This window comes from Arthrobacter sp. AG367 (assembly GCF_007828995.1).
Taxonomy (GTDB): domain Bacteria; phylum Actinomycetota; class Actinomycetes; order Actinomycetales; family Micrococcaceae; genus Arthrobacter.
The window spans coordinates 1-115,343 of sequence record NZ_VIVE01000001.1; the positions used below are offsets into that span (position 1 = coordinate 1).

A 115,343-nucleotide genomic window follows, 5' to 3' on the forward strand; every position below is an offset into this window, starting at 1 on the left:
AGCTGACCGGTACTAATAGGCCAACAACTTACACCACACAGATACATACAAAACTCTGCTTGCGTCCACTATGTGGTTCCCAACCAACAACCCCCTACACACGGGTTGTCACGGCACGGAACCACCACAACTGAATAACAACACCACAATGTTGTAACCACGAGTCTTCCCACCCCCGAAAAAACACCGGGCGGGCGGGTACAAGGGTTACGGCGGTCATAGCGTGGGGGAAACGCCCGGTCCCATTCCGAACCCGGAAGCTAAGACCCACAGCGCCGATGGTACTGCACCCGGGAGGGTGTGGGAGAGTAGGTCACCGCCGGACACACATTGGTCGAGGCCCCAACCACCAGGTTGGGGCCTCCCACATTTAACCCACCAACACCACAACACGATCCCGCACCTGGGCCCGGTGACGCGCCATCAGGTCCTGTGCGGTTTGTGGGTGACGCGCCATCAGCTTTCGTCCCCTCACCGGAGACGCGCCATCAGCTTTCGTCCCCTCACCGGTGACGCGTCACCAGGTCCCGCGCCACGACAGAAGACTCTCACGAAGTGATGAGGCGTGGCCGGCGAACGGGCAGGATGTGATGGCGCATCCCGCGGAAACGGGCAGGATGTGATGGGGCGTCGCCTGTGAAGATGGCCACGATACCGCTCCCAAGGGGCCCGCTGTCCCTTGGGATTTCGCGGCTCCACTAGAATTGATGAAGATGTACGGACTTCGAAGCGCTTGATTTCGGGTTGCGTAGGAAACGAAACGAGCGGCTGCAGTTGCGCCAGTGGTCGGCTCACAACAGGAGGAATCCATATGGCCGAGCACAACGGGGGCAACCGCGGCAACGACCGCGGCGCGTTCCGCGGCAACAACAACTCCGGCGGGGATCCCCGCGGATTCCGGTCCCGCTCCGACCGCGACGGCAACAGCCCCTCCCGCGGCGGTTCCGGGGCCGGCGGTGAGCGGAAGCCTTTCGGTGATCGTGATCGTAAGCCGTTTGGTGACCGTCCCCGCCGCGACGGCGAGGGTGACCGTCGTGGTTTCACCGGTGGTACTGGTGGCGGTGAGCGGAAGCCTTTCGGTGATCGTGATCGTAAGCCGTTTGGTGACCGTCCGCGCCGTGACGGTGAGGGTGACCGCGACCGGAAGCCTTTCGGTGATCGTGATCGTAAGCCGTTTGGTGATCGTGATCGTAAGCCGTTTGGCGACCGTCCGCGCCGTGACGGTGAGGGTGACCGCGACCGGAAGCCTTTCGGCGACCGTGATCGTAAGCCGTTTGGTGACCGTCCCCGCCGCGACGGCGAGGGTGACCGTCGTGGTTTCACCGGTGGTACTGGTGGCGGTGAGCGTAAGCCTTTCGGTGATCGTGAGCGTAAGCCCTTCGGCGACCGTGATCGTAAGCCCTTTGGTGACCGTCCGCGCCGTGACGGTGAGGGCGACCGCCGCAGCTTTGGCGGTGGTGACCGTGACCGGAAGCCTTTCGGTGACCGTCCGCGCCGCGAAGGCGAAGGCGACCGCCGCGGCTTCGGTGGCGAGAACCGCAAGCCGTTTGGTGACAGGCAGGATCCCGCACCGCGCAGCTTCGACCGCGGCGACTCCCGGGCCGAATCAGGTCGTGGCGGCTCCGGCCCCCGCGGCTTTGGCCGCGACCGCCAGGAGGAGCGCCCTGTCCGCGTGCCCAACGCCGCAGACCTTCGCAGCGCCAACCGCCCTGACCGGGAACGCTCACCCGAGATCGATGAGGACGTCACGGGCAAGGAACTGGACCGAGCCACGCACCACCAGATCAAGACCCTTGAGCCCAAGAGCGCAGAGTGGGTTGCCCGTCACCTGGTGATGGCCGGCCGCCTTATCGACGACGAGCCCGAGCTTGCCTTCCAGCACGCCCTCGCCGCCAGTCGTCGTGGCGGACGGCTCGCAGCCGTCCGCGAGGCCGTTGGCCTGACGGCCTATGCTGCCGGCCATTACGGTGAGGCACTCCGCGAGTTCCGCACCTTCCGCCGGATCAGTGGTTCCAACGTGCACCTCCCCGTGATGGCCGACTGCGAGCGTGGCCTGGGGCGCCCCGACCGTGCCCTCGATGTTGCCCGCTCGGAGGAAGCCCGGGACCTTGACGCGCCCGGCAAGGTGGAACTGGCAATCGTGGCAGCCGGTGCACGGACCGATCTGGGCCAGCTGGACGCGGCAGTAGCGGAACTGGAGATTCCGCAGCTGGACATCAACCGTGCCTTCTCCTACAGTCCGCGACTCTTCCGTGCCTACGCCGATGCACTTGCAGCGGTGGGACGCCAGGAAGAGTCGGAAAAGTGGAACCGCCAGGCGGTCGTGGCAGAAAACGCGCTGGGCCAGGGTGCGGACCAGGAACCCGAAATCATCGACCTCGGCTGGGACGAGGAAGAAGAGGCACGGGAAGAGGCTGAGCGACGCCGGCTGCTGGAGCGTGCCTCCGGCGCCGCCGAAACCGAAGCTCCCGCTGAAACCCCCACCGCCGGTGACGCAGACGCCGAAGCTGAAAGCACCCGCGCTACCGAAGCGGAAGCAGCCCAGGACAGCAACCTGGACGACCAGGACGCCGACTACTTCGTCTCCGACGACGCCGAATCGGACCAGGACTCGGTGGAACGGGACGAGCTGGATTCCGAAGCTGCCGGTGATGCCGAAGCGGAGGACAGCGGTGCCACCCAGCATGATGAAGAACGCCGGGAAGACTGACAAGCATGAGTGACGTTTCACTGGTTTCCCGCTTCGACGCACTGCTCGCCGACCTGGACGGCGTGGTCTATGCCGGGCCCCACGCCATTCCCGGAGCTGTGGATTCACTGCAGCAGCTCTCCGGCCTGGGTATCGGCCTGGGCTATGTGACGAACAACGCCTCCCGCTCCCCGGCGGAGGTGGCAGCGCATCTCCGTGAGCTTGGTGCCCCCGCCGAGGACAACCAGGTGGTCAGTTCCTCGCAGGCGGCAGCCGAGCTCCTGGCCTCGCTGCTTCCACCAGGGTCCAGGATCCTCATCACGGGCAGCACGGCGCTTGCCCGCGAAATTGAACTGGTGGGCCTGGTGCCGGTGGGCAGCCAGGCGGAGGAACCGGTCGCGGTCGTCCAGGGTTTCAGCCCAACCATCGGCTGGAAGGACCTGGCAGAGGCCACCTACGTGGTGTCCGCCGGGGCGCTTTGGGTGGCCACCAACACGGACATGTCCATTCCCCAGGCGCGTGGCATCGCCCCGGGAAATGGCACCTTGGTTGCCGCTGTCGCTGCTGCCACGGGGCAGCAGCCCAAGGTTGCTGGAAAGCCCGAAGCTCCGCTGTTCCATTCGGCAGCCAAGCGCCTCGGGGCCGAGCGTCCCCTGGTGGTCGGCGACCGGCTGGACACGGACATCCTGGGCGGCAACAACGCGGGCTTTGCCACCGTTGCTGTCCTGACCGGCGTCGACACGCGCGAAACCATTCTGGCCGCGAGGTCTGCGGAACGGCCCAACTACATCATCGAAAACCTGGCCGGCCTGCACCGCCCGTACCCCGAAGTGACGCACGACGACGGCACGTATACGTGCGGCCAGTCAACGGCGCGCGTGGCCAACGGAGCCGTGGGCATCATTGGCAGCCAGGACCAGCTCGACTCCTGGCGGGCCGCATGTGCGGCCTGGTGGGCGGCGACGCCGGACGCCGCAGCCCCGAAGGCGCCCAAGCTGGTGTGGCTGGATCACTAGACTGGTTGAATGACCGAGCTGACCGAACCGGACGACGCGACAGCCCAGCCGGCCCCGGAGTGGCCGCAGCCAGGCGGGATGGACCTCACCGATCCGCGGGTTGCGCAGGCCGTAGCCAGGCTTTTCGACATGCCCGGGCTCCCTGTCCCGGACCACGGGACCGTCTACGACGACCTCCACGATGAACTGCTGGCCGCCCTCAACGCCGATCCCGCAGACACCGATCCTGCAGACGCCGATCCAGCAGGTGCTGATCCCGCAAAGACCGCCCCCACCGGGACCGGCTCCACACTGCCCGGTCCCGCCGGGGGTGCAGCCTGATGCCGGTTCGCCTCGACCAGGCACTGGTGGCACGCGGGCTGGCGAGGTCGCGCACCCATGCCGCGACGCTCATCGCCGAAGGCAAGGTCAGCTCCGGTGGCCACGTCCTCGCCAAGGCCTCCCTCCAGGTTGATGACAGCCGGGACCTCGCCGTCGAACACGATGACCAGGACAGCTACGCCAGCCGCGCGGGCCATAAGCTGGCCGGGGCCCTCGACGCCTTCCCCCAAGTTTCGGTGGCGGGCAAGAGGTGCCTGGACGCCGGCGCCTCCACCGGGGGCTTTACCGATGTCCTGCTTCGGCGGGGTGCCGCGCACGTGGTGGCTGTCGACGTCGGACACGGCCAGCTGGTGCCGCACCTCCGCGACGACCCCCGCGTGGACGTCCATGAAGGCATGAACGTCAGGTACATGGCGCCGGAAGACATTGGCGGCCCGGCAGCGCTGACCGTCGCCGACCTGTCCTTTATTTCCCTCACCCTCGTGGTCCAGCCACTGGCCGGCTGCACCGAACCCGGCGGCGACCTGGTGCTGATGGTCAAGCCCCAGTTCGAGATCGGCAAGGACCGCCTGGGCCGCACCGGCGTGGTCAACTCGGAGCGTGAGCGGCGGATGGCCGTGGAGAAGGTGGCCAGGGCAGCGTTCGACGCCGGCCTGGACCTTTGCGGGCTGGCGGCCAGTCCGCTGCCGGGGCAGGACGGAAACGTCGAATACTTCCTGTGGATAAAACGCAGGATCAGCAAAGACTTGCCTAAGATCGAAGAGCGAGAGGCAGCAGCCGCTGCGTTGCTCGGACAAATCTGGCCTAACCACTAGAGAGCGGAACCTGATGAGCAGGCGTGTACTGGTCCTTGCCCACACCGGCCGCGAGGAATCACTGAAAGCCGCCTGGGAAGCCTGCGCCCTGCTGCACGCCTCCGGCATGGTCCCAGTGATGCAGGAGTCCGAACTGGGGGACATGGAAAGGTTCTTTGGGCACCTGGCCCAGCCGGTGGAAGTCCTCCACGACCACGTCCAGCTGCCCGATGTGGAACTCGTCATGGTCCTTGGCGGTGACGGCACCATCCTGCGGGCCGCCGAACTGGTCCGTGAGGTGGATGTGCCGCTGCTGGGCGTCAACCTGGGCCACGTGGGCTTCCTGGCCGAAAGCGAGCGGGCGGACCTTGCCCAGACCGTGGAGTGGGTTGCCAGCCGCGAGTACACGGTTGAAGAGCGGATGACCATCGATGTCCAGGTCTGGGTCCGCGGCCAGAAGATTTGGCACACCTGGGCTTTAAACGAGGCCGCCATCGAGAAGGCCAACCGCGAACGCATGCTCGAAGTCGTGACCGAGGTGGACGAGCGCCCGCTGACGTCCTTCGGCTCAGACGGCATCGTGCTGGCCACCCCCACCGGATCCACGGCCTACGCGTTCTCGGCGGGCGGTCCGGTGGTCTGGCCGGAGGTGGAGGCCCTGGTCATTGTGCCCATCAGCGCCCATGCACTCTTCGCCAAGCCCCTGGTGGTGTCGCCCAGGTCGAAGCTTGCGGTGGAGGTGCTGGGCCGGACCGACGCCCAGGGCGTGTTGTGGTGCGACGGACGGCGCTCGGTGGACCTGCCGCCGGGAGCCCGCGTGGAAGTGACCAAGTCCGCCACTCCTGTCCGGCTGGCCCGCACCCACCAGACGCCGTTCTCCGCCCGGCTGGTCCGCAAGTTCGAGCTGCCCATCCACGGCTGGCGCGGGCCGGTACCCAAGTCCGACGCCGTGCACACCGGCCCCATCCCCATTGTGCGGACGCCGCGGCCCATGCCGCCGCTGCCCGTGCCGCATGTGGAGAACTCCGACAGCGATCCCGATCCGTCGACTGCAAAGTGAATCCATGCTTGAAGAACTGAGAATCCGCGATCTGGGCGTCATCACCGACGCAACGCTTCCGCTCGGCCCTGGACTGAGCGTCGTCACCGGCGAAACCGGCGCCGGCAAGACCATGGTGGTCACCGCCGTTGGCCTGCTGCTGGGCGCCCGTTCGGATGCCGGGGCCGTCCGCAGCGGCGCCAAGAGTGCTACCGCTGAAGCAGTCCTGAAGCTCGACGCCGGCCACCCGGCCATTGCGCGTGCCCTGGACGCCGGTGCCGAGGCGGAAGAGTTCGACGGCGGCGCAGAGCTGATCCTGGCCCGGCGCCTTGGTGCGGATGGACGCAGCCGTGCCTTCCTGGGCGGCCGTGCTGCACCCGTGGGCGTACTGGCTGAGATCGGCGAGACCCTGGTGGTGGTGCACGGACAGTCGGACCAGATCCGGCTCAAGAGTGCCACGGCGCAGCGTGAAGCCCTGGACAAGTTCGCCGGCGACACCCTGGCCGGTCCACTGGCCGCGTACCAGGAGCTGTATGGCCGGTGGAAGTCCAGCCAGGCCGAGCTGGACAACCTCCGCAGCGCCGCCCGCGACAGGCTCCGCGAAGCTGAATCCCTGGAGGCTGCCCTTGCCGAGATTGACGAGGTGGATCCGCAGCCGGGGGAGGATGAGCTCCTGAAGGCCGAGGCCGTGAAGCTTGCCAACGTGGAGGAACTGCGGATCGCCGCGAGCACCGCCCACCAGGCACTCATTGCCGAGGACTTTGGTGAAGCCGGTGACGCCACCACATTGGTGGACTCCGCCAAGCGGACCCTGGAGCACGTGTCCGAGCACGATGCGCAGCTGGGCTCCGCAGCCGCCCGGCTGGCCGAGGTGGGCTTCCTGCTTACTGACATCGCCGCCGAGCTGGCCAGCTACCAGGCCAGCCTGGACTCCGAGGGCCCGGAGCGGCTCGCCGAGATCGAGGACCGGCGCGCTGCGCTGGCCAAACTGGTCCGGAAATACGCCCCCACCATCGACGAGGTGCTGGAGTGGGCGGAGCAGGCGCGCGTCCGCTTCGACGAGCTCCAGGACGACTCGTCCCGCATCGAGGCCCTGGACGCTGAGGTGGTCCGCGCCGAGGCGGATCTGAAGAAGCAGGCAGCGGGCATCAGCAGGATCCGCGCCAAGGCCGCAAAGGACCTGTCCGGCCGCGTCAGTGCGGAGCTCAAGGCCCTGGCCATGGCCGATGCCACACTGGTGATCAACCTCGAGCCGACCGGTCAGCTGGGCCCTCACGGCGCGGACGACATCAGCTTCCTGCTGCGGCCGCATTCGGGCGCCCCGGCCCGGCCGCTGGGCAAGGGGGCGTCCGGCGGTGAGCTGTCCCGCGTCATGCTGGCCATCGAAGTGGTGCTTGCCGCCGTCGATCCCGTCCCCACCTTCGTCTTCGACGAGGTGGACGCCGGCGTGGGCGGCCGCGCCGCCGTCGAGATCGGCCGCCGCCTGGCCATGCTGGCACGCCACGTGCAGGTGCTGGTGGTCACGCACCTGCCGCAGGTGGCAGCGTTCGCGGACCAGCACATCACCGTCACCAAGACTTCCGTCAGGGGAGCCGACGGCGGCACCGCCACCGGGTTCACCTCCAGTGACGTCCGCCTCCTCGACGGCCCGGAGCGGGTCCGTGAGCTCGCCCGGATGCTGGCCGGCCAGGAAGACTCCGAAACCGCGCAGGCCCACGCCCAGGAACTCCTGGATGACGCCAAGCTCCTGCCCCAGCGGGCCTGACAGGGACAACCACGGGAGGGACGAATTGATGATAGGCTCGAATTCCGTGGTGCAGCGATCAAATTCCCGTGTAAATTCCCGGTTCCCGGGCTCCTCCAAGACGACGAAGCACATCTTTGTCACCGGCGGTGTGGCGTCCTCGCTTGGTAAGGGACTGACGGCGTCCAGCCTTGGTCACCTGCTCCGGGCACGCGGCCTGTCCGTGACAATGCAGAAGCTCGATCCCTACCTGAACGTGGATCCGGGCACAATGAACCCCTTCCAGCACGGCGAGGTCTTCGTCACAGACGACGGCGCCGAAACGGACCTGGACATCGGGCACTACGAGCGCTTCCTTGATGAAAACCTCGAGGGGTCCGCGAACGTCACCACCGGCCAGGTGTACTCCACGGTGATTGCCAAGGAACGCCGCGGCGAGTACCTGGGGGACACCGTCCAGGTCATCCCGCACATCACGGATGAGATCAAGCGCCGCATGCGTTTGCCCGCCGAGGGCAAGAACGCCCCGGACGTCATCATCACCGAAATCGGCGGCACCGTTGGCGACATCGAATCCCAGCCGTTCCTCGAATCCGCCCGCCAGGTCCGCCAGGACATCGGCCGCGGAAACGTGTTCTTCCTGCACGTCTCCCTGGTGCCGTACATTGGCCCCTCGCAGGAGCTGAAGACCAAGCCCACCCAGCACTCCGTGGCCGCGCTGCGGTCCATCGGCATCCAGCCCGAGGCGATCGTGATCCGTTCGGACCGTGAAGTGCCGGAGGCCATGCGGGAGAAGATCGGCCGCATGTGCGACGTCGATATCGACGCCGTGGTGAACGCCGCGGACGCCCCCAGCATCTACGACATCCCCAAGACCCTGCACGGACAGGGCCTTGACTCCTACATCGTCCGGGCCCTTGACCTGCCCTTCAAGGACGTTGACTGGACCAGCTGGGACAAGCTGCTTGAAGCCGTCCACAACCCCAAGCACCACGTCGAGATTGCCCTGGTGGGCAAGTACATCGACCTGCCTGACGCCTACCTCTCGGTCACCGAAGCGCTGCGTGCCGGCGGCTTCGCCAACGAGGCCAAGGTCAAGATCCGCTGGGTCCCGTCCGACGAATGCGAGACCCGCGAAGGCGCCGTCAAGGCCCTCGACGGCGTGGACGCCATCTGCGTTCCCGGCGGCTTCGGCATCCGTGGACTCGAAGGCAAGCTCGGCGCCCTGAAGTTTGCCCGCGAAACCAAGCTGCCCGTGCTGGGCCTGTGCCTCGGCCTGCAGTGCATGGTGATCGAGTACGCCCGCAACGTGGTGGGCCTGGAGGGTGCCTCCTCCAGCGAATTCGAGCCGGACTCCAAGTACCCGGTGATCGCCACCATGGAGGAGCAGCTGGAGTACGTGGAAGGCCGCGGCGACCTTGGCGGCACCATGCGCCTTGGACTGTACGAAGCCAAACTGGATGAAGGCTCGGTCATCGCCGGAACCTACGGCAAGACCACCGTGAGCGAACGCCACAGGCACCGCTACGAGGTGAACAACAAGTACCGCCAGCAGATCGCGGACAAGGGCCTGGTCTTCTCCGGCACTTCCCCGGACGGCAAGCTGGTGGAATTCGTTGAGCTGCCCGCCGACGTGCACCCGTACTACGTGGCCACGCAGGCCCATCCCGAGCTGAGCTCGCGGCCCACCCGCCCGCACCCGCTGTTCGCCGGCCTGGTCAAGGCTGCACTTGACCACCAGAACGCAGGCCACCAGAACGCGGGCGGCCAGGATGCAGGCCAGGAGGGCGTTGCCGACACGGCTGTGCCCCCGGCCGGCGAACATGCGGCATCGGGTACCGTTACCGCTAAGTAGTCGATAGAACACACAAAGGACGGCGCGATGCCTGGTACACCTGAAGCCACCCCTGCCAAACAGGTTTCGGATGCACCAAGCCCGCGCCGTCTTTTGTCAACGGAGAAGGTCTACCAGGGCAGGATCTGGGATGTCGTCAGCGACACCTTCCAGCTCTCGGACTCCGGGGACGCCCTCACCCGCGATTACATCGACCATCCCGGCGCCGTAGCCGTCCTGCCCATGAACGCCGAGGGCCAGGTCCTGCTGTTGAAGCAGTACCGGCACCCCGTGGGCATGGACCTCTGGGAGGTTCCGGCGGGCCTGCTGGATGTTGAAGGCGAAGACTTCGTAGTGGGGGCGGCGCGCGAACTGGCCGAGGAAGCGGACCTTGCTGCCGGGACCTGGAACGTCCTGGCGGATGTCTTCAATTCCCCGGGATCCTCCAGCGAGGCCATCCGTATCTACCTGGCCCGTGACCTCACCGAAGTGCCGCACCACGAACGCCACGAACGGACGGACGAGGAGGCGGAGATCGAGTTCCACTGGATCGGCCTGGATGATGCCGTGGCGTCCGTCCTGGCCGGACGCCTGCACAACCCGTCCGCCGTCGTCGGTATCCTGGCTGCCGCTGCCGCCCGCGCCAACGACTATGAAGGCCTCCGCCCCGCCGACGCCCCCTGGCCCGCCCACCCCAGCCAGCGCTGATGGCCCCTCCTTCGGCTGAAGCAGCGCCGGCGTTCGAACCGGGCCCGGCGGAGGCTGCCGCTGCCCCGGCACCTGTACCTTCCGCCATCGACCGTGCAATTACCGACTACCTCCAGCACATGGGTGTGGAACGGGGACTGGCAGCGAATACCTTGGCAGCCTACCGCCGGGACCTGGCCCGCTACGCCCGGTATGTTGCCGCAGCCGGCTGCGGCCGGCCGGAGGACATCACCCGGCACCACGTCACGGGTTACGTCCGCGCCCTGTCGGACGGTTCCGACGGCGGTTCCACCCTGGGCGTCCGGTCCGCGGCCCGGACGGTGGTGGCGGTCCGTGGCCTGCACAAGTTCTGGGCTCTCGAAGGTTACACGCCGGCCGATCCAGCCCGCGACGTCCACCCACCCATGGCAGGTAAACGGCTGCCCAAGGCCATCAGCGTTGACGAAGTGACCCGCATCCTGGAGGCGGCAGGAACGGACACCGCCGCCGGACTGCGGGACCGCGCCCTGCTTGAATTCCTCTACTCCACGGGAGCCAGGATCAGCGAAGCGGTGGGACTGGACGTTGATGACATCTCCCTTGCCGGGCCGGAATCCGGGCCTGCCATTGTCCGGCTGTTCGGCAAGGGGTCGAAGGAGCGGCTGGTGCCGCTGGGCTCCTACGGGGCCCGGGCGCTGGACGCCTACCTGGTCCGCGGCCGGCCGCTGCTTGCTGCCAAGGGCAAGGGCACGCCTGCGCTGTTCCTGAATGCCCGCGGCGGCCGGATCAGCCGGCAGAGCGCCTGGACCATCCTCAAGGCGGCGGCGGAGAAGGCCAACATCACCCGCGACGTCTCACCGCACACGCTGCGGCACTCCTTCGCCACCCACCTGCTCGAAGGCGGCGCGGACGTCAGGGTGGTGCAGGAACTTTTGGGCCACGCATCGGTAACCACAACCCAGGTGTACACGCTGGTCACGGCTGATACGCTCCGGGAAATCTACGCGGCCGCTCATCCCCGCGCGCTGGGCTGACGTTCCGCCAGGCAGGGCACGTCCGGCCGCCAGGGTCGCGCGGACAGCTAGAACATGGCCTCGATGGTCAGTTCCACGGGCCCCAGCAGGAAAGCCAGCACAGAAGTTCCCATGCAGGCGACCAACATCAGCCCGGGATGTGCCAGGCCGATCACCACCCGGCGCAGCCGTGGCCGGCCGCGGAGGAAGGATTTCGGTACGCGGGAGAGCATGGGCACCTGCCGCCAGCCGCGAAGCCGCCGAAGGAACCAGGCGCACCGGGCGACAAACGCCAACCACAGGACGGCTACCACCAGCGGCACCAGGGCCGCCATCAGGGTGAAGCCCAGAGCCGTCACCTCGCGCTCTGAGTCTCCCGCCACCGCTTGGACAGTGGTTGAGATGGACGCACTCAACACCACCGAGATGGCCCAGACCATGAAGGCCGCAACAAGTGCCAGGAACCGCACGAAGAACAGGCCCAAAACCGACTCCCGGGCGGCTTTCACCTGCTGCCGGGGAGTCACGTGGAGAACGGCCAGGGTGCTGAGCAGCGTGGGCAGGGCCGCTGCTGCCACCAGCAGGTACCACGTCCAACCAGCCAGGTTCACGAACTCATCTGCAAGAATGAGCGCTGTCCAGACACAGGCCCAGGCCCAGCCCCAATACAAAGGGTTGCGCACCAGCCACCCCGGCAGGCGGGTGTCAATGGCCGAAATCCTGGCGGCCCGTATTCCGTGTCCTGTTTCGGGAGTCACACCTAGAGCTTGGCATATCCGGCGTCCCTTGGCGCTTCCCCGATGACAACTCCCGGACCCCATAGGCTTGAAGGCATGACCACAGCCGCTGTGACCCTTTGCTTCCTGCTCCGTGACGGGCCGGGCGGCCCCGAGGTACTCCTCGGGCTGAAACAGACCGGGTTCGGCAGGGGCAAGATCGTGGGCATCGGCGGCCACGTGGAACCGGGGGAGTCGGACGCGCAGGCCGTCATCCGGGAGGTCCTGGAAGAGACCGGTGTGGTGCTGAGGGTTGAGGACCTGGCGGACGCCGGATCGGTCCACTTCGTCTTTCCGGCCCGCCCGGAATGGAATATGCGGACCACCCTCTTTACCGCCCGGACCTGGCAGGGCGAGCCGGCACCCAGCGACGAGATCCTGCCCGAGTGGTTCCGGGTGGATACGCTGCCCGTGGACCGCATGTGGCAGGACGCCGACCACTGGCTCCCGGTGGTTCTGGAAGGCCGAAGGATCAACGTGGTGGTCACTATGCACACAGACAACGAATCAGTCGCCTCATCCGAGAGCCTGCTGGACTGAGCAGGCAATTAACGGCCGACGGCGGCCCGGGCACCTGGGTGCCGGGCCGCCGTCGGACGTTCCTGCCAGGAGTCAGGGGAGGTGCCGCTCCTCCGGACCGATGTACTCGCTCAGCGGCCTGATCAGGGAGTTCGCGTCCAGTTGCTCCATGATGTGGGCGGTCCAGCCTGTGATCCGGCTGGCCACGAACAGGGGAGTGAATGTGGGCGTATCAAAGCCCATCAGGTGGTACGTGGGCCCGGCCGGGTAGTCGAGGTTCGGCTTGATGGCCTTGGCTTCGTCCATGGCCTGCTCGAGCCCGTTGTACAGCCCCAGCAGTTCCGGCCGGCCGTAGTGGGCGATCATCTTGTCCAGTGCGGCTTTCATGGTGGGGACCCGGGAGTCGCCGTGCTTGTAGACACGGTGGCCGAAGCCCATCACCTTCTTCTTCTGCGCCAGGGCGTCTTCCATCCATGCCTTGGCCCGGGCCGCTGCTTCCTCCAGGGACTCCTCCTGCCGGATGCCGATCTCGTCGAAGGTGTGCATGACGGCTTCGTTGGCGCCGCCGTGCAGCGGACCCTTGAGGGCGCCGATGGCACCGGTCACGGCTGAATGCAGGTCCGAGAGCGTCGAGGTGATCACACGGGCGGTGAATGTGGAGGCGTTGAAGGAGTGCTCGGCGTAAAGAATCATCGAGACGTTGAAGGCATCCACCACCTCCGGCACCTGCTCCTCGCCGAAGGCCATCCACAGGAAGTTGGCCGAGTAGCCAAGGTCTTCGCGGGGCTCCACCACATCCTGCCCGTGGCGGCGGCGCTGGTCGTAGGCCACCACCGCGGGCATGGCGGCGAACAGGTCCACGGCCTTGGCCATGTTGGCTTCCCGGGAGGAATCCCCGGTCAGGGGATGCCGTGCCCCCATAACGGAAGCAGCAGTCCTGCAGACGTCCATCGGGTGCGAAGTGACCGGAAGGGTATCGATCACCTGCTTCACCACCGGATCGAGGGCGCGGCCGGCGCGTTCCTTCGCGCTGAACTCGGCAAGCTGGTCCTTGGTGGGCAGTTCACCGTTCCACAGCAGGTACGCCACTTCCTCGAAGCTGCACCGCGCTGCCAGTTCCTGGACAGGGTAGCCGCGGTAGAGCAGGGAGTTGGTGTCCGGATTGACCTTGGAAACGGCGGTGTAGTCCACCACCACGCCGGCAAGGCCTTTTTTGATCTCATTTTCAGCCATGCTGAAACTCCTTTGTTCCTAAAGCCTGTTCGTCCGGCGGAGGCCGGCCTTCCGATTGGGTGTCAGGTGCCGGGTGTCACGTTCCGGGAATCTGGAAATTGAACACGCCGGTGTCGAAGCGGTTGTAGGCCTCGTAGTCAACGAGGTCGTAGAGCCGGGCACGGGTCAGCATGTTTGGAACCTGCGCCTCCTGGGTGCCGTCGGATTTGATCGATTCCAGAGTACGCTCAGCAGCCCCCATGGCACTACGGAGCAGCGTCACCGGATAGATCACCATGTTGACGCCGACGCCGGCCAGTTCATCCACGGTGAAGAGGTCGCTCTTGCCGAACTCGGTCATGTTGGCCAGGATCGGCACGTCCACCGCGTCGCGGATGGCCTTGAACTCGCCCAGGTCCTTCATGGCTTCGGGGAAAATTGCGTCGGCGCCGGCTTCGACGAGGGCTCTGGCGCGCTGCTGTGCGGCTTCCAGCCCCTCGGTGGCGCGGATGTCGGTGCGGGCCATGATCAGGAAGTTCGGGTCCCGCCGGGCGTCGGCCGCGGCCCTGATGCGTTTGGTGGCGGTGTCCTGGTCCACCACGTTCTTGCCGTCCAGGTGGCCGCAGCGCTTCGGGTTGAACTGGTCCTCGATATGGCAGCCGGCCAGGCCTGCGTTCTCGAGTTCCTGGACGGTGCGTGCCACGTTCATGGGCTCCCCGAAGCCGGTGTCCGCGTCAACGATCGAGGGCAGGTCCGTCATCCGCGCGATCTGCCCGGCACGGGCGGCTACCTCGGTCAGGGTGGTCAGGCCGATGTCCGGCAGGCCGAGGTCGTTGGCGAGGACGGCGCCGGAGATGTACACCCCGGCGAAGCCCTTTTCCTCGATCAGCCGGGCGGAGAGCGGGTTGAACGCGCCGGGGAACTGCTGGATGGTCCCGGAGGCCAGCAGTTCCCGGAAGCGGACCCGCTTCTGTTCCGGGGTGGTCTTTGAGTACAGCATCTAGAACAGTCCCTTCGGTGCCGCCGCGAGGTCGATGACGCCGGGAGCGGCGGTGATGTTCAGCTGGTCCAGCTCACCGGCGGCGAGCTGTGGGAGGCGTTCGACGGCGGTGAGGAACCTTTCGATCTCAGCCTCCTCCACGAGCCCGGCGGCGAGGGTGCGGAACTTGTTGATGTACTGTTCCCGGGCGAAGGGGCGGGCGCCGAGCGGGTGGGCGTCGGCAACGGCGATCTGGTCGGTGATGACGGTGCCGTCCTTGAGCGTGATCTCCACCGAGCCGCCGAAAGCCTTCTCTGCGATGTCCAGGGAGTGGTAGCGGCGGGTCCATTCGGGATCTTCCACCGTGCTGACTTTGTGCCACAGTTCCACGGTGTCCGGACGGGCCGCGCGCTGCGGTGCGTAGGAGTCCACGTGGTGCCAGGCCCCGTCCTGCAGGGCCACGGTGAAGATGTACGGGATGGAGTGGTCCAGGGTTTCCCTGGACGCGGTGGGGCTGTATTTCTGGGGGTCGTTGGCGCCGGAGCCGATCACGTAGTGCGTGTGGTGGCTGGTCTTGATCAGCACTGACTCGACGTTGGCCGGATCGGTGACCTCGGGGTGTTCCCCGTGCAGCTTGCGGGCAAGGTCGATCCACGCCTGGGCCTGGTACTCCGCGGAATGTTCCTTGGTGTAGGTGTCCAGGATGGCACGCTTGACTTCACCCGGGGTGGGAAGCGGGACCATGTAGGAGGCGTCCGGGCCATCGAGCATCCAGGCGATGACGCCGTCTTCGCCTTCGTAGATGGGCACGGGGGAGGTCTGGCCGCGCATGGCCCGGTCCGCTGATTCGATGGCCATCTTGCCGGCAAAGGCCGGGGCGTGGGCCTTCCAGGTGGAGATCTCGCCCTTGCGGGACTGCCGGGTGGCGGTGGTGGTGTGCAGCGCCTGGCCCACTGACTGGAAGATGGTCTCCACATCGAGGCCAAGCAGGGTGCCGATCCCGGCCGCGGCCGAGGGGCCGAGGTGGGCCACGTGGTCGATCTTGTGCTTGTGCAGGCAGATGGCCTTGACCAGGTTGACCTGAATCTCGTACCCGGTGGCGATGCCCCGGATCAGGTCGTGGCCGCTGGCGCCAACGTGCTGGGCGACGGCGAGGATCGGCGGGATGTTGTCCCCGGGGTGGGAGTAGTCGGCCGCGAGGAAGGTGTCGTGGTAGTCCAGTTCCCGGACAGCCACCCCATTGGCCCAGGCTGCCCACTCCGGGGACACGCGGTCCTCGATGCCGAAGACTTTGGACCCCTTGCCGCCGGTGCTGGGGCCGTGGGTGAGCGCCTGGGCACGGGCGGCGACGATCGGCGCGCGGTTCAGGGAAGCGATCGCCACCGAGGCGTTGTCGATGACGCGGTTGATCACCATAGCGGTCACGTCGTCAGACACAGCCACCGGGTCCGCGGCGACCTGGGCGATTTTGTAGGCCAGCTGGTCCTCGCGGGGCAGGTTTTCTTCGCTTTTATAGACGCGGACGTGGTGTTCCTTAACCATGGTGCTCCTTCGGGTGGGATGCGTGGGTTGCTTTGACGTGGGAGAGGCTTCGGTGCAGGTGGACGATGGTGGCCGCCTCGGCGAGCCTGGGGTTGCCGGCCGCGATCGCCTCCGCGATGGCGGCATGCTCGGCGGCTGCGGCAGTGAGCCGGCAGGCATCGTCGGCGGCAAGCCGGCGGATCCGGACCAGGTGAACGCGCAGGCTGCGCATGGCCTGGGCCAGGTAGGAGTTGGAGATGGCGGCGTCGATTGCTGTGTCCAGCCGGCCCACCAGTTCGTAGTAGTCATGCAGGGCCGGCTCGTCACCGCCAATCAATGCGGGAGCCTCGAGCAGTTCGCGCTGCAGGCGCTCGAACGTCGCAGCCTCGCCGCGCCGCGCAGCCAGTGCCGCCGCCCTGCCCTCAAGGGTTTCGCGGAGTTCGAACAGTTCGTCAATGTCCTCAAGCGAGATGTCGGTGACGACGACGCCGCGGCCGCCTGCCGTCGTGAGGCCTTCCGCCGTAAGGCGCCCCAAGGCTTCCCGCAGCGGTGTGCGCGAGACGCCCAGACGCTCGGACTGTTCCACCTCGGCAAGGACCGTACCCGGCGCCAGGCGCCATTCGATGATGTCATCGCGCAGGGCGGCATAGGCCTTGTCGCTGGCGCGCATGCTCGTCTCCTTCCTCGGCTGACTGCATCAGTGTATACACAACTGGGCTCAAAAGAATGGACCTTTGAGAAAATATGCCAGAAATTGACTTCCTTGTATACAGCGACCCTTGTGGTGGTTAACTCCGCCAGCTAGCATGAGCTGCATCACAACGTCGTGGACGGGATTACGTTATGGTCACCACCGGCTATCGGGACAGTTACCGGCGCAGCATCGAAGAGCCCGACGACTTTTGGTTGGAGGCCGCGGGAAACATCGCCTGGAGCTCTCCTCCGGCGCAGGCGCTGGACTCCACGCGGGCACCGCTCTACAGCTGGTTTCCCGACGGCACACTGAATACCTGCTACAACGCCCTTGACCGGCATATCGCCGAAGGCCGCGGGGAGCAGGTGGCCCTGATCCATGACTCGGCCATGCTGGGAACCCGGCACCGCTACACGTATGCCCAGCTCACGGACGCCGTGGCGCGCTTTGCCGGTGTGCTGCGCGGCCATGGCGTGGGAAAGGGGCACCGCGTGGTGATTTACATGCCAATGATCCCGGAAGCCGCTATCGCCATGCTGGCGTCGGCCCGGCTGGGCGCGGTCCATTCCGTGGTGTTCGGCGGTTTTGCGCCCAAGGAGCTCGCGGCCCGGATCCGGGACGCCGCACCCACTGCGGTGGTGACCGCTTCGGGCGGGATCGAACCCGCCCGCCGCATCGAGTATCTGCCGGCCGTCGCGGAGGCGCTGGAACTGGCGGGCACGCCGGACCTTCCCGTATTGGTCAAGGAGCGCGACGGATTCGCGTCCAAGGCTGCGGACCATGCGGGCTGGCTGGACTGGGACACGGAAATGGCTTCCGCAGAGCCTGCCGCTCCCGTTGAGGTGAAGGCCACCGATCCGCTCTACATCCTCTACACATCCGGAACCACCGGCACGCCAAAGGGAGTGGTGCGGGACAACGGCGGCCACGCCGTCGCCCTGCGCTGGACCCTGGAGAACATTTACGACGTCGGTCCGGGCGACGTGATGTGGACCGCGTCAGACGTCGGCTGGGTAGTGGGGCACTCCTACATTGTCTATGGCCCGCTGCTGGCCGGCGCCACCACGGTGATGTACGAGGGCAAGCCCGTAGGCACCCCGGATGCCGGCGCATTCTGGCGCGTGGTCCGGGACCACAGGGTCAATGTGCTCTTCACTGCGCCCACGGCACTCCGGGCCATCCGCAAGGCGGATCCGGCGGCGTCGCTGCTGCGGAAGTACGACATCTCCAGCCTGCGGACCCTGTTCACTGCCGGCGAGAGGCTGGACACGGACACTTTCCATTGGGCATCACGGGCCCTCGGCGTGCCGGTGGTGGACCACTGGTGGCAGACCGAGACCGGGTGGGCCATTTGTGCCAACCCGCGTGGCCTGGAGCAGTTGCCCATCAAGGCCGGCTCCCCGAGCGTGCCCATGCCCGGGTTCCGGCTGCAGATCCTCGACGGCGCAGGCGGAGAGGTGGAACCCGGCACCGAGGGCAACATCGTGCTTGGACTGCCGCTGCCGCCGGGCACCCTCACAACGCTGTGGCGGAATGATGAGCGCTACATCTCTTCCTACCTTCAGGCTTTCGAGGGCTGCTACGCCACCGGCGATTCGGGTTACCAGGACCGGGACGGGTACATCTTTGTCATGGGCCGTACGGACGACATCATCAATGTTGCCGGCCACAGGCTCTCAACCGGCGCCATGGAACAGGTGATCGGCCAGCATCCGGCCGTTGCGGAGTGCGCCGTGATCGGCCTCGCCGACCCCGTGAAGGGCCAGCGTCCCAGCGGCTACGTGGTGCTCAAAACCGGGGTGGACATCGCCGAAGACGTCCTGGCCAAGGATCTAGTGGCACTGGTCCGGCGGGACATTGGTGCGGTTGCGGACTTCAAACAGGTGACAGTGGTGGATGCACTGCCCAAGACCCGTTCGGGGAAGATCCTCCGCAAGACCATGCGCCAGATAGCGGACGGCGAGGAGTACACCGTTCCGTCCACCATCGAGGATCCAGGCGTCATCGATCAATTGATCGGAGCACTCCGGGCGGGGGAGGCGGAGGCTGGCTGAGGCGCATGGCCGGGGCGCGCACGTCCAACCCCGAGCGGCTCAGCGGGTGTTCCAGCGGTATTCGTTCTCCGGCCTGCCGGGGGTGCCGTAGCGGGCGGTCCGGGAAACTGTTCCCGCATCGGCCAGGTACTCAAGGTAGCGCCGAGCCGTCACGCGCGACATCCCCAGGGCGTCCATGACCTCCGTGGCGGACACTGCTTCGGGCTGCCCCCGGAGGAACTCCTGGACGGATCCGAGCGTCGAGGTTGAGAGTCCCTTGGGCAGCGGGAGTTCGGATGGCGCCCGGAGGCTGGCAAAGGCCTGGTCCACTTCGCTTTGCGAGGCGCCCCCCTTGCCGGGGCCACCGCCGGAACCGGCCAACTGCTGCCGGAACTGGCGGTAATTTTCCAGCTTGTCGGAGAACGTGGCGAACGTGAAGGGCTTGATCAGGTACTGGACCACGCCGATTGCCACGGCGCTGCGGACGATCGCCAGTTCGCGCACGGCGGTGATCGCGATGATGTCCGCCAGGATCCCCGCCGAACGCATCCGGCGGGCGATGTCCAGGCCGTGCAGGTCGGGCAGGTTCATGTCCAGCAGGACCAGTTCAACGGGCTCTCCCGCGGCCACGAATTCGTTCAGCAGCCGCAGGGCCGACTGGCCGTCGGGGGCTGTCCCGGCGAGCTCGAATCCTTCCAGCCTCCCCACGTAGGCCGCGTGCGCTGCCGAAGCGATGGCCTCATCTTCGACGACGAGGACCCGGATGTTGCTCACTGTCTGTGCTCCTTCTCCGCGGACACCGCTGCAGGCAGGAATACTTCGAACTTGGCGCCGCGCCGGCCGTTGATGGCCAGCGTACCGCCCAAACGCTGCACCGCCTGCCGCACCAGGGCCAGGCCGATGCCCCGGCCCCCGGCCCCCGCAGGCTTGGTGCTGAATCCGTGCCGGAAGATCTTTTCCGCATCGGTGGGGTCGATGGGCGTTCCGGAATCGTTGACGGCGATGTCCAGGCCTTCTTCATCGGCCTCCAGCGTCAGCACCACCCTCCGCGGAGGGGGTGCATCGGCGGCGGCATCGATGGCATTGTCCAGCAGGTTGCCCAGGATCGTCACCAGGTCCTGGACGGCCACCCCGGGTGCCGTGCCGGAGCCCAGGGTGGAGAGATCCAGCTGGACGCCGCGTTCGTGGGCCTCGGCCACCTTTCCCATGAGCAGGGCGCCCACCACCGGTTCATCGATCGAACTCACCATGTCATCTGTCAGCTGCTGGCTCAGGGCCAGGTCCTGGGTTGCAAAGTCCAGGGCTTCCCTGGTCCGGCCGAGTTCCAGGAGCGAAACCATGGTGTGCAGCCGGTTGGCGTGCTCGTGGGTCTGGGCGCGCAGCGCGTCGGAAAGGGTGCGCATGGTCTGCAGTTCGTTGCCCAGTGCTTCGATTTCTGTCCGGTCCCTGAGGGTGGCCACGGTCCCGTAGACGGGGACCTTCCCGCGGGTGCCCCGGGCCTCGGGACCCCGGGCCGGCCCCTGGTTGACCACCAGCACGCGGGAGCCGGTCAGGATCATCTCGTCCTTGGTGGTCCGCCCGGACTCGAACAGGCTGCGCAGTTCGTCGTCCAGGGGAAGGTCTGCCAGCGACGGGGGCCGGGTGGGGTCATTGTTGCCGGTGTCGGCCAGGCCCAGCAGCTCGGCAGCCTGGTCGTTGTACATCACCACGCGCTTCCGGGCATCGATCAGGATCAGCCCTTCCCGGACCGAGTGCAGCACCGACTCGTAGTAGGCGAACAGCTGTGCCAGCTGTTCGGGACCCCAGCCCCGGGTAACCCGCCGCAGGTACCTGCCCAGCAGCCACGACGCCAGTGAACCGCCCACCAGGAGGGCCATGCCGACGGCCAGCAGGACGGGAAGGCGCCCGGCAAAGGCGATATCGACGCTGCGGACGGTAACACCCACCGCTACGAGGGCCTTGACTGTCCCCGCAGAATCCTTGACCGGAACAATGGTCCGCACCGACGGGCCCAGCGTACCTGCCGTCACTTCGGTGTAGGTGTGGCCGCGGAGTGCTTCATCGATGGAGCCGATGTAGGGCCGGCCCAGCTCCTCGTCCCGCGGGTGGGTCCAGCGGGTACGGTCCGGCGCCATGATCGTGATGAAGTCCACGTGGGCCGCGGTGGTGACGTCTTTGGCATACGGCTGCAGGACGGCGGACGGGTCCGGCGTGGCAGCAGCCTGGAGCACCAGGGGATTGGCGGCGATGGAGGCAGCCACGCCTTCCATCCGGCGGCCCGCTTCGTCATACGTCCGGTCCCGCGCGTCCACGTAGGCGGCCGTTCCCACGATGGCGATAAACGACACGACGATCAGCAGGTTCGCCAGGAAGAGCCGGCGGGCGATACTCCAGCGGTGGATCATGCCTGCCTCCCTTGGACCCTGCCGATACCGCGACCAATATGAACGCAACGGTGAGCTGGATCACGGGGTGCCCAATGATGGATATCACATTGGACGGACGTGTTGAGCCCAGAGACTGCGCCGCAACGTCTATCAGAATATCCACAAGGAGACACATCATGGCTTCTCAACGAGGAGAGTCGCTCGAGACCGCGACCCCGCGGCGCAAGGGACTGGACAAGTCCCACTACCTCTACATCGCAGTTATCGCCGCCGTCGTCCTCGGCGCGGTGGTGGGCCTGCTGTTCCCGGAGGTGGGCAAGTCCCTCAAGCCCCTGGGCGACGGCTTCGTCAAGCTCATCAAGATGATGATCGCACCGGTCATTTTCTGCACCATCGTCCTGGGCATCGGCTCCATCGCCAAGGCAGCCACCGTCGGCAAGGTCGGCGGCCTGGCACTGGGCTACTTCATCATCATGTCAACCTTCGCCCTGGCCATCGGCCTGGTGGTAGGCAACATCATCCACCCCGGCGAGGGCCTGAAGCTGACGCCGTACGACCCCAACAAGAAGGCGGCGACCGACAGCACCGTGGACTTCCTGCTGGGCATCATCCCCAGTGACGTCCCCGTGCTGCCCACCCTGCTGGCAGCCATCCTGGTTGGCTTCGCGCTGCAGAAGATGGGCGCCCAGGGTGCCCCGATCCTCAAGGCTGTCGGCTACGGCCAGGCACTGGTGTTCCGCATCCTCATCATGATCATGTGGCTCGCTCCGGTAGGTGCCTTCGGTGCCATCGCCGCCGTCGTGGGCGCAACCGGCGTGCAGGCCATCGTCAGCATGTTCACCCTGATGATCGCCTTCTACATCACCTGCGCACTGTTCATCGTGGTGATCCTGGGCGGCCTGCTCCAGGTGGTTGCCGGCGTCAACATCTTCAAGCTGATGAAGTACCTGGCCCGTGAGTACCTCATCATCTTCTCCACGTCGTCCTCGGAAGCGGCACTGCCGCGGCTGATCGCCAAGATGGAACACCTCGGCGTCTCCAAGCCGGTCGTCGGCGTCACCGTTCCCACCGGCTACTCCTTCAACCTGGACGGAACCGCCATCTACCTGACCATGGCGTCCCTGTTCGTGGCCAACGCCATGGGCACCCCGCTGGACCTCGGCGCCCAGATCTCCCTGCTGGTGTTCATGATCATCGCCTCCAAGGGTGCCGCCGGTGTGACCGGCGCCGGCCTTGCAACCCTCGCGGCCGGCCTGCAGGCACACAAGCCCGAACTGCTCGGCGGCGTGGGCATGATCGTCGGCATCGACCGGTTCATGTCCGAGGCCCGCGCCCTGACCAACTTCACGGGCAACGCGGTGGCCACCGTCCTGATCGGCACCTGGGTCAAGGAGATCGACGGCGGCCAGGTTGGCCGGGTGCTGTCCGGCGAAGAACCTTTCGACGAGGCAACCATGATGGTCCACCATCACGGCGAAATGGCACCCAAGGAAGAGGGCGCCCGCGAGGCTGCCAAGGCCTAGCCACCGCCAGGACACCCCACGGGACCGCCCCCGCAGCCATGTTGCGGGGGCGGTCCTGCGTTCCCCGGCAGCGTTCCCCGGCAGTGCAACCTTCGACCTCAGCTAGAGGGTCAAGGCTCAACATTCGCGGAAAGTCAAGTTCCGTCGAATGCCGTGTCGGGCGCTGTAACCTAGGGAGCAGAACGAACGGCGCTGGTGAGCCAGCGGCAGGAAATCACCGTCATCGAAAGTGTGGACAGATACGTGAGCAGCGAACAGGGTTCAGCAACTCTGGAGGGCACGGAATTCGACCTGGAAAACGCGGTGATGGGGCCCACCGGGCGCCCATACCGGGAGTTCCCGGAACCCGCGCCGCTGTCCTCCCACGGTCCGGCCCGCGTCATCGCCATGGTCAACCAAAAGGGCGGCGTGGGGAAGACCACCTCCACCATCAACCTCGCCGCGGCGCTCGCCGAGTACGGCCGCCGCGTCCTCCTGGTGGACTTCGACCCCCAGGGCGCGCTCTCCGCCGGCCTTGGTGTCAACCCGCATGAGCTGGACCTCACGGTGTACAACGTCCTGATGGACCGCAAGGTGGATATCCGTGACGCCATCCACCACACGGGCGTCGAGAACGTCGACCTGCTGCCCGCCAACATCGACCTCTCCGCCGCGGAAGTCCAGCTGGTCAACGAGGTGGCGCGCGAACAGGTCCTGGACCGTGCGCTCAAGAAAGTCGAAGACGATTACGACGTCGTCCTCATCGACTGCCAGCCCTCCCTGGGCCTCCTGACCGTCAACGCCCTCACGGCAGCCCACGGCGTCATCATCCCGCTCATTTGCGAGTTCTTCGCCCTTCGCGCCGTGGCGCTGCTGGTCGAAACCATCGACAAGGTCCAGGACCGGCTGAACCCTCGCCTTCAGGTGGACGGCGTACTGGCCACCATGTACGACGCAAGGACACTGCACAGCCGCGAAGTGATCACCCGTCTGGTGGAGGCGTTCGGCGACAAGGTCTTCGAAACTGTCATCAAGCGCTCCATCAAGTTCGCAGACGCTACCGTGGCCGCGGAGCCCATCACCAGCTACGCCGGAAACCACGTGGGCGCCGACGCCTACCGCCGGCTGGCAAAGGAGCTGATCTCCCGCGGCGGCGCACCCTAACCACGCCGTGGCCGAATCCAAACCCGGCTTCGAGGTGCGGCTGGCCAACTTCACGGGTCCCTTCGACCTCCTTCTGGGGCTGATCGCCAAACACCAGCTGGACATTACAGAAGTGGCCATTGCCACCGTCACGGATGAGTTCATCAAGTACATCCGTAAACTGCAGCGGCTCGGTGAAGAGTGGGCCCTGGACGAGGCGAGCGAATTCCTGGTGATCGCCGCCACGCTGCTTGACCTCAAGGCGGCACGGCTCCTTCCCGCGGGTGAGGTGGAGGACGACGAGGACATCGCCCTTCTGGAGGCGCGGGACCTCCTCTTTGCCCGGCTGCTGCAATACAAGGCTTTCAAGCAGGTGGCAGGAATCCTGGGCGAAACCCTGCACCAGGAAGGCCGGCGCTTTCCACGCCAGGTGGCCCTGGAGGAGCACTTCGCGTCGATGCTCCCTGAACTGGTGTGGAAACACACGCCGCAACAGTTCGCCGCGCTGGCCGAGGCCGCGCTCCGGCCCAAAGCGCCCGCCCAGCCGCCGCAAGTGGCACTCGGCCACCTGCATGGGAGCAACGTCAGCGTCAAGGAACAGGCCCGGATGATGGGGCTTCGCCTGCAACAGGAGTCGCCCCAGACCTTCCGTTCCCTGATTGCCGACGCCGATTCCACCCTGGTGGTGGTGGCCCGCTTCCTGGCGCTCCTGGAACTGTTCCGGGACCGGGCCGTGTCGTTCGATCAGCTGTCCCCGCTGTCCGAGCTTGCCATCCACTGGACAGCCGAAGGCCGCGACTGGTCGGCGGAAAACCTGAGCGAAGAGTATGAGGAGCAGGCGTGAATTCCAAGCCGCAGGACCTGGCCGTGGAAGGCGGGGCAATGCTTGAGGACACATGGAAGCCGGCGGGCGCAGGGAAGCCGGAGGACACGGCGCCACGGGAGGACGCGGACCACGGCCCGGACTTCGACGACCTCCCCGGCGGTGCCAAGGCTGCCCTCGAAGCGGTGCTCATGGTCCTGGACCAACCCGCCACGGAGGAAGAGCTGGCAGCCGGGGTAGGCCTGACGGTCACAGCGGTCCGCTCCCTGCTGGCAGAACTGCAGCGTGAGTATAACGGCTATACTGTTAAAGCCCCGGAGATGGAGGATGCCAGCCACACTGGCATTGGTTCCAGCCCCCGGGGTTTTGAATTGCGGAACATCGCCGGTGGCTGGCGGATCTACTCGCGCACGGAGTTTGCCGACATTGTCGGCAAATATGTGCTTGAGGGGCAGACCGCCAGGCTTACCCAGGCGGCGTTGGAAACGCTGGCAGTCATCGCGTACCGCCAGCCCGTTTCCCGGGCCCGGGTGTCTGCAATTCGCGGTGTCAATGTTGATTCCGTCGTACGGACGCTTGCCCAGCGCGGGCTGATCGAGGACGCGGGAACGGATCCCGAGTCCGGCGCAATCCTCTACCGGACCACCTCCTATTTCCTTGAACGGATGGGAATCAGTTCAGTGGAGGACCTGCCCCAGCTGTCGCCGCACCTTCCGGGACTCGACGGGATCGCAGAGTTCTACGACGCCGGGACCATGTAGGCAGGACCCTTCTGCCGGCAGCGGTCTCATGAGCAGTTTGTTTATCAGGTTTTCTATCAGGGCAGACGAAGTCTGCGCGGCTGGCTAGGGTTGTCCTTGGACATCTCTGCCGGCCAAAACACATTGAAGGACGGGTCATGACACAGGCGGGACGCCAGGGTTCACCACGTAACAGTTCGGGACGCGGCGGCAACGAGCGCAACAACTCCCAGCAGCGCAGCGCACAGGGCGGCGGCTTCAGCGGCGGTTCCCGCGGCGGAACAGCCAAGCGGGCAGCAGGATTCGGCGGGGACCGGCCCCACCGCGCCCCCAAGCCGCGCGAGGAACGCTTCATCGACCCCGATCTGGCGGGGGACCAGCAGGCACGGGCATCGGAGGGCGCCCGTGGCGCCAAGCCGTCGTCGCGCAAGCCCGCGGCACGCAAGCCCGGCGCCAAGAAAGCTCCCGGAACTCCCGGTGCCCTCAAGCCCAAGCCGCGTACCGGTGCACCCGGGACAGCCGCTTCCCGTGCATTCGGCAGCGAACGCTTCGGCCAGAACCTGGGTCCGGTCCGCAAGCCCGGCCGGAAGAAGGGCCCCCGCGGTAACGTTCCGCAGTCCGAACTCCATGATGCAGACGGCGTGCGCCTCCAGAAAGTAATGGCGTCCGCCGGAGTCGCATCCCGGCGCGTCTGCGAAGAAATGATCGCCGAGGGCCGCGTTGAGGTGGACGGCCAGGTGGTTACGGAACTCGGCATGCGCGTCGATCCCAAGACCGCCGTCATTCATGTTGACGGCTTGCGGATCCAGTTGGACGAGAACCTGGTCTACATGGTGTTCAACAAGCCCAAGGGCGTGGTGTCCACCATGGAGGATCCCGAGGGCCGGCCGTGCATCAGCGACTTCCTGAAGAGCAACAAGAACACCGGCGAACGCCTCTTCCATGTGGGAAGGCTCGACGTCGCCACCGAAGGCCTGCTGCTGCTGACCAACGACGGCGAACTCGCCAACAGGCTGACCCACCCGTCCTACGAGGTTCCCAAGACCTACCTGGTGCAGGTGCGCGGGCCGTTCCCGCAGGGCGTAGGCGCCCAGCTGAAAGCCGGCGTGGAACTGGAGGACGGGTTCGCGTCCGTTGACTCCTTCCGCCTGGTGGACTCCACCCCGGGCCACGTGCTGATCGAGGTTGTGCTCCACTCGGGTAAGAACCGGATTGTCCGCCGACTCTTTGATGCTGTCGGCTTCCCGGTCCAGCGGCTGGTCCGCGTCAAGGTGGGCCCCATCGGACTCGGGGACCAGCGCCAGGGCAGCATCCGCAACCTGGGCAAGCAGGAAGTCGGCCACCTGCTGGCATCCGTAGGACTCTGACGCATGTCCGCGTTCAAAAGCCAGGGCCGCGGCCACCTGGATGGCCCGGTGGTGGTGATTGGTACCGGACTGCTGGGCACCAGCATTGGGCTGGGCCTGCGGGGGCGTGGCGTACCTGTGTTCCTTTCCGACCCGTCACCCACCAACCAGGCGGTGGCGGTGGACATCGGTGCCGGGCGTCCCCTGTCCGAGCTGGGCAGCCGCAAACCGCAACTGGTTGTGGTTGCCGCCCCGCCGGACGTGACGGCCGGCGTCGTGTGCCAGGCGCTGGCTGACTACCCCGACGCCGTCGTGGTGGACATAGCCAGCGTCAAGGCTGACATCCTGGCCCGTCTGCGCAGCCTCGGTGCCGACCTCACCCGGTACGTGGGCACCCACCCCATGGCCGGGCGGGAAAAATCGGGACCGGTGGCCGCCCGCGGCGAGCTGTTCACCTCCATGCCTTGGGTGGTGTGCCCCTCCGGGGAGACCTCCGGCGCTGCCCTGCAAGTGGCACGGTCGCTTGCCTCGGATCTTGGAGCGGTTGTCTCGCAGTTCACGGCGGACGAACATGATGAAGCAGTGGCCCTGGTGTCGCACCTGCCCCAGGTCATGTCATCCCTGCTGGCCAGCCGCCTCCAGGGAACGCCACTGCACGCCCTGTCGCTGGCCGGCAACGGCCTCCGCGACGTCACCAGGATTGCCGCGAGCGATCCCACCCTCTGGGTGCAGATCCTCGGCGGGAATGCAGCCAAGGTCGTGGAGATCCTCTACGGCGTCCGCGAGGACCTGAACCGCCTCATCGGAACCCTGGAACAGCCCACGGCACCGGGAGCCCGGCTGGACCTGGCACAGCTGATCAGTGAGGGCAACGCCGGCCAGGCCCGGATTCCCGGCAAGCACGGCGGCCCGCCGCAGGCATACTCCTGGCTCACCGTCCTGGTGGATGACAAGCCCGGCCAGATCGCGCAGCTGCTCACCGAGATCGGTGAAATCGGTGTGAACGTCGAGGATCTTCGGCTGGACCATTCCTCCGGACAGAACGTTGGCATGGTGGAATTGTCTGTGTTGCCGAACAAGCACGACCACCTGATCGAAGCTCTCAACGACCGCGGATGGCGGGTACTTCAGTAATGACACAGGAACTCCTCGAGACCATGCGCGCCCTGCGCATCGGCCGGCCGCTGGTGGTTGCCATCGACGGACCGTCCGGCTCCGGTAAATCCAGCGTGAGCAAGGAGGTTGCCCGCAGGCTGCGGCTGGCCTACCTGGACACCGGAGCGATGTACCGCGCACTGACCTGGTACTGCGTAAACCAGGGGATTGACCTTGATGACACGCCGGCCGTGGAACAGGCCTCCCGGGACTTTGCGCTGGAACTGAGCACCAGCCCCCAGGAGGAATACGTGCGGGTAGGCGGCGTGGACGTCACCGATGCCATCCGCGAACCGGCAATTTCCGCCGCGGTCAGCTCCGTGGCCACCACGCTTGGTGCCCGGACCGAACTGATCCGCAGGCAGCGGGACCTGATTGAAAAGCACCACCGCCGAATGGTGGTGGAAGGCCGGGACATCACCACCGTCGTCGCGCCCGGAGCCGAGGTGCGCATGCTCCTCACCGCAAGCGAGGAAGCCCGCCTCCGCCGGCGCGGCATCCAGCTGGGCGGCACCCAGAACGCCGAACAGCTGGCAGCCCAGGTGACCCACCGGGATGCCAGGGACTCAACCGTGGTGAACTTCACCCAGGCGGCAGACGGCGTGGTCACGCTGGACTCCTCGGACCTGGACTTCGAGCAGACCGTCAATGCCGCCCTCGTGATCGTTACAAAGGTCCTCAACCGTGACTGAGGCCCGGGCGGGTGTGCCAACCCGACTGACCATGGCGTGGAGCAGGCCGGTGGGATGGATCCTGGACCACGTGGTCTACCGGACCACGGTGACGGGCAGGAGCAACGTCCCCACCGGCGGTCCGGTGATCTTCGCAGCCAACCACATCAGCTTCCTCGACGGGCCGGTCATGTTCGGCGCGGCGCCGCGGCCCATGCACATCCTGGTAAAACAGGAGATGTTCCAGGGCTTCCTGGGCCGGGTACTCACCGCCTCCGGGCAGCTTCCGGTGGACCGGCAGGGTGACCGGGCGGCGCTGCAGCGCTGCAAGGACGTGCTCGACGCCGGACGCTGCGTTGGGATTCTTCCGGAAGGGACGCGGGGGAGCGGGGCAGCCGCGGACATCAACGGGGGCGTGGCCTGGCTGGCGCTGAACTCCGGGGCACCGGTTGTTCCGGTGGCCATCCTGGGCACCCGGCAGGGCGACGAGCACCTGGACTTCGTCCCGCGGCCGGGGCGGCGATTCCACGTCAGCTTCGGATCAGCCCTTACCCTGGCCCGCCGGGCCGGTGAAAGCGGGCGTGCTTCAATGGACAGGGCGGCGCAGGACATCCGTGCAGCGCTGGCCGGGCACGTCCAGGACGCTATCCAACTCAGCGGGCAGCCTTTGCCTTCCGCTGACCACAACGACTTGACAGCAGTAGCCGGGGACGCCGGCAGATGACCACTAAGGACAGTGCAATGAGCGACACCACCCAGACTTCCGGGCCTTCCGGCACCGACGACGAATACACTCCCACCGGCACCGACCAGGTTGCCGAACGGCTGGCAGCGATGGGCGACGACGAAGCGGAGCTGCGTGCCGCCTCCCTCCGGGCCGGCCTGGAGGATTACGAGCTTGACGAGGACGATGCCGCCCTGCTGAGCGGGGAGTACGGCGACGAGGACTTTGACGGTCCCGTCAAGCTGGATCCCGTCCTGGCAATCATCGGCCGGCCAAACGTGGGGAAGTCCACGCTGGTGAACCGCATCCTGGGCCGCCGCGAAGCAGTGGTGGAGGACACCCCGGGCGTCACCCGTGACCGGGTCATGTACTCCGCGAACTGGAACGGCCGCAACTTCACGCTGGTGGACACCGGCGGCTGGGAGCACGACGCCCGCGGCATCCACGCCCGCGTCGCCGAGCAGGCCGAGATGGCCGTGGAACTCGCCGACGCCGTGCTTTTCGTGGTGGACTCCGCAGTGGGCGCCACCGCCACGGACGAAGGCGTCATGAAGATGCTGCGCCGCAGCAAGAAGCCGGTCATCATGGTGGCCAACAAGGTGGACGACTTCGCCCAGGAAGCGGACAGCGCCGCGTTGTGGGGCCTCGGTTTCGGCGAGCCCTACCCGGTCTCTGCCCTTCACGGCCGCGGTGTCGCGGACCTCCTGGACCACGTCATGGACGTGCTCCCTGAATACTCAACGATCGAGGGAACGGACCGCTCAGGCGGCCCGCGCCGTATCGCCCTGATCGGCCGCCCCAACGTGGGCAAGTCCTCGCTGCTGAACAAGCTTGCAGGATCCGAGCGCGTAGTGGTGGACAACACCGCAGGAACCACGCGTGACCCCGTTGACGAATTCATTGAACTCGGCGGCCGCACCTGGCGCTTTGTGGACACCGCCGGCATCCGCCGCCGCCAGCACATGGCGCAGGGCGCTGACTACTACGCCTCACTTCGGACGCAGGCCGCGCTCGAGAAGGCGGAGGTCGCCGTCGTGCTCCTCGCCGTGGACGAGGTCCTCAGCGAACAGGACGTGCGCATCCTGCAGCTGGCCATCGAGTCCGGCCGCGCGCTGGTCCTGGCATTCAACAAGTGGGACCTGCTCGACGATGAACGCCGCCGTTACCTGGAGCGCGAGATCGAGCAGGACCTGGCCCATGTGGAATGGGCGCCGCGGGTCAACATTTCGGCAAAGACCGGCTGGCACAAGGACCGCCTGGTCCCGGCCCTGGACCTTGCCCTGGAGAACTGGGACAAGCGGATCGCCACCGGGCGCCTCAACGCCTTCCTGGGTGAGCTCGTGGCCGCCCACCCGCACCCGGTCCGCGGCGGCAAGCAGCCCCGCATCCTCTTTGGCACCCAGGCCTCCAGCCGCCCGCCCAAATTCGTGCTGTTCACCACGGGATTCCTGGACCCCGGGTACCGCCGTTTCATCACGCGCCGCCTGCGGGAGACCTTCGGATTCGAGGGAACTCCGATTGAGGTCAGCATGCGCGTGCGCGAGAAGCGTGGCCGGAAGCGTTAATTGCGACACACCTTGGGCTGATCACCGGAAAGTGTCACAGGCACCCCTCCGGATCGTGTAAGCTCTTCTAGGTGGTTCGGCCGGACTGCTGATGAAAACCCTCGGGTTGAGTTCAGCGGAGAACGGCGGAACCAGCGGGCTGTAGCGCAGCTTGGTAGCGCACTTGACTGGGGGTCAAGGGGTCGCAGGTTCAAATCCTGTCAGCCCGACCAGAAAGCCGCGGAAACCTTAGGGTTTCCGCGGCTTTTGCGTTGGTGGGATATGGACCAGCCCGTCGTTGGCCCAGCTAGCCGAGGGCGGCGTCGAGGGTGACGAAGCCGTAGCCTGCCGCCCGGAGCTGGGAGATCACCTGCGGGAGGGCCGCGGCGTCGAGCGTTGAACCGTCGTCGGGGTTCGAGCCGAGGTGCATCAGGACAATCTCCCCGGGCTGTGCGGAAGCCATGATGCGCTGGACGACAAAGCCCGGGCCGCGCGTTCCGTTCATGGTGCCTTGCCAACCCAAGGTGTCGACGGTCCACCGGATCGCCGCGTACCCGGCGGCGTTGGCGTCTGCAATCGTGCGGGAATCGCGGGCGCCGAACGGGAAGCGGAAGAACGGGAGCGGGTCGCCTCCAGCGGCCTCGATGGTCCTCTGCGCGCTGCTGATCTCAGCCGTGATCTGGGCGTCCGTCAGGGCGGTAAAGTCCGGGTGGGTCATGGAGTGATTGCCGATCCGATGCCCCGCGTTGTAGATCAGCGCCGGGTCGGAGGGGAACTGGTTGACCCAGTCTCCGGTGAGGAAAAACGTGCCCGGGACGCCGTTGGCTGCGAGGGTGGCAAGGATCGATCGGAGGCCGGCGTCGTTGGCGCCGGCGTCGAACGTGAGCGCGACAACCTTCTGCGCAGTCGGAATGCGCTCAAGATCCACGCCCAGGAGCGCCGGCGGGATGCTGGTATAGATGACCTCGATCCTGCCGCTGGCCGAGTGCCACAGGATCGAACCGTGCTGGAAGTCATTGCGGCGGCCGCCCGTGATGCCGTACTCGCCGCTGGTTGGGTAGCCGAGCCGGCTGCGCTCCCAGCCGAGGGCCGCCCACTGGGCCCGGATTGCGCCGTACACCTCGTGGGCTCCGGTGGCGGGCGACCAGTAGATCGACGAGCCGGCATTCGAGCCGCTGAAGTGGTTGTACCGGCCGACCCCGTCGGGGGTGCCTGTCTCGTCCGTCAGCGGGAATCCGAGCACGCCTGCCGGGCCGCCGAGCTCCAGATAGCGTCCGCGGATTGCCCCGTGCACCTCGTGCGCTCCGGTGGCGGGGCTCCAGTAGATGGATCCTGCGGCGAAGTCGTTGTATCGGCCGGGGGCGCCCGGGGCGGCGGTCTCGTCAGTGAGTGGGAAGCCCAGGAGGCCTGCGGGTCCGCCGAAGGCGAGATAGCGTCCGCGGATTGCCCCGTGCACCTCGTGTGCTCCGGTGGCGGGGCTCCAGTAGATGGATCCTGCGGCGAAGTCGTTGTATCGGCCGGCGGCGCCCGGGGCGGCGGTCTCGTCAGTGAGTGGGAAGCCCAGGAGGCCTGCGGGTCCGCCGAAGGCGAGATAGCGTCCGCGGATTGCCCCGTGCACCTCGTGTGCTCCGGTGGCGGGGCTCCAGTAGATGGATCCTGCGGCGAAGTCGTTGTATCGGCCGGCGGCGCCCGGGGCGGCGGTCTCGTCAGTGAGTGGGAAGCCCAGGAGGCCTGCGGGTCCGCCGAAGGCGAGATAGCGTCCGCGGATTGCCCCGTGCACCTCGTGTGCTCCGGTGGCGGGGCTCCAGTAGATGGATCCTGCGGCGAAGTCGTTGTATCGGCCGGCGGCGCCCGGGGCGGCGGTCTCGTCGGTGAGTGGGAAGCCCAGGAGGCCTGCGGGTCCGCCGAAGGCGAGATAGCGTCCGCGGATTGCCCCGTGCACCTCGTGTGCTCCGGTGGCGGGGCTCCAGTAGATGGATCCTGCGGCGAAGTCGTTGTATCGGCCGGCGGCGCCCGGAGTGGCGGTCTCGTCGGTGAGTGGGAAGCCCAGGAGGCCTGCGGGTCCGCCGAAGGCGAGATAGCGTCCGCGGATTGCCCCATGGACCTCGCGTGCTCCGGTGCCGGGGCTCCAGTAGATGGTGCCGGCCGTGTAATCCTGGGCGCGGCCCCCAGCGATGTCGTACGCGCTCCCGACTGGCGTGCCGAGGAACGATGCGCTGCCGCCGAGCTGCTCGTAATGCTGGACAATCGCGTCGTCACCGGCCTGCTGCACCGCCATCGACGCCGGACCGCTCCGCTGCACCGCCACCGCTGGTACGGCGGCCGCGGCGGGCACCAGGGCCGTGCCCCCGAGACCACCGCCGAGGGCGAGGGCCAAGGCCATTCCGATGACTGTGGGGCGGGACCTGCGCATTGTGACCCCTTCGTGGTGACCGAGACATGCGAGCCTTGGTCAAGACGCTACGCCCCAGGGGTGTGCCGGGGCAGGGCCAGAGGTCCCGAACCGCAATCCGGTCACCCGCGACACCGTCCGCAGCCGCGGGATGCCTTGGATGCCGGATCTTCCTACTTCAGGAACTTCGAAGTCCTGCGGTCGGCCAGGATTTTGCCTTTGGTCTGGCAGGTGGGGCAGTACTGAAGGGCAGTGTCCGCGAATGAGACTTCCCGTACCGTGTCGCCGCAGACGGGGCAGGGCTGTCCGGTCCGGGCGTGAACCCGCATGTGGCTGCGTTTGACGTCCTTGAGGTCCTTGGGCGGCTTGCCGGCTGCTTCGGCCAGTGCCTCGCCCAGCACGCTGTGGATGGCGTCGTACAGCACCTGCACCGTCTCCCGGTCCAGGGATTTGGCGATGGCGAACGGAGAGACCCGGGCGGCATGGAGGATCTCGTCGCTGTAAGCGTTGCCGATGCCGGCGATCACGCTTTGGCTGCGCAGCAGTCCCTTGACCTGCTGCGAACTGCCGGCCAGGATCGCAGCCAGCATGTCGGCGTCGAACGCCTCGGTAAACGGATCCGTGCCCAACGTGGCGATGCCCGGCACGTCCTGCGGATCCCGCACGACGTAGACGGCCAGGCTTTTCTTGGTGCCCGCTTCCGTCAGGTCCAGCCCGCGCGGCCCGTCGGGACCGGAGAAAGCAGCCCGCACTGCGATGAGGCCCTTGCCCATCCGGAGCTGGCTGTCGGCGGGGGAGTCCGTGAAGCGCACCCAGCCCGCGCGCGCCAAATGGAACACCAGGGAAATGCCGTCCGTGTCAATGCTGATGAACTTTCCGAACCGGCGGACGCCGGACACGGTGCGGCCCTCGATGGCGTTGAACGGCGGATCGGCCGTCTTGAGCACGGCAAACGAGACAATCTGCAGTTTCGCTACAACGCAGCCCCGCAGCTGTTCATCAAGGAACGCGGCCAGACCGGCGACTTCAGGCAGTTCCGGCATGGCCTACCTTTCCTGTCCCCGGCATGCTGAACCGGTGCTTGCACTCATGGGTCCCATCTTGTCAGAAACGCCCGCGCCGGCCCCGGCAGTTATGCCTATACTTTCAGCGGCGGCCCGTTTTACGGGCCCCTTTTGACATTGGCGCGTACCCCGATGAAAGGCCACCCATGAGCAACATTCCCGAAGACCTGTCCTACACCGCCGAACACGAGTGGGTCACGGCCCCGAATGCCGACGGCGTGGTCCGCGTGGGAATCACCGACTTTGCCCAGGACGCCCTTGGAGATGTCGTCTACGCCCAGATGCCCGAAGTCGGCACGAAGATTACGGCGAACGAAGTGGTGGGCGAGGTCGAGTCCACCAAGAGCGTGAGCGACATCTACGCACCCGTTTCCGGCGAAGTGGTGGCCCGGAACGACTCCCTGGACAGCGATTCGGCCCTCATCAACACCGATCCCTACGGTGACGGCTGGCTCATCGAGGTCAAACTCGCCGAACCGGATGCAGTTGAGTCCCTGCTCAGTGCATCCGAGTACGAACAACAGGTAGGCTAAAGCTAACCGGTAATTCCGGTCCGGCCCCGCGCCGCAGGCAAAGCGTCTTCGCACGTCAGCCCCCGGATCGGGAGCCGGCGCCGGACCTGCTGGCAGGGCCGGAGAGCAAACGTTGGCTGCAGGTTTGCGCCTGCAGCGTCACAGAGGAGGAATCCATGGCTGGCCACAGACACAACCCTGCCGATGGGGATTACGGCACGGGTGCGGCTAAGGCGTCGGAGACCACCTCGATCCATCTCACCCCCATCACCGATGAACCCACCATCGCGCCCAGGCTGTCCTCGGAAGAGCGCAACTCGGTGGAAGCCCTGCCCGCCGGTTCCGCGCTCCTCGTGGCCCACAGCGGGCCGAATGCCGGCGCCCGGTTCCTGCTGGATTCGGACGTGACCACCGCGGGGCGCCACCCGGACGCGGACATCTTCCTGGACGATGTCACGGTTTCGCGCCGCCATGTCGAATTCCGGCGCACGGCACGCAGCTTCGAAGTCGTGGACATGAACAGCCTCAACGGCACCTACGTCAACCACGACCGCGTGGACCGCGTTGAGCTGAGGTCCGGCAGCGAAGTCCAGATCGGCAAATTCCGCCTCACCTTCTACCTGAGCCCTGCCACGGCTGCAGGCCGCAGCTGACCCGGGGACCGCTGCCTGTGGCAATGGCACAACCGGAACGCCGGGGCCCCCAGGTCCTGAACATTGGCGAAGTTCTCGCCCAGCTGAGCGCCGACTTCCCTGGCATGACCGCGTCGAAGATCCGGTTCCTTGAGGAAAAGGGACTGATCAACCCACGCCGCACCCCTGCCGGCTACCGCCAGTATTCCGACGGTGACGTGGAGCGGCTGCGCTTCGTACTGGCCCTGCAGCGGGACCAGTACCTGCCCCTGAAAGTCATCAAGGACTACCTTGACGCCATTGACAGGGGGGAACGGCCGGAGAACCTGCCTCCCGGCGTCGTGGTTTCCCCGCGCATAGTCTCCGACGAGCTGGCCGCCGAACTTCAGAACCGCGGCCGGAAACTGAGCGAGGAACAGCTCCGCACCGAATCCGGCGCCAGCGTGCCCCTGCTGCAGTCGCTCCTGAGCTTCGGCCTCATCAGCCACAGCAACGGCCAGTTCGACGAACATGCCCTCCAGGTGGCCCGCGCGTGCGTCCAGCTGGAAAGCCACGGGCTGGAACCAAGGCACCTGCGGCCTTTCCAGGCCGCGGCCGAACGGGAATTCGGCCTGGTGGAACGCGCTGTGGCGCCGCTTGCCTCGCGCAAGGACTCTGCATCACAGGCGCGCGCGGCAGAGGCGGCCCGCGAGATCAGCGATCTTTGCCTCACCCTGCACCGGGCCCTGGTGCAGGACCACATCTCACGCATGGACATCTGATGATTGAAGTCGAGATTGTAGGCGTTCGCATCGAACTGCCTTCAAACCAGCCGCTGGTCCTGCTCAAGGAGATGCACGGCGAACGCCACGTCCCCATTTGGATCGGCACTCCGGAAGCCAGCGCCATCGCCCTTGCCCAGCAGGGTGTGGTCCCACCCCGGCCCATGACCCATGATCTCCTGGTGGACGTCGTGGAGTCCCTGGGCCACTCAGTGGTCAGTGTCAACATCGTCGCGGTGGAGGACAACATCTTCTACGGGCAGCTGCAGTTCGAAAATGGGACCACGGTGAGCTCGCGGGCGTCTGATGCCCTTGCGGTGGCGCTCCGCGCCAAGTGCCGGATCTGGTGCGCCGACTCCGTGATGGATGAGGCCGGCGTCCGCATCACTGAGCACGACGAAGGCGAGGATACAGAGCCCGGCCCCACCGTGGATGAGGAGCGCGAACTGCGCCGCTTCCGTGAGTTCCTTGACGATGTGGAACCTGAGGATTTCGACGGCTAAGGTCACGTTAAGGTTAAAGTTAAGCCTGAAAGTTTCGACACGCCTCTTCCAACCCCCGAAGGTCTTTGACCTCGGGACCTGCCGGGCCTAACGTCGAAGTATCAAGTTCCCTTGCTTACGGCAGCCGCGCAAGTCACACTGGAAAGTGCGCCCCGCGGAATAATTACACGCATGGTCTTCATGCCAAGGCTTGCCGTTACAAGTTCCCGGGAGCGTACGACAAGGAGGATCCAGGTGAGTCCCAAAGGCGAAGCAGGCGGGCTAAAACAGCCCACGGCTGGTGTTGCTGTGCCCGTGAGCGGTGCCCAGGGCCTCCTGTTCACCGAGGACCTTCCCGTACTGGACGAGGACGCCGGCTACCGCGGTCCTACGGCCTGCAAGGCAGCCGGCATTACTTACCGCCAGCTCGATTACTGGGCCCGGACGGGCCTGGTTGAGCCGGCCGTCCGCGGCGCGGCAGGATCCGGCTCCCAGCGGTTGTACGGGTTCAGGGACATCCTGGTGCTCAAGGTGGTCAAGCGGCTCCTCGACACCGGCGTTTCCCTTCAGCAGATCCGCACCGCCGTTGAACACCTCCGGGAACGCGGCGTCGAGGACCTGGCCCAGATCACGCTCATGAGCGACGGCGCCAGTGTCTACGAGTGCACGTCCGCGGACGAAGTCATTGATTTGGTGCAGGGCGGCCAAGGCGTTTTCGGCATTGCCGTGGGACGCGTCTGGCGCGAGGTGGAAGGCAGCCTCGCGTCCCTGCCCAGCGAGCATGCCGCCGAGCAGCCCTTTCCGGACGATGAACTGAGCAAGCGGCGCGCCGCCCGGAAGATCAGCTGACCGGTTCTTACACATAAACAATCAGGGCGGCCCTCCAGTTGGAGGGCCGCCCTGATTGTTTAAGACGTGAGGTCCTAGCGGGCGCGGCTGCGCAGGCCCTTGCCGGACGCCATCAGGGTGGACAGCAGTTCGTCGAACAATCCGGCCGCGGACTTGGCTGAATCCCCGGGCCAGTGGTGGACGGGGTGCGCCGCGCCCTGGATCTGCTGCCAGTTGGCCTGTTCGGGAATCCGCGGGCTCAGCAGGAGTTCGCCGAACATGGACTCCATCTCCGCCAGGCGGTAGGTGTGCTCGGAAGAGCCGCTGCGGACGCGGTTGGCCACGATGCCCGCCGGTGACAGATTGGGCGCAAACTCCTGCTTGAACAGCTGGATGGCCCGCATGGTGCGTTCCGTACCGGCAACCGAGAACAGGCCAGGTTCGGCAACCAGGGCGACCTTGTCGCTGGCAGCCCACGCCATGCGCGTCAGGCCGTTGAGCGACGGCGGGCAATCGATGAGGACAAGCTGGTACTCTTCCGTGCCGGCGAGCACGGCGGAAAGCCTGCGGAGGTCCCGGCGGCCAAGGTCCGGCCGGTCGTAGATTCCGGTGTAGGCAGAGCCGACGGCGACATCCAGGACAGCGGGCCCGGCGCCGTTGGAGGGGGTGCGGTCAGCCCAGCTGCTGCGCACCACGTTCCCGGCCAGTTTCGCCCTTCGTGGGCTCTTCAGCATCCGGCCGATATCCAACTGGTCGCCCGGCTGTACGCCGAGGGCCGTGGTGGCGTCGGCGTGCGGATCCAGGTCCACCACCAGCGTGCGGACTCCGGCGGCAAGCGCCGCAGACGCCAATCCTGTGGTGACGGAAGTCTTGCCGACTCCACCCTTGAGGCTGCTGATGCTGACTACTTGCACTTGAGAGACCAAAACCTAACGCCGGATGCCGTGTTGGGGGTAATGTTTGCCTCGGCAGAGCCGAAGCCGGACGGTCCTGCCGCCCTACTCATCATATGTTGATGCGTCGGCGAATCCTGCTTTACCGGGCGTCGGCATGGCACCGACTGTGCTGCCGGGGCGGTTTCCGCCAGCCAGGCTGAAAGCGATCGGGACATGACGGGAAAATCTGTGACTGTTGCCACAAAGATTTGTGTTTGTCCTTGTAGGTCCTAGACACTGTGACCACTCATCGATCCACCCCGCAATGATGCAGGAGAAGCATGTTTTCCAAAATTCTGGTGGCCAACCGCGGTGAAATCGCGATCAGGGCCTTCCGCGCCGGCTACGAGCTGGGCGCCAAGACCGTTGCCGTTTTTCCCCAAGAGGACCGAAACTCGATCCACCGCCAGAAAGCGGACGAGGCGTACCTGATTGGCGAGGAAGGCCACCCCGTCCGGGCATACCTCGACGTCGCAGAAGTGGTACGGGTGGCCAAGGAGTCCGGCGCGGACGCCATCTACCCGGGCTACGGCTTCCTGTCGGAAAACCCGGACCTGGCGCGTGCGGCCAAGGAAGCCGGCATCACCTTCGTGGGTCCGCCCGCCGAGGTGCTGGAGCTTGCGGGCAACAAGGTTGCCGCACTGAAGGCGGCCCGCGAGGCGGGTGTGCCGGTCCTGAAGTCCAGCGAGCCGTCGAAGGACCTGGACGAGCTCCTGGCCGCGGCCGATGAGATCGGATTCCCCATCTTCGCCAAGGCTGTGGCAGGCGGCGGCGGCCGCGGCATGCGCCGGGTGGATACCCGCGAGGCCCTGCCCGAGGCCTTGAAATCGGCAATGCGCGAAGCGGACGCGGCGTTCGGTGACCCCACCATGTTCCTGGAGCAGGCTGTCCTGCGCCCGCGGCACATCGAGGTGCAGATCCTCGCGGACGCCGAAGGCAACGTCATGCACCTTTTCGAGCGCGACTGTTCCATCCAGCGGCGGCACCAGAAGGTCATCGAGATCGCTCCGGCCCCCAACCTGGATGAAGGAATCCGCCAGGCCCTCTACCGCGATGCGGTGAAGTTCGCCAAGGCCTTGAACTACGTCAACGCCGGTACCGTCGAGTTCCTGGTGGACACAGAAGGCGAGCGGGCAGGCCAGCACGTCTTCATCGAAATGAACCCGCGCATCCAGGTGGAGCACACGGTCACCGAGGAAGTCACGGACGTGGACCTGGTCCAGGCCCAGATGCGGATCGCCTCCGGCGAGACCCTCGCCGACCTTGGCCTGTCACAGGACTCCGTCAAGCTGCGCGGCGCAGCACTGCAGAGCCGCATCACCACGGAAGATCCCGCAAACGGTTTCCGGCCCGACGTCGGAAAGATCACCGGTTACCGTTCGGCCGGCGGTGCCGGCGTGCGGCTGGACGGCGGCACGGTCTACTCCGGCGCCGAAATCAGCCCCCACTTTGATTCCATGCTGGTCAAGCTCACCTGCCGCGGCCGGGACTACCCGGCAGCAGTGGCCCGGGCCCGCCGTGCCCTGGCCGAATTCCGCATCCGCGGTGTCTCCACGAACATCCCCTTCCTCCAGGCAGTGCTGGACGATCCCGACTTCATCGCCGGGGATGTGGCCACGAACTTCATTGACCAGCGCCCGGAATTGCTCAAGGCCCGCGTTTCGGCAGACCGCGGCACGAAGCTCCTCACCTGGCTGGCCGACGTCACCGTCAACAAGCCCAACGGTGAATTGACCGTGCACTCCAATCCCGCCCAGAAGCTGCCTGACGTCAAAGGCATAACGGCAGCACCGGGTTCGCGCCAGAAACTCCTCGAGCTGGGGCCGGAAGGCTTCGCGAAGGCGCTGCGGGAGCAGAACGCCGTGGCCGTCACGGACACCACCTTCCGCGATGCGCACCAGTCCCTGCTGGCCACCCGCGTCCGCACCCGGGACCTCGTTGCCGCCGGTCCGGCCGTCACGGCGCTCCTTCCACAGCTGCTGTCCGTGGAAGCCTGGGGTGGAGCAACTTATGACGTCGCGCTGCGCTTCCTGGGGGAGGACCCCTGGGACCGGCTCGCTGCCCTGCGCGCCGCCATGCCGAACGTCTGCATCCAAATGCTGCTGCGCGGCCGGAACACCGTTGGCTACACCCCGTACCCGGAGGAGGTCACCGAGGCGTTCGTCAACGAGGCGGCCGCCACCGGCATTGACATTTTCCGCATTTTCGACGCCCTGAACGACGTCAGCCAGATGGCACCGGCCATCCGTGCCGTGCGCGCCACCGGCACCGCCGTCGCCGAGGTGGCCCTCTGCTACACGGGCGACATGCTGGACCCGGAGGAGAAACTCTACACGCTGGACTATTACCTCCAGCTGGCCCAGAAGATCGTCGACGCCGGAGCCCACATCCTGGCGATCAAGGATATGGCCGGCCTGCTCCGTCCCGCAGCTGCCGCCAGGCTCGTGGCTGCCCTCCGCGAACGGTTCGACCTGCCGGTCCACCTGCACACGCACGACACCGCCGGTGGCCAGCTGGCCACGCTGCTGGCCGCCGTCGACGCGGGTGTGGATGCCGTGGACGTTGCTTCCGCATCCCTGGCCGGCACCACCAGCCAGCCCTCGGCGTCGGCCCTTGTCGCCGCCCTTGCCCACACTCCACGGGACACCGGCATCAGCCTGGACGCCGTCAGCTCGCTCGAGCCGTACTGGGAGGCCGTCCGCCGCGTGTACGCACCGTTCGAGTCGGGCCTGCCCGGCCCCACCGGCCGCGTGTACAAGCACGAGATCCCGGGCGGCCAGCTGTCCAACCTGCGCCAGCAGGCCATGGCGCTGGGGCTGGGGGAGCGGTTCGAAGCCATCGAGGACATGTACACCGCCGCGGACCGCATCCTGGGGCACCTGGTCAAGGTGACGCCGTCGTCTAAGGTAGTGGGCGACCTCGCCCTGCACCTGGTGGGCCTGAACGCCGATCCCGCTGACTTTGAGGCGAATCCGCAGAACTACGACATTCCGGACTCCGTGATCGGCTTCCTGTCCGGCGAGCTCGGTGATCCTCCCGGAGGCTGGCCGGAGCCCTTCCGCACCAAGGCCCTCCAGGGCCGCAGCGTGAAGGTCCGCGACGTGGAACTCAGCGCCGAGGACAGCGCCGCACTGAAGTCCGATTCCAAGACCCGCCAGCGCACGCTGAACCGGCTGCTCTTCGACGGTCCCACCAAGGACTACCTGAAGAGCGTGGAGACTTACGGCAACATCTCCGTGCTGGATACCCGCGACTACCTTTACGGGCTGCAGCGCGGCACCGAGCACGAGATCCAGCTGGAGCGCGGTGTCCGGCTGATTGCTTCCCTGGAGGCGGTCTCGGAGCCGGACGAGAAGGGCATGCGCACCGTCATGTGCACCCTCAACGGCCAGTCCCGCCCGGTCATGGTGCGCGACCGGTCGGTGGTCAGCAACGTCAAGGCCGCCGAGAAGGCCGATCCCGCCCAGCCCGGGCAGGTGGCCGCACCGTTCGCCGGTGCCGTTACCGTCACGGTCAAGCCCGGCGATTCCGTCAACGCGGGTGACACGGTGGCAACCATCGAGGCCATGAAGATGGAGGCGTCCATCACGACGCCGGTGGGCGGCAAGGTTTCCCGCCTGGCCATCTCAGCGGTGGAGCAGGTCCAGGGCGGGGACCTGCTGCTGGTCATCGAACAGTAGGGTAAGGCTGCACAACAAAGGAAGGGTCCTTCACAAGGTGAAGGACCCTTCCTTTGTTGTGGGACGTCAGGAACGCGGCGCGGAGTACATCTCCTCGATGACGGTTTCGAAGTCCTTCATCACCTGCGCCCGCTTCACCTTCATGGAGGGGGTCAGGTGCCCGGAGGCTTCGGTGAAGTCTGCCGGGACGATGCGGAAGGACTTGATGGCCTCGGCCTGGGAAACTGAGGTGTTTGCCGCGGTAATCAGGTCCTGCACTGCTGCCTTCACTACCGGGTTGCCCGCCGCCTGCTCAAGGGTAGTGTCCGCCGGAAGGCCGTGGCGCTGGAGCCACCCTGGCAGCGCTTCCTGGTCGAGGGTCACCAGGGCCCCGATGAACGGCCTGTTGTCACCCACCACCAGGACCTGCGACACCAGGGCGTCGGCACGGATCTGGTCTTCGAGCAACGCGGGGATGACGTTCTTGCCGCCCGCGGTGACGATGATCTCCTTCTTGCGGCCGGTGATCCAGACGAAGCCTTCATCGTCCAGCCGGCCGATGTCACCGGTGTGGAACCAGCCATCGGTGAACGCCTCTGCTGTGAGGTCGTCCCGCCGGTAGTAGCCCCGCATCACGCAGACCCCCTTGGCCAGGATCTCGCCGTCGTCGGCAATCTTCACGGCGTTTCCCGGGAGGGGCTTGCCCACCGAACCGATCTTGATCCGGGACGGGGTGTTGACCGTGATGGGGGCGGTGGTCTCGGTGAGGCCATAGCCCTCCAGCACCTGCATCCCGATGCCCTGGAAGAAATGTCCCAGCCGCTCGCCAAGCGGGCCGCCGCCGGACACCGCGTGGGCAACGTGTCCGCCCATCGCCGCCCGCAGCTTGCCGTACACCAGTTTGTCGAACAGTGCGTGCCGCAGCTTCAGGCCCAGCCCCACGTGTCCGTCCTGGCGGGCTTTGGAAAACGCGATGGCAGTTTCGGCGGCGCGGTGGAAGATGGCGCCCTTGCCGCCGTCCTCCGCCTTGGTCAGCGCGGAGTTGTAGACCTTTTCAAAGACCCTGGGCACCGCAAGGATGAATGTCGGCTCGTAGCTTTGCAGGTCGGCCAGGAGATTCTTGATGTCCGGAGTGTGGGCCACGGTGGTACCGGCCGCCATGGCCAGCACCGAAATGAAGCGGGCAAACACATGGGCCAGCGGGAGGAACATGATGGTCTTGGCGTTCTCGTGGACGATTTCACCGATGATGGCCAGTGCGTTGTCGGACAGCTCCACAAAGTTGCCGTGCGTGAGTTCGCAGCCTTTGGGACGCCCTGTGGTGCCCGACGTGTAAATGATCGTGGCAATGTCGTGGAGGCCGGCTGCACTGCGTCGTGACTCCAGCTTTTCATCGCTGACGTCGCGGCCTGCCTCGCGAAGGCTGTCGAGGCCTTGGCCCTCGAGTTGCCACACATGCTGCACTGCCGTGAGTCCTTCGGCGGTGACGGCCTGCCGGATGACGTTTTCGTGATGGGCGGACTCGCCGAATGCCGCCACAGCGCCGGAATCGCCCAGGTTCCAGGCAACCTGGGAAGGGGACGAGGTTTCATAGATGGGCACCGACACAGCCCCGGCGAACCAGATGGAGAAGTCCACGAGTGCCCACTCGTAACGGGTGCGGGACATGATGCCAACGCGGTCGCCCGCCCCCACCCCACTGGCGATGAGCCCCTTGGCCAGCGCCTTCACGTCGGCGAGGAACTCGTGGGCGGACACGTCGCGCCACGAGCCTGCGGAGTCCAGGCGGGAAAACAGTGCCGGGTTGCTGGGCTTGGCTGCCTGCCGCAGCACCAGGTCGGTGATGTTGGTTTCCGGAGGGACAACAACCAGGGGCGGAACACTGAATTCGCGCACTATAGCTCCTTTGATATCTGAAGTCCCGCGCAGGGGTTTGCCTAAAGACTAGTACCCCTGCCGGAACTGTGCAGTACACAAACCTACTGGCGAGTAACTTAGCCGTCAATGGGCGCTGCATGGGGGACTGTATGTCAAGACAATCCTTCCGCCCGCCTAGAATGGTGCACTATGTACGGACCGTCGTCCGGCGATCAGGCCGGCCCCCTCAAAAGACCAGCGCCCTGGCGCCGCCGTCCCGCCACGTACCGCGCCGGACAGTTGCACGGAAGTGTGGGCGGGCACCTTCGCCTTGGCCGCAAGGGGCTGGCCATCGGCATAGACATCGGGGGGACCAAGGTGGCCGCCGGGGTGGTGGACGCGGAAGGCAGGATCCTCAGTGAAGCCCGCCGGTCCACCCCGGGCACCGACCCACGGGCAGTGGAGCAGGTCATCGTGGAACTGGTGGAGGAACTCGGCCGGGGGCACCGCATCTGGTCCGTGGGCATCGGTGCTGCGGGGTGGATGGACCTGGCCGGTGGAACCGTGCTCTTCAGCCCGCACCTGGCCTGGCGCAACGAACCGCTGCGTGAGAACCTCCAGCGGCTCCTCCGCCGTCCGGTGTTGCTGACCAACGACGCCGACGCCGCGGCCTGGGCCGAATGGCGCTTTGGCGCCGGGCAGGGAGAGGACCGGCTGGTCTGCATCACGCTGGGCACCGGCATCGGGGGCGCCATGGTGATGGACGGCAGGGTGGAACGTGGCCGGTTCGGCGTGGCAGGGGAGTTCGGCCACCAGATCATCATGCCCGGAGGCCACCGCTGCGAATGCGGCAACCGCGGATGCTGGGAACAATACGCCTCCGGCAACGCCCTGGGCCGCGAAGCCAGGCTCCTGGCCCGGTCGAACTCGCCGGTGGCCCACGACCTGCTGGCAGCCGTGGGCGGACATCCCGAGGCCATCAGCGGAGCCATCGTGACCGAACTGGCCCTGGCCGGCGATCCCGCCTCACGGGAGCTGATCGAGGAAGTTGGCGAATGGCTCGGCCTGGGGCTGGCCAACCTGGCGGCGGCCCTGGACCCGGGCCTCTTCGTTATCGGCGGCGGGCTCTGCTCGGCGGGCGACCTGCTGGTGGAGCCGGCCCGCAAAGCGTTCGCGCGGAACCTGACGGGCCGCGGATTCCGCCCGGCCGCAGGGATCGAGTTGGCGGCCCTGGGCCCCAACGCGGGCCTCATCGGCGCGGCCGACCTTTCGCGCGTCAGCAGCCGCGTCCGCAATTGACGACGGCGGCTGGTCCGGCGGTGGCCCAGGAGGAGCTGCGCTAGACCCTCGCGCCGTCGTCGTCGCCGTTCTTTTCTTCGGGCAGCTTCATGATCAGGTACACCGTCCCCAGCACGAACACGGCAACAATGCCGACGATGGCCAGCAGGGGCGCCGTGCGCCAGAACATTGCCGACAGCAGCAGCGCCACCGGTCCACCTACGGCGCCGAGCCAGGCCAGCATGGTCAGGGGATCGGTGCCGGCCAGGCTGGGCGGTTCCTCCGGCACGAACTCCTCGCCGTCGTCGTCCACCTCATAGTCCCGCGGTCCCTCCGGGGACCCGCTTGGCGTAGGACCGTCCGGCCCACCTGGCGCCTGGCGCTGCGCCGCAGACGGTTCGGCCGGCGGCCTCCCGGCCAGGCCCAAGGGATCGAAGTCGCGGAAGGAGGACGGGCCAGGCGTTTCGGGCGCGGTAGGTCCACTTCCGGTGGGCGCAGTTTCATTGTGCCCGGTTCCATGGGGCACAGTTCCATTGGGCACAATCCCGGTGGGCGGTTGCTCCCCGGATACAGGAGTGTCGGGCCGAATGGCCACGGTGTCCGATTCGAGCCGCGCCACCAAGTCAAGCCATACGGCGTCGTCCTGGTTGGCACCCTGGTCCGGCTGCTCCGAATCAGGCCTGTTCACTGCGGACCTCCTGTCCCGGTCCGGCCGGGCTGGCGGGCCCGGATGCCAGCACCCGGCGGATAAAGTCCACCGACCCCTCGAAGATGCGGTCGGCGTCGTTGTCCAGCGTGGCGACGTGGTAGCTGTTCTCCAGCCGGACCACTTCCAGGGGCGCATGTGCCAGGCCCCGCCGGAGGACATCCATGCTGGCATCGGACACCACATGGTCCACAGCGGAACGGTACACCTGGACAGGTGCCGTGACCCGTGGGAGGAGCCGGACAGTGTCCTTGAACATTTTGTTGAGCTCATGGGCCGCGGCCACAGGGGTTCGGGCATACGCGCCCTCGTCCACACCTGCCTTGAGGATGTCATTGCCGATGGACGGGGTGCTTTTCAGCACCAGTTTGAGGAGCCCGGCCAGCGACGCCCGGGGATCGTCAATCACCAGGCCGGGGTTCACCAGGAGGACTCCGGCGACCGGCCGGGTGGCCGCGATGCGCAGGGCCAGGGCCCCGCCCATGCTAAGGCCCGCCGCGAAGACCTGGTCACACTCGGCGTCCAGTTCCAGGAAGGCGTCATCCAGGGCGCCGTGCCATTGCTGCCAGCGGGTTCGGGCAAGGTCCTGCCAACTGGTCCCGTGGCCCGGCAGCAGCGGCATCCGGACGGCGAAACCGGCCGCGGCGAAGGCCATGGCCCAGGCGCGCAGGCCATGGGGGCTCCCCGTGAAGCCGTGGGACAGGACGACTCCCGTGCGGGGCCCTTCGCCGCTGAAGGCACTGCTGAAGGGGCTGTGGTCCGGACCGGACGTCATGTCGTCTCCAAGGTGCTGGTGCGGCGGGCGTGGGCGGCGACGAATTCTGCCGACCGGGCGAAAATTACGGGCGCGTCAACGTCAAGAGTAGCCACATGTCCGCTGCTGGCAAGGTCCGTCACTTCCGCGAGGTGTCCGGCCAGCCCTTTGCGCAGCAGCGCCAGCGATGTTGGCGGAACAACGGCGTCAGTGCGCGACTTGAAGACCTGGACCGGGGCGTCCACCCGGGGCAGGCCGCGCACTGCCGCCCCGAACAGTTTCTTCAGCTCATGCACGGCAGCCAGCGGAGTCAGCGAATAGTCGCCGTCGTCCGTCGCGGGTGCCGTGGGTTGGTCCTCCTGAATGGGAACCGTGGTCCGCTGGAAGTATTTGAGGAGTCCTATGATCCGCACCCGCCGGTCGTAGAAGCTCAGCCCGGGGTTGACCACACTGACACCGGCCACGTGGTGGCGGGACGCCGCAGGCAGTGCAATGGCACCGCCCATGGACAGACCCGCGGCGAAGCAGGCATCGGTGCGCCCCGAAAGATCCAGGAGGGCCGTTTCGTAGCTGCGGTACCAGTCTTTCCAGCTTGTCCGTGCAAGCTGGCGCCAGTCCGTGCCGTGCCCCGGCAGCAGGGGGACGGATACGGCGTACCCCAGCTCCGCCAGGTGCTGCGCCCACGGCATGATGCTCAGCGGACTGCCCGTGAAGCCGTGGCATATGGCTACCCCGATGCGGGCATTGGCCCCGTGGCCTGGATAACTGAAAGCGGCCGGCCGGGTCGGGATGCTGCTTTCAGTCATGACTCCATCGTGTCACTGTTCCCGCCAAATCTCACTAGAGTAGGGTTGCATTGACTCGCTGGCCAGGCCCGACGCAGGGCCCGGGGGCTGCCTTCCGGAGAGGTTCACCACGTGTTCTATTGGGTTATGAAAAGGATCTTCCTCGGTCCGGTGATCAAGCTGCTGTTCCGGCCTTGGGTCAAGGGCCTGGACAATATTCCCGCGCAGGGGGCCGCCATCATCGCCTCCAACCACCTTTCATTCTCCGATTCCATCTTCATGCCACTCATGGTGCGGCGGCCCGTGGTCTTCCTGGCCAAGTCCGAGTACTTCACGGGCACCGGAATCAAGGGCAGGCTGACTGCCGCGTTCTTCCGCCTCACCAACCAGTTGCCCATGGACCGGTCCGGAGGCGCTGCCTCTGCCGCATCCCTGAATGCCGGGATGGAAGTACTCAACGCAGGCGGCCTGCTGGGCATTTACCCCGAGGGCACGCGCAGCCCCGACGGGCGGTTGTACCGCGGCAAGGTGGGCGTGGCCAGGCTGGCCCTGCAGGCCGGCGTCCCGGTGATTCCGGTTGCCATGATCGGCACTGACAAGGTCCAGCCCATCGGCAAACGGCTGCCCAACATCCGCCGGATCGGGATGATCTTCGGCGAACCGCTGGACTTCAGCCAGTACCGTGAGCAGGCAGAGGACAGGACGGTCCAGCGCAAGGTCACGGATGAGATCATGTCCCAGCTGATGAGGCTTTCCGGGCAGGAGTACGTGGACGAGTACGCCGCCGTGGTGAAGCTTCGGCTCGCCGGCAAGCCCGGAGAACCCGTGGCTGCAGCCGAACCGCTTGCCGCTCCGGTGGCCGCCGACAATGGTTTTGTCCCGGAGCCAGGCGCCGGAGGACCGTCCGTACCGCAGCCCGGTGCCCGCGACGACGCCGGGGACGACGCCGGAACATCGGCGACGGGGTAGCCGGACCTTCCACGGGGCGCGCCGCAGTTGTGACGGCGGCGGCGGTCAGCGTGACGGCCAGGTGCCCGGTGGTGCCGCCCTGCCGTTAGTCTTAGAGGGTGACTGAGCTATCTGCAAAACCCGTCTTTTCGCTGTCCAGCACCGCCCAGAGCGGAGCGGCAAACTATCCCGGACTGGACCACTGGCGGGACCTTCCCATTTCCCAGCAGCCCAGTTGGCAGGACCGGGATGTATTTGAGGCTTCGGTGAAGGAACTCTCCGTCCTGCCGCCGCTGGTGTTCGCCGGCGAAGTGGACGTGCTGCGCGAGCGCCTGGCTGCTGCCGCCCAAGGCAAGGCGTTCCTGCTGCAGGGCGGTGATTGCGCCGAAACATTCGAGGCCGCCACGGCTGACAAGATCAGCGCCCGGGTCAAAACCATCCTCCAGATGGCCGTGGTGCTTACCTACGGCGCAGCAATGCCGGTTATCAAGATGGGCCGGATGGCCGGCCAGTTCGCCAAGCCCCGCTCCTCCAATGGCGAAACCCGTAACGGAGTGACCCTGCCCGCCTACCGCGGCGACATCGTCAACGGCTATGACTTCACCCCCGAGTCACGCGGCCACGATGCGTCGAGGATGCTGCGTGCCTACCACACTTCCGCATCCACGCTGAACCTCATCCGGGCCTTCACCCAGGGCGGCTTCGCGGACCTGCGCTCCGTGCACCAGTGGAACAAGGGCTTCACCGAGAACCCGGCCCACGCCCGCTATGAGTCGCTGGCCCGCGACATCGACCGGGCCATCAAGTTCATGGCGTCCTGCGGCGCCGATTTCGAAGCACTTAAGCGGGTTGAGTTCTTCGCAAGCCACGAGGCCCTGCTGCTCGACTACGAACGCGCCCTCACCCGCATCGACTCCCGCACCGGCTTCCCGTACGACACTTCGGCCCACTTCCTCTGGATCGGGGAGCGCACCCGCGAGCTGGACCACGCCCACGTCGACTTCCTTTCACGGGTGCGCAACCCGATCGGCGTCAAGCTCGGGCCGTCCACTACCGGTGATGACGCCCTCCGCCTGATCGACAAGCTGGATCCGGACCGCGAACCCGGCCGGCTCACCTTCATTACCCGTATGGGCGCCGGCAACATTCGCGAAAAACTGCCGGCCGTCGTCGAAAAGGTCACCGCCTCCGGCGCGCAGGTCCTGTGGGTGACGGACCCCATGCATGGCAACACCGTCACGTCGCCCAACGGTTACAAGACGCGCAATTTCGACGACGTCATTGACGAGGTGCGCGGTTTCTTCGAGGTGCACCACGGGCTGGGGACGGTACCGGGCGGCCTGCACGTCGAGATGACCGGCGATGACGTCGCGGAGTGCCTGGGTGGCGCGGACCCGATCGACCAGGAGGCCTTCCTGGACCGCTACGAGTCCGTCTGCGATCCCCGCCTGAACCACATGCAGTCCCTTGAGATGGCGTTCCTGGTGGCCGGCGCCCTCGCCAAGCACTAGGACCAGGGCAGTAAAAGGGTGGGCCGGCACTGCCGGCCCACCCTTTTTCATTGAAAGACAGGGGGCTACACCACGGTGATGGTGATGACTGAGCCCTCCGGAACTTCCCGGTTCACCGGCGACTGGTCCCTCACCGTGCCGAAGAAGCCGCCCAAAATGTTGTTCACCCGGACCTGGAAGCCGAGTGCTTCCAGCGCCTTGCGCGCTTCAGTTGCCTGCTTGCCGATGTAGCTCGGCACCGCCACCATCCTGGGGCCCTTGGAAATGGTCAGGGTAACAGTGCCACCCCGGGTCAGTGTCCCGTTGGCGGGGGACTGGCTGACGACGGCGCCCTCCGGGATGTTCCGGTCAAACACCGCCTCCGGGGCTACTTTGGCAGTGAGGCCTGCTGCCTTCAGTGCCGCCACGGCGTCGTCCCCGGATTTCCCGACCACCGAAGGGACGGCGATGGGCTGCGGGCCCTTGGAAACCACGATCGCAACGGGGGTGCCGTGGCGGGCAGGCGTGCCCGCGGCAGGGTCCTGCGACATGACGGTTCCAGCAGCCGCCTGTTCATCGAACTGTTCAGTGACAGTGCCCAGGGCCATGCCATCGGAGTTGAGGGAGGTCTTCGCCTCAGACAAGGTTCCGCCCGTGAGTTTCGGCAAGGGAAAAAGCTGGGGACCTTTTGAAACCAGCAGGGAAACCGGCTGGAACTTCCGGATCTCCGTCCCCGCGGCGGGGTCCGTGCCCACTACCAGCCCGGTGGGCACCTCGTCGTCGAAGACATCGCTCGTAGTGGAGCGGAAGCCCACTCCGCCCAGCAACTGCTGGGCTTGCGCCACAGTCTTGTTGGCGACCGCCGGTACGGCGGCCGCGGCGCCCGGACCCATTCCGAAAAACCAGCCGGCGCCCGTCGCCAGGAGTGCGGCGATGATGAGGACCAGGACCCAAAGGATGCCGCGGCGGCGGGGATTTCCCTCCCGAAGCGTGCGCACCGGCGTGGCAGCGGCAAGGGCGCGGAGTTTCCCGCTTTCCTTGTCCGCCCGGCGCTGGGCCCGCTTGCCCAGCCGCGGCGGCGGGGGAGACCATCCGCTGTCCGCATCGTCGTCGTCGGGCAATGCTAATCCGGGCCGTTGGTGATATGGCACCTGGGCGGCAGGGCCCGCCGATGCCGACGGGGCCGGTGCCTCCTGCCGGCCGGGCGGGTAGGCAGGGGCGGCGGGCCGGGCGGGAGGCATCAGCGTTGTGGGGTTGCTGCGCCGTGCCAGGACCTCGGTCTGGTGCTGGGACGCGGCGGCAGCGGCTGCAGGAGGCAGCAGGTCCAGTTCGGCATCAGTGAGGTTGGTCCGGATGTGGCGCAGTTCCTGCAGCAGGGCATTGCCGTCCACCGGCCGGTTTTCCGGATCATTGGCAGTACACCACTGCACCAGTTCGTCCACTTCCCCGGCCAGCCCCGGCACCAGGTCCGATGGCGGGCCCACGGTTCCGTTGACGTGCTGGTAGGCCACCTGGATGGGGACTTCGCCCTCGAACGGCTGCCTGCCGGTCAACATCTCATAAAGCATGATGCCCACGGAGTAGACGTCGCTGCGGGCGTCTGCCGGCTTGCCCAGGACCAGTTCCGGGGAGATATAGGCCACCGTTCCGAGCAGGGCCCCGGTGCTGGTTGAACTGGTAACGGCACGGGCAAGTCCAAAGTCGCCTATTTTGATCCTGCCGTCATCGGCGATCAGGACGTTCTCGGGCTTGACGTCACGGTGGATAAAGCCGGCAGCGTGTGCCGCGCCCAGGCCCCCCACCACCGGATCGATCAGTGCCAGCGCCAGCCGGGGAGGCAGGGCACCCCTTTCCCTGAGAACGTCCCTCAGCGTGTGGCCCTTGATGTACTCCATTACGAGGTAGGCCGTGTTGCCGTCATTGCCCTGGTCAAGGACACCCACCACGTGCGGATGCGACAGCCGGGCGGCCGCCTTTGCCTCCCGGCCCAGCCGGTCCAGGAAGTTCCCATCAGCAGCGAGGTGGGGGTGCAGCACCTTCAGCGCCACCTCACGGTCCAGCCTTTGGTCTATGGCCAGGTAGACGGTGGACATTCCGCCACGGGCAAGCCTGGAGGTGACTGCATAACGGTTGTCCACCAGGGTCCCTGCAACTGGGTCTGACACGTGTTCCTGCACCATACGATCCTAATCCCGCAGCAAAACGCGTCCGACACGAAAACGGGTCCGAACCGGTAACGGTTCGGACCCGCACTCAGGACTGGCCGGCGGCCCGCTCAGCCGAAGTTCTTCTGGTGCGCCTTGATGGCAGCGAGGTAGGCCTTGGTGTCGTCGTACATGCCGTACTTGCTCACCGAGTACTGGCCCTGGTAGTACCCGGCAATGGCGGTGTCCTGGTCCTTGCTGGTGGCCAGCAACTGCCGGATGATGGCGATGCCGGCTGTGGCATTGTCGTAGGGGTCCAACAGGTTCAGCTTCCGGCCCACCAGGTCTGAGGCCCACTGCCCGGAACTGGGAATGACCTGCATGGTGCCGATGGCGTTGGCCGGTGACACGGCGCGCTGGTTGAAACCGGATTCCTGGAAGGCGAAGGCGAGGGCCAGGGAAGGATCCACTCCCATCCGGCGTGCCGTATCGGCAACGATGTTCTTCATTTCATCCCGCGAGGGAACGGGGGAGGCGTTCAGCAGGGCCTTGTTTTCATTGGCCGAGCTGACCACGGCAGCCGGGTAGCTGAAGCCCAGGAAGGAGCTGGGCACCAGGGGCGCGGCAGCAGGCTGCGGGGCCGCAGCAGCCGGCTGCGGATCCGACTGGCCGGAGCCGCCGGGAATGGCCAGCTTGCTGCCAGGGTAGATGATGCTGGTCATGCCCAGCTTGTTCGCCGAGAGCAGGTCAGACAGCTTTACCCCGTGCCGGGATGCAATCGCCGACAGCGTGTCTCCGGCTTTGATCGTGTAGGAGCCGGTTGCCGGTGCTGAGGTGGCGGCCAGCGCAGGTGCGGCCGGGGCGGGGGCCGGGGCCGCTGCGGGAGCAGGCGTGGAATCGCCGCCACCCACCTTGATCTTCTGCCCCGGGTAGATGATGGAGCGCATGGAGAGATTGTTCCAGGTGAAGACGTCGGAAAGGGCCACGTTGTGCTTTGCTGCGATCGCACCGAGGGTGTCGCCCGGCTTCACCGTGTACGTTGCTCCACCAGCAGGGGCCGGAGCAGCCGGGGCAGCCGCAGGTGCGGGGGCCGCAGGTGCAGCCGAACCGGACAGCTTTAGTTTCTGCCCCGGGTAAATGATGGTGTTGGCCTGCAGGTTGTTCAGCTTGAGGATTTCGCCGGTATCCAAACCGAAGCGGCCGGCAATCGCGCTGACGGTGTCGCCGCGGGCAATCGTGTACTCCGCAGGTGCCGCCGGCTGTGCGGGCTGGAAGGCGGCCGGGATGGTGGTGGATACCACGGCGGCGGGAATCACCGTTCCGGCTGCCTTCGCTGCAGCCTGGGCCTTCATGGCTGCTGCGAGGCTGCTGGGGATGTTCCGTGCGGGCTGCTGTGCCGCGGCAGGTTGAGCGAGGGCCAAGGATGACAATACGACCGCTGGCAGCGCCGCTGTGGTGGCGGCAATCATCGGCAGACTCGGCTTGGGGGGCTGCTTTGGCGAGCGGGACGTCGTCATCGGAAGGAATCCTCTTCTCAACTGCGGGTGCGGACGCGGACGGGGATGCCGCTGTCAATCTTGATACTACTGTGACTCAAGTTATTAGTGTTACAAATGTTATGAGTGTGAATCTCTCATGAATTAGCGGATAGCACAAGAATTTTGGGATTCCCCGTAATGCCCTCTTTTCGGGAGTGTCCGCAGGCCAGGAGCGGAATGGAATGCTCCGACTAGGCGCGGGGGTGCGCAGCGTGGCAACCTTGATCCGTGAATAACGTAGAAAACCTGGTGGGCGAGTGGCTGCCACTGCCCGACGTCGCCCGTTTATTGGATGTCTCCATCACCAAGGTCCACAGCCTGATTGACGAACATGCCCTCGCTGCATTGCGCGTTGGGGAACGGAAGATCCGGTCGGTTCCAGCGGAATTCATCCAGGACGGCCAGGTAGTGGACAGCCTAAAGGGGACCATCGTGGTGCTGGCAGATGCCGGCTATTCGGACGAGGACCTTATTGGCTGGCTGTTCACCGCCGACGAATCCCTGCGCGGCCGCCCCATCGATGCCCTTCGGGAAGGGCGCAAGACCGAAATCAGGCGCAGGGCCCAGACTCTGGCCTGGTAGCTGCCGCTTTCAGGAGGCTCGGCTGACGGTAGCTTCAGCCAGCTTCCGAAGGGCGGTCTTGGGCAGCTCGTCCAACGGAAGCCCGTCAAGGGCATCGAATGCTGCCGCGCCGAATTCATTGATAAGGACTTCCGTGGCCTGCAGCGCGCCGGAATCCTCGATAATCCGTCGAATTTCGACGATGTCGGATTCGGACAGATCGGGCCTGCCCAGGCTGGCATCGATGAACGCGGACTCTTCCGGCGAAGCCTGGTCCAGGGCGAGGGCCACCAGAACGGTCCGCTTCCCTTCACGCAAATCATCGCCGGCCGGCTTGCCTGTGGTCAGCGGATCCCCGAACACGCCCAGGACGTCATCGCGGAGCTGGAAGGCCTCGCCCAGCGGGAGGGCGAACGCTGAATAGCCGCGGAGCAGGTCATTGGACGCTCCGGCCAAAGCTCCGCCCAACGCCAAGGGGTGCTCGGTGGAGTACTTGGCACTCTTGAACCGGATGATCGATTGCGCCCTGCCAACGGCACCGGCGCGGTCCCGGACCGGTCCGGCCACTTCCTCCAGGATGTCCAGGTACTGTCCGGCCATGACCTCGGCGCGCATGAGGTTGAAGATGAGCCTGGCCCTGCTGCCCGACGCGGCCGGCTCGCCGATGTCGGTGAACGCCTCCTCGCTGAAGGACAGGCAAAGGTCGCCGGCAAGGATCGCTGCGGCCTGCCCAAACCGTTCGCTGTCCAGCGCCCAGCCCTGCGATGTGTGCAGCTGGCTGAAGCGGCGGTGCACGCTGGGACCGCCCCGCCGGGTGTCCGAACGGTCGATGATGTCGTCGTGGATCAGGGCGGCAGCCTGGAACAGCTCGAGGGCTGCGCCGGCCGTGACCACCTGGCCTGATCCGGCCTCGCCGCCTGCACCCCGCCATCCCCAGTAGCACATCAGGGCGCGGAGGCGTTTTCCGCCGGTCACCAAATTCGAGATGGAACCCATGATGGGCTCGATGTCCGGGGAAATGCCGGACATCACCGACTGGCGTGCGGTCAGGAAGCTGGTCAGCTCGCCGGCAACTCCCGCCACAAAATCAGCCTGTTCATTCCTCAACTGCTCCGCGGCCGTCACTTGGCTGACTCAGCTGCCACGTTGGCCCCGATGGTGAAAGTGGAAACACCGGCGGCTTCCACCACGGAGAGGTTCACGGTCTCGTTGTCACCGCGGACGAAATCCTTGGAAGCCACCGCGCCCACCTTGTCCCCGGGAACGGCCTTGAAGCCCTGGCCTTCCAAAGCCTTGGAATAAAAGTCCATCACGGAGGCAGTGGGCGCCGTGACAGTACCCACGAGGGCTGCAGTGGCGGGCGCTGAGGCCTTGTCAAAGCTGCTGGACACCACTGTTGCCCCCGGCATCAGGGGCAGGAGTTGCTGGGGGAAGCCCGCCACGACGGCGCCCACGGTTGCGGACGTGTTGGGCGACGCCGAGGGGCTGAGGGAGGCGGTCACAGTGGATTGGGTCGCGGCGACGGATGCGGACCGGGACGGCTCTGCCTGGCCGGACGGGGTCTGGCATGCCGCCAGGGTAAGTGCCCCGATGGCGGCAAGCGCGGCCAGGCCAGCTGGCTTGAAGTTTCCAATAGCCGTCACAGAGACTTTCCTCCTGGTGTTGTTGGCGGAACCAGCCTCCAGTTTAGCCAGCCTCCCCTGCCGCCCTGACAAACCTGCAGTCTCCGGTGAACCGATAGGATGGGATCCGTGGGGCCCGCAGGTACGAACCAGCCAACCGCCGCGCGCCCTCCGGGCCGCCGGCCCTCGTGCATCATGCACGTGGACATGGACGCTTTCTTTGTTTCAGTGGAACTCCGGACGCGCCCCGAGCTCCGGGGCAAGCCCGTCATTGTTGGCTTCCCCGGGGAACGCTCGGTGGTCCTCTCAGGGTCATACGAGGCCCGCGCCTTCGGTGTGAAGTCGGCGATGCCCATGGCCGTGGCCATGCGCATGTGTCCGCAGGCGGTGGTCATTGAACCCCGGCACAAGCTGTACTACGAGGTGTCCGGGCAACTGATGGCCATCTTCGAATCCATCACCGGGCTTGTGGAGCCGCTCAGCGTTGACGAGGCCTTCCTGGACGTCACGGGGGCGCTGCGGCGGCTGGGCCCGCCCAGGGGAATCGGCGAGCTCATCCGGCGGCGCGTGGCAGCGGAACTGGGCATTACTGCATCCGTGGGAATTGCGGAAACCAAGTTCGTGGCGAAGATCGCTTCAACCCGCTGCAAGCCCGACGGCCTGCTGCTCATCGGGCCGGACGAAACCGTGCCCTATCTTCACAGCCTTCCGGTGGGCGCCCTTTGGGGCGTCGGCGCCAAGACCGGAGAGGTGCTTGCCAAGATGGGAATCAGGACGGTGGCGGACGTGGCGGCGACGCCGGTGTCGTCCTTGAAGAAGGTACTGGGGGCAACGGGGGAGCACGTGCACCAGCTTGCCTGGGGCATCGATCGCCGTCCCGTTACCCCGGTGCGGCTGGAAAAGAGCATCGGCGCCGAAGAGACCTTCGCCGTGGACACCGCCGATGACGCCCTCCTTCGCCGGGAACTGCTGCGGCTCTCCCACCGCACCGCCGCGCGCCTGCGGAGCTCCGGAATGGTTGCCCGGACCGTGGCGCTGAAGCTGCGCTTCGCCGACTTTTCCACCATCACGCGCAGCAGGACAGTCCAGACTCCGGTGGACAGTGCCCAGCTGATCTACGCAGTGGTCATCCAGCTCCTGGAGTCGCTCGGGACCCGGGCCATGGCTGTGCGGCTGGTGGGAGTAAGGGCTGAGCAGCTGGAGGAAGCTGCAAGGACCTCGCTCCAGCTGAGCATCGACCGCAGGGATGACAACTGGCGGGCAGCCGAGCAGGCGCTGGACGAGGTGACGCGCAAATTCGGCAGCAAATCCGTCCTGCCGGCCCGCCTGATGGAGCACGAAAGCCGGCCGGGAGACAGTTCCCAGCGCCCCGCCTGAGTGCCCGCCGGAGGGGTCCGGCAAAGTCATTGCCGTCTTTCAGATCAGCCCTCAACAATCTATCCTTATAGATACATAGTTTTCGAGTGAATGGACTTACTGCCGGACCCTCTTGGACATGCTCCCGCTCCCGCGTACGCGTGCTGCGTTCCTGTTCTGGCCACTGTCGGCCAGGCGGGAACTTTCCAGCAACAGCAGGCGTTTCAAGGGAAGTAGAAGTAGTGGCTGGGATCAGCCCGGACGTTGGCCTACAAAAGGAGGTCGTGATGCCGCTGTCGGAGCACGAACAGAAGCTGCTTGAGCAGCTTGAGAAGCAGCTTCACGAGGACGACCCGAAGTTCGCGAACTCAATGGGTTCGGACCCGGGACGTTCCTGGTCCACGAGGCATGTGGTTATTGGGGTCCTTTGCGCACTTGCCGGCGTCTTCCTGCTACTGGTGGGGGTCACCCTCCAGAACATCTTTGTCGGCGTCCTGGGCTTCGTGGTGATGGGCGGTGGGGTGTACTTCGCCACCATGCGCAGTTCCCGCGGGACGGCCGCGTCAAAGGCCGGCGGCGGAAAACCGGGCAAGCAGCGCAGTTCTTTCATGAGCAACCTCGAAGAGCGCTGGGACGAGCGCCGCAGGGGTGAACCCTAAACAGCCGGGACCTCCGGGTACCAGGCTCCTCCATTTCTCTCCCCCTCGAGGAGGGGGACTGCACGAAAAGACCCGCTGCGGCGGGTCTTTTCGTGTTTAACGGCAATTCCGCCGTCCGGGCGGCCCTGGGACTCCAGTTCGCCCCGCCCTGAGCAAAAAGTCCTCCACTTTCCACCACGGCCTGGATTCCGCGCCATTTCAAGGGCCATTTCCCACAAATTACCTGCTCACATGGCAGTTTCGCGTTGACTGTGGTGGAAAGTGGAGTAATGTGGAGGACATAAGAGGGTGGTTGCAACATTAGGGGATGTGCAGTTCCTGACTACGGACAGGCGGTGGGCCAGTGTTTCTGGGCACACACTCGCCGCGTCTGGATGAAAAGGGACGGATCATTCTCCCCGCCAAGTTCCGCGAGGAGCTTGCCAGCGGCCTGGTGCTCACGAGGGGCCAGGAACGTTGCATCTACGTCTTCAGCGAGAAGGAATTTGCACGGGTCCACGAGCAAATGCGGGAGGCGCCAATCTCCTCCAAGCAGGCACGTGACTATATCCGCGTATTTCTCTCTGGAGCCTCTGACGAGGTACCTGACAAGCAGGGGCGCGTGACCATTCCACCGGCGCTCCGGGAGTATGCAGGACTCGGAAGGGAACTTGCCGTCATCGGCGCCGGTACCCGCGCCGAGATCTGGGACGCCCAGGCTTGGAATGAATACCTTGCGGAGAAGGAAACAGCCTTTTCCGAAACTGACGATCCCATTCCGGGCATTCTCTGAATTCCGGAGCGGGGCGGCAGGTGGCTTCTTGGATGAGATCTCCAGCCGGCCCACCGGCTGCCAACCTGGCTCACCTTCCCCGGAGCCAGGCGGGCGAAACGGTAGGCGCGGATGGGGATCTGGTCCCAGAAGCAGCAGGTGACAACGACGGCGGGAAAGGACCAGGCATGACCGATCAACCCAAGCCCACGTCCGAACGCCATGTGCCGGTCCTTCGCGACCGGTGCATCAATTTGCTGGCACCGGGATTCGAAGCAGCAAGGCTCCGCGGCGAAACCCCCATCGCGGTGGACGCCACCCTTGGCATGGGCGGTCATTCCGAGGCGATGCTCCAGCGGTTTCCCGACCTCCACCTCATCGGCATTGACCGTGACGAGGAAGCACTCTCCCTGGCGGGGGAGCGGCTGGCTCCGTTCGCCGCCCGGATCGACCTGGTCCACGCGGTGTACGACGAGATCCAGGACGTCCTGGAGGACCTCGGTGTGGCGGAAGTGCACGGGATCCTGATGGACCTGGGTGTTTCCTCCCTGCAGCTGGATGAGCGTGAACGCGGTTTCGCCTACTCATTTGACGCGCCCCTGGACATGCGCATGGACACCAGCCGGGGCCAGACCGCGGCGGACGTGGTCAATACCTACAGCGAAGAGGACCTGGTCCGGATTATCCGCAAATGGGGCGAGGAAAAGTTCGCCGGACGGATTGCCAACAGGATCGTCGCGGCACGGGCCATCAAACCGTTCACCACCACCGGCGAACTGGTGGAGCAGATCCGTTCCGTGGTTCCCGCTTCTGCAGCGAAGTCCGGTGGACATCCTGCCAAGCGGACCTTCCAGGCCCTCAGGATCGAGGTCAACGAGGAACTCGACGTCCTGGAGCGTGCCGTCCCCGCCGCCGTGGCCTCGCTGGCTCTCGGGGGCCGCATCGTGGTCATGTCCTACCACTCCCTGGAGGACAAAATCGTCAAAGGCGTTCTCCAGGCCCGCTCCAAGTCTTCCGCTCCCCTTGGCTTCCCCGTTGAGCTGGAAGAACACAAGCCCGAACTCAAGACCCTGACCAAAGGCACCGAGGTGCCCACCGCCGTCGAAATCGCCGAAAATCCGCGCGCTGCCTCCGCCAGGCTCCGCGCGGCAGAACGAATCAGAGCCAGGAGAGCTGCATGAGCACCGCCGCCGTCAAGAACTTTCCCGTTGTCTCAGGCAGTTCGGCGGCCGACACCCGGCGCGCGGCCGACCCCGCCGGTGGACGGAAGGGCCGCACCCCGCTTTCCGTGGTCCGCACTGCGCCGCGGAAACGCCGGGCGCCGTTCGTCGTCCTTTGCTTTGCCATGCTCGCAGTGGCGTTGATGGCGGTGCTGGTCCTGAATATCTCGGTGTCCACCGCCCAGTACCAGCTGGTGGAACTGCGTGCCAAGCAGAGCACGCTGACCAAGACGAACCAGGACCTCACCCAGCAGGTGCAGAACTTCGAGGCCCCGCAGAACCTGGCGGCCAAGGCCACCGAACTGGGAATGGTGGCCTCCACCGTCAAGGGCCAGATCGACCTGTCCACGCTGTCAGTGACAGGAAAGGCCACGCCTGCGGTCAAGGGCGCAGCAGCGGGAGCCGTTATCCCATCGCCGGCGGTGGCCGGACAGCTTATTGTGCCGCCTGCCTCCAAGGGTGACACGGCGGACAAGGCCAGGACGGCAGATACCGGCAAGGCTCCTGCCGCCGCTCCCTCTGCCGCCGCTCCCTCCGCCGGCGCTGCCCAGGCCCCTGCTGCCCAGGCCGCTGCCGCGCAGGCTGCCGCAGCCGCTGCGGCTGCCGCGGCAACTCCGGCGCCCGAGCTTCACGGCGGCTCTGTTCCGGCGCCCCAGCAGAAGGTCCCCGGACAGTAGGCCAGCAGGCAGGTCAGGCAGCAGCGTCGAGCAGCAAGGAATATCACGGTGGCGGAGACGACCGGCAAAGCAGGAAAAAGCAAGGAACCCAACGCCACCAAGCGCTTGCGACTGGGACTGGGCGTCATGCTCACGCTCCTGCTGGTGGTGGGCGGGAAGCTCTTCCTGGTCCAGGGGCTTGACGTCGGCGGCATGGCCGAAGCGGCACTGAACAGCCGGATGACCTCGGCGATCCTTCCGGCCGAGCGCGGCAGCATCCTGGACTCACGCGGCACCGTTCTTGCCAACAGCGTGATCCGGTACAACATCGTGGTGGACCAGCGCGTCAACACCAAAACGGACGCCTACAAACGCCTCGAGCCCCAGGCCGACGGCCACGACAAACTGGTGGACGTCAGCCGCGACCAGGCGATCTCAGAACTTGCCGCGGCATTGGGCATGGACTCAAACGCGGTCCGTGACGCAGTGACGGGGGAACAGCCCTATTACATTGTGGCCAAGGACGTAAAGCCCGACGTCGAGGACCGCATTTCCAAGCTCCAGGTGCCCGGCATCGTGGCCGAGGGCGTCAGCAAACGCGTCTACCCCAACGGCGCCGTGGCCGGGGGAGTTGTGGGCTTCCTCCAGGACGGCACCACGGGCCAGGCAGGCATCGAGCAGACCCAGGACGACCAGCTCAAGGGCAAAGACGGCAAGCGCCTGTTCGAGATCGGTGCCGACGGGCTCCGCATCCCGGTGGGTCTTGACGAGCTGACCCCGCCGCAAAACGGCAAGGACGTCAAACTCACGCTCAATTCCGATCTTCAGTACTTTGCCCAGCAGGCCATCCAGAGCCAGGCGGACAAACTCAGTGCCGAATGGGGCGTCATCATTGTGATGGACGCCAAGACCGGGAACCTCCTGGCCCTGGCCGATACCAACTCCCCGGACCCCAACAACCCGGGGCTGGTGGCGGCCAAGGACCGCGGCGTCCGTTCCGTGACGGCCGCCTATGAGCCCGGCTCGGTGGAGAAGATGATGACCGCTGCAGCCGTCATCGACGAGGGACTCGCCAGCCCCCTGGACCATTTCACTATTCCACCCACCTACACCGTGGACGGCCAGACCTTCAGCGACGCGTTTGCCCATGGCACCGAGGAACGGACACTGGCCGGCATCATCGGTTACTCCATGAACACCGGAACGGTTATGGCCGGACAGCGGCTCAGCAAGGAACAACGCTACGACTGGCTGAAGAAGTTCGGCATCGGCGAGGCACCGGACATCGGACTTCCCGCTACGGCATCGGGCATCCTCACGCCGGCGGACCAATGGGACGGACGCCAGCAGTACACCGTCCTGTTCGGGCAGGGCGTTTCGCAGTCCACCCTCCAGACAGTCCGTGCCTACCAGAGCATCGCGAACAACGGCGTCATGCTGCAGCCGCGGCTGATCGATTCCTACATTTCCCCCGACGGCGCCGAGGAGAAAGTGCCGGCCCAGCCGTCGCGGCAGATTGTCTCCGAAAGCACGGCCCAACAGGTCCAGGACATCCTTGAAAGCGCTGTCACCGAAGGCGAAATCAAGGACGCCGGGATCGACGGCTACCGCGTTGGGGCCAAGACCGGCACGTCCGAATCACCGTGCGACGACGGCAAGTCCGGCTACTGCGGGTACACGGCCTCCATCGTGGGAATGGCGCCGATGGATGATCCCCGGTTTATTGTGGAGGTGGTGCTCCAGCGGCCGAAGGGCAGCATCTACGGCATCACCAACGGACCGGTGTTCCGGTCCGTCATGAGCCAGACGCTGCGGACCTACAACGTCCAGCCTTCCACCGGCCAGCCGGCCAGAATGCCGCAGTACGCCAAGTAGCAGCTGCGCCACGCCGGAAGTACCAGCAGCATCCAGCGCATCACAGTGCCCGGCGCGAACCATGCCGGGCACGCACTAGCACCATCGGAGATCCCCTTGTCAGAGTTCACCACGCCCGGCAACGACACGGCCCGGGACGACACGCCGGGCCGCTTCCGGCCTGCAGCCGTAGCGGCCGTGCCGCTGGCCGCCGTCGGACAGGCCGTTGGCGTAGCCGTCCCCGCCCCTGCCGCCGACGTGGAAATCACTGGCATCTCGATCAACTCACGCACCGTGGAGCCCGGCGACCTGTATGTGGCCCTCCCCGGGGCAAGCAGGCACGGGGCTGACTTCGCCACGGATGCCATCGGCGCCGGAGCTGCCGCCGTCCTCACGGACGAGGCCGGGGCGCGCCTGCTTGCCCTGTCCGCGGACACGCCCGTGCCCGTGCTCGTCGTCGACAATCCGCGCAACGAGGTGGGCCCCCTCTCCGCCATGATTTACCGGAGCCAGTCCGGCGACGGCCGCCCGCTGCAGCTTTTCGGCGTCACCGGGACCAACGGGAAGACCACCACCACCTACTTCATCACCTCCCTGCTGCGTGCACTGGGCCGCCAGCCGGGCCTGATCGGCACCATCGAGATCCTGGCCGGCGCAGAGCCGATCCCCAGCCTCCTCACCACGCCGGAATCGCCCGAAGTCCACGGGCTCCTCGCCCTCATGCACGAACGCGGGCTCGACACCGCAGCCATGGAGGTGTCCTCCCACGCCATCTCGTACCAGCGGGTGGATGGCCTGCTCTTCGACGTCGCCGGATTCACCAACCTCACCCAGGACCACCTGGACCTGCACCACACCATGGACGGCTACTTCGCCACCAAAGCCGAACTCTTCACACCGGGGCGCGCCCGGGCTGCCGTGGTGACGGTCGACGACGAGTGGGGACGGCGCCTGGCCGCCACCACCCAGCTGCCCGTCACCACGCTCAGCACCAGCGGCCAGGCCGCCGCGGACTGGACGGTCAGCGCTGCCTCGCCGCGCGGGCTCGGTACCGACTTCACCCTGACGGGGCCGGCCGGCGCCGTCCTGAACATCCACACCGGTTTGCCCGGCAGTTTCAACGTTGCCAACGCGGCCCTGGCGACACTCATGGTGCTCACGTCCGGGGTGGAAGTCCCCGACCTCCAGGCCGCCCTGGACAGCAGCGACCCGTTCACCGTGGCCGTGCCGGGACGGATGCAGCTGGTCGCCGAGCAGCCCGCCGCCGTGGTGGACTTCGCGCACAACACCGACGCCCTGGCGCGGGCCCTGGAGGCAGTCCGCTCGCCGGAACCGGACTCCCGCCTGATCGTCGTCTTCGGCGCCACAGGCCAACGGGACCAGGGCAAGCGGCCGGCCATGGGAGCCATTGCCGCCCGGCTTGCTGACACCGTGATCATCACCGATGACGACCCGCACGACGAAGACGCAGCAGCCATCCGGGCCGACGTGCTCGCCGGTGCCCGGGAAGCCGTGGAAAAGGAATCCCTGCAGGCCGACATCCTCGAGGTCTTTCCGCGGGACGAGGCCATCCGGCACGCCGCAGCGTTGGCGCGGCCGCAGGACACCATCCTGGTGGCAGGCCGCGGCCACGAGGTCTGGCAGGAAGTGAAGGGTGTGAACCTCGCCCTGGACGACAGGGTGGAGCTGCGCAGCGCCTTGACAGCCAGGGGATTCAACGTTCTCCACGACGACCGGATAGAGTCCTAGACCGAGATGATTGCATTTACTGCGGCGGAAATCGCCGAAATCACCAGCGGGCGCCTGGACGCCGATCCCGGAATTACGCCCCTCTCGGTGGTGACGGATTCACGCGAAGCCACCCCCGGTTCGCTGTACGTCGCAAAGCCGGGCGAGAACGCCGATGGCCACGACTTCATCGACGCTGCCTTTGCAGCGGGCGCCGTCCTGGCACTCGTCGAGCGCACCGTCGAGGCGCCGGAAGGCACTGCCTACCCGGCCGTCGTGGTTGAGGATGCAGTCCTGGCAATGGGCGCCCTTGCCGCCGAAGCCGTCCGGCGGATCCGCTCCGCCCGCTCAGAAGGGGGGGAGCAGCTTACCGTCGTGGGGATCACCGGTTCGGCCGGCAAGACCACCACCAAGGACCTGCTGGCCGGCATCCTGGCCGGACAGGGCAACACCGTGGCGCCGCAGGGCTCCTACAACGGTGAGGTGGGCGTTCCGCTGACCGTCTTCCGGGCGGACACCGACACCCGCTACCTTGTCATCGAGATGGGAGCCACGGGCATCGGCCACATCCGCTACCTCGCGGAGATGGTCAAGCCGGACATCGGAGTGGTCCTGGCAGTCGGAACTGCACATGCCGGCGAGTTCGGGGGCGTGGAAAACATAGCGCAGGCGAAGGGCGAGATGGTTGAGGGCCTTTCCGCCGCCGGCACCGCCATCATCAATCTCGACGATGAACGCGTCGCCGCCATGCGCAGCCGTACCCCGGCCAAGGTCCTCGGCTTCTCCGCCGACGGACACCGGGACGCCCAGGTGCAGGCCCTGAATGCCGACACCAACGCCGGCGGCAGCCCAGAATTCGACCTGCAGCTGCCCGACGGCGGTGCTCCCCGCCACGTGGCCAGCCGGCTTATCGGAGCGCACCACACTGGAAACCTGCTGGCAGCCGCGGCTGCCGCATGGGCCGCCGGAGTACCGGCAGACCACATCGCAGCTTCGCTGAGCAGCCAGGCCGCCGCCAGCCGCTGGCGCATGGAACGCACGGAGCGGCCGGACGGCGTCACCGTGATCAACGACGCCTACAACGCCAACCCCGAATCGATGCGCGCAGCCCTCCGCACGCTGGCCGACCTTGGCCGCGGCCGCCGCACCTGGGCGGTCCTCGGAGCCATGCTGGAACTGGGGGATGACTCCATCCGCGAGCACACCGCCGTGGGCACCCAAGTGGTGCGCCTCAACATTTCCAGGCTGCTGGTGGTGGGCCGGGAGGCGCGGGCGCTCTACGTCTCCGCCGTGCAGGAAGGGTCCTGGGGCGACGAATGCCTCTTTGCCGAAACCGTGGAGGAGGCCCACGACATCCTGGACACCGAACTCCAGCCGGGTGACCTGGTGCTGTTCAAGTCCTCCAACAGTGTGGGGCTTCGCCATTTGGGCGATCGGATAGCATTACCCCCAACCCCGACACCTGCCGACGAAAGGAGCACTCTGCTGTGATTGCTCTGCTGATCGGCGCAGGCCTGGCCCTGCTCTTCGCCCTGGTGGGCACCCCCCTTTTCATCCGCCTCCTGGTGCACCGCGGCTACGGCCAGTTCATCCGCGACGACGGCCCGACGTCGCACCACACCAAGCGTGGAACGCCCACCATGGGCGGAACCGTCGTCGTAGCCGCGGTACTGCTGAGCTACGGGCTAACGCACCTCATCATGCTGATGATGAACCCGGATTCGCCCGGGCCGTCCGCTTCGGCACTGATCCTGCTGTTCCTCATGGTCGGAATGGGCCTGGTGGGATTCCTGGACGACTTCATCAAGATCTCGCGGCAGCGGAGCCTGGGCCTCAACGCCAAGGCGAAGCTCATCCTCCAGGGAGCCGTCGGCATCATCTTCGCCATCCTGGCGTTGAACTTCCCCAACAGCGCGGGCCTGACGCCGGCGTCAACGAAGATTTCGCTGGTCCGCGACCTGCCATGGCTCGACCTCGCCTTCGGCGGAACCGTCCTCGGCGCCATCCTGTTCGTCATCTGGTCCAACCTGATCGTCACCGCCGCCACCAATGGCGTGAACCTCACGGACGGCCTGGATGGCCTTGCCGCGGGAGCCTCGATCATGGTGTTCGGTGCATATACCCTCATGGGCATATGGCAGAGCAACCAGGCCTGCGGCTCGCCCCGGGAAGCCGGCAGCGGCTGCTACCTGGTCCGGGATCCCCTTGATTTGGCCCTGCTGGCGGCGATCCTGAGCGCCGCCCTGGTGGGCTTCCTGTGGTGGAACACCTCGCCGGCCAAGATCTTCATGGGCGACACCGGGTCATTGGCTATTGGCGGAGCGGTGGCCGGCTTTGCCATCCTTTCCCGGACCGAGCTCCTGCTCGGCATTGTGGGCGGCCTCTTCGTGCTGATCACCCTGTCCGTCATCATCCAGGTGGGCTACTTCAAAGCCACCGGCGGTAAACGCGTGTTCAAGATGGCGCCGCTGCAGCACCACTTCGAGCTGAAGGGGTGGGCCGAAGTCACCGTCGTGGTCCGGTTCTGGATCCTGGGCGGCCTCTTCGTCGCTGTCGGGCTTGGCATCTTCTACGCTGAATGGGTTGTACTGCTGTGACCGTTTCCCCCCGCCTGGCAAACCTTGTCTCCTGGGACTCCGACTGGGCCGGCCTCCGCGTGGTCGTGACCGGCATCGGAGTATCCGGCTTCGCCGCCGCAGACACGCTGATCGAACTCGGTGCACGCGTGGTGGTGGTCGATGCTGCCACCAGCGACACGGCCCGGGCCCATGCCGACACCCTAAAGATCGTGGGCGCCGCCGACGTGCTGCTGGGACCGGACGCCGTCACCCACATACCCCGCATCGACGGCGAACTACCCGAACTGATCGTGACGTCACCCGGATGGCGCCCGGACCAGGCCCTGCTGGCTGCCGCGGCCCGGGCACACATTCCCGTCTGGGGCGACGTCGAACTAGCCTGGCGGGTGCGCACCCGGGAAGGCCGGAAGACGGCCGACTGGCTTGCCATCACGGGCACCAACGGCAAGACCACCACGGTTGGACTCACCGAATCGATGCTGCGTGCCGCCGGGCTCAAGGCGATCGCGGTGGGAAACGTCGGCACCCCTATCCTCGATGCCCTGCGGGACCCCGTGGAGTACGACGTCTTCGCCGTCGAACTCTCCAGTTTCCAGCTCCACTGGGCGGAATCCGTGTCGCCGGTAGCCAGCGTCTGCCTCAATGTGGCCGAAGACCACGTGGACTGGCACGGTTCCTACGACTCGTATCTCGCCGACAAGGCCAAGGTCTACGAGCGAACCCAAAAGGCCTGCATCTATAACGCGGAGCAGGTGGAAACCGAACGCATGGTGGAAAACGCGGATGTGGTGGAGGGTTGCCGCGCTGTGGGCTTCACGACGGTCACTCCCGCGGTCAGCATGCTCGGAGTGGTGGAAGGACTACTGGTGGACCGGGCGTTCATTGAGGAACGCAGGAACAGCGCTGCCGAGCTGGCCTCAATGACCGACCTTGGTCCGCTGGCTCCGCGCCACATGGTTGCCAATGCCCTGGCCGCCGCCGGCCTCGTGCGCGCGTACGGTGTGGACGCCAAGGCTGTCCGCCAAGGCATCCTGGACTATGTCCCGGGCGACCACCGGATCCAGCCTGTAGCCCGCCTGAACGGCGTCCTTTGGGTCAACGACTCCAAAGCCACCAACCCGCATGCGGCGTCCGCATCCCTGTCGGCCTTCAGCAACGTGGTCTGGATCGCCGGCGGCCTCTCCAAGGGCGTGAGCTACGACGACCTGGTGAGGGACCACGCAGCCCGGCTCAAGGCCGTGGTACTGATCGGAACGGACTCTTCCCAGCTCCGGGAGGCCCTCCGGCGACACGCGCCCGATGTCCCGGTGATCGAGCCGGGGGCAGGCGAGACTGAAGGAGTGCAGACTGCTTCGGCGCCCGGTGGCACTTCCGCCGGTTCCACCGGCAACGGAGAACAGGTGATGTCCCGGGCCGTTGCGTCAGCGGCACGGCTCGCCGAATCCGGCGACACCGTGCTGATGGCGCCGGCAGCTGCTTCCATGGATCAGTTCTCTTCCTACGCTCACCGTGGTGGTACTTTCATCGACGCTGTCCGCGAGCTGGTGGAAGGGAAGGCCCAGACCGGCGAGGAGTAACGATGGTCAGCACGCCCACCCGGCCGAAGGGTGGCAAGCCGCAGGGTGGCAAGCCACGCCCCGGCTCCACGGCCACCCGGCAGCCTGCTGCGGCGGGCGCGAAGCTGCGGACCCTCTACCGCCGGTTCTGGTCGGCGCTGGAGGGAACAGGCACGTCCCGGAACGGCTCCACGTACTACCTCATCCTCGGCGCCACGCTTGCGTTGACGGCTATCGGGATCATGATGGTCCTCTCCGCCTCCAGCGTTGAGTCCATCGCTGCCGGCAAGTCCCCCTACGGGGACGCCCTGAAACAGGGGGTCTTCGCAGCGATCGGCATCTTCACCATGTTCGTGCTCTCGCGGATCAACGTCGTCTGGCTGAAGCGCCTCGCATGGCCCGCCGTGGGTGTTGCCGTGCTGCTCCTGGGCCTGGTGCAGGTGGTGGGAGACGAGGTCAACGGCAACCGGAACTGGATCGACCTGGGCGGGATCACCTTCCAGCCTTCCGAAGCGGCCAAACTCGCCCTTGCGCTGTGGCTGGCAACGGTGCTGGCCCGGAAGGGCAAACTGCTCAGCCGGTGGCAGCACGTGCTGGTCCCCGCAGTGCCCATGGCAGCCATCGTCATCGTGCTGATCCTGGTGGGCAACGACCTCGGCACCGCCATGATCATCATGATGATCATGGCCGCCGCACTGTTCTTCGCAGGTGTTCCGCTTTACCTCTTCGGCATCGCCGGCATCATCGCTGCTGCCGGCACCGCTGTCATGGCCATCACCAGCTCCAACCGCATGTGCCGCATCACCTCGTGGTGGACCGGCCAGTCCTGCGCCGACGGCATCGACGCCAACTACCAGGCCACCAACGGCATGTACGGCCTTGCCTCCGGCGGCTGGCTGGGTGTGGGCCTGGGGCAGAGCCGGCAAAAGTACAGCTGGATCCCCGAAGCCCACAACGACTTCATCTTCGCCATCATCGGCGAGGAACTCGGCCTGGTGGGGACCGTCGTCGTCCTGGTCCTTTTTGCCATCCTGGGTGCCGCCATCTACCGCGTGGTGGTGGCACAGGAGGACATGTTCCACCGGGTCCTGGCCGGCACCATCATGGTCTGGCTGCTGGGCCAGGCAACCGTGAACATGTCCGTGGTCACGGGTTTGATGCCCGTCATCGGCGTGCCGCTGCCGTTCATTTCCTACGGTGGCTCGGCGCTGCTGATGTCACTGTGCGCCGTGGGCGTTGTCCTCTCGCTGGCGCGGGAGCAGATGGCTCCGGCCATGCGGCCCAAACGGATGCTGAAGTTCAAGGCCCGGCCAAGGCGGAAACAGAACCAACCAGAGAATTCCAGAAAGCGTGCCTGACCCCAAATGACTGCGACACACCCTTCCATTGTCCTGGCCGGCGGCGGAACGGCGGGCCATATCAGCCCGCTGCTCGCCATCGCCGCCGCCCTCCGGAGCGAAGCCCCGGATGCCGCCATCCTGGCGGTTGGTACGCCCTCAGGCATGGAAACCCGGCTGGTTCCGGCCGCCGGCGTGCAGCTGGCCACGATCGACCGCGTGCCGCTTCCGCGCAAGCCCTCCGCAGACCTGCTCCGCCTGCCGGCCAGGCTGGCCGGCGCAGTCCGCCAGGCCGGCGCCATCCTGGACCGGGCGCAGGCCGATGTCCTGGTGGGCGTAGGCGGTTACGTATGCACGCCGATGTACCTGGCGGCGCGGAAGCGCCGGATCCCCATGGTGATCCATGAAGCCAACGCCCGTCCGGGACTGGCCAACCGCGTGGGGGCCTTCCTGAAGGGCCGGGTTGCCGTGGCCTTCGAGGGCACCCCGCTGCCCAATGCCGTGCACGTGGGCATGCCCATGCGGAAGGAGATTTCCGGCCTGGACCGGAAGAGCGCCCGCACCGCCGCACGCGAGGCGCTGGGGCTCGATCCCCAGCAGCCGACCCTGATCGTCACCGGCGGTTCCTCCGGCGCCCAGAGCATCAACCGGACAATCGCCGCCGCCGTTGGCCACCTTGCGGACGCCGGTATCCAGACCCTCCACATCACCGGCCGCGGCAAGACAGTCCTGGACCAAACGGGCCAACCCCTCGCTGCGGATGGCTACCGGCAGGTGGAGTACATCGACGGCATGGAGCTTGCCTATGCCGCGGCCGACCTTCTCCTGGCCCGGTCGGGAGCGGCAACGGTGAGCGAAGTGGCCGCAGTCGGCGTCCCGGCAGTCCTGGTGCCGCTGCCCATCGGAAACGGGGAACAGGCGCTGAACGCGGCCGGCCTGGTCGCCGCAGGCGGAGCAGTGCTGGTGGCCGACCGTGACTTCACTCCGGAATGGGTTGCCCGGGAGCTGATCCCGCTGGTCACCGATAAAGCACGGCTGGCCGAAATGGAAGCCAAGTCCTACCGGCTCGGAATCCGAAATGCCGACCAGCGCATGGCTGGTCTTGTCCTGGAAGCGGTATCTGCATGAGCCCCCACAACACCCCCCGGCTGGAATCCCTGGGAAAGGTGCACTTCATCGGCATCGGGGGAGTCGGCATGTCCGCCGTGGCCCGCATCATGGTGGCGCGCGGAGTCCCGGTCAGCGGATCCGATGCGAAGGACCTGCCCGTCATGGCCGACCTCGCCGCGGCCGGGGCGCGCATCGCCGTCGGCTATTCCGCCGGAAACCTGGCCGACGCGCAGACCGTGGTTGCGGGCTCGGCCATCCGCGGGGACAACCCCGAGCTCGCCACGGCGCGGAAGGCGGGACTGCCGGTGCTGCACCGGTCCCAGGCCCTGGCAGCCACCATGGGCGACGACACCGTGGTAACGGTCGCTGGAACACACGGCAAGTCCACCACCACCTCGATGGTGACGGTGCTGCTCCGCGCGGCGGGCCTGGATCCGTCCTTTGCCGTCGGCGCCAACATCCCCGCACTCGGCGTGAACGCTGCGCATGGTACGTCCGGGATCTTCGTCGCCGAGGCTGATGAATCCGACGGCTCCTTCCTGAACTACCGGCCCCGCATCGCCGTCGTCACCAACGTGGAACCTGACCACCTTGATTACTACGGCACCGCTGAAGCCGTCTACGAGTCGTTCGACCGCTTCACGGCCCTGTTGCCCGCTGACGGCCTCCTGGTGGCCTGCGCCGACGACGCCGGAGCCCTGGCCCTGGCGGAGCGGACCCGGGCGCGGGGCAACACACGGGTGGTCCTGTACGGCACCGGTGATGCGGCGGACGTCAGGCTGGACGACGGCGGCCCGGGGCAGGTTGCCATATCCGCCGGCGGTGCGCGGTTCCCTTTGTCATTGCAGGTGCCCGGACGGCACAACGCGCTGAACGCCGCAGCCGCCTTTGCGGTGGCCCTAGAACTCGGGGTGGACGCGGCAGCCGCGGCCGCCGGCCTGGCCCGCTTCTCCGGCGCATCCCGCCGCTTTGAGCTCAAAGGTGGGGCACGGGGCGTGCGGGTATTCGACGACTACGCGCACCACCCCACGGAGGTCCGCGCCGCCCTCACCGCAGCCCGCTCGGTGGCAGGCGGCCACAAGGTCCATGTCCTGTTCCAGCCGCACCTGTTTTCCCGGACCCGTGAATTCGCGGCAGAGTTCGCCGATGCCCTGAACCTGGCCGATACCGCCCTGGTCCTGGACATCTACCCGGCGAGGGAAGACCCGATCCCGGGCGTCACGAGCCAGCTCATCGCGGACCACCTCACGGAGGGCGGTCGGCTGGTCACGGCCGACGACGCCGTAGGCACCCTGGCACGGGCCGCTGCGGACGGGGACGTTGTCCTTACCGTGGGCGCCGGCGACGTCACAGCCTACGGCCCGAAAATTGTGGAGGCACTGAGTGCCTAGCTCCCGACGCCCCACCTACGCCCCGGCCGCCCGGAACAGGCGGCCCGATCCCGGCTCCGGGAAAACCGCCGCGAACAACGCAGGTGACAATGCCCCCAAGGGGGCCGCATCTTCCCCGACCCCCGCAGCCGGTGGCAGCGGCGACGTGATTACCGCATCCCGCAGCGTCCCGGACCAGGCGCCCTCCAATCCGGCCAAGGAACAGCAGGCCTCCGGCGCGACAGTCCTTGCGTTCCCTGAGCCCAAAGGCCGGCGCCGCCGGAAGAAGATCCTCCTCGCCGTGGGAACGGTGCTGGTTCTGGTGGCCGGGCTGCTGGCCGGAGCCGTCTACTCACCGGTCCTTGCCCTGCAGAACGTCTCGGTGACAGGCACGCGGCTGCTCAACCCGGCCCAGGTGCAGGCTGCGCTGGAGCCCCTGCGTGGCAAGCCGCTGCCGCAGATCAGCGACAACGACGTCCGCAGGCTGCTGGACAACCTGATCCAGGTCAAGTCGGTGTCCGTCGAGGCACGGCCGCCGTCCACCCTCGCCGTCGCAGTGCACGAGCGGGTGCCCGTGGCGCTGGTCAAGCAGGGGGAGCAGTACCAGCTGGTGGACGTCGACGGCGTCCAGCTGGCTACCACGGACGATCCGGCGTCGGCGTCGCTGCCGGTGATCGACGGCGGCGCCGGCGCGATCGGCCAGGACCTGTTCCGCGCCACCGCCGCCGTCCTGGGGGCCCTGCCGGCCGACGTGCTGGCGAAGCTCTCGAACGCGTCCGCGCAGTCCGTGGACGCCGTTGAACTCAAGCTGGTGGACGGCCAGACCATCGTGTGGGGCAACGCCTCCGAGAAGGAACTCAAGGCCAAGGTCCTGGCCGCCCTCCTCAAGGCTCCGGCCGATCCCAAGAATCCGGTCAGGGTCTACGATGTCAGTGTGCCCCGGCACCCCGTGACGCGCTGAGCGCTTTCTTTCCCGGTATTAATCCGACACGCGGACCCGGTTATTGAATGTGGGAACCAGAGGAAATACCGTCACAGACAAGAGTTACTTGACATAACTATAACCTTCAACTCGAAGGTTAAGGTTGCAGGCTTCAAGCTCTCCATCAGTTTTCGCAATAAGACACGAACAAGGGACACGTAACGTGGCAGCTCCGCAGAATTACTTGGCCGTCATCAAAGTCGTCGGCATCGGCGGCGGTGGCGTGAACGCAGTCAACCGCATGATCGAGGTCGGCCTCAGGGGTGTTGAATTCATCGCCATCAACACCGACGCCCAGGCCCTGCTCATGAGCGACGCCGACGTGAAGCTCGACGTCGGACGGGAACTGACCCGGGGCCTGGGCGCCGGCGCCAATCCCGAGGTGGGCAAGCAGGCCGCCGAGGACCACGCGGACGAGATCGAGGAAGTCCTGCGCGGCGCCGACATGGTCTTCGTCACCGCCGGCGAAGGCGGCGGCACCGGTACCGGCGGCGCGCCCGTCGTCGCCCGCATTGCCCGCTCGCTCGGCGCCCTGACCATCGGCGTGGTCACCCGCCCGTTCACCTTCGAGGGCCGCCGCCGTGCCGGTTCCGCCGAGGCCGGCATCGACGCCCTGCGCGACGAGGTGGATACCCTGATCGTGATCCCCAACGACCGTTTGCTGTCCATCAGCGACCGCAACGTGTCCGTGCTCGACGCCTTCCGCTCCGCGGACCAGGTCCTGCTGTCCGGTGTCCAGGGCATCACCGACCTCATCACCACGCCCGGCCTGATCAACCTGGACTTCGCCGACGTCAAGTCCGTCATGCAGGGTGCCGGCTCGGCCCTCATGGGCATCGGTTCCGCCCGTGGCGAAGACCGCGCCGTCAAGGCGGCCGAACTGGCCATCGCCTCGCCGCTGCTGGAAGCGTCCATCGACGGCGCCCACGGCGTCCTGCTGTCCATCCAGGGCGGCTCGGACCTTGGCCTGTTCGAAATCAACGAGGCTGCGCGGCTGGTCCAGGAAGTGGCCCACCCCGAGGCCAATATCATCTTCGGTGCCGTCATCGACGATGCCCTGGGCGATGAAGCACGCGTCACGGTCATCGCTGCCGGATTCGACGACGTCAAGGCCACCTCGCCCTCCATGGACCAGTCCCAGCCGCAGACCGCCCCGCAGCGGCCCGCTGCCCCTGCCGCGGCGCCCGCCTCTGCCCACCCCCAAAACGGAAACCACCAGGGCAACGGAAACCACCAGCAGAACGTCCAGCCGATCCATGCCGGTGTTGGTGCCGCGGGACTCAGCAACTGGGGGCAGCAGCGCCCCGCTGCCGTCCCCGCTGACTCGGGCTTCGACGTCGACCTGCCCTCCGTCGTGGAGCCGGACCTGACCGGCACCCACCCGGATGACCTGGATGTCCCCGACTTCCTGAAGTAGGCACCGGTTTGTTCCACTGGCGCGCCGACATCCTCCCCGGGGTGTCGGCCGCATTCACCGACGTGCATGCGGGAAACCTTGCCCTGCATGTAGGAGACGATCCCGCTGCCGTCCTGGAGCGCAGGGCACGCCTGGAGCGGTCCATCGGAGTCGCGCCCCGGGCGCTCCGCTTCATGAACCAGGTCCACGGGACCAGCGTGGCGCTGATGGAAGCGGAGTCTCCCGGCCCTGAAGCCGACGCCATGGTGTCCCGCGGACTTCCGCTGGCCGTCATGGTTGCGGACTGCATTCCGGTGCTGCTTGCCGGGGAGTCCGCGGCCGGGCCCGTGATTGCCGCGGTGCACGCCGGCCGCCCGGGCATCGCAAACGGTGTCCTTCCTGCCGCCGTGGACAGCATGCAGTCCCTTGGCGCGTCACGGATCCGGGCCTGGCTGGGACCCTCAATCTGCGGGTCCTGCTACGAGGTTCCTGCAGCACTGCGGGATGAGGTGGCTGCCGTGGTCCCCGCCGCCCGGAGCACCACGTCCTGGGGGACACCTGCCCTGGACCTTCCTGCCGGTGCGCGCAGCCAGCTCGAGGGTGCGGGCGTGGGCGTGGAATACGCAGGGGGCTGCACCCTTGAGACGGAAACGCTCTATTCGTACCGCCGCGACCGCAATACCGGCCGTTTTGCCGGGTTGGTCTGGTGCCATGACTGAGGTTGCAGGTACCGGGCACGGCAGTGCGGATGACTCGCGCAGTGCCGAACTTGCGGAACGGCTTGCCGCCGTACGGAAGCGCATCGCAGCCGCGGCTGCGGGCGCCGGCCGCGGGGACAGGCTGCCCTCCCTGATCGTGGTCACGAAGTTCCACCCCGCGGACGATATCCGGCGCCTGGCCGCCCTTGGAGTTACGGATGTGGGCGAGAACCGGGACCAGGAGGCTGCCGCCAAAGCCCTCGAGCTGGCAGACCTGGACCTGACGTGGCATTTCGTTGGCCAACTGCAGACCAAGAAGGCCAAGTCCGTGGCCCGCTATGCCTCCGCCGTCCATTCCGTAGACCGGCCCCAGCTCGTGGAGGCGCTGGCCAAGGCGGTTCGCCACGAAATGGACGCCACCGGGCGGGCACCCCTGGACTGCTTCATCCAGGTCAGCCTTGAGCACGACGGCGGCACGCACCGCGGCGGTGCGGACCCCACCGACGTGCCACTCCTGGCAGAACGGGTCGCCGGGTCGGAAGGCCTGAACCTGGCCGGCGTGATGGCAGTTGCCCCGCTGGGCGCGCCACCTGAGCCGGCGTTCGAACAGCTCGCGGGAATTTCCGCCCGGCTGGCTGCGGACTACCCCTCCGCCACTGCCATATCGGCAGGCATGAGCCAGGACCTGGAGGCGGCCATTAAGTTCGGGGCGACACACCTGCGAATCGGTTCGGATGTTCTCGGTTCCCGTCCCGCCGTGGGGTAGCGTCGGAGCTATTGGAAGTGATGGGCGGGGGACTCCAGTGCTGTCAAATCATTGGGCGGCCCGCTTACGGGACACGATTAGGAGTCGACCATGGCCGGCGCTCTGCGCAAGACAATGATCTATCTTGGGCTCGCCGACGGCGATGAGCATTACGAGCCCGAGCAAACGACCACACGTAAGGATGAGGACGAACCGATGGAAGTTGACCGCGAGGAACGCCGCGCTCCGGCGCCGGTCCGCGAAGTCAGCCGCGAGGCGTCCTACGCCCCTGAAGAGGAATACCGCGCCCCTGTGACCCCCATTAAGCGTGCGGCTTCCAGCCGCGAAGAGAACACTGGACTTCGCCAGATCACTACCATCCACCCGCGCTCCTACAACGATGCCAAGCTCATCGGTGAGAGTTTCCGGGACGGGATTCCGGTGATCATGAACGTCACGGACATGGGTGAGGCCGATGCCAAGCGCCTGGTGGACTTCTCGGCCGGACTTGTCTTTGGCCTGAGGGGAAGCATTGAGCGGGTGACCAACAAGGTGTTCCTGCTCTCACCGTCCTACGTTGAAGTGATCGGTGACGACAAGAAGGCCAGCGATACGCAGGCCAGTTTTTTCAACCAAAGCTGAGCGCAGAGGCTGCACACAGATGCCAGGCAGGGACACCTGTCTGGCATCTGTGCTGAAATAGACAAGACACCGGCAGTACGATCCCGGCCGCCACGATGGATGGGCCGCACGAACATGGAGATATGAAATAAGTCATGGGAATTGTTTTCGGACTTCTCTATCTCGCCCTGCTGCTGTTCTTTGTCGCCCTCATCATCCGCCTGGTGTTCGACTGGGTGCAGATGTTTGCCAGGGACTGGCGGCCCCGGGGCGCGGCTCTGGTGGTGGCGCACGCCGTGTATTCCATTACCGACCCGCCGCTGAAGGGCCTGCGGCGCATGATTCCGCCGCTCCGGCTCGGCGGCGTCTCCCTGGACCTGGGCTTCCTGATCCTGTTCATCGGCGTCAGCATTGCGATGAGCGTCACCAGGGGACTGGCCTGATTTACCCACCAGGGCCGGGCAATGCAAGGTGTTCCCCCCGGGAACAGCTAGTGTAAAGCGAAGAAACCTCGCGTTTGACACCGCAGTGTTGAATTAGAGTAAGCAGACCAAATTTAGGTACCGTAGTTTTGACGGCCGGAAGGCCTACTGACTAACCAGACCAGTGAGGTGACCAGATGGCTTTGACGCCAGAAGACGTTGTCAACAAGCGCTTTCAGCCCACCAAGTTCCGCGAGGGCTATGACCAGGACGAGGTTGACGACTTCCTGGACGAAATCGTCGTTGAACTCCGCCGCCTGAACCAGGAAAACGACGAGCTCCGCAAGAAGCTCGCCGAAGCAGGTTCGAGTGTTCCGGCCAGCTCAGCTGCCGCCCCCGTGGTGGAGAAGGTCCCCGCGCCGGTCAAGGCCGACAAGGACGAGGCCCGTGAAAAGGCTGAGGCCGAGGCGAAGGCTGCCGAAGCCAAGAAGAAGGACATCCAGCCGGCTGCCCCGGCTGCCGCCGCACCGGCCGCCCCTGCAGGCGTGGCCACTCCTTCCGCTGAATCCGCTGCCGGCCTGCTGGCCATGGCGCAGCAGATGCACGACCGCCACGTCGCCGACGGACAGGCCCAGAAGGACAAGATCATCGCCGAAGCGCAGATCGAAGCCAGCAGCCTCGTCAACGACGCCCAGGAGAAGTCCCGCAAGATCCTCGGCGCGCTGGAGCAGCAGCGCTCCGTCCTGGAACGCAAGGTGGAGCAGCTCCGCGGCTTCGAACGCGACTACCGTTCACGCCTGAAGGCCTACATCGAGGGCCAGCTCCGCGACCTGGATGCCCGCGGCTCCGTAGCGACCCCGGAAGTCAGCGAAGCCAACTAAGTCTGGCAGCACGTATTCTGAAAGCCGGTGGCTGAGGATTCCTCGGCCACCGGCTTTTGGCATTGAGACCCAGCACCACGAATTGAAAGCACCATGACTGACGAACTCGCTGCGGATGCGGCACGCCCTGTCCCACCCTCACCACGCCCGCGCCGGGCAGTGCTGCTGTCCCTGTTCGCCGGGTTCGCGGTTTTCGCCTACGTCCTGGACCAGCTGACCAAACTCTGGGTCACGTCCACCATGGTGGAAGGGGAGCGGATTCCCGTCCTGCCGCCCCTCCTGCACTGGTACTTCATCCGGAATTCGGGTGCCGCGTTTTCCATTGGTGAGAATGTCACGTGGGTGTTTTCCATCATCATGGCCGCCGTGGCCGTCGCCATCCTTTTCCAGGTGCGCAGGCTGGGTTCTGCCTGGTGGTCCCTTGCCTTGGGTTTGCTGCTCGGCGGGGCCCTGGGCAACCTCACCGACCGGCTCTTCCGCGAACCGTCCTTCGGCATGGGCCACGTGGTGGACTTCATCCAGCTGCCCAATTTCGCCATCTTCAACATCGCCGACTCGGCCGTCGTCTCCGCCGTCGCCATCATCTGCATCCTGACCATCCGCGGAATCGCGCTGGACGGAACCCGGCTGGGGAACGCGCACAAGGAAAAGACCGCCCATGACTGAGCGCGTTGTGGTGGCTGACGAATACGGCGGGACGCGGGCTGACGCCGGGCTGGCCGGCCTTTTGGGGGTATCCCGTTCCGTGGCCGCGTCCCTGCTGGCGGAGGGCCACGTCCTGAACCGGGGCAAGGCACTGGGAAAGTCGGCAAAACTTGTGGCCGGGGACGTCCTGGACGTCACCGTCCCGGAGCGGCGTGACCCGCTGGAAGTCGTGGAGGAGATTGTGGAAGGCCTGAACATCCTGCTCGACGACGACGATTTCGTCGTCGTCGACAAACCCGTGGGCGTGGCCGCCCATCCCTCGCCCGGCTGGGTGGGGCCCACAGTGGTAGGGGGCCTGGCCGCCGCCGGGTACCGCATCTCCACGTCGGGTGCCCCGGAGCGGGCAGGAATCGTCCACCGCCTCGACGTCGGGACCTCCGGCGTGATGGTCGTGGCCAAGTCCGAGCGGGCCTACACAGCCCTGAAACGCGCCTTCAAGGAGCGCACGGTGGACAAGGTCTACCACGCGGTGGTGCAGGGCCTTCCCGATCCCCTGACCGGGACCATCGACGCCCCCATCGGACGCCACCCCGGGCATGACTGGCGTTTTGCCGTAATCGAGGATGGCCGCCCCTCGGTGACCCATTACGAGGTCCTGGAGGCATTCGGCAAGGCCAGCCTGGTGGAGGTCCACCTTGAAACCGGGCGGACCCACCAGATCCGGGTCCACTTCTCCGCACTCCGCCACCCCTGCGCCGGCGACCTCACGTACGGCGCCGACCCCCGCCTTGCCGCCACCCTTGGGCTTACCCGCCAGTGGCTGCACGCCCGGGCACTGTCATTCGACCACCCCGTGACGGGGGAGCGCGTCACGGTCACCAGCGACTACCCCCAGGACCTGGCTTACGCACTGGAAGTACTCGAATCGGGACAGGCCTGACACGGGCCTCCTGGCGGAGCAGCAAAGCGGCAGCGCTTAGAATGGTGCGGTGAGTTCCAGCAAAGATTCGTTTGTCCACCTGCACACCCACACCGAATATTCCATGCTGGATGGAGCTGCCCGGCTGGGGGAGCTGTTCGACGAAACCGAGCGCCTGGGCATGCCTGCCCTCGCCACGACGGACCACGGCTACCTGTTCGGTGCCTTCGATTTCTGGCGAAAGGCCACGGACAAGGGCATCAAGCCGATCATCGGCGTCGAGGCGTACGTAACCCCCGGCACCGCCCGGACGGACAAGGAACGCGTCCGGTGGGGCGACGAATCCCAGCGCAAGGACGACGTCTCCGGCGGTGGGTCCTACACCCACATGACGCTGCTGAGCTACAACAACGTGGGCATGCGGAACCTGTTCCGGGCCTCGTCCATCGCCTCGCTTGACTCGGTGTTCGGCAAGTGGCCCCGGCTGGACCGCGAACTGCTGAACACCTACTCGGAAGGGCTGATCGCCACCACCGGATGCCCCTCCGGTGAGGTCCAGACCCGGCTCCGGCTCGGCCAGTACCGCGAAGCCCTGGAAGCAGCGGCCGAATTCCGGGACATCTTCGGCGCGGACAACTACTTCTGCGAACTGATGGACCACGGGCTGGACATTGAACGGCGCGTCACCGGTGACCTGCTGCGGCTGGCCAAGGACCTGAACCTGCCGCTGGTGGCCACCAATGACCTCCACTACACCCACGAGCACGACGCCAAGGCACACGAGGCGCTGCTGGCCATCCAGTCCGGCTCCACGCTGCTGGAACCTACCTATGACAACGGCGGTTCGCGGTTCGCGTTCTCGGGGAGCGGCTACTACCTCAAATCCCCCCAGGAGATGCGGGAGCTCTTCCGCGACCACCCGGAGGCATGCGACAACACCCTGCTCATCGCCGAGCGCTGCGAGGTGTCCTTCAACACGGATGCCAACTACATGCCGCGGTTCCCCTGCCCGCCCGGCGAGGACGAAACCTCCTGGCTGGTCAAGGAAGTGGACAAGGGCCTGAAGTACCGTTACCCGGGCGGCATACCGGACGAGGTCCGCAAGCAGGCCGACTACGAGCTCGGCGTCATCACCTCCATGGGCTTCCCGGGCTACTTCCTGGTGGTTGCCGACTTCATCAACTGGGCCAAGAACAACGGCATCCGGGTGGGCCCCGGGCGTGGTTCGGGTGCAGGCTCGATGGTGGCCTACGCCATGCGCATCACCGACCTCGACCCCCTGCGCCACGGACTGATCTTCGAACGGTTCCTCAACCCGGACCGCGTCTCCATGCCCGACTTCGACGTCGACTTCGATGACCGGCGCCGTTCCGAGGTCATCGACTATGTGACCCGGAAGTACGGCGACGAGCGCGTGGCCATGATCGTCACGTACGGCACCATCAAGACCAAGCAGGCCCTCAAGGACTCCTCCCGTGTCCTTGGCTACCCCTTCAGCATGGGCGAGCAGCTGACCAAGGCACTGCCGCCGGCCGTGATGGCAAAGGACATCCCGCTGGCGGACATCCAGAACCCGGAAGCCAAGCGTTACAGCGAGGCGGGGGACTTCCGGCAGCTCATTGCCACCGACCCCGAAGCCGCCAAGGTTTTCGAGACGGCACTGGGCATTGAAGGCCTGAAGCGGCAGTGGGGCGTGCACGCGGCCGGCGTGATCATGTCCTCCGACCCGATCATCGACGTCATCCCCATCATGCGCCGTTTCCAGGACGGCCAGGTGATCACCCAGTTCGACTACCCCACGTCCGAGGGCCTTGGCCTGATCAAGATGGACTTCCTGGGCCTGCGGAACCTGACGATCATTTCCGATGCCCTTGAGAACATCAAGATGAACCGGGGCATCGAGCTGGACCTGGAAAACCTCGAGCTGGACGATGCCGAGTCCTATGAACTCCTGGCCCGCGGCGACACCCTGGGTGTCTTCCAGCTCGATGGCGGTCCCATGCGGTCGCTGCTCAAGCTCATGAAGCCTGACAACTTCGAAGACATTTCCGCCGTCCTGGCGCTCTACCGTCCGGGCCCCATGGGCGCCAACGCCCACACCGACTACGCGCTGCGCAAGAACGGGATCCAGGAAGTGATCCCCATCCATCCGGAACTCGAGGAACCCCTCAAGGAAATCCTCGGCGGCACCTATGGCCTGATTGTGTACCAGGAGCAGGTCATGGCCGTGGCCCAGAAGCTGGCCGGCTATTCCCTGGGCCAGGCAGACATCCTCCGCCGCGCCATGGGCAAGAAGAAGAAGTCCGAGCTGGACAAGCAGTTTGCGGGCTTCTCCCAGGGCATGCAGGACAACGGCTACTCCATGGAGGCCGTCAAGACCCTCTGGGACATCCTGCTGCCCTTCTCCGACTACGCCTTCAACAAGGCGCACTCCGCCGCGTACGGCGTGATCTCCTACTGGACCGCGTACCTCAAGGCGCACTATGCGCCGGAATACATGGCGGCCCTGCTGACCTCGGTGGGCGATGACAAGGACAAATCGGCAATCTACCTCAACGAGTGCCGGCGCATGGGCATCACGGTCCTTCCGCCGGACGTCAACGAGTCCGCCCTGAACTTCACTCCGGTGGGGAACGACATCCGCTTTGGCATGGGTGCCATCCGCAATGTGGGCGTCAACGCCGTCGAGGCCATGGTGGCCGCCCGCGAAAGCGAGGGCGCCTTCACCTCGTTCAAGGACTACCTGATGAAGGTGCCGGCCGTGGTCTGCAACAAGCGGACCATCGAATCCCTCATCAAGTCGGGGGCGTTCGACTCACTGGGCCACCACCGCCGTGCCCTGGCAATGATCCATGAAGAGGCGATCGACTCCGTCATCACCCTCAAGCGCAACGAGGCCATTGGCCAGTTCGACCTTTTCGCCGGATTCGAGGAAGCGGGTTCGGAGTCGTCCTCCCTGAGCATCGAGATTCCGGACCTGCCCGAGTGGGAGAAGAAGGACAAGCTCTCCTTCGAGCGGGACATGCTGGGACTCTACGTGTCGGACCATCCGCTGCAGGGCCTCGAGGGACTTCTGGCCCAGCACGCCGAGATGAGCATCACCACTATCCTGGGCGAGGACGGTCCGCAGGACGGCGCCATCATCACCATCGCGGGCATGATCACGTCGCTGAGCCGGCGCATCGCCAAAGCCAGCGGCAACGCTTACGCCCGGGCGGAGGTCGAAGACCTGGGCGGCTCGATCGAGGTCATGTTCTTCGGGCAGGTTTACGGGCCCATCGCCTCCGTCCTCGCCGAGGACCTGATCGTGGTGGTCAAGGGCCGGCTGCAGAAGCGCGACGACGGCGCCATCACCCTGAACTGCATGGAGTTGTCCGTCCCGGACCTCAGCGAAGGGCTGAACGGGCCCCTGGTGATCACCATGCCCACCCACAAGGCCACCGAGGCCGTGGTCACCGAGCTGGGCGATGTGCTGCGCACCCACCGGGGCAATTCGGAGGTGCGGCTGCACCTGCAGGGAGACACCCGCACGGAAATCATGGGCCTGCCGGTCCACCTCCGCGTCAACCCCAGCCCGTCGCTGTTCGGCGACCTGAAGGTCCTGCTGGGCCCCGCCTGCCTGGACGCCTGACAAAGGAACAGCCGACGGCGGCCGGCACCTGCCGCCGTCGTGCCCTGCCCGGGTTCGTGGCTGGGGGCGGGGGTGGGGCTGCGTGCCGCGCCTAGATTTCGTAATCCAGCGGCATGGGCTGCCCGTAGGCGCCGCCGTGGTACAGCAGGGGTGATCCCTCGCCGCCCACCTGGCCGTCCACCACCTGGACCACCACCACCGCGTTGTTCTCGAAGGAGAGCCGCATCTGCACCTCGCCGATCAGCCACCCTGCGACGTCCTTCAGAATGGGCACACCGTGCGGACCGATCTCCCAGTGGTTGCCTTCGAAGCGGTTGCCCGGGCGGGCAAAGCGGGCGGCCAGTTCCTGGTTCTCCAGCCCCAGCATGTGCACACCCAGGTACTGGGTGTTGGCCACGGCCGGCCAGGACCTTGAACTGCGTGCCATGTTGAACGTGAACCGGGGCGGCTTGGCGGACAGCGACGCCACCGAGGTGGCGGTGAAGCCGTAGGGCTCGTCCTGGTAGTTCACGGTGATGATGGCAACGCCCGCGGCGTGGCGGCGGAACATCTCCCTGAACGTCTGCTCGAACGGCTCGCTGCTGTCGGTCACCGGAACTCCTGCACTAAGTGGTGTAACTCTTCCTCCAAGCCTATTGGCCCGCGGCCGGGGCGGAGAACAGCCGCACGCACTGCGTGGCCGGATCACCTGGCAGGAACCTTTGTTAAGGTGTGATGCATGACAAACTCCGCACGGCGGCTGCCCTGGTCCCTGCTGCTGGTTCCGGCGGCGGCCGGAATTCCGGCAGGCATCCTGTGGTGGCTCCTGGCGCCGGGCGGATTGAACCTGGTTACACGGGATCCCGCCCTGGCGTCGGGCACGGTTCCCCTGGTGTGGCTTCCGCGCGACCTCACCCTGGCAGGGATCCTGGTGCTGGCCGGTTGCCTCCTGGCCGTGTTCCTGGCGGATGGCAGGCGTGCGGACCCGCAGGCGGCCCTGCTGACCGGCCTTGCCGGAGCGCTGGCAGGCAGTGTACTCGCCTGGGGGACCGGGGTTTTTGCAGGCCGGCTCTTGGGACCTGCTGTTGATGCGTCGGCGAACGCCAGCATCGCCTTTTCCCTCCGGGCGTGGCCGGTGCTGCTGCTGTGGCCTGCCGCCACGGCAATGTCGGTCTTCGTGCTGGAACTGTTCGGCGGGGCGGGCAGGAAGCCCCGGGAGAAGGGGACGGAACAGGCAGGCGCGAACGGCCCCGTAAAATAGTCCGGTGACCACTTTCCCGGAGTTTCCCGCCCCCGCGGCAGCCGCCGTCGATTTCCGCACCGTCGACCTTCGCGGCCGCAACCTGACGCTCGCAGCCCTGCGCGCCGCCGTTCCCCGGGCCAAGGGCCAGACCGTGGCGGATGCCGAAGAAAAGGTCCTGGAGATCATCTCCGCCGTCCGGCAGCGCGGCTTTGCGGCGCTGGCGGACTTGGCGGAAAGGTTCGACGGCGTGGCCCAGGACCACCCGCTGGTCCCCAGGGAGGCGATTGACGCAGCGCTGGCCCAGTTGGAACCGGAGGTGCGGGCCGCGCTGGAGGAATCGATCAGCCGGGCACGGAAATTCGCTGACGCCCAGCGCCCCCGCAACGTGGACGTCGAACTTGGCGACGGCGCCGTCGTCAGCCAGAACTGGGTCCCCGTGGCGCGGGTGGGGCTGTACGTTCCCGGCGGCCTTGCCGTGTACCCCTCATCGGTGATCATGAACGTCGTGCCCGCACTCGCGGCAGGCGTGGAATCCGTTGCCCTGGCCTCACCGCCGCAGAAGGAGTTCGGCGGCCTGCCGCACCCCACCATCCTGGCCGCAGCGGCGCTGCTGGGCGTCACCGAGGTCTATGCCATCGGCGGTGCGCAGGCCATCGCCGCCTTCGCGTACGGCGTCGAAGCCTCACCGGCCGGTCCCGCGCTGGAGCCCGTCGATGTGGTGACAGGGCCCGGGAACATCTTCGTCGCCACGGCCAAACGGCTGGTCAAGGGCGTTGTTGGAATCGACTCCGAGGCGGGAACCACGGAAATCGCCATCCTGGCCGACGACTCCGCCCAGCCGGCGCTGGTTGCCGCAGACCTGCTCAGCCAGGCCGAGCACGATCCCAAGGCCGCATCGGTCCTGATCACCGATTCGGAAGAGCTGGCCGCGGCCGTGCGCGCTGAACTGGAGCTTCAGGCCGCTGCAACCAAACACTCGGCGAGGGTCCGGGAGGCGCTGTCCGGCCCGCAGTCCGGCGTCGTGCTGGTGGACGGACTGGAGCAGGGGATCGCTGCCTGCGACGCCTACGCGGCCGAGCACCTGGAAATCATGACCCGCGATGCCGCAGCCGTGGCTGCACGGATCCGCAATGCGGGGGCAATCTTCGTCGGCGACTACAGCCCGGTGAGCCTGGGCGACTACTGCGCAGGCTCCAACCACGTGCTGCCTACCAGTGGCACCGCCGCCTTTTCCTCGGGCCTGAACGTCACCACCTTCCTGCGCGCCATCCAGGTGGTCAACTACAGCCGGGAAGCCCTGGCAGAGGTCAGCGGGCACATCGTGAGCCTGTCCCGGGCCGAGGACCTTCCGGCCCACGGCGACGCCGTCACGGTGCGGTTCCCCGGCCAGGGGTGACACCACTACATGTAGTAATTACAGGATTGTTATTACCCCACATGTGCCCGTAAACTGGGAGGCGCCACAGCATTGCCCCCCGGCGGTGCTGATGGCTTCCTAGGAATCTTGCACACCACAAGCGAAAAAGGGGGAACGACATGTACTGCCCGTTCTGCCGCAACCCCGATTCCCGCGTGGTGGACAGCCGGATGGCGGATGACGGTTCAGCCATCCGCCGGCGCCGGCAGTGCCCCGAATGCGGCCGCCGGTTCACCACCGTGGAAACAACCAGCCTCTCCGTGATCAAGCGGTCCGGCGTGGGCGAACCCTTCAGCCGCAGCAAGGTCATCAACGGAGTCCGCAAGGCCTGCCAGGGCCGCCCCGTGAGCGAGGATGACCTCGCCATGCTGGCCCAGGAAGTCGAAGAACAAATCCGGGCGTCCGGTGCAGCCGAAATCGATGCCCACGAGGTGGGCCTGGTGATCCTTGGACCACTGCAGAAACTCGACAAGGTGGCATACCTGCGCTTTGCCAGCGTGTACCAGGCGTTCGAGTCCCTTGAGGATTTCGAAACTGCTATCGCCCTGCTCCGCCACGAGGCCGAAGAGGACGCAAAAGGCCCGGCCGGCAACGCCAAGAGCTCCGAGAAGAGCCCCCTCTAGACTCCGGTGGCGGCAGCGGAGGGGAAGCCGCAGCCGCCACCGGCACCACTCCTACTTGGCCAGCCTGTGCTTCAGGGCGATTTCCAGGGCGGCGCCCACAATGCCTGCCTCGTTGCGCAGGACAGCCGGGACAATCGGGGTGCGGAGCTTGAGGTTGGGAAGGTACTCGTCCGCGCGCTTCGAGATTCCGCCGCCCACGATGAACAGTTCCGGCGAGAACAGGAACTCCACGTGGGAGAAGTAGCGCTGAAGCAGCACGCTGTACTCGTCCCATGACAGCCCGTCCCGTTCCCGGGCCACAGCGGATGCCTTGGATTCGGCGTCGAAGCCGTCAATTTCAAGGTGGCCCAGCTCGGCGTTGGGGACCAGTTTGCCGTCGAAGATGAAGGCCGAACCGATGCCTGTACCGAGGGTGATGACCAGGACCGTGCCGGACACGCCGGCGCCGGCACCGTAGCGTGCTTCGGCCAGGCCGGCGGCGTCGGCGTCGTTGATGACCTCGACGGGACGGCCCAGCCGCGCGGTAAGGAGGGCATCGATGTCGGTGTCCAGCCAGCTTTTGTCCACGTTGGCGGCCGAATGGACCACGCCGTGCTGGATGATCCCCGGGAACGTCACGCCCACGGGAGAGCCGGCTTCAGGAGCCTCGGGGCGCGCAGAAAGCTCGGCCACCACCAGGGCCACGGCCTCGGCCACAGCCTCCGGGGTGGCGGGCTGGGGCGTGGGCACACGGAAGCGCTCACCCAGGAGCTTGCCCTTCTTCAGGTCGACAATGCCGCCCTTGATGCCCGTGCCACCGATGTCGATGCCGATCAGCGGTGCGTTCTTGTGCGGTTTTTCGTCCTTCTTGGCCAATGGGATTCCGTTCGTGTGACAGGGGCGGGCAGGAAAAGGGGCCGCTTGCGCGGCCGGTAACAGGTGTCCGGTCTGCGCCGGCAGCATGCCCGTGCGGGCATGGCCGGGTTACGGGAGGGTGAGGATTTCGGCGCCGGTCTCGGTGACCAGCAGGGTGTGCTCGAACTGTGCGGTGCGCCGACGGTCCCGGGTGACCACGGTCCAGTCGTCGCTCCACATGTCCCACTCCACGGTGCCCAGGGTGAGCATCGGTTCGATGGTGAACACCATGCCGGCCTCGATCACCGTGTTGTACGCAGGCGCGGCATCATAGTGCGGAATGATCAGCCCGGTGTGGAATGCCTCGCCAACCCCGTGGCCGGTGAAGTCGCGCACCACGCCGTAGCCGAACCGCTTGGCGTAGGACTGGATGGCACGGCCAATGACGTTGATCTCGCGTCCGGGCGCCACGGCCTTGATGGCGCGGTTCAGCGACTCCCTGGTGCGCTCCACCAGCAGCCGTGATTCCTCGTCAACGTCCCCCACCAGGAAGGTGAAGTTGGTGTCGCCGTGGACGCCGTTGATGTAGGCAGTGATGTCGATGTTCAGGATGTCGCCGTCCTGGACCACCGTGCTGTCCGGAATGCCATGGCAAATGACCTCGTTCAAGGACGAGCAGAGCGATTTGGGGAATCCGCGGTAACCGAGCGTGGACGGGTAGGCGTTGTGGTCCAGCAGGAACTCGTGGCCCACCTTGTCCAGCTCGTCCGTGGTGACGCCCGGCTGGATGTGCCTGCCCACTTCAACGATGGCCTGGGCCGCGATCCTGCTGGCAATCCGGATCTTCTCGATGGTCTCCGCGGATTTGACCTCGGAACCGGTGAACTTGGCCGGGGCGGGCTTGCCGACATACTCCGGACGGGGGATGGACGCCGGGACGGGACGCTGCGGACTCACGGTACCCGGGGTCAGGGTGCCAATGGGTGCAGTCGAGGCAAGGGAAGGCATAGATTGATCATATAAGGCACCACAGAACGCCTAACAACCGACAAGCGGCGGAGGGCACGCGTAAGTGTTTGTGTTACGTGGATCACCCCGGGCTTTCCCTGTCGCCGGAACGAGGAGCAACGATGACTGAGTACTGGTTCAACATCAAGACCCACGAGGTGGAAGAGGACCGGATGTCGGACTGGAGCCAGCTCATTGGGCCCTACCAGACCCGGGCGGAAGCCGAACACGCCCTGGAAAAGGTCAAAGCGCGCAACGAGGCCTGGGAAAAGGGCGACGACGACTGACCCGTTGGGTGCGTCCGGCCGCGCTGCAGCCGGCTTACCCGGGCGGGTTTAGAACGAGTGCTCCGGGCCGGGGAACTGGCCTGACCGGACGTCCTCGCCATAGGCGGTGGCGGCGTCGAGCAATGTGCTGCGCAGGTCCGCGTACTGCTTGACGAACTTGGCCATCCGGCCGCCCCGCAGGCCGGCCATGTCCTGCCACACGAGCACCTGGCCGGTCGTCGCCTTGCCGGCACCGATGCCAACCGTGGGAACGCTCACTGCCGCGTCGACCGCCGCCGCTGTTTCGGCAGGCACCATCTCCATCAGCACGCAGAATGCCCCGGCGTCCGCCAGCGCGACGGCGTCGTCAATCAGGCGCCGGGCATCGTCGCCGCGGCCCTGGACACGGTACCCGCCCAGGGCGTGTTCGCTTTGGGGGGTGAAGCCGATATGGGCCATGACCGGAATGCCTGCCTGCACCATGGCCCGGACCGTTGGAGCGTAGTACTTCCCGCCCTCGATCTTCACGGCGTGGGCCAGCCCTTCCTTCAGGAAACGGACACCGGCGGCCACGGCCTGTTCGGCGCTGACCTCGTAGCTGCCGAACGGAAGGTCCGCCACCACCAGGGCGCGTTTGGCGGTCCTGGCGACGGCCCGGCACAGGGGGAGCAGCTCGTCCACGGTCACCGGAAGGCTGGTCTCGTTGCCGAACACGTTGTTCGACGCCGAATCGCCAACCAGGAGCACCTCGATGCCGGCTGCGTCAAAGATCTCGGCCGTGTATTGCTCGTACGCGGTAAGCATGGCGAACTTGGTGCCGTCGTTCTTGGCCTGCTGCAGGTGGTGGATGCGGACCTTTGCCGGCTTCCGTTCCGCCGGGGCCGGGGCCGGGGCCGCAGCCGCGGCCGCTGTGCCCGGGCCGCTTCCGTAAGGTGCGGGTACTTCTGCGGACGCGCTGGAGTCGGAGCTGTTGCTGGAGGCCATGGGATGAGCGTAGTGCGGTACCCGGCGTCCTAGCTACCGCGGGCGGCGCCGGTCAAAGGTGATTAGCGTCATAGCGGCGCTTTGGACGGGCGCCAAAGGGCGCTGGAGACCCGGGCGGGGGGCGGCCTGGGCGGCCGAACAGGTTAATGCTGTGTTACGCACGGGGCAGGCTCAAGCATCGGCGCCGAATGATTAGTACAGTGATGATGAACTGCTGCCGGCTTTCCCCTTTGCGCGGGCCCCGGAGCATGAACGTTGACCGGAGAAGAGGCCATCATGGACCGCCAGCAAGAATTTGTCCTGCGCACGATCGAAGAGCGCGACGTACGTTTCGTGCGGCTGTGGTTCACCGACGTCGTGGGTTCGCTGAAGTCCGTGGCGCTGGCGCCGGCGGAAGTCGAGGGAGCGTTCGAGGAAGGCCTCGGCTTCGACGGTTCCTCCATTGAGGGCCTGGCGCGCGTCTTCGAATCGGACATGCTGCTGCAGCCGGACCCGGCAACCTTCCAGATCCTGCCGTGGCGCGGCGAGACGGAGCAGACCTCACGCATGTTCTGCGACATCCTGACTCCCGACGGCGAGCCCTCCACCGCTGATCCGCGCAACGTCCTCAAGCGGACCCTTGCCAAGGCCGCGGACATGGGCTTCACCTGCTACACGCATCCCGAGATCGAGTTCTACCTGCTCAAGTCCCAGGAGCCGGGTCCGGACGGCGCACCCGTGCCGGTGGATGAGGGCGGCTACTTCGACCACGTTCCCGGCGGCGTGGCCCAGGACTTCCGCCGCACCGCCGTCACCATGCTGGAATCGGTGGGAATCTCGGTGGAGTTCAGCCATCACGAAGGCGGTCCCGGCCAGAACGAGATCGACCTTCGCTACGCCGACGCACTGCAGACCGCGGACAACATCATGACGTTCCGCACGGTCATCAAGGAGGTGGCCCTGCAGCAGGGAACCTACGCCACCTTCATGCCCAAGCCGTTCACCGACCACCCCGGTTCCGGAATGCATACGCACTTCTCGCTGTTCGAGGGGGACAGCAATGCGTTCTTCGAGGCAGGTGCCGAGTTCCAGCTGTCCAAGACGGCCCGCCAGTTCATTGCCGGCATCCTCAAGCACGCCCCCGAGTTCACGGCAGTCACCAACCAGTTCGTCAACTCCTACAAGCGCCTGTGGGGCGGCGGCGAGGCTCCCAGCTACCTGAGCTGGGGGCATAACAACCGTTCCGCCCTGGTCCGCGTGCCGCTGTACAAGCCGGGCAAGGGCCAGTCCGCCCGCATCGAGTACCGCGGCATCGATTCCGCGGCCAACCCCTACCTTGCCTATGCCGTCCTGCTCGGTGCAGGGCTGAAGGGCATTGAGGAAGGCTACGAGCTGCCGGCAGCCGCTGAGGACGACGTCTGGTCGCTCAGCTCGGCCGAGCGCCGCGCCATGGGCCACGATCCGCTGCCGGCAAGCCTGCACGACGCCATCCGCTCCATGGAGGACTCGGAGCTGATGCCGCAGATCCTGGGCGAGCAGGTCTACGAGCACTTCCTGCGCAACAAGCGCGCCGAATGGCAGGATTACCGGCTGCAGGTGACGCCCTACGAGCTGCAGCGCAACCTCGGCATCCTCTAGGTGCCAGGCGTGAGCCTGGCACGCCGCCTGATCGCGGCCGGATTCAGCGACCTGGAGAAGGGCGAACGGTTCCTTTCCGCGCGCGAACTCGAGGGCCTGGACCAGGACAGGCTCTTTGCCGGGCTGCACCTTGCGGCCAGTCCGGATACCGCGCTGCAGTCCCTGGTCCGGCTGATCGAAAAGCACCCGCAGCTGCGGGAGCTGGCGGACGCCGAGCCGGAGGCCAGCGAACCGATGTACCGGGTCCTGGGGGCCTCGGAGGCTTTGGGGGAGTTCCTGATCCGGCACCCCGAGCACCTGGAGGCCTTCGAGGTCCGCGCCAGTCCCGAGCCACTGCCGGCCAACCCGGGGCTGTTGCGCGCCACGCTCCTGCAATCCGTGGGGGCCGACCCCCGGGCGGCCCGTCCCGTGGCCGCCGTTACCGGCGTGGACGCCTATGCCGCCCTGCGCACCGCCTACCGGCGGGGACTTGTCGATCTCGCCGTCAAGGACCTGTGCGCCGCGGATCCGCTGGACTTCCTGCCATCGGTGGGCGGTGAACTGGCGGACCTTGCTGCTGCCGCCATCGAGGCTGCCCTCGCCGTCTCCCGGGCCGAGGCCGCGGAGCAGCACAGCGCTGCCGATGTGGCCGACGTCGGCCTTGCGGTGATCGGTATGGGCAAGTGCGGCGCCCGGGAGCTGAACTACATCTCCGACGTCGACGTCATCTACGTGGTGGACGCCGGCAGCCTGGAGGACGCCCACGCCAATACCATCGGCACGGCACTGGCGAGCGGGATCTCGCGGGCCATTTCATCAGTGGCCAGGGAGCCGGGACTTTGGGAGGTGGACGCGAACCTGCGGCCCGAAGGCAAATCGGGGCCGCTGGTCCGCACCCTCGCCTCCCACGAGACGTACTACGCCAGGTGGGCGGAAAGCTGGGAATTCCAGGCGCTCCTCAAAGCCCGTGCCATCGCCGGTGATGCCGCCCTGGGCCGCGCCTACGAGGACGCCGTGGCGCCGCTGATCTGGAGCTCGGCCGGCCGCGAGGGCTTTGTCGAGTCCGTCCAGGCGATGCGCCGCCGGGTCACCGAGCACATCCCGGCCGCCGAGGAGCAGCGCCAGATCAAGCTGGGGCGGGGCGGCCTGCGTGACGTCGAATTCACCGTCCAGCTGCTCCAGCTGGTGCACGGCAAGGCGGATGAGACATTACGACGGCGGGACACCACCTCCGCGATCGCCGCGCTGTCAGCCGGAGGGTACATCGGCCGTTCCGACGCTGCCGCCTTCGACAACGCCTACCGCTACCTCCGGCTGCTGGAACACCGGATCCAGCTGTTCCAGCTGCGCCGCACCCACCTGATGCCCGTGGCGGAGCCTGCGCTGCGCTCACTGGCCAAAGCCGTGCTGGGCCCCTTCTCCAACGAGCGGCCCAGCCCGGACTCCCTGCTGTCCGCATGGCAGCGCACCAAGCGTTCCGTCCGTGAACTGCACGAGCGCATCTTCTACCGGCCGCTGCTGAACACCGCGGCCAAGCTCAGCAGCGAGGACGCCAGGCTCACGCCCGAGGCAGCGCAGGGACGGCTGGCTGCCCTCGGCTACCGGGACCCCCAGGGGGCAATGCGCCACATTGAGGCGTTGACGGCCGGGGTAAGCCGCCGGGCCGCCCTGCAGCGCCAGCTCCTGCCCATCCTGCTGGACTGGCTCGCGGAAGGCGTGGACCCGGATGCCGGCCTTCTTGCCTTCCGCCGCGTCAGCGAGGCCCTGGGCACCACGCACTGGTACCTGGGCATGCTCCGGGACTCCAACGCCGCGGCCGAGCGCCTGTGCCACATGCTCTCCAATTCGCGGCTGATCGCAGACCTCCTGGAAGTTTCGCCGGAATCCGTCGCCTGGCTGGGACAGGACAAGGACCTGGTGCCGCTGGGCTTCGAGGCCCAGTGGCAGGAAATCACCGCGAAGATGGCACGGCACGCGGACCCGGAAAGCGCCATGCGCCTGATCCGCCTGATCCGGCGGCGCGAAATCCTGCGCATCGCCATCGCTGATTCCGCCGGCCTCCTGGACCAGGAACGGGTAGGCGGGGCGTTGGCCGACACGGACCGCGCCGCCGTCCTGGGTGCCCTGCGGGTGGCAGAAGGCATTGTCTCCGCCGGCGGCCCGCTCAAGACCACGGTGCTGGTGGTGGCCATGGGCCGCCAGGGCGGCCGCGAGATCGGCTACGGGTCCGACGCCGACGTCATGTACGTCCACCGCGCACTGCCGGGCTTCTCCGAAGCGGAGGCGCAGGAACAGGCCGCCCGCATCGTTGCCAAGGTATCCAGCCTGCTCACGCAGCCGCTGAAGCCTGCCATCATGGCGGAACGTGTCCTGCAGATGGACGCCGACCTCAGGCCCGAGGGCAAGAACGGGGCCATGGTGCGCTCCCTGGACTCGTTCGCCGAGTACTACCGCCGCTGGTCCCTGATCTGGGAAGCGCAGGCCCTGCTGCGGGCACGCCCCATGGCCGGCGACGACGCCCTGGCCGCTGACTTCATCAGGCTCATCGACCCCATCCGGTACCCGGAGTCCGTCTCGGAGCAGGACGTGCGCGAAATCAGGCGCGTCAAGGCGCGGGTGGAGTCCGAACGGCTGCCGCGCGGCGCCGACCCCGCACGCCACCTCAAACTGGGCCGCGGCGGCCTCAGCGACGTCGAGTGGCTGGTGCAGCTGCTGCAGCTCCAGCACGCCGGGAAGCATCCGGAGCTCCGGACCACCTCCACCCTGGAGGCCCTGGCAGCCGCGGCGGAACTGGGCCTGTTGGACGGCGCCGATGCCCGGCTCCTCGCCGAGGCCTGGCGGCTTGCCAGCCGTATCCGGTCAGCCAATGTCATCTGGAGCGGCAAGGCCTCGGACGTCCTGCCCTCCTCGCGCCGCGATCTCGAAGCTGTGGCCCGCTGGTGCGGCTATGAACCGGGCCGCGCCGCCGCGCTGGAGGAGGACTACCTGAGGGTGAGCCGCCGGGCCAGGGCAGTCTTTGAACGCCTCTTCTATGGGCACTGAACCAGCGCCGTGGGTCTGGCTGGTCCCGCTGCGGGACCTTGATTCGGACGCCCGCGCCATCCAGTTGGGCGCCATCGCGGAAATGTCGCTGGTGTCGGGCCAGGACCGCTTCGTCGGCGACCCGCTGCGGATGGCCCTTGCGGGACTGGCGGAAGAATCACGACGGCCGTACGTGGTCGAGGCCGGAGGCAGCGCCGTCGGCCTGTTGACCCTGCAGTCCGGGGCGGCAACGCTTGCAGGCTGGCCTGACGACCACTCAGCATGGCTGCTGCGCGGGTTCCTCATCGACCGGCCCCACCAAGGCAGGGGCCTGGGCACGCTCGCTGCCGCCGCCGCTGTGGAGGCCGGACGCAAGCTCACCGCGCGGCACCAAACTGGCGAGTCCGGCGTCGTACTGTCCGTCAACCAGGAAAACCCTGCGGGCCTGTCCGCCTACCGCCGCGCCGGCTTCGTCGACTCGGGACCGTATACCGGCGGGCCGGCAGGGCCCCAACGAACCATGTTCCGCAGCTTTTCGGCAACGGTACCGGCGTAACTCTCCATACCGGCATTGCGCTTAGCAAGCGTTTGCCCGATCATGTGGATTGGCGGTGTTCTCCAACCTTGTTGGGGGGAAGGCTGGACAGTCTTCGTTCCGGGGGGCATTCGTCAGGGGGGCCGGCTCCCGGTCTCAGCACGTCTGGAGCCGGGCCCCCACCTAACAGCTGCCGCCCGTGCCACTGAAGGAACGGGCAACGCAAAAGGCGGCCACCGGTTCATCACCGGTGGCCGCCTTTTACTGTTCAGGATTCCTGCTGGGCAGGGCTGGAACTAGACGCCGTAGTAGAGCTCGAACTCGTAGGGGTTCGGGCGCAGGGACAGCGGGCGGATCTCGTTTTCGTACTTGTACTCGATCCAGGTGTCAATCAGGTCCTGGGTGAAGACGCCACCGGCCTGCAGGAACTCGTTGTCCTCGCGCAGGGCCTCCAGTGCTTCCTCCAGGGTGCCCGGAGCCTTGGGGATGTCCTTGGCTTCCTCGGCAGGGAGCTCGTAGAGGTCCTTGTCGATCGGAGCCGGCGGCTCGATGCGGTTGCGGATGCCGTCAATGCCGGCCATCAGCTGCGCAGCGAACGCCAGGTACGGGTTGGAGGAGGGGTCCGGAGCGCGGAACTCGATGCGCTTGGCCTTCGGGTTGGAACCGGTGATGGGGATACGGATACCGGCAGAGCGGTTGCCCTGGGAGTACACCATGTTGACCGGAGCCTCGAAGCCCTTGACGAGGCGGCGGTAGGAGTTCACCGTGGGGTTGGTGAAGGCCAGGACGGCGGAGGCGTGCTTGAGCAGGCCACCGATGTACCAGCGGGCGGTGTCGGACAGGCCGGCGTAGCCCTTCTCGTCGTAGAACAGCGGCTCGCCACCGTTCCAGAGCGACTGGTGGCAGTGCATGCCGGATCCGTTGTCGCCGAAGACCGGCTTGGGCATGAAGGTTACGGACTTGCCCCAGGCGTCTGCGGTGTTCTTGATGACGTACTTGAACTTCTGCAGGTCATCAGCAGCGTGGGTCAGGGTGGTGAACTTGTAGTTGATCTCAGCCTGGCCGGCGGAGCCAACTTCGTGGTGGCTGCGCTCGACCTCGAGGCCGGCTTCGTCCAGTGCAACACACATGGCGTCGCGAAGGTCAGCCTGCTTGTCGGTGGGGGAGACCGGGAAGTAACCGCCCTTGACGGGGGTCTTGTAGCCGAGGTTTCCGCCTTCTTCCTCGCGGCCGGTGTTCCAGTGGGCTTCCTCGGAATCGATCTTGTAGAAGCTGCCCTGCGGGGAGGACTGGTACTGGACATTGTCGAACACGAAGAACTCGGCTTCGGGGGCGAAGAACGCGGTGTCGGCGATGCCGGTGGAAGCCAGGTAGGCCTCAGCCTTCTCGGCTACGCCGCGGGGATCGCGGTGGTACGGGTCTCCGGTGCGCGGGTTGACGATCGAGAAGTTCAGCGCGAGGGTCTTCTCCATGCGGAAGGTGTCCAGGAACGCGGTGGTGACGTCCGGGATCAGCTGCATGTCAGATTCGGCGATGCCCTGGAAGCCACGGATGGAGGAACCGTCGAAGAGCTGGCCGTTGACGAAGAAATCAGCGTCAACACTCTTGGCGGGGACGTTGAAGTGCTGCTGGACGCCCGGAAGATCGGTGAAGCGGATATCGACGAACTTTACATCTTCGTCCTTGATGAACTTGAGGACTTCGTCCGCAGTCTTGAACATCTATGCTCCTAACGCATATGTAAATATCTGGCATGCAAGCCACATGATCCAGCGCAATCCAAAAGCAGGGAGAACGCGGGGTTTTCCCTGCTGCGTACCTGCCGGGGGATTGCTTGAAACTGCTAACAGACTATGGATGCGGCATTTCCCGTCCGTGTCCGCTTTGTTTCGGGCAGGTTACAGAATGCCCTGCTATGACCACGCTATCTTCCGTCCACACTGTGGTCGAGTCCTATCCACACTGTGGGCGCGCCGCCGTGCCGGGGATCGGTAAGCTTGGACGGTGGTAGATCGCAAAGACATTGGGTCCTGGCTCAGCGGACCGGACACCTCCGGTATTTCCAAATATCCGGGGGAGCGGCTGGGCCTTCCGGAGTCCGGTCCGGGCTCCATTGCCCGGGCGGGCCGCAGGATCGCAGCAATCTGCATCGACTGGGGGATCGCCCTGCTGATCAGCAACTTTGCCTTTGCCGGTGACTCCTGGGCCACCCTGGCGGTCTTCGCGATTGAGCAGATCCTGCTGGTGGGAACACTCGGATACAGCATCGGGCACCGGGTCATGGGCATCGCCGTGGTGAAGCCGGGAGGCGGCACCCCCGGACCCCTCGCGGCCCTGGTGAGGGCCGTGCTGCTCTGCCTGGTCATCCCCGCCGTGATCTTCGATCCGGATCAGCGCGGCCTTCACGACAAGGCAATGAACACGCTCCTCATCCGCCGCTGAGCACCGCGTGCCCCTTCTGCGCGTCCGCCGATTTCCTTAGCCGTTCACTTTCCGGTCCTTGCGCTGCCGGCGGAAGGCCGGCGCGTTGGTGATGACCACGCCGCCGATCACGATGGCGCCGCCCACCAGTTGCGCCGCTGTATGGACGTGCCCGGCGAGGATGGTGAGGACTGCTGTGAAGACCGTGATGAGGTTGAGGAACACCCCTGCGCCACCGGCGGGCAGGACCGTCAGGGCGCGGTTCCAGAGCAGGTAGGACAGCACCGACGGGAAGACGGCGATAAACAGCAGGGACGCCAGCGCGCTGCCGGTTGCGGGAAGGGCCAGTCCGCCTGTCAGGAGGCGGACCGGGGCCAGCAGGGCCACCGCTGCCGCTGCCTGGACAGCTGTGGCCGTGATCGGCGGGATTTTGGGGGCCCGGCGGCCGATGACTGTGTACGCCGTCCAGACAACCACGGCGCCCACCATCAGAACTTCGCCGGTCCCGAAACCGGCGGAGAGCAGCCTGCCGGCATCCCCTCCGCTGATCACGATCAGGACGCCGGCCAGGGCCATCAGGACGCCGGCGACCGACAACGGTGTCAGCCGTTCGCGCAGGAAAACGGCGGCAGCCAGCGTGATGAGAGCGGGATTGAAGGCGTTGATCAGCGAGGCGTTGAACGCATCGGTGTGCTGCAGGGCGACATACAGCAGGAGGTTGTAGCCGAGCAGCCCGCACACGCTGAGCGCGAGAAGCCACGGCCAGGCGGCCAGGACCGACCGCCAGTCTGGCCGCTCCACAAGCCGGGCTATCACCAGCAGCGGCACCAGTGCGATGGCCCAGCGCAGGAGAACCAGGCTCAGGGGTTCAATGCTTTGGACGGCGCCCGCACCCACCACATAGTTGCCGGCCCAGAACAGCGTCGCCCCCAGGAGGGAGAGGACCGCGACCATTCGCTTACGGCCCTGGGCGCGTGGGGAGGACGGCCCTCCCTTGGCTGACGGCTGTGCCTGCAGTCCTGCATCAGAGGAGTCCACGGTCAGTGATGCGTCCGCCTACGCCCGGCTGGACGCAAGTTCAGCGGCAGGCGCTTCTGCCCCCGGGGCGCTGAGGAAACCGCGCCGTCCGGCCCAGCGCTCAAAAAGGAGGGTGGCGAACGGGAAGACGGCGGAGACGCCCGCCAGCAGAGCCACCGTGAAGGGCCAGCGCTGCACCCGCCACAGCATCAGCGCGGCAACCCCATAGCCGACAAACAGCGCGCCGTGCACAGGTCCCGCCACCTGGACGCCAAGCTCAGTGGTTCCGGCGATCCATTTGAAGTACATCCCGGCCAGGAGCGCGGCCCAACTGCAGGCCTCGGCCACTGCGAGGATACGGAAGGCGCGGATCACGGTTGTCCTGGGGTTCATGGTCACGTCCTGTCATGGGTGGATGTCTGGGTCCGGCAGTGGGGGAAGGGGTGCGCCGTTAAGGCGCGCAGGCGGTTTAGGCTAGCGGTTCAGGCAAGCGGTTGGGGCGCAAGAAAAAACGCCCCGGCCGGCAGTGCCGGTACCGGGGCGTTCCCACCAGCTAGCGTCCCCGGTTGGGACGGGCCTTGTAGGGATCGATGCCCTTGGGAATGGGAAGCCGGGTACCCATCGAGGCGATGCGCTTGGACACGGTGCTGACTTCCAGCTTGGTCAGTTCATTCTTCATCTTGCCCATGTGCTTGGCCACCTGGCTCAGCGGCACCTGGCCTTCGCCGTGCCCGGTCTGGATGGTGTGCACAGGAACGTTGGGCAGGATGCGCGCCAGGCGCTTGCGCTCAGCATCGAGCAGCGGCTTCACGCGGTGGGCGGGGCCTTCACTGACAAGGACGACGCCGGGCCGGCCCACGGCGCGGAACACTGCATCCTGCGTGCGCGGATTGACCGCCACGGGCTGTTCCTCGGTGATCCAGCCACGGCGGAGCGTGCCCAGGGCAGCGCCGGAGGCGCCGGGCTGGTTTTCGATCTGTGCAAAGGCGGCGCGTTCGGCGCGGCGGGACAGGATGAAGGTGGCCGCCAGCAGGCCCAGCGGAATGCCGATGATCAGGCCGGTAATCCAGTTGTCCAGCCAGAAGCCCACCAGGAAGCTCACCGCCACAACGCCCAGGAACGCCAGCAGCATCAGCCACGGAACCATGGGGTCGTGGCGGCGGGTCATGGTGAAGACCTCGCCGATCTGCTTAAGCCTGCTGGGCTTCTTGGCCTTTGCTTCCTTCGGCTTGCGCGTGAAGAGGCCGCGCTTCACCGCGCTTGAGCCAGACGGGGTGGAGTTGCTGGAGTCAGGGGATTTCGCCATAGTGCCTCAATTCTACGTGACAAAAGCCAAGGGCCGGACGCTGGAATCTTCCGGCGTCCGGCCCTTGGCCAGTTCATGGCAGGAGGTCAGGAATGGGCTGCCAGGAGGGTGGCGGCTTCCTGGCGGGTGGTGCCGGAGTCCTGGATGCCGTCGGCGATGTGGGCGAGTTCAGCGGGGATGTCGCGGCCTTTTTTGCGCATGGCGGTGGCCCAGAGCCGGCCGGCGCGGTAGGAGGAGCGGACCAGGGGGCCGGACATGACGCCGAGGAAGCCGATTTCCTGGGCTTCGTGCTGGAGGTCAACGAATTCCTGGGGTTTGACCCAGCGGTCCACGGGCAGGTGCCGTTCGGAGGGGCGCAGGTACTGGGTGATGGTGATCAGGTCGCAGCCGGCGGCGTGGAGGTCGCGGAGTGCTTCGCTGATTTCTTCGCGGGTTTCGCCCATGCCCAGGATGAGGTTGGACTTGGTGACCATGCCCAGGTTCCGGCCCTGGGTGATGACGTCCAGGGAGCGGTCGTAGCGGAACGCGGGGCGGATCCGCTTGAAGATCCGGGGCACGGTTTCGACGTTGTGCGCGAAGACCTCGGGGGCGGAGTCGCAGATGGCCTTGATGTGCTCGGGTTTGCCGGAGAAGTCCGGGATGAGCAGTTCCACGCCGGTGCCGGGGTTCAGTTCGTGGATTTTGCGGACGGTTTCGGCGTAGAGCCAGACGCCTTCGTCTTCCAGGTCGTCGCGGGCCACGCCGGTGACGGTGGCGTAGCGCAGCTGCATGGATTGGACGGAGCGGGCCACCTTGGTGGGTTCGAACCGGTCCAGGGGTGAGGGTTTGCCGGTGTCGATCTGGCAGAAGTCGCAGCGGCGGGTGCATTCGGAGCCGCCGATCAGGAAGGTGGCTTCCTTGTCTTCCCAGCATTCGAAGATGTTGGGGCAGCCGGCCTCTTCGCAGACGGTGTGCAGGCCTTCCTTTTTCACCAGGTTCTTCAGGCCGACGAATTCCGGGCCCATCTGGACCTTGGCCTTGATCCACTCCGGTTTGCGTTCCACCGGGACCGCAGCGTTGCGCTGCTCAATCCGCAGCATCTTCCGGCCTTCAGGTGCCAATGTCACAGTAGAGCTCCTTCAGGGCTCGAAACCAATGCTTCTTCATGCTTGTGGAATTCCTCCACGAACCGGTCCACGATATCCGCGGGCCGAATGTCCCGGCCTGTTTCCAGGGACATGGTGGTCACGCCGGCGTCGGTGATGCCGCAGGCGATGATCTGGCCGTAGGGTGCCAGGTCGTTGCTGCAGTTGATGGCAATGCCGTGCATGGTGACGCCGTTCAGGACCCGGATGCCGATCGCGGCGATCTTGCGGTCGGGGCCCTTGGCGTCAGCCTTGATCCACACGCCGGCCCGGCCCTTGATGCGTTCGGCCTTGATGGCATAGTCCGCCATGACCGTGATCATGATGTCTTCCAGCCGCTCCACGTAATCCCGGATGCCTGCGCGGTTCCTAAGCTTCAGGATGGGGTAGGCAATCAGCTGGCCCGGCCCGTGCCAGGTGAGTTTGCCGCCACGGTCCACCGCAACCACCGGCGTACCGTCAAACGGCCGCTCATGGTCCTCGGTCAGCTTGCCGGCCGTGTAGACGGCGGCGTGCTCCAGAAGCAGGACTGTGCTGGGTGCAGCTCCGGAGACAACCTTGTCATGGAGTTCGCGCTGGGCATCCCAGCCTTCCATGTAGTCAACGAAGTCAGGGGCAAGACCCAGCTGTGAAAACTCAAGAGTCATGGCATCCAGCTTAGACCCCGCAGCCGCACCGGCCCGGTTTAGTGTCCAAGCTCACCGGCGCCCCGCTTTGTGACCGCGGCGGGCACGCCTGTGGATAACTTCTGCAGCAGGGCCGAAACTCGACTAGACATGCAGTATGGACGATGCACAGGCGCCGGAGGTTCCCGGTTATGACGTCGGCAGGTTGCTGGGCCGGGGCGGCAGTGCCGACGTGTGGCTGGCCAGGGAACAAAGGACCGGCAGGGATTCCGCGCTGAAATGCTTCCGCGGCGCAGGCCGCCGGTCCCTGGGCAGCACGGCCGTCAGCGAAGAGGATGTGCGGCGGGAGATCCGGATCCTGTCGGTCCTGGACCACCAGCACCTCATCACGGCGCACGACGTGGTCCGGGTGGCAGGGCCCGGCGGCGGTACGGCCTTGACCATGGATTATGCCGCCGGCGGCTCGCTGGCCCAGTTGGTGTCTGCCCGTGGCAGGCTCACCGTAGGCGAGACGGTTACCGTCCTGACTCCCATCTTCCAGGCCCTGGGCTACCTGCATGGAAAAGGCTTCACGCACTCGGATGTCTCGCCCGGGAACGTGCTGTTCACCGGGCAGGGCAAGCCCATGCTCTCTGACCTCGGCGTCGCCAGGATGCTCGGCGACCCGGGCAGCGCGGCGACCTTTGGAACTGGCGGATTCCTGGATCCTTCCCCCGTGGACGCCGTCCGCGCCGGCCTCCAGCCAGGACGCGATGTGTTCTCCGCGGCGGCCCTGGGCTGGTTCTGCCTCACGGGTGAGGCGCCCGGCCGCACTGCCGATCGTCCGCCGTTGTCCCTCCTGGTTCCAGGTGTCCCCAAGGATCTGGCGGCTGCCCTGGAAGCAGGACTGAACGAGGACCGGAGGCTGCGCCCTGACGCGGTGTCGCTGGCCGCGGCCGTTTACCGCAGCGCCGAACCCCAGCCGGTGGACCTCTCCGATGCCGTCCATCCCACCGTCCTGCCAGAGCTGCTGACACGGCGGCACGTTCCCGGTCCGTCCAAGGGCGGCAGCCTTCGCATGAAACTCCAGGGCATGCGCCGCCGGATGGAAACCTGGCGCTGGCCAGCGCGGCCGGTGCCGGCGCCGAACACCGCCCTGCCGCAGTCAAGCGCCCTGCCGCCGTCAAACGCGGCGCCTGCGCCGCGCGGAAGGCACGCGGATGGGACTGTTGCCGGCCGGGGCACTCGGGTGGTGGTGAGTGCAGTCATGCCGGTAGTTGCTGCGTTGGCAGCCGGAATATGGTGGTTGTCCGCGGCCGCCGGCCAGGGGGCGGGCCAAGGGGCGGGGCCGGATGGTCCCGCAGCCGGTCGGCCGCCGGTGTCCGCAGCCGCATCCGGGACTGTTGCCGGCGGGACGGAAGCGGTTGGTTCCGTTGACGAGGCCCGGCAGCGGGCAAGGGCTACTGATCCCGTGGTTGCCGTGCAGGGGCTGGCGGCACTGCGGGATTATGCCTTCAGAGCAGGCAGGTTGGAGCTGCTGGGGGACGTGAACGCCGCCGGGTCACCTGCAGCTGCCGCCGACGAGCGCATCGCCGGCCAACTCCACCCTTCCGGGCACCGCCTCGCCGGATTTACCAGCACGCTGTCCGGGGTGGCGGCCGAAGACGGCGGGACCCCGGACCGGGCGGTGCTGGCGGTGACATCGGCCACCTCCGGGTACCAAACACTCGATGCGGCGGGTGCTGTGCTGGCAGCGGGGGCTCCCAGCCCGGAACGGCGGCTTCGGCTGGTCCTGGTGTTCGTGGACGGCCAATGGCGGGTCAGCGACATTCTGGCGGTCCGCGCGTCCGGGGAAGGGCCGGGCTAGGCGGCGGGGTCCTGGCCGGCCACCCAGCGGGCGGCGTCTTCCAGGCGCCCGTGCTGCCATTGGAATCCGGCCGAGGACAGGACTGCCGGTTCCATCCGCTGGCTGTGCAGCAGCAATTCCTCGCCGAGGCCCGGCATCACCGTGCGCAGCACGGGGGCCGGGACCCTGAGTATGGCGGGCCGGTGCAGGGCGTGGGCCAGCGCCGCGACGATCGTGTTGACGTTCGCCTGCTCCGGCGCGTTCACATTCACCGCGCCGGAGACCGGTGTTTCGAGGAGGAAGAGGAAGGCGGCCGTAACGTCCGGAAGCGTTACCCAGGGCCAGAACTGGCGGCCGTTGCCGAACGGACCACCAACTCCCAGGCGCAGCAGTGGAAGCAGCTTTCCCAGCGCGCCACCGGAACGGCTGAACACCACCCCGGTGCGGGGCGTCACCACGCGTACCCCTGCCGGCGCCATCAGCGCAGCCTGCTCCCACTCAACGCAGATCTGCGCCAAAGTCCCGGAACCGGCGGGTGCGTCTTCACGCAGGACAGTATTGCCGGCGTCGCCGTAGAAGCCGGACGCCGACTGGCTGATGAAGGTTGCCGGCGGGGCATCCAGCTGTGCCATGGCCTGCACCAGTGTCCTGGTGGGCCCCAGCCGGGAACTGAACAGCTCCGCCACCCGCTTCCGCGTCCAGGGTCTGTCGCCGATTCCGGCACCTGCGAGGTTGACGACGGCGTCTGCCCCGGCAAGGACGCCGGGGTCCAGGACACCGGCCGCCGGATCCCAGCGGATTTCGGTGGCACCGGCAGGCGGCCGGCGGACCAGGGACACCACCGAATGGCCGGCACTGCGGAAGGCTGCGGACATGGAGCTGCCGATGAGCCCGGAGGCGCCGGCCATGACGATATGCATGGTCCATCTCACCACGGCAGCAAGGGCTGTGTACCTCCCGCGGCGCAGGGGAGGGGTTGACTATGATCGAACGATGACCTCTTCGAGCTACTTCCGTTTCCCGCATTTGCACGGCGATCTGGTCACTTTCGTGGCCGAGGACGACGTGTGGATTGCGCCCCTGGACGGCGGCCGCGCGTGGCGCGTCTCGTCGCTCCAGCTTCCTGCCCGCAACCCGCGTTTCACCCCGGACGGCAAGCGCCTGGTCTGGACGGTTGTGCAGGGAACGGCGCCGGAAGTTGTGTCGGCACGGGTCGACGGCGGCGGGTACCGCCAGCTCACCTACTTTGGCCACAGCACCACGAAGGTCAAGGGATTCACTGCCGGCGGTTCGGTGGTGGTCACCAGCGCCTTCCGCCAGGCCGAAAGCCGGCACACCCACGCATACAGTGTCCCTTTGGAGGGCGGCTGGGCGCAGGAGCTCCCCTACGGGCCGGTGGAATCCGTTGCATTTGGCCCCGAGGTGGGCGACGAACGTCCCGTGGTGCTGGCCAGCGTGCTGTCCCGCGAACCGGCCTGGTGGAAGCGGTACCGTGGCGGGACGGCGGGAAAACTGTGGATCGACCGCGACGGCAACGGGGAGTTCGAGCGGCTGCTGCCGGACGTTGACGGCAACCTCACCGATCCCCTGTGGGTGGACGGCCGGATTGCCTTCCTGTCCGACCACGAAGGCTACGGCAACCTGTACTCGGTCCTTCCCAACGGACAGGACCTGCGGCGCCACACCGACCACCAGGACTTTTACGTCCGGCACGCCGCCTCGGACGGCAAGCGCGTCATTTTCGAATCAGCCGGCGAACTCTGGGTCCTGAATGATCTTGGCTCGGAGGCTGTAAAGCTGGACATCACCCTTGGCTCGGCATCGCAGACCAGGCGTCCCGCCCTCCTCGATGCCGTCAAGCACCTGGGCGCGGTGGCGCCGGATGCGGCGGGGGCCGCCAGCGCGGTGGAGTCGCACGGAACCATCCACTGGCTGCGGCACAAGGACGGGCCGTCCCGCATCATCGAGGCCACCCCGGGAGTGCGGGCCCGGCTTCCCCGGCCCTTGGGGGATGGCCGCATCGCCTACATCGCGGACCACGACGGCGTGGAGGCACTGCATATCAAGGACATTGCCGCTCCAGTACCGCACGGCGCCGGGCACGCGCCGGCAAGCGGCGGCAAGGCCGGCGCAATTTCTGAAACTCCCGATTCTGAAAATCCCGCTCCCGCCGATACGGCACAGGACGGCGCGGCAGGGCCGGAAACGGTCAGCCTGCCGCAGCCTGTTCCCGCGTCCGGCGCGGCAGTGCTGTCCGGAGGGGCCGTCCACGTGCCCGCGGACGACGAACAGCAGGCAGATGTTGCACCGCAGGCCCCGGCCCCCGCGGCCGACGCCCAGGAACCCGCGGCAGAACCAGGCATCACCGTCCCCACGCCGTCACGCGCCAGTTCGCTGGAAGCAAGCCCCGACGGCCGCTGGGTTGCCCTGGGTACCTCGTTTGGCGACGTGCACGTCCTGGACACCCGCAGCGGAGATCTCTCGCGGGTGGCCAGCATTGGCGAAGGCAGCATCTCCGAGCTGGCATGGTCGGCGGACTCCCGCTGGCTGGCCTGGTCTGAACCGGTCACGTCCTTTGGCTCGCGCAGCCGGCTGCGCCTGGCCACCGTTGACCAGCTCGATGCCGAACCGGTGGACGTGACCGACGGACGCTTCCGCGACGCCTCGCCCGCCTTCACCCCGGACGGAAAGTTCCTCGCCTTCCTGTCCAACCGCAGCTTCGATCCCGTGTACGACGGACATTCGTTCGACCTCTCCTTCCCCAGCCCCATCAAGCCGTACCTCGTGGCACTCGCCGCGGAGACGCCGTCGCCCTTTGGCCCTTCCGTTGATCCCGCGGGCGCCGGGCCGGAAACCACAACGGACGCGGATGCCACAGCCGGCGCCGAAGCACGGGATGATGCCGTGCCTGCCGTGCACGTGGACGCGGAGGGCCTGGCGCACCGCGTCATCAGCGTTCCCGTGCCGCAGGGCAACTACAGCTCGCTGAAGGCCGTTGACGGCGCCCTCCTCTGGCTCGACTCAGCCCTGGCCGGCGTGACCGGCGACGGAAAGGCCAGCCAGGAGGACAAGGACGCCAGCCCCAGCCTGGTCCGGTACGACATCGGACGGCGCAGGCAGACCACCCTGGTGGACGCCGTGGACAGCTACCGGCTCTCCGGCGACCGCAGCAAGGTGGTACTGGTTTCCGACAAACAGGTCACCGTGGTGCCTTCTGACGCCAAGGCGGACGAGGACTCCGGCAAGGCAGTCAAAGTGGACCTGGGCCGCATCCGCGTCCTGATGGACCCGCTCAGCGTCTGGGGACAGGCGTTCGATGAAGCCTGGCGCCTGCAGCGGGACTTTTTCTGGACCGAGGACATGGCGGGGCAGGACTGGGAATCCATCCACGCCCGCTACCGGCCCCTGGTCGGGCGGCTGGGCTCCCACGATGACCTGGTGGACCTGCTGTGGGAACTGCACGGCGAGCTGGGGACATCGCACGCATACGTGCGCCCCGCTCCGGTTACCGAACGCGGCAGCCGGGGACAGGGCAGGCTGGGCGCAGACCTGGCGCACACCGCCCACGGCTGGGAAATCAGCCGCATCCTGGCCGGCGAGTCCTCCGACCCGCTTGCCATCTCCCCGCTGACCAGGCCCGGGGTTGGGGCCAAGGCGGGAGACATCCTGCTGGCCATTGACGGCGTCCCGTTGTCCGGAGCCGTCACCCCGGCCATGCAGTTGGTGGGAGCGGCCGGCCGTGCCGTGGAGCTGACCCTCCTCAACGGCCCGGGGCACGGCGGTGCCCAAGGCACCCAGCGCCGGGTCGCCGTCGTGCCCATCAAGGATGAGGAGCGGCTGCGCTACCAGGAATGGGTTGCCGGCAACCGGCGCACCGTCCGGGAAGCGTCCAACGGAACCTTTGGCTACCTGCATATCCCGGACATGATGGCCAACGGCTGGGCACAGCTGCACCGCGACCTCGATACGGAAACAGCACTTGACGGCCTGATCGTCGATGTCCGCCGCAACCGTGGGGGACACACATCGCAGCTCGTCGCGGAACTGATAGGCCGCAAGGTCACCGGATGGAGCATGCCGCGCGGGGAAAAGCCGCGGACCTACCCCCACCACGCACCCAGGGGGCCCGTGATCATCCTCGCGGACGAGTTTGCCGGGTCCGACGGCGACATCATCACCCAGGTCTCGAAGCTGCGTGGCATCGGCCCGGTCATCGGAACACGTACGTGGGGCGGTGTGGTGGGCATCGACAACCGGTTCGCGCTGGCGGACGGCACCGGCGTCACCCAGCCCCGCTATGCCAACTGGTTCAGCGGCGGCGTGGGGTGGAGCGTGGAGAACTACGGCGTTGATCCGGACATCGAAGTGACCTTCCCGCCGCACGCCTACGCCGCGGGGCGCGATCCCCAATTGGAGTACGGCATTGGGGCGCTGAAGGAAATGATCCAGGAACTGCCCACCGACCGGCCGCCGGCGCGTTCCGGCTACCGCCGGTTGAAGCCCGCTCCGCTGCCCGCCCGCCGGCAGGAGAGCTAGCCTTCCCCGGCAACAGCAAAGGCCCTGCCTCTCCGGGATTGCCCGGAAGGCAGGGCGTTTGCGTTGTGCAGACTGTAGCGCTCAGATCATGCGCTCAAGACCGGCGTCGCCTAGGACTGCAGGGTGGCGTCCAGGGTGATCTCGATGCCGGCCAGGGCCTGGGACACGGGGCAACCCTTCTTGGCGGCTTCGGCAATGCGCTGGAAGTCTTCCTGCGAGATGCCGGGGATGCGGGCCTCCAGGGTCAGGTGGCTGCCGGTGATGCCGGTGCCGGGCTGGAAGCCAACCTCGGACCTGGTGTTGACCTCCTCCGGCGTGAATCCCGCCTGGCTGAGTTCGTGGCTGAAGGCCATGGAGAAGCAGGCGGAGTGGGCTGCAGCGATCAGCTCCTCGGGGCTGGTCTTTCCGCCGGCAGCCTCCGTGCGCGCCTTCCAGGTGACATCGAAGGTGCCCAGGCCGGAGCTGTCCAGGGTGGTGTTGCCAGAGCCCTCGGTAAGGCTTCCGGTCCATACCGTGTGGGCGTTGCGTGTTGTAGCCATGTCTCTCCTCAGCGTCGATTCGATCCGGGCCCGGCACCCGCGGCCGGACCCACCGTTTTCCATCCTAGGGAAGAGGCACCTCCGGTGCACGGATTGTCCGCTCTCAGAGGATTATGACCGGGGTCCCCGGGGTGGAGCGGTTACTGCCAGATGGTGGCGATGGCGATGTTGACCAGGGCCAGCCCGCCCACGCCATGGGCGAGCCCGGTGGAGACGGGCTGGCCGTTCTTGGCCTTGCGTGTCCCAATGACAGCCAGGACGGCGACCACGACGGCGATGACGAACTTGATGCCCAGCTTGGCGTAGTTGGGATCCTTGTCCGGCAGGAACGGCAGGATGCCCATCATGGCGATGCCGGTCAGCAGTTGCAGGAAGGCGCCGTCACGCTGGCGGGGGTGCACGGTGGGCGTCCGCATCGTGGCGATCCAGTAGCCCACGATCATGGCGGCTCCCACCACGTGCAGGAAAACCAGGATGTTGAAGAGAATATTCATGGCTCCAGCTTAGCCAGTCAGTTCTACGGCCCGTAGCAAAGCCACGCGCACGGGGGCTCCGGGCTCAGGCGGCTGCGTTGGTTAAACCGCGACGGCGGTGCCGGCTGCGGGAGGTTTCCCACCCCATGCCGGCACCGCCGTCGTTGTATTGCTGCGGAGGCTAGAGCCCCAGGTCCGCTTCGAAAGCGCCTTCTTCGAGGCGTGCCTTCAGGGTCTGAAGGAACCGGCCGGCGTCGGCACCGTCCACCAGGCGGTGGTCGTACGTCAGGGACAGGTACATCATGGAGCGGATGGCGATCGAGTCGTCGCCGTTTTCGTCAGCAACCACGACGGGCCGCTTGACGATGGCGCCGGTGCCCAGGATGCCCACCTGCGGCTGGTTGATGATCGGGGTGTCGAACAGCGCGCCCACCGAGCCGATGTTGGTGATGCTGAACGTGCCGCCGGACAGTTCGTCCGGGCCGATCTTGCCGTCGCGGGTGCGGGAGGCAACGTCGGCGATCTTGCCGGCGAGGCCGGCAAGGTTCAGGTTGCCGGCGTCTGCGATGACCGGAACCAGCAGGCCCTTGTCAGTGTCGACGGCGATCGCCAGGTGTTCGGCGTTGTGGTAGGTGATTTCCTGCTTGTCCTCGTCGTAGGCAGCGTTGAGCTTGGGGTGCTGCTTGAGGGCCTCGGCCACGGCCTTGGCGATGAAGGGCAGGAACGTCAGCTTGGTGCCGTTCTGGGCCTGGAAAGAGTTCTTGGCCCTGGCGCGCAGCTTGGCGACCTTGGTCATGTCCACCTCGTGGACCTGGGTGAGCTGGGTGGAGATCTCCAGGGACTCGCGCATGCGCCGGGCAATGACCTGGCGGATGCGGGGAGCCTTCTGGGTGGTGCCGCGAAGCGAGGAGGCAGCTCCAGCCGATGCAGCCGGTGCGGATGCGGCAGGGGTTGCGGCCGGTGCGGCAGCGGGAGCCGCCTTGGCTTCAGCGGCGGCGATGACATCCTGCTTGCGGATGCGGCCGCCGACGCCGGTGCCGGACAGTGAAGTGATGTCCACCCCGTGCTGGTTGGCCAGCTTGCGGACCAGGGGAGTGACGTAGCCGGATTCGGACCCGTTGGCCGGTGCGGCCTCCTGGGCTGCAGGGGCTGCAGGGGCTGCAGCGGGAGCGGGGGCTGCCTTGGGCGCTTCCTGGGCGGGTGCCGGAGCAGCGGGGGCCGGGGCGGCAGCCGGAGCTTCCTGCCGGGGGGCTTCCTGCCGGGGAGCCTCGGCGGGGGCCGGTGCAGCCTGGGGAGCCGGAGCAGCGGCAGCGCCGGAGCCGATGACGGCCAGCACGGAACCGACTTCAGCGGTCTCGTCCTCATTGACCCGGATTTCCTGCAGCGTGCCGGCAACCGGGGACGGGATCTCGGTGTCCACCTTGTCCGTGGAGACTTCCAGCAGGGGCTCGTCGACCTCCACCTGGTCGCCAACGGCCTTGAGCCAGCGGGTGACAGTGCCTTCGGTGACGCTTTCGCCCAGTGCGGGGAGGGTTACTTCATGGCTTTCGCCGCCGCCTGCGGCCGGTGCCTCCGGTGCGGAAGTTTCCTGGGCCGGGGCTTCAGGAGCGGGTGCCTCGGTGGAAGGTGCCTCCGCAGGAGCGGGAGCTTCCTGGGCCGGTGCCGCAGCGGGAGCTTCCCCGGCTGGGGCGGAACCGCCGCCAGAGCCGTCACCGATGCGTACCAGGGGTGCGCCTACCTCGGCGGTCTCGTCTTCAGCGACCAGGATTTCTTCAATCACGCCAGCTACAGGAGAGGGGATTTCAGTGTCTACTTTGTCGGTGGAGACTTCGAGCAGCGGCTCGTCCACCTCTACCCGGTCACCTACCTGCTTGAGCCAGCGGGTGACGGTTCCTTCGGTGACACTCTCACCGAGGGCGGGCAAGTTAACGGATTCAGACATGTCGTCCCCGTTCTCCTTATTGATCTTTAGTGCGAATGATTGCTGCCTTGTTGGAAGCCTAGTGCACCCGGTCTGGACGACCGGGTGCACCGGGCCTGGTAATGCTGCGGAAAACTAGCCGTGCAGCGGCTTGCCGGCCAGTGCCAGGTGCGCTTCGCCTAGGGCTTCGTTCTGGGTGGGGTGGGCGTGCACCAGCTGGGCCACGTCCTCCGGGTAGGCTTCCCAGTTCACGATCAGCTGGGCCTCGCCAACCTGCTCGCCCATGCGTGCGCCGATCATGTGGACGCCCACAACGGGGCCGTCCTTCTGGCGGACCAGCTTGACCAGGCCGGAGGTACCCAGGATGGAGCTCTTGCCGTTGCCGGCCAGGTTGTATTCCTGGGTCTGCACCTGGTCTTCGCCGAACTTTTCCTTGGCAGCCTTTTCGGTGTAACCAACGGTGGCGATTTCGGGGTCGGAGTAGGTGACCTTGGGGATGTTGATGTCCTCGACCACCACGGGCTTCAGGCCGGCAATTTCCTCGGCCACAAAAATGCCCTGCTGGTAGCCGCGGTGGGCCAGCTGCACGCCGGGGACGATGTCGCCTACGGCGTAGATGTTGCCCACGCCGGTGTGCAGGCGCTCGTTGGTGATGACGAAGCCGCGGTCGATGGTGACGCCGGCTTCCTCGTAGCCCAGGTTGGCGGTGACGGGGCCGCGGCCGACGGCGACCAGCAGCAGGTCGGCTTCGAAGGTCTTGCCGTCCACCAGGGTGACCTTGACGCCGTCGTCATTCTGCTCAACGCCCTGGAAGAAGACGCCGGTGGAGAACTTGATGCCGCGCTTCTTGAAGGCGCGCTCGAAGTTCTTGACGATCGTTGCGTCCTCGTTGGGAACGAGGGAGGGCAGGCCTTCGACGATGGTGACGTCCACGCCGAACGACTTCCAGACCGAGGCGAACTCGACGCCGATGACGCCGCCGCCCAGGATGATGGCGCTCTTGGGGATGAAGTCCATGGTCAAGGCCTGGTCGGAGGTGATGACCTTGCCGCCGATTTCCAGGCCGGGAAGGGTGCGCGAGTAGGAACCGGTGGCCAGGACGATGTTCTTGCCCTTGTACGCGGTGCCGTTCACCACGACGGTGTCGGTGCCCTGCAGTTTGCCTTCACCCTCGATGACGGTGATGCCCTTGGACTTGATGAGTCCCTGCAGTCCCTTGAACTTGCCGGCGATGATGCCGTCCTTGTACGCGTTGACGGCGTTGATGTCGATGCCGTCCAGGGTGACGTTCACGCCGTACTTGGCGGAGTCACGGGCGTGGTCGGCCAGCTCTGCGGAGTGCAGCAGGGCCTTGGTGGGAATGCAGCCGTTGTGGAGGCAGGTGCCGCCCAGCTTGCCCTTCTCCACGAGGCCGACGGTGAGGCCGAGCTGTACCGCACGCAGCGCCGCAGCGTATCCGCCGCTGCCGCCACCGAGTACCAGGATGTCGAATTCTTGCGCAGTTGCCTGATCGGCCACTAAAACGCTCCCTCGCGTGAACGATGACGCGTTCTGCGCGCATCATCTGGTCTTGGAACTTGCACTGCCGTGATTATGTCAGCAGGGCAACTCTCTTGCATTTGTGACTACCGTGGTTCACCTTAGCGAACCACCTATCCATGCTCCACCTTGGCGCTGCGTTTGTGGAGCGCTTGTGTCCAGTGTCACGCGGCCCTGTGGCACAGCAATCACTGCACCGCAGGGCCGCGCGGCATGGGGCCTGGAGCCCGTGACCCAGGCAGATTGCTCAGGCCGCGGCCAGGATGTCCTCCACGTAGGCAACCAGGGTACGGACAGTGCATCCGGTGCCCTGCTTGTGGGTGTAGCCGTAGGGGCTGCCGTTATTAAAGGACGGCCCCGCAATATCGATGTGCGCCCAGGGGATCTGTTCGCCCGCTTTGTCCTTACCCACGAATTCGCGAAGGAACACAGCAGCGGTCATCATGCCGCCGTGGCGTTCGCCAATGTTGGCCAGGTCCGCCACCTGGGAATCCAGGCTGGGGCGCAGCTCCTCCGGCAGGGGCATGGGCCAGACCAATTCGCCGGCACGGTCGGCCGCCGCCTTGAGGGCGCCCGTGACGCTTTCCGAGCCCATGACACCGGCAGTGCGGTTGCCGAGGGCGATGAGCTGCGCGCCGGTCAGCGTGGCCACGTCGATGATGGCGTCCGGGTATTCGCTGCTGGCTGCAACGATGCCGTCCGCCATGACCAGGCGGCCTTCGGCGTCGGTGTTGAGGACTTCAACCGTCTTGCCGCCGAACATGGTCAGCACATCGGCCGGGCGCGACGCGCCGCCGCCCGGCATGTTCTCCGCGATGCACAGCCAGGCGGTCGCCTTCACGGGCAGGCCCAGGCCGGCAAGGGCCAAAACAGTATTAAGTACGACGGCGGCGCCCGCCATGTCGCTCTTCATGTCGCCCATGTTCAGGGCCGGCTTGAGGGAGATGCCGCCGGTGTCGAACGTGATCCCCTTGCCGACCAGCGCAACCTTGGCGGTGGCCTTGGCGGGGGAGTACTCCACCTTAACCAGCCGCGGCTGGCGGGTGGAGCCCTTGCCCACGCCCATGATGCCGCCGAAGCCTTCCTTCTCAAGCCGCTTCTCGTCCCAGACGGTGACCTTGACGGGGAGTCCCTTGGCAAGGTCCTTGGCGGCCTCGGCGAAGGACTCCGGGTAAAGGTGGCTCGGCGGCGTGTTGACCAGTGAGCGGGTCGCGTTGACGGCCTTGGCCACCAGTCCTGCCCGCTTCAGTGCGGCGCCCAGGTCCGTGCTGCCTGCCAGTTCCGTGAAGATGACGGCATTGCGGACGGGATCCTTGAGCCCGTCCGTGGAAGACCGGAACTCGGTGAAGGCGTAGGCGCCCAGCGCGGCACCCTCGGCGACGGCCGAGACATCCTGCACCGTCGCCGTCGGGAACGCCAGGGTTACGGTGGCGAGGCCGGCCAGCTGCCGGACCGCGGATCCCGCTGCCCGGCGGAGTGCCTCACCGGTGAGCGGTGTGCCTTCCGGCACCTTTCCCACTCCGGCGAGGACCAGGATGCCGGCGCCGGTTTCGGGCAGTCCCGGGAGGCGGACCAGCTGGTCCGCCGCGCCGGTAACTCCGAGTGCCTTGAGGGAGTCAGCCAGGGCCTCCGCGGACTTCGCCGTCAGCGGGTTGTCCAGCAGGACGGGCCCGTCGCTTCCCTGCCCCACCCCGATCACCACGGCATCGCTGGGGTTCCTCTTAAGGTCCCGCGAGACGGTACTAAGGTTGACTTCAGTATTCTTGACCACAGGGATGAGTCCTCAATTCTCGAAACGATCGGGCAGGGATGCATGTTGGGCGCTCTGCCATGGTGGCCCGGATCCGGCCGTTCTGGACGGTGCCCGGGTGGTTGCAAGCCCGCCTGGCAGGCCAGTTCCGATCGTAGCCGTTCCCCTGCGGAGCGACAGAATTTCCTGAGATGTGCGCCACACCGCGGCCCGGAATGCCGGGTGCCCCTGCGGCGTTATGAATGATGTCCACCCGTACCCCTGAAAGGAACACGCCGTGCTTGAACGGATTTCCGGCTCCCTGCTGGACCCCGACGCGCTCTATGCCAGCAACATCGAGCTGTTCCACAGCCCGGAGCTGCAGGGGCTGAACCTGGTCATGGGTTTCACCGGGTTCGCCGACGCCGGCCATGTGGTGAAGCAGATCAACGCCGAACTGCTGGACACCCTCGACGCCCAGCCCGTGGCGGTCTTCGATGCGGACCAGTTGATTGACTACAGGTCCCGCCGGCCGCACCTGAGTTTCGTGGAAGACCACATCCAGGACTACCAGGAGCCCCGGCTGGCCCTCTACCGGCTGGTGGACGGGCTGGGGAAGCCATTCCTCCTCCTGGCCGGCTTCGAACCTGACCTGCAATGGGAACGGTTTGCCCGTGCCGTGGTGAACATCGTGGAAAAGCTGGACGTCAACCTGGTCACATGGATCCACTCCATCCCCATGCCCGTGCCGCACACCCGGCCCGTGGGCGTGACGGTACACGGGAACCGGCCTGAGCTGATCGAGGGCATCTCCGTGTGGAAGCCCACCGTTGAAGTTCCCGCCGCTGTTGGCCACATCCTGGAGCTGCGCCTCGTGGAGGCGGGCCGCAATGTTGCCGGCTACGTCATCCACGTCCCGCACTACCTCGCCGAGGCCGAGTACCCCACCGCCGCCGTCGCCGGCCTGGAATACCTTGGCGCCGCAACGTCCCTGATGCTGCCCACCGACCGGCTCCGTGAGTCCGGGCGCGAGGTCAGCCGGCAGATTGCCCAGCAGATCGAGGCGTCCGAGGAGGTCCAGCAGGTGGTCTCCCGCCTCGAGACACGCTACGACGAGAAGGCCGACGGCATCGTCCGCCGGTCGCTCCTGGCCAACGAGAACGACGAGCTTCCCGACGCCGACGACCTGGGTGCCGCCGTGGAGGCCTACCTGGCCAGGGAGAACCCGGGGCAGTAGCGGGACGTCACGGCTTCCGGGCTGCGGGCGCGCGCCGGGCATAATGAACTGGTGACTGCTCCCCGCGCCTGGCTTATCTGGACCATTGGAATTTTCGGGTACCTGGTGGCCGTGGCGCAGCGGACCTCCTTCGGCGTGGTGGGGCTCGAGGCCACGGAGCGGTTCCACGCCACCGCGTCCGCCATCTCCTTCTTCACCGTCCTGCAGCTGCTGGTGTACGCCGGGCTCCAGATCCCGGTGGGCCTGCTGGTGGACAGGTTCGGCTCCCGTGCCATGATCGCAGGCGGCGCTGTCCTGATGGGACTCGGACAGGTGCAGCTGGCCTTCGCCGAGAGCATCCCCGGGGGAGTCCTTGGCCGTGTCCTGGTGGGCGCCGGCGACGCCATGACCTTTATCTCGGTGATCAGGCTCATCCCGCTGTGGTTCGCCCCCGCCCGCGTCCCCCTGGTCACGCAGTTGACCGGCATGTCCGGCCAGTTGGGTCAGCTGTTCAGTGTCCTGCCCTTCGCGCTGGTCCTGCACCTGTCCGGCTGGACCCCCGCTTTCCTGATGCTGGCAGGAATGTCCGCACTCG

At 66.5% G+C, this 115,343-nt stretch carries 98 protein-coding genes, 1 tRNA gene, 1 rRNA gene and 1 pseudogene (1 of these 101 running past the window's edge); 67 read left to right on the top strand and 34 right to left on the bottom strand.

Annotated features, from left to right (window positions below):
• Positions 1-208: 208 nt before the first annotated feature.
• The 10 genes from rrf to xerD all read left to right on the top strand — a co-directional run bounded on the left by rrf (position 209) and on the right by xerD (position 11,158).
• Positions 209-325: ribosomal RNA gene (gene rrf / locus FB478_RS00005) — 5S ribosomal RNA — on the top strand.
• Positions 326-811: 486 nt separating this feature from the next.
• Positions 812-2,710 (top strand): hypothetical protein, encoded by a 1,899-nt coding sequence (locus FB478_RS00010; RefSeq protein WP_144599557.1) that lies wholly within the window; start codon positions 812-814, stop codon positions 2,708-2,710.
• A gap of 5 nt (positions 2,711-2,715) precedes the next feature.
• The gene (locus tag FB478_RS00015; RefSeq protein WP_056389678.1) at positions 2,716-3,705 is read left to right on the top strand and encodes an HAD-IIA family hydrolase; all 990 of its coding nucleotides are present in this window, start codon (positions 2,716-2,718) and stop codon (positions 3,703-3,705) included.
• A gap of 9 nt (positions 3,706-3,714) precedes the next feature.
• A complete protein-coding gene (locus FB478_RS00020; protein WP_186447700.1) occupies positions 3,715-4,026 on the top strand; it encodes a hypothetical protein in 312 nt (103 codons plus the stop codon).
• On the top strand, positions 4,026-4,841 hold the full coding sequence (locus FB478_RS00025; RefSeq protein ID WP_144599559.1) for a TlyA family RNA methyltransferase: 816 nt from the start codon (positions 4,026-4,028) through the stop codon (positions 4,839-4,841). The genes FB478_RS00020 and FB478_RS00025 overlap by 1 nt, the downstream gene beginning before the upstream one ends.
• Before the next feature lie 13 nt (positions 4,842-4,854).
• Complete coding sequence (locus tag FB478_RS00030; protein ID WP_018772005.1) at positions 4,855-5,880, top strand: NAD kinase; 1,026 nt, start codon at positions 4,855-4,857, stop codon at positions 5,878-5,880.
• Between the two features lie 4 nt (positions 5,881-5,884).
• Positions 5,885-7,624 carry a DNA repair protein RecN gene (gene recN / locus FB478_RS00035; protein ID WP_018772006.1) on the top strand — a complete coding sequence of 580 codons (1,740 nt, stop codon included), beginning with the start codon at positions 5,885-5,887 and terminating at the stop codon, positions 7,622-7,624.
• 28 nt (positions 7,625-7,652) lie between these two features.
• The gene (locus FB478_RS00040; protein WP_144599561.1) at positions 7,653-9,458 is read left to right on the top strand and encodes a CTP synthase; all 1,806 of its coding nucleotides are present in this window, start codon (positions 7,653-7,655) and stop codon (positions 9,456-9,458) included.
• A gap of 27 nt (positions 9,459-9,485) precedes the next feature.
• Entirely contained in the window at positions 9,486-10,145 is a 660-nt protein-coding gene (locus tag FB478_RS00045) for an NUDIX hydrolase (protein WP_018772008.1), read from the top strand.
• The gene (gene xerD / locus FB478_RS00050; RefSeq protein ID WP_018772009.1) at positions 10,145-11,158 is read left to right on the top strand and encodes a site-specific tyrosine recombinase XerD; all 1,014 of its coding nucleotides are present in this window, start codon (positions 10,145-10,147) and stop codon (positions 11,156-11,158) included. Before FB478_RS00045 ends, xerD begins: the two co-directional genes overlap by 1 nt.
• 47 nt (positions 11,159-11,205) lie before the next feature.
• Here the strand turns inward: xerD and FB478_RS00055 are convergent, their stop codons facing one another.
• Complete coding sequence (locus FB478_RS00055; protein WP_261377324.1) at positions 11,206-11,895, bottom strand: hypothetical protein; 690 nt, start codon at positions 11,893-11,895, stop codon at positions 11,206-11,208.
• 75 nt (positions 11,896-11,970) lie between these two features.
• Between FB478_RS00055 and FB478_RS00060 the strand changes: the two genes are divergently transcribed.
• On the top strand, positions 11,971-12,453 hold the full coding sequence (locus FB478_RS00060) for an 8-oxo-dGTP diphosphatase (protein ID WP_144599563.1): 483 nt from the start codon (positions 11,971-11,973) through the stop codon (positions 12,451-12,453).
• 72 nt (positions 12,454-12,525) lie between these two features.
• Here the strand turns inward: FB478_RS00060 and FB478_RS00065 are convergent, their stop codons facing one another.
• The 4 genes from FB478_RS00065 to FB478_RS00080 all read right to left on the bottom strand — a co-directional run bounded on the left by FB478_RS00065 (position 12,526) and on the right by FB478_RS00080 (position 16,814).
• Positions 12,526-13,665 (bottom strand): bifunctional 2-methylcitrate synthase/citrate synthase, encoded by a 1,140-nt coding sequence (locus FB478_RS00065; RefSeq protein WP_018772012.1) that lies wholly within the window; start codon positions 13,663-13,665, stop codon positions 12,526-12,528.
• A 76-nt stretch (positions 13,666-13,741) separates the two neighbouring features.
• Complete coding sequence (prpB, locus tag FB478_RS00070) at positions 13,742-14,644, bottom strand: methylisocitrate lyase (protein WP_144599565.1); 903 nt, start codon at positions 14,642-14,644, stop codon at positions 13,742-13,744.
• Positions 14,645-16,165, bottom strand: coding sequence for an MmgE/PrpD family protein (locus FB478_RS00075; RefSeq protein WP_144599567.1), 1,521 nt, complete (start codon positions 16,163-16,165; stop codon positions 14,645-14,647).
• The gene (locus FB478_RS00080; protein ID WP_018772015.1) at positions 16,158-16,814 is read right to left on the bottom strand and encodes a GntR family transcriptional regulator; all 657 of its coding nucleotides are present in this window, start codon (positions 16,812-16,814) and stop codon (positions 16,158-16,160) included. The genes FB478_RS00075 and FB478_RS00080 overlap by 8 nt, the downstream gene beginning before the upstream one ends.
• A gap of 173 nt (positions 16,815-16,987) precedes the next feature.
• Here FB478_RS00080 and FB478_RS00085 point away from each other — a divergent pair, with 173 nt between their 5' ends.
• Complete coding sequence (locus FB478_RS00085) at positions 16,988-18,892, top strand: propionyl-CoA synthetase (protein WP_144599569.1); 1,905 nt, start codon at positions 16,988-16,990, stop codon at positions 18,890-18,892.
• A gap of 39 nt (positions 18,893-18,931) precedes the next feature.
• Here FB478_RS00085 and FB478_RS00090 read toward each other — a convergent pair whose 3' ends face one another.
• Both FB478_RS00090 and FB478_RS00095 read right to left on the bottom strand, forming a co-directional pair.
• Positions 18,932-19,645, bottom strand: coding sequence for a response regulator (locus FB478_RS00090; protein ID WP_018772017.1), 714 nt, complete (start codon positions 19,643-19,645; stop codon positions 18,932-18,934).
• Positions 19,642-21,276, bottom strand: coding sequence for a sensor histidine kinase (locus FB478_RS00095; protein ID WP_144599571.1), 1,635 nt, complete (start codon positions 21,274-21,276; stop codon positions 19,642-19,644). Before FB478_RS00095 ends, FB478_RS00090 begins: the two co-directional genes overlap by 4 nt.
• Positions 21,277-21,434: 158 nt before the next feature.
• Between FB478_RS00095 and FB478_RS00100 the strand changes: the two genes are divergently transcribed.
• From FB478_RS00100 to FB478_RS00145, 10 genes and pseudogenes are all read left to right on the top strand, one after another.
• Complete coding sequence (locus tag FB478_RS00100; RefSeq protein ID WP_018772019.1) at positions 21,435-22,781, top strand: C4-dicarboxylate transporter DctA; 1,347 nt, start codon at positions 21,435-21,437, stop codon at positions 22,779-22,781.
• 243 nt (positions 22,782-23,024) lie between these two features.
• Positions 23,025-23,924 (top strand): ParA family protein, encoded by a 900-nt coding sequence (locus FB478_RS00105; RefSeq protein WP_026266195.1) that lies wholly within the window; start codon positions 23,025-23,027, stop codon positions 23,922-23,924.
• A gap of 7 nt (positions 23,925-23,931) precedes the next feature.
• A complete protein-coding gene (locus tag FB478_RS00110; protein ID WP_018772021.1) occupies positions 23,932-24,747 on the top strand; it encodes a ScpA family protein in 816 nt (271 codons plus the stop codon).
• A complete protein-coding gene (locus tag FB478_RS00115; protein WP_144599573.1) occupies positions 24,744-25,487 on the top strand; it encodes an SMC-Scp complex subunit ScpB in 744 nt (247 codons plus the stop codon). The genes FB478_RS00110 and FB478_RS00115 overlap by 4 nt, the downstream gene beginning before the upstream one ends.
• Positions 25,488-25,624: 137 nt before the next feature.
• A complete protein-coding gene (locus tag FB478_RS00120) occupies positions 25,625-26,833 on the top strand; it encodes a pseudouridine synthase (protein ID WP_018772023.1) in 1,209 nt (402 codons plus the stop codon).
• 3 nt (positions 26,834-26,836) lie between these two features.
• Complete coding sequence (locus FB478_RS00125; protein ID WP_144599575.1) at positions 26,837-27,946, top strand: prephenate dehydrogenase; 1,110 nt, start codon at positions 26,837-26,839, stop codon at positions 27,944-27,946.
• A complete protein-coding gene (cmk, locus tag FB478_RS00130) occupies positions 27,946-28,659 on the top strand; it encodes a (d)CMP kinase (protein WP_018772025.1) in 714 nt (237 codons plus the stop codon). The genes FB478_RS00125 and cmk overlap by 1 nt, the downstream gene beginning before the upstream one ends.
• A gap of 31 nt (positions 28,660-28,690) precedes the next feature.
• Positions 28,691-29,369: pseudogene (locus FB478_RS00135) on the top strand (lysophospholipid acyltransferase family protein).
• 10 nt (positions 29,370-29,379) lie between these two features.
• Positions 29,380-30,927 carry a ribosome biogenesis GTPase Der gene (der, locus tag FB478_RS00140; protein WP_144599577.1) on the top strand — a complete coding sequence of 516 codons (1,548 nt, stop codon included), beginning with the start codon at positions 29,380-29,382 and terminating at the stop codon, positions 30,925-30,927.
• Between the two features lie 135 nt (positions 30,928-31,062).
• Positions 31,063-31,139, top strand: a tRNA-Pro gene (locus FB478_RS00145).
• Between the two features lie 74 nt (positions 31,140-31,213).
• On the opposite strand, the gene FB478_RS00150 is transcribed toward FB478_RS00145, so the two are convergent.
• Both FB478_RS00150 and FB478_RS00155 read right to left on the bottom strand, forming a co-directional pair.
• Positions 31,214-33,319: a polysaccharide deacetylase family protein gene (locus FB478_RS00150; protein WP_144599579.1), complete on the bottom strand. Its 2,106-nt coding sequence runs from the start codon at positions 33,317-33,319 to the stop codon at positions 31,214-31,216.
• A 152-nt stretch (positions 33,320-33,471) separates the two neighbouring features.
• Entirely contained in the window at positions 33,472-34,341 is an 870-nt protein-coding gene (locus tag FB478_RS00155; protein WP_144599581.1) for an Fpg/Nei family DNA glycosylase, read from the bottom strand.
• 167 nt (positions 34,342-34,508) lie between these two features.
• Between FB478_RS00155 and gcvH the strand changes: the two genes are divergently transcribed.
• From gcvH to FB478_RS00180, 5 genes are all read left to right on the top strand, one after another.
• Positions 34,509-34,895, top strand: coding sequence for a glycine cleavage system protein GcvH (gene gcvH, locus FB478_RS00160; protein WP_018763524.1), 387 nt, complete (start codon positions 34,509-34,511; stop codon positions 34,893-34,895).
• Between the two features lie 155 nt (positions 34,896-35,050).
• A complete protein-coding gene (locus FB478_RS00165; RefSeq protein ID WP_018771493.1) occupies positions 35,051-35,527 on the top strand; it encodes an FHA domain-containing protein in 477 nt (158 codons plus the stop codon).
• A gap of 23 nt (positions 35,528-35,550) precedes the next feature.
• Positions 35,551-36,267 (top strand): MerR family transcriptional regulator, encoded by a 717-nt coding sequence (locus FB478_RS00170; RefSeq protein WP_018763526.1) that lies wholly within the window; start codon positions 35,551-35,553, stop codon positions 36,265-36,267.
• A complete protein-coding gene (locus FB478_RS00175) occupies positions 36,267-36,770 on the top strand; it encodes a bifunctional nuclease family protein (protein ID WP_018771495.1) in 504 nt (167 codons plus the stop codon). Before FB478_RS00170 ends, FB478_RS00175 begins: the two co-directional genes overlap by 1 nt.
• Before the next feature lie 234 nt (positions 36,771-37,004).
• Positions 37,005-37,598, top strand: a complete 594-nt coding sequence (locus FB478_RS00180) for a MerR family transcriptional regulator (RefSeq protein WP_144599583.1) — start codon at positions 37,005-37,007, stop codon at positions 37,596-37,598.
• 74 nt (positions 37,599-37,672) lie between these two features.
• On the opposite strand, the gene FB478_RS00185 is transcribed toward FB478_RS00180, so the two are convergent.
• On the bottom strand, positions 37,673-38,491 hold the full coding sequence (locus tag FB478_RS00185) for a ParA family protein (protein WP_056389727.1): 819 nt from the start codon (positions 38,489-38,491) through the stop codon (positions 37,673-37,675).
• Positions 38,492-38,793: 302 nt separating this feature from the next.
• On the opposite strand from FB478_RS00185, the gene FB478_RS00190 reads away from it, so the two are divergent.
• Entirely contained in the window at positions 38,794-42,192 is a 3,399-nt protein-coding gene (locus FB478_RS00190; RefSeq protein ID WP_144599585.1) for a pyruvate carboxylase, read from the top strand.
• A gap of 66 nt (positions 42,193-42,258) precedes the next feature.
• Here FB478_RS00190 and FB478_RS00195 read toward each other — a convergent pair whose 3' ends face one another.
• A complete protein-coding gene (locus FB478_RS00195; RefSeq protein WP_144599587.1) occupies positions 42,259-44,067 on the bottom strand; it encodes a long-chain fatty acid--CoA ligase in 1,809 nt (602 codons plus the stop codon).
• A 171-nt stretch (positions 44,068-44,238) separates the two neighbouring features.
• Here FB478_RS00195 and FB478_RS00200 point away from each other — a divergent pair, with 171 nt between their 5' ends.
• The gene (locus FB478_RS00200) at positions 44,239-45,327 is read left to right on the top strand and encodes an ROK family glucokinase (RefSeq protein WP_261377325.1); all 1,089 of its coding nucleotides are present in this window, start codon (positions 44,239-44,241) and stop codon (positions 45,325-45,327) included.
• Positions 45,328-45,367: 40 nt separating this feature from the next.
• On the opposite strand, the gene FB478_RS00205 is transcribed toward FB478_RS00200, so the two are convergent.
• Genes FB478_RS00205 through FB478_RS00215 form a run of 3 tightly spaced genes read right to left on the bottom strand, consistent with a single transcriptional unit; the run spans position 45,368 to position 47,572 of the window.
• A complete protein-coding gene (locus tag FB478_RS00205; protein WP_144599589.1) occupies positions 45,368-45,994 on the bottom strand; it encodes a hypothetical protein in 627 nt (208 codons plus the stop codon).
• Positions 45,981-46,787, bottom strand: a complete 807-nt coding sequence (locus tag FB478_RS00210; RefSeq protein ID WP_018771501.1) for a carboxylesterase — start codon at positions 46,785-46,787, stop codon at positions 45,981-45,983. Before FB478_RS00210 ends, FB478_RS00205 begins: the two co-directional genes overlap by 14 nt.
• Positions 46,784-47,572, bottom strand: a complete 789-nt coding sequence (locus FB478_RS00215; RefSeq protein WP_144599591.1) for a carboxylesterase — start codon at positions 47,570-47,572, stop codon at positions 46,784-46,786. The genes FB478_RS00210 and FB478_RS00215 overlap by 4 nt, the downstream gene beginning before the upstream one ends.
• Positions 47,573-47,683: 111 nt before the next feature.
• Here FB478_RS00215 and FB478_RS00220 point away from each other — a divergent pair, with 111 nt between their 5' ends.
• Entirely contained in the window at positions 47,684-48,520 is an 837-nt protein-coding gene (locus tag FB478_RS00220) for a 1-acyl-sn-glycerol-3-phosphate acyltransferase (protein ID WP_026266106.1), read from the top strand.
• Between the two features lie 98 nt (positions 48,521-48,618).
• Positions 48,619-50,010, top strand: a complete 1,392-nt coding sequence (locus tag FB478_RS00225) for a class II 3-deoxy-7-phosphoheptulonate synthase (RefSeq protein ID WP_144599593.1) — start codon at positions 48,619-48,621, stop codon at positions 50,008-50,010.
• Between the two features lie 65 nt (positions 50,011-50,075).
• On the opposite strand, the gene pknB is transcribed toward FB478_RS00225, so the two are convergent.
• Both pknB and FB478_RS00235 read right to left on the bottom strand, forming a co-directional pair.
• Positions 50,076-52,169 carry a Stk1 family PASTA domain-containing Ser/Thr kinase gene (pknB, locus tag FB478_RS00230; RefSeq protein ID WP_056389735.1) on the bottom strand — a complete coding sequence of 698 codons (2,094 nt, stop codon included), beginning with the start codon at positions 52,167-52,169 and terminating at the stop codon, positions 50,076-50,078.
• A gap of 95 nt (positions 52,170-52,264) precedes the next feature.
• Positions 52,265-53,650, bottom strand: a complete 1,386-nt coding sequence (locus FB478_RS00235; RefSeq protein ID WP_026266107.1) for a lytic transglycosylase domain-containing protein — start codon at positions 53,648-53,650, stop codon at positions 52,265-52,267.
• A gap of 249 nt (positions 53,651-53,899) precedes the next feature.
• Between FB478_RS00235 and FB478_RS00240 the strand changes: the two genes are divergently transcribed.
• A complete protein-coding gene (locus FB478_RS00240) occupies positions 53,900-54,253 on the top strand; it encodes an Rv2175c family DNA-binding protein (RefSeq protein ID WP_026266108.1) in 354 nt (117 codons plus the stop codon).
• Positions 54,254-54,262: 9 nt separating this feature from the next.
• Here the strand turns inward: FB478_RS00240 and FB478_RS00245 are convergent, their stop codons facing one another.
• On the bottom strand, positions 54,263-55,357 hold the full coding sequence (locus FB478_RS00245) for a polyprenyl synthetase family protein (RefSeq protein WP_056389738.1): 1,095 nt from the start codon (positions 55,355-55,357) through the stop codon (positions 54,263-54,265).
• Positions 55,354-55,875, bottom strand: a complete 522-nt coding sequence (locus tag FB478_RS00250; protein ID WP_056389741.1) for a hypothetical protein — start codon at positions 55,873-55,875, stop codon at positions 55,354-55,356. Before FB478_RS00250 ends, FB478_RS00245 begins: the two co-directional genes overlap by 4 nt.
• Before the next feature lie 99 nt (positions 55,876-55,974).
• Between FB478_RS00250 and dinB the strand changes: the two genes are divergently transcribed.
• From dinB to dnaE, 23 genes are all read left to right on the top strand, one after another.
• Positions 55,975-57,231, top strand: coding sequence for a DNA polymerase IV (dinB, locus tag FB478_RS00255; RefSeq protein ID WP_051081447.1), 1,257 nt, complete (start codon positions 55,975-55,977; stop codon positions 57,229-57,231).
• 266 nt (positions 57,232-57,497) lie between these two features.
• Entirely contained in the window at positions 57,498-57,869 is a 372-nt protein-coding gene (locus tag FB478_RS00260) for a DUF3040 domain-containing protein (protein WP_018771511.1), read from the top strand.
• A 343-nt stretch (positions 57,870-58,212) separates the two neighbouring features.
• Positions 58,213-58,641 (top strand): division/cell wall cluster transcriptional repressor MraZ, encoded by a 429-nt coding sequence (mraZ, locus tag FB478_RS00265; RefSeq protein ID WP_018763545.1) that lies wholly within the window; start codon positions 58,213-58,215, stop codon positions 58,639-58,641.
• A gap of 167 nt (positions 58,642-58,808) precedes the next feature.
• The gene (gene rsmH / locus FB478_RS00270; protein ID WP_056389746.1) at positions 58,809-59,801 is read left to right on the top strand and encodes a 16S rRNA (cytosine(1402)-N(4))-methyltransferase RsmH; all 993 of its coding nucleotides are present in this window, start codon (positions 58,809-58,811) and stop codon (positions 59,799-59,801) included.
• Positions 59,798-60,517: a hypothetical protein gene (locus FB478_RS00275; RefSeq protein ID WP_056389747.1), complete on the top strand. Its 720-nt coding sequence runs from the start codon at positions 59,798-59,800 to the stop codon at positions 60,515-60,517. Before rsmH ends, FB478_RS00275 begins: the two co-directional genes overlap by 4 nt.
• A 48-nt stretch (positions 60,518-60,565) precedes the next feature.
• A complete protein-coding gene (locus FB478_RS00280; protein WP_018771514.1) occupies positions 60,566-62,371 on the top strand; it encodes a penicillin-binding protein 2 in 1,806 nt (601 codons plus the stop codon).
• A gap of 96 nt (positions 62,372-62,467) precedes the next feature.
• Positions 62,468-64,099, top strand: coding sequence for a UDP-N-acetylmuramoyl-L-alanyl-D-glutamate--2,6-diaminopimelate ligase (locus tag FB478_RS00285; RefSeq protein ID WP_056389750.1), 1,632 nt, complete (start codon positions 62,468-62,470; stop codon positions 64,097-64,099).
• Between the two features lie 6 nt (positions 64,100-64,105).
• Positions 64,106-65,569: a UDP-N-acetylmuramoyl-tripeptide--D-alanyl-D-alanine ligase gene (gene murF, locus FB478_RS00290; protein WP_056389752.1), complete on the top strand. Its 1,464-nt coding sequence runs from the start codon at positions 64,106-64,108 to the stop codon at positions 65,567-65,569.
• Positions 65,566-66,675 (top strand): phospho-N-acetylmuramoyl-pentapeptide-transferase, encoded by a 1,110-nt coding sequence (mraY, locus tag FB478_RS00295; RefSeq protein ID WP_018771517.1) that lies wholly within the window; start codon positions 65,566-65,568, stop codon positions 66,673-66,675. The genes murF and mraY overlap by 4 nt, the downstream gene beginning before the upstream one ends.
• On the top strand, positions 66,657-68,234 hold the full coding sequence (gene murD / locus FB478_RS00300) for a UDP-N-acetylmuramoyl-L-alanine--D-glutamate ligase (protein ID WP_186447701.1): 1,578 nt from the start codon (positions 66,657-66,659) through the stop codon (positions 68,232-68,234). Before mraY ends, murD begins: the two co-directional genes overlap by 19 nt.
• Positions 68,235-68,236: 2 nt before the next feature.
• Positions 68,237-69,571 (top strand): putative lipid II flippase FtsW, encoded by a 1,335-nt coding sequence (gene ftsW, locus FB478_RS00305; protein ID WP_144599597.1) that lies wholly within the window; start codon positions 68,237-68,239, stop codon positions 69,569-69,571.
• A gap of 6 nt (positions 69,572-69,577) precedes the next feature.
• Positions 69,578-70,678 carry an undecaprenyldiphospho-muramoylpentapeptide beta-N-acetylglucosaminyltransferase gene (murG, locus tag FB478_RS00310; RefSeq protein WP_144599599.1) on the top strand — a complete coding sequence of 367 codons (1,101 nt, stop codon included), beginning with the start codon at positions 69,578-69,580 and terminating at the stop codon, positions 70,676-70,678.
• Complete coding sequence (murC, locus tag FB478_RS00315) at positions 70,675-72,051, top strand: UDP-N-acetylmuramate--L-alanine ligase (protein WP_144599601.1); 1,377 nt, start codon at positions 70,675-70,677, stop codon at positions 72,049-72,051. Before murG ends, murC begins: the two co-directional genes overlap by 4 nt.
• Positions 72,044-72,991 carry a cell division protein FtsQ/DivIB gene (locus FB478_RS00320; RefSeq protein ID WP_395858333.1) on the top strand — a complete coding sequence of 316 codons (948 nt, stop codon included), beginning with the start codon at positions 72,044-72,046 and terminating at the stop codon, positions 72,989-72,991. The genes murC and FB478_RS00320 overlap by 8 nt, the downstream gene beginning before the upstream one ends.
• Positions 72,992-73,175: 184 nt before the next feature.
• Positions 73,176-74,429 carry a cell division protein FtsZ gene (ftsZ, locus tag FB478_RS00325; RefSeq protein WP_018771523.1) on the top strand — a complete coding sequence of 418 codons (1,254 nt, stop codon included), beginning with the start codon at positions 73,176-73,178 and terminating at the stop codon, positions 74,427-74,429.
• An 8-nt stretch (positions 74,430-74,437) separates the two neighbouring features.
• Entirely contained in the window at positions 74,438-75,127 is a 690-nt protein-coding gene (pgeF, locus tag FB478_RS00330) for a peptidoglycan editing factor PgeF (RefSeq protein ID WP_018771524.1), read from the top strand.
• A complete protein-coding gene (locus FB478_RS00335; protein ID WP_144599603.1) occupies positions 75,120-75,872 on the top strand; it encodes a YggS family pyridoxal phosphate-dependent enzyme in 753 nt (250 codons plus the stop codon). Before pgeF ends, FB478_RS00335 begins: the two co-directional genes overlap by 8 nt.
• 90 nt (positions 75,873-75,962) lie before the next feature.
• Entirely contained in the window at positions 75,963-76,493 is a 531-nt protein-coding gene (locus FB478_RS00340; protein ID WP_018771526.1) for a cell division protein SepF, read from the top strand.
• Positions 76,494-76,627: 134 nt separating this feature from the next.
• On the top strand, positions 76,628-76,915 hold the full coding sequence (locus FB478_RS00345; RefSeq protein WP_018771527.1) for a YggT family protein: 288 nt from the start codon (positions 76,628-76,630) through the stop codon (positions 76,913-76,915).
• A gap of 176 nt (positions 76,916-77,091) precedes the next feature.
• Positions 77,092-77,775: a DivIVA domain-containing protein gene (locus FB478_RS00350; protein ID WP_056389772.1), complete on the top strand. Its 684-nt coding sequence runs from the start codon at positions 77,092-77,094 to the stop codon at positions 77,773-77,775.
• 93 nt (positions 77,776-77,868) lie between these two features.
• Entirely contained in the window at positions 77,869-78,441 is a 573-nt protein-coding gene (lspA, locus tag FB478_RS00355; protein ID WP_144599605.1) for a signal peptidase II, read from the top strand.
• The gene (locus FB478_RS00360) at positions 78,434-79,360 is read left to right on the top strand and encodes an RluA family pseudouridine synthase (RefSeq protein WP_056389777.1); all 927 of its coding nucleotides are present in this window, start codon (positions 78,434-78,436) and stop codon (positions 79,358-79,360) included. The genes lspA and FB478_RS00360 overlap by 8 nt, the downstream gene beginning before the upstream one ends.
• Before the next feature lie 49 nt (positions 79,361-79,409).
• A complete protein-coding gene (gene dnaE, locus FB478_RS00365) occupies positions 79,410-82,970 on the top strand; it encodes a DNA polymerase III subunit alpha (protein ID WP_018771531.1) in 3,561 nt (1,186 codons plus the stop codon).
• A gap of 91 nt (positions 82,971-83,061) precedes the next feature.
• Here the strand turns inward: dnaE and FB478_RS00370 are convergent, their stop codons facing one another.
• Positions 83,062-83,562 carry a flavin reductase family protein gene (locus tag FB478_RS00370; protein WP_018771532.1) on the bottom strand — a complete coding sequence of 167 codons (501 nt, stop codon included), beginning with the start codon at positions 83,560-83,562 and terminating at the stop codon, positions 83,062-83,064.
• A gap of 126 nt (positions 83,563-83,688) precedes the next feature.
• Here FB478_RS00370 and FB478_RS00375 point away from each other — a divergent pair, with 126 nt between their 5' ends.
• The 3 genes from FB478_RS00375 to nrdR all read left to right on the top strand — a co-directional run bounded on the left by FB478_RS00375 (position 83,689) and on the right by nrdR (position 86,232).
• Complete coding sequence (locus FB478_RS00375; protein ID WP_018771533.1) at positions 83,689-84,210, top strand: hypothetical protein; 522 nt, start codon at positions 83,689-83,691, stop codon at positions 84,208-84,210.
• 4 nt (positions 84,211-84,214) lie between these two features.
• Complete coding sequence (gene hisD / locus FB478_RS00380; protein ID WP_144599607.1) at positions 84,215-85,588, top strand: histidinol dehydrogenase; 1,374 nt, start codon at positions 84,215-84,217, stop codon at positions 85,586-85,588.
• A 140-nt stretch (positions 85,589-85,728) separates the two neighbouring features.
• Positions 85,729-86,232, top strand: coding sequence for a transcriptional regulator NrdR (gene nrdR, locus FB478_RS00385; RefSeq protein ID WP_018771535.1), 504 nt, complete (start codon positions 85,729-85,731; stop codon positions 86,230-86,232).
• Between the two features lie 51 nt (positions 86,233-86,283).
• Here the strand turns inward: nrdR and ppgK are convergent, their stop codons facing one another.
• Entirely contained in the window at positions 86,284-87,087 is an 804-nt protein-coding gene (gene ppgK, locus FB478_RS00390; RefSeq protein ID WP_134164395.1) for a polyphosphate--glucose phosphotransferase, read from the bottom strand.
• 108 nt (positions 87,088-87,195) lie between these two features.
• Entirely contained in the window at positions 87,196-88,074 is an 879-nt protein-coding gene (gene map / locus FB478_RS00395) for a type I methionyl aminopeptidase (protein WP_018771537.1), read from the bottom strand.
• A 122-nt stretch (positions 88,075-88,196) separates the two neighbouring features.
• Between map and FB478_RS00400 the strand changes: the two genes are divergently transcribed.
• On the top strand, positions 88,197-88,361 hold the full coding sequence (locus FB478_RS00400) for a hypothetical protein (protein WP_018771538.1): 165 nt from the start codon (positions 88,197-88,199) through the stop codon (positions 88,359-88,361).
• Between the two features lie 48 nt (positions 88,362-88,409).
• Here the strand turns inward: FB478_RS00400 and panB are convergent, their stop codons facing one another.
• Positions 88,410-89,324, bottom strand: coding sequence for a 3-methyl-2-oxobutanoate hydroxymethyltransferase (gene panB, locus FB478_RS00405; RefSeq protein WP_056389792.1), 915 nt, complete (start codon positions 89,322-89,324; stop codon positions 88,410-88,412).
• A 276-nt stretch (positions 89,325-89,600) separates the two neighbouring features.
• Here panB and glnA (FB478_RS00410) point away from each other — a divergent pair, with 276 nt between their 5' ends.
• Genes glnA (FB478_RS00410) through FB478_RS00420 form a run of 3 tightly spaced genes read left to right on the top strand, consistent with a single transcriptional unit; the run spans position 89,601 to position 94,497 of the window.
• A complete protein-coding gene (gene glnA, locus FB478_RS00410) occupies positions 89,601-90,941 on the top strand; it encodes a type I glutamate--ammonia ligase (RefSeq protein ID WP_026266112.1) in 1,341 nt (446 codons plus the stop codon).
• A 9-nt stretch (positions 90,942-90,950) separates the two neighbouring features.
• Complete coding sequence (locus FB478_RS00415; protein ID WP_018771541.1) at positions 90,951-93,962, top strand: bifunctional [glutamine synthetase] adenylyltransferase/[glutamine synthetase]-adenylyl-L-tyrosine phosphorylase; 3,012 nt, start codon at positions 90,951-90,953, stop codon at positions 93,960-93,962.
• Positions 93,952-94,497, top strand: coding sequence for a GNAT family N-acetyltransferase (locus FB478_RS00420; RefSeq protein WP_056389795.1), 546 nt, complete (start codon positions 93,952-93,954; stop codon positions 94,495-94,497). The genes FB478_RS00415 and FB478_RS00420 overlap by 11 nt, the downstream gene beginning before the upstream one ends.
• Before the next feature lie 275 nt (positions 94,498-94,772).
• Here the strand turns inward: FB478_RS00420 and glnA (FB478_RS00425) are convergent, their stop codons facing one another.
• Positions 94,773-96,197, bottom strand: coding sequence for a type I glutamate--ammonia ligase (gene glnA, locus FB478_RS00425; protein ID WP_018763577.1), 1,425 nt, complete (start codon positions 96,195-96,197; stop codon positions 94,773-94,775).
• Positions 96,198-96,480: 283 nt separating this feature from the next.
• Between glnA (FB478_RS00425) and FB478_RS00430 the strand changes: the two genes are divergently transcribed.
• Complete coding sequence (locus FB478_RS00430) at positions 96,481-96,918, top strand: RDD family protein (RefSeq protein ID WP_018771544.1); 438 nt, start codon at positions 96,481-96,483, stop codon at positions 96,916-96,918.
• A 36-nt stretch (positions 96,919-96,954) separates the two neighbouring features.
• On the opposite strand, the gene FB478_RS00435 is transcribed toward FB478_RS00430, so the two are convergent.
• From FB478_RS00435 to lipB, 5 genes are all read right to left on the bottom strand, one after another.
• Positions 96,955-97,851 carry a DMT family transporter gene (locus FB478_RS00435; RefSeq protein WP_144599609.1) on the bottom strand — a complete coding sequence of 299 codons (897 nt, stop codon included), beginning with the start codon at positions 97,849-97,851 and terminating at the stop codon, positions 96,955-96,957.
• 102 nt (positions 97,852-97,953) lie between these two features.
• Positions 97,954-98,307 carry a DUF3817 domain-containing protein gene (locus FB478_RS00440; RefSeq protein WP_144599611.1) on the bottom strand — a complete coding sequence of 118 codons (354 nt, stop codon included), beginning with the start codon at positions 98,305-98,307 and terminating at the stop codon, positions 97,954-97,956.
• Positions 98,308-98,467: 160 nt separating this feature from the next.
• Complete coding sequence (locus FB478_RS00445; protein WP_018771547.1) at positions 98,468-99,220, bottom strand: DUF4191 domain-containing protein; 753 nt, start codon at positions 99,218-99,220, stop codon at positions 98,468-98,470.
• A gap of 86 nt (positions 99,221-99,306) precedes the next feature.
• Positions 99,307-100,326, bottom strand: a complete 1,020-nt coding sequence (lipA, locus tag FB478_RS00450; protein WP_134164389.1) for a lipoyl synthase — start codon at positions 100,324-100,326, stop codon at positions 99,307-99,309.
• Positions 100,323-101,000, bottom strand: coding sequence for a lipoyl(octanoyl) transferase LipB (gene lipB, locus FB478_RS00455; protein ID WP_261377353.1), 678 nt, complete (start codon positions 100,998-101,000; stop codon positions 100,323-100,325). The genes lipA and lipB overlap by 4 nt, the downstream gene beginning before the upstream one ends.
• A 127-nt stretch (positions 101,001-101,127) precedes the next feature.
• Between lipB and FB478_RS00460 the strand changes: the two genes are divergently transcribed.
• Positions 101,128-102,816, top strand: a complete 1,689-nt coding sequence (locus tag FB478_RS00460) for a serine/threonine-protein kinase (RefSeq protein ID WP_144599615.1) — start codon at positions 101,128-101,130, stop codon at positions 102,814-102,816.
• Here the strand turns inward: FB478_RS00460 and FB478_RS00465 are convergent.
• Entirely contained in the window at positions 102,813-103,715 is a 903-nt protein-coding gene (locus FB478_RS00465) for a TIGR01777 family oxidoreductase (protein ID WP_018769667.1), read from the bottom strand. The two genes, FB478_RS00460 and FB478_RS00465, sit on opposite strands and share 4 nt — an antisense overlap.
• Before the next feature lie 73 nt (positions 103,716-103,788).
• Between FB478_RS00465 and FB478_RS00470 the strand changes: the two genes are divergently transcribed.
• Complete coding sequence (locus tag FB478_RS00470; RefSeq protein ID WP_134164386.1) at positions 103,789-107,331, top strand: S41 family peptidase; 3,543 nt, start codon at positions 103,789-103,791, stop codon at positions 107,329-107,331.
• A 110-nt stretch (positions 107,332-107,441) separates the two neighbouring features.
• On the opposite strand, the gene FB478_RS00475 is transcribed toward FB478_RS00470, so the two are convergent.
• The 5 genes from FB478_RS00475 to FB478_RS00495 form a co-directional block, all read right to left on the bottom strand.
• Positions 107,442-107,870, bottom strand: coding sequence for an OsmC family protein (locus tag FB478_RS00475; protein WP_018769669.1), 429 nt, complete (start codon positions 107,868-107,870; stop codon positions 107,442-107,444).
• A 140-nt stretch (positions 107,871-108,010) separates the two neighbouring features.
• A complete protein-coding gene (locus tag FB478_RS00480) occupies positions 108,011-108,364 on the bottom strand; it encodes a hypothetical protein (protein WP_134164385.1) in 354 nt (117 codons plus the stop codon).
• Between the two features lie 160 nt (positions 108,365-108,524).
• Positions 108,525-110,285 carry a 2-oxoglutarate dehydrogenase, E2 component, dihydrolipoamide succinyltransferase gene (gene sucB, locus FB478_RS00485; RefSeq protein WP_144599617.1) on the bottom strand — a complete coding sequence of 587 codons (1,761 nt, stop codon included), beginning with the start codon at positions 110,283-110,285 and terminating at the stop codon, positions 108,525-108,527.
• Between the two features lie 114 nt (positions 110,286-110,399).
• A complete protein-coding gene (lpdA, locus tag FB478_RS00490; protein WP_018769672.1) occupies positions 110,400-111,782 on the bottom strand; it encodes a dihydrolipoyl dehydrogenase in 1,383 nt (460 codons plus the stop codon).
• A gap of 268 nt (positions 111,783-112,050) precedes the next feature.
• Positions 112,051-113,574, bottom strand: a complete 1,524-nt coding sequence (locus FB478_RS00495; protein WP_144599619.1) for a leucyl aminopeptidase — start codon at positions 113,572-113,574, stop codon at positions 112,051-112,053.
• Between the two features lie 256 nt (positions 113,575-113,830).
• On the opposite strand from FB478_RS00495, the gene FB478_RS00500 reads away from it, so the two are divergent.
• On the top strand, positions 113,831-114,769 hold the full coding sequence (locus FB478_RS00500) for a proteasome assembly chaperone family protein (RefSeq protein WP_018769674.1): 939 nt from the start codon (positions 113,831-113,833) through the stop codon (positions 114,767-114,769).
• A 51-nt stretch (positions 114,770-114,820) separates the two neighbouring features.
• On the top strand, positions 114,821-115,343 hold the beginning of the coding sequence (locus FB478_RS00505; protein WP_134164382.1) for a nitrate/nitrite transporter. 824 nt of this gene lie beyond the right edge of the window; the window shows 523 of its 1,347 coding nt (coding positions 1-523); its start codon is at positions 114,821-114,823; its stop codon lies off the right edge, out of view.

Coding starts and splice junctions, on each gene's coding strand:
- FB478_RS00010 (WP_144599557.1), top strand. CDS start 812: ATGGCCGAGCACAACGGGGGCAACCGCGGCAACGACCGCGGCGCGTTC.
- FB478_RS00015 (WP_056389678.1), top strand. CDS start 2,716: ATGAGTGACGTTTCACTGGTTTCCCGCTTCGACGCACTGCTCGCCGAC.
- FB478_RS00020 (WP_186447700.1), top strand. CDS start 3,715: ATGACCGAGCTGACCGAACCGGACGACGCGACAGCCCAGCCGGCCCCG.
- FB478_RS00025 (WP_144599559.1), top strand. CDS start 4,026: ATGCCGGTTCGCCTCGACCAGGCACTGGTGGCACGCGGGCTGGCGAGG.
- FB478_RS00030 (WP_018772005.1), top strand. CDS start 4,855: ATGAGCAGGCGTGTACTGGTCCTTGCCCACACCGGCCGCGAGGAATCA.
- recN (WP_018772006.1), top strand. CDS start 5,885: ATGCTTGAAGAACTGAGAATCCGCGATCTGGGCGTCATCACCGACGCA.
- FB478_RS00040 (WP_144599561.1), top strand. CDS start 7,653: ATGATAGGCTCGAATTCCGTGGTGCAGCGATCAAATTCCCGTGTAAAT.
- FB478_RS00045 (WP_018772008.1), top strand. CDS start 9,486: ATGCCTGGTACACCTGAAGCCACCCCTGCCAAACAGGTTTCGGATGCA.
- xerD (WP_018772009.1), top strand. CDS start 10,145: ATGGCCCCTCCTTCGGCTGAAGCAGCGCCGGCGTTCGAACCGGGCCCG.
- FB478_RS00060 (WP_144599563.1), top strand. CDS start 11,971: ATGACCACAGCCGCTGTGACCCTTTGCTTCCTGCTCCGTGACGGGCCG.
- FB478_RS00065 (WP_018772012.1), bottom strand. CDS start 13,665: ATGGCTGAAAATGAGATCAAAAAAGGCCTTGCCGGCGTGGTGGTGGAC.
- prpB (WP_144599565.1), bottom strand. CDS start 14,644: ATGCTGTACTCAAAGACCACCCCGGAACAGAAGCGGGTCCGCTTCCGG.
- FB478_RS00075 (WP_144599567.1), bottom strand. CDS start 16,165: ATGGTTAAGGAACACCACGTCCGCGTCTATAAAAGCGAAGAAAACCTG.
- FB478_RS00080 (WP_018772015.1), bottom strand. CDS start 16,814: ATGCGCGCCAGCGACAAGGCCTATGCCGCCCTGCGCGATGACATCATC.
- FB478_RS00085 (WP_144599569.1), top strand. CDS start 16,988: ATGGTCACCACCGGCTATCGGGACAGTTACCGGCGCAGCATCGAAGAG.
- FB478_RS00095 (WP_144599571.1), bottom strand. CDS start 21,276: ATGATCCACCGCTGGAGTATCGCCCGCCGGCTCTTCCTGGCGAACCTG.
- FB478_RS00100 (WP_018772019.1), top strand. CDS start 21,435: ATGGCTTCTCAACGAGGAGAGTCGCTCGAGACCGCGACCCCGCGGCGC.
- FB478_RS00120 (WP_018772023.1), top strand. CDS start 25,625: ATGACACAGGCGGGACGCCAGGGTTCACCACGTAACAGTTCGGGACGC.
- FB478_RS00125 (WP_144599575.1), top strand. CDS start 26,837: ATGTCCGCGTTCAAAAGCCAGGGCCGCGGCCACCTGGATGGCCCGGTG.
- cmk (WP_018772025.1), top strand. CDS start 27,946: ATGACACAGGAACTCCTCGAGACCATGCGCGCCCTGCGCATCGGCCGG.
- der (WP_144599577.1), top strand. CDS start 29,380: ATGAGCGACACCACCCAGACTTCCGGGCCTTCCGGCACCGACGACGAA.
- FB478_RS00150 (WP_144599579.1), bottom strand. CDS start 33,319: ATGCGCAGGTCCCGCCCCACAGTCATCGGAATGGCCTTGGCCCTCGCC.
- FB478_RS00155 (WP_144599581.1), bottom strand. CDS start 34,341: ATGCCGGAACTGCCTGAAGTCGCCGGTCTGGCCGCGTTCCTTGATGAA.
- gcvH (WP_018763524.1), top strand. CDS start 34,509: ATGAGCAACATTCCCGAAGACCTGTCCTACACCGCCGAACACGAGTGG.
- FB478_RS00165 (WP_018771493.1), top strand. CDS start 35,051: ATGGCTGGCCACAGACACAACCCTGCCGATGGGGATTACGGCACGGGT.
- FB478_RS00170 (WP_018763526.1), top strand. CDS start 35,551: ATGGCACAACCGGAACGCCGGGGCCCCCAGGTCCTGAACATTGGCGAA.
- FB478_RS00175 (WP_018771495.1), top strand. CDS start 36,267: ATGATTGAAGTCGAGATTGTAGGCGTTCGCATCGAACTGCCTTCAAAC.
- FB478_RS00190 (WP_144599585.1), top strand. CDS start 38,794: ATGTTTTCCAAAATTCTGGTGGCCAACCGCGGTGAAATCGCGATCAGG.
- FB478_RS00200 (WP_261377325.1), top strand. CDS start 44,239: ATGTACGGACCGTCGTCCGGCGATCAGGCCGGCCCCCTCAAAAGACCA.
- FB478_RS00210 (WP_018771501.1), bottom strand. CDS start 46,787: ATGACGTCCGGTCCGGACCACAGCCCCTTCAGCAGTGCCTTCAGCGGC.
- FB478_RS00215 (WP_144599591.1), bottom strand. CDS start 47,572: ATGACTGAAAGCAGCATCCCGACCCGGCCGGCCGCTTTCAGTTATCCA.
- pknB (WP_056389735.1), bottom strand. CDS start 52,169: ATGGTGCAGGAACACGTGTCAGACCCAGTTGCAGGGACCCTGGTGGAC.
- FB478_RS00235 (WP_026266107.1), bottom strand. CDS start 53,650: ATGACGACGTCCCGCTCGCCAAAGCAGCCCCCCAAGCCGAGTCTGCCG.
- dinB (WP_051081447.1), top strand. CDS start 55,975: ATGGGATCCGTGGGGCCCGCAGGTACGAACCAGCCAACCGCCGCGCGC.
- FB478_RS00260 (WP_018771511.1), top strand. CDS start 57,498: ATGCCGCTGTCGGAGCACGAACAGAAGCTGCTTGAGCAGCTTGAGAAG.
- rsmH (WP_056389746.1), top strand. CDS start 58,809: ATGACCGATCAACCCAAGCCCACGTCCGAACGCCATGTGCCGGTCCTT.
- FB478_RS00275 (WP_056389747.1), top strand. CDS start 59,798: ATGAGCACCGCCGCCGTCAAGAACTTTCCCGTTGTCTCAGGCAGTTCG.
- murF (WP_056389752.1), top strand. CDS start 64,106: ATGATTGCATTTACTGCGGCGGAAATCGCCGAAATCACCAGCGGGCGC.
- murD (WP_186447701.1), top strand. CDS start 66,657: ATGGGTTGTACTGCTGTGACCGTTTCCCCCCGCCTGGCAAACCTTGTC.
- ftsW (WP_144599597.1), top strand. CDS start 68,237: ATGGTCAGCACGCCCACCCGGCCGAAGGGTGGCAAGCCGCAGGGTGGC.
- murG (WP_144599599.1), top strand. CDS start 69,578: ATGACTGCGACACACCCTTCCATTGTCCTGGCCGGCGGCGGAACGGCG.
- murC (WP_144599601.1), top strand. CDS start 70,675: ATGAGCCCCCACAACACCCCCCGGCTGGAATCCCTGGGAAAGGTGCAC.
- FB478_RS00335 (WP_144599603.1), top strand. CDS start 75,120: ATGACTGAGGTTGCAGGTACCGGGCACGGCAGTGCGGATGACTCGCGC.
- FB478_RS00340 (WP_018771526.1), top strand. CDS start 75,963: ATGGCCGGCGCTCTGCGCAAGACAATGATCTATCTTGGGCTCGCCGAC.
- FB478_RS00345 (WP_018771527.1), top strand. CDS start 76,628: ATGGGAATTGTTTTCGGACTTCTCTATCTCGCCCTGCTGCTGTTCTTT.
- FB478_RS00350 (WP_056389772.1), top strand. CDS start 77,092: ATGGCTTTGACGCCAGAAGACGTTGTCAACAAGCGCTTTCAGCCCACC.
- lspA (WP_144599605.1), top strand. CDS start 77,869: ATGACTGACGAACTCGCTGCGGATGCGGCACGCCCTGTCCCACCCTCA.
- FB478_RS00360 (WP_056389777.1), top strand. CDS start 78,434: ATGACTGAGCGCGTTGTGGTGGCTGACGAATACGGCGGGACGCGGGCT.
- FB478_RS00375 (WP_018771533.1), top strand. CDS start 83,689: ATGACAAACTCCGCACGGCGGCTGCCCTGGTCCCTGCTGCTGGTTCCG.
- nrdR (WP_018771535.1), top strand. CDS start 85,729: ATGTACTGCCCGTTCTGCCGCAACCCCGATTCCCGCGTGGTGGACAGC.
- map (WP_018771537.1), bottom strand. CDS start 88,074: ATGCCTTCCCTTGCCTCGACTGCACCCATTGGCACCCTGACCCCGGGT.
- FB478_RS00400 (WP_018771538.1), top strand. CDS start 88,197: ATGACTGAGTACTGGTTCAACATCAAGACCCACGAGGTGGAAGAGGAC.
- panB (WP_056389792.1), bottom strand. CDS start 89,324: ATGGCCTCCAGCAACAGCTCCGACTCCAGCGCGTCCGCAGAAGTACCC.
- glnA (WP_026266112.1), top strand. CDS start 89,601: ATGGACCGCCAGCAAGAATTTGTCCTGCGCACGATCGAAGAGCGCGAC.
- FB478_RS00420 (WP_056389795.1), top strand. CDS start 93,952: ATGGGCACTGAACCAGCGCCGTGGGTCTGGCTGGTCCCGCTGCGGGAC.
- glnA (WP_018763577.1), bottom strand. CDS start 96,197: ATGTTCAAGACTGCGGACGAAGTCCTCAAGTTCATCAAGGACGAAGAT.
- FB478_RS00435 (WP_144599609.1), bottom strand. CDS start 97,851: ATGGTCGCGGTCCTCTCCCTCCTGGGGGCGACGCTGTTCTGGGCCGGC.
- FB478_RS00440 (WP_144599611.1), bottom strand. CDS start 98,307: ATGAACCCCAGGACAACCGTGATCCGCGCCTTCCGTATCCTCGCAGTG.
- FB478_RS00445 (WP_018771547.1), bottom strand. CDS start 99,220: ATGGCGAAATCCCCTGACTCCAGCAACTCCACCCCGTCTGGCTCAAGC.
- FB478_RS00460 (WP_144599615.1), top strand. CDS start 101,128: ATGGACGATGCACAGGCGCCGGAGGTTCCCGGTTATGACGTCGGCAGG.
- FB478_RS00465 (WP_018769667.1), bottom strand. CDS start 103,715: ATGCATATCGTCATGGCCGGCGCCTCCGGGCTCATCGGCAGCTCCATG.
- FB478_RS00470 (WP_134164386.1), top strand. CDS start 103,789: ATGACCTCTTCGAGCTACTTCCGTTTCCCGCATTTGCACGGCGATCTG.
- FB478_RS00475 (WP_018769669.1), bottom strand. CDS start 107,870: ATGGCTACAACACGCAACGCCCACACGGTATGGACCGGAAGCCTTACC.
- FB478_RS00480 (WP_134164385.1), bottom strand. CDS start 108,364: ATGAATATTCTCTTCAACATCCTGGTTTTCCTGCACGTGGTGGGAGCC.
- sucB (WP_144599617.1), bottom strand. CDS start 110,285: ATGTCTGAATCCGTTAACTTGCCCGCCCTCGGTGAGAGTGTCACCGAA.